The sequence below is a fragment of the Bartonella sp. AD13SXNS genome, assembly GCF_042196465.1.
GTDB lineage: Bacteria > Pseudomonadota > Alphaproteobacteria > Rhizobiales > Rhizobiaceae > Bartonella.
Genome location: NZ_JBHIQI010000005.1, coordinates 1 through 115,343 on the forward strand (window position 1 = coordinate 1; position 115,343 = coordinate 115,343).

The following is a 115,343-nucleotide window of genomic DNA, read 5'->3' on the forward strand; positions in this document are numbered from 1 at the left end:
ATGGCAAGAGGCAATGGAGCAAGCCAAGGGCAAAGCTGAGGTTATTATAGCAAAACAACGCCATGGTCCGACAGGAAGCGTTTCCCTTGCCTTTCAATCCGATTTTACATGCTTTAGTGATTTGGAAAAATAGGAGCAGAAAAACGCGTTAAAGGGAGCTTTAAATACCCTTTAGATAAGGTCTTTGAAGATCCTTTGAGAACCCCTTAAAAACTCTTTAAAAAAAATAAATTGGTACAAAACCTAGTGGAAAAATATACAAAACCCGCTGGCAAGCTACACACACAACAAAAAAGTAATGGTAGCGGAGGAGGGATTTGAACCCCCGACACAAGGATTATGATTCCTCTGCTCTAACCTACTGAGCTACTCCGCCAAAACAGATACATTACTGTAAACTATTTCATCTTTTGCGGATATAAGGGGTAGAATAGTAAGATGTCAAGCATCGTTTTGAAGCTTTTTTCTTGTTATTTTATTTTATCCTCGATATGTAAGTGTAGTTTTATATGATAAAGTAAGGTAAGGCGTAAAAATGGTGCCACGTGTAGCGGTTTTAGGATGCGGTCATTGGGGTGGAAATCATATAAAGACACTTCACTCTCTTGGGGCTTTAGCAGCAGTTTCTGATATTGATAGTGATCGTGCTGCCAGTTTTGCAACACTGTATGGTGTGGAGATTATTAAACCAGATGATCTTTTTGCTCATAGAGATATTGATGCAGTGGTGTTGGCGCTGCCTCCACAATTTCATACGCAAAATGTGCTGCGTGCTGTTAAAAGCGGTAAAGATGTTTTGGTGGAAAAACCAATAGCTCTAAATATTGCTGATGCTAAACGCCAAGTTCAGGAAGCAGATGCTTATGGGCGGATTTTTATGGTGGGACATATTTTACGATTTCATCCGGCTTTTGAAAAAATGTGTGAATTGGTGAAAAAGGGAGAATTGGGGGATGTGCGATATATCTATTCTCATAGATTAGGCTTTGGAAAATTTCACACACACAGTGATGCTTTATGGGATCTTGCCCCTCATGATCTCTCAATGATTTTGGCGTTGACAGAATGTGAACCCTCTCAAATTCAGGGAGAGGGGGCTGCTGTCGTGGATAAGACTTCTGACTTTTCTCATGTTCATATGACTTTTCCAAATGGTGTGCGTAGTCATCTTTTCACTTCACGTCTTAGTCCTTACCGTGAAAGGCGTTTAACCGTTGTTGGAACAAAGGCTATACTCGTTTTTGATGATATGGAACCGTGGAGCCGTAAATTGGCAATACACCATTTTGCCGTTTGGAAAGAAAATCAAGAGTGGGCTTTTAGCATGGATGGGCTGAATTACATCGATGTTTGTGAAGATTTGCCGCTTACTTGCGAATTACGGCACTTTCTTCATTGTATTGAAACGCGTCAGTCGCCTCGTACAAATGGTGATGATGCTATTGCGGTTTTACGGATTTTAACAGCTGCTGGTGTCAATTATTATGGATAAAGTCAATTATTATAGATAAAAGAGAGCGGTAGTGTTTTTGCATTCTTGTGATGATCAATGGAGTTAATATGCAATTCATCGACCTTGGGGCGCAGCGTGCGCGTATTGAAGATAAAATTAATTCTGCAATTGCGCATGTGGTCGCTAGTGGTAAGTATATTTTGGGGCCAAAAGTAACAGAATTTGAAGAGAAATTGGCAGAATATCTTGGTGTTAAACATGTGATAGCATGTGCGAATGGAACGGATGCTTTGAAGATGCCTCTCATGGCTAAAAATATTGGTCCAGGTGATGCTGTATTTTGTCCTAGTTTTACGTTTTCTGCAACGGCAGAAGTGGTTGCTTTAGTGGGGGCAGAGCCTGTTTTTGTAGATGTTTTACCTGATACATTCAATATTGATGTTGAAAAACTTTCTCACGCAATTGAAATGGTAAAAAAAGAAGGACGTCTAAAGCCAAAAGCTCTTATTGCTGTTGATTTATTTGGGCTGCCTGCTGACTATGTGCAAATTGCTCAAGTAGCAGCAAAGGAAAATCTTTTTGTGATTGAAGATGCTGCACAATCTATGGGGGGGAGAAGCGATAATACTATGTGTGGTGCTTTTGGTGATGTAGCGGCCACAAGTTTTTATCCTGCAAAACCATTAGGATGTTATGGTGATGGAGGCGCTATGATGACCAATGATGATCATTTGGCAGAACTTTTACGTTCTATTTTGTTTCATGGTAAAGGTGAAACGCAATATGATAATGTTCGTATTGGTATGAATTCGCGCTTAGATAGCATTCAAGCTGCAATTTTATTAGAAAAGTTTGTTATCTTTGAAGATGAAATGCAAAAGCGTGTAGAAATTGCTCAACGTTATTCCGATGGCTTAAGAGATATTGTTACAGTTCCAGAAATAGGAGAAAATATTCGTTCTGCTTATGCACAATATACGATTAAGGTAAAAGAACGTGATAAACTAAAAGATTTTTTACAAAAAAATTCTATTCCTACAATGGTTTATTATAAAACTCCTTTACATAAACAGCCTGCTTATAAACATTTTCCTTATGTCAAAGATTCTCTTTCTGTTTCAGAGTCTTTAGGAGATTGTGTTTTAAGTTTACCCATGCATCCTTATTTAACGCAGACTGATCAGGATATGATTATTCAGAAAATAAAAGACTTTTATTACTCTTGAGAGAGTGTTTTTATCTTTAAAAATATGTAAAAGCTTTATGGATGGGGATATTTTAGAAAATATTTTTATTAGAGTGTGTGGCAAATGTTTTTAAGTATAATTGTCTGGACTCATGAAATGTTGTCCTTTATGGCGGTGATATGATCAGCAAGGAAAACCAGCGAGACAAGAAGATGGATTTTTACAAAACGGCATGGGTTTAAAAAACTTTGTTCTTTCGTTTAGTGAGAAAGCCACGTTTAATAAAAAATATTCCGGTTATGAGAGTAACAATGAATCTTTGTTGATTTCACTCTTCATTTAAGGTGTTTTTAAAGACAACTTATTTAAGGGGGACTTGGGAGAGAAGCGTTATTTTTTTGCGAATACGTGATGCTAGGTCATTTTTGCTTTTGGAGTTTTGAATGAGTGTATTGATGGGTGATGTGTCCCCCTCTTGTAGCGCTATGTGAGCTGCTAATGTTGCTGCGAGTTCTTTTGTTTCTTCACGTAGTTCTTCCAGCAGTTTCTGGTTCGTAGTCGTGTCAAGCGCATGAATTTGGATTTTTTGTAAACGTTGCTGATAGTGTGAGATTTTTTCACGTATCATTTTGCTTGTCCTTGAAGGGGCTTGTTGTGGCAATATTTTGTTTGATTGCTTTTGCTGCTTTGGTGGGAGTGTCTTGTGTGGGGAGGTATAGCCGATAAAATTGTTCTGTTACTTGGCTCAGTTGTATTTTCTGTTGGGCGTATTTTTTTTGCAAAGATTCGTACTTTTGTTGGTTGTTTGCTAATTCTACAGCATGTTGTGCACGAAGAAAATCATGGTTTGCTTCTATTTCCGTGAGGGATAATGGAATTTGCGCACAAATATCCTTATACGCAAAATGAACGGCTTTACGCCAAATAAGAGGAGACAAAAGCACTAGTAACCAAGAAGTAGAGGCAACTCCAAGAATAAAAAAAAGAAACGATTGAATAAGCATAATACCCCTTTTCAAATAAGAAATCGTTTAAAATGGATTCCATGTTGGTCTAGGTGTTAATTTTAAATATCCTATATTGATCCCAAGGCGTGCACCGATTCCTGTCCGTATTGGGATTAACAAGGTATCATGGTATTTGAGGACATGAAAACCAACACCTGCAATTAAATAGGCCGAACCTGAAATACCGCCATAGCGTCCCCATAAATTATTTATGTTATTAAGATTATAAACTAGAATCATTAAACGTGAACCTTGGCCGCCAAAATCCCATCCTACTGAGGGACCTTGCCAAAAAACTTTATGCTGACCATGGATTTTGGTAAAAACCCTTCCTTCGCCATAGGTTAATCCAGCAAAAAAGGCACCAGAAGCTTCTTCTCCTAAAATATAGGCATTGGGATAACCGTATTTTGAAAAAATATTTTGAATTGCAACGGCCAGACCACTGGCTGTTTTTCCAAAAAAAATATGACCGGAATCAATAATTTCTTGGAGTGAGTAATGAGGTTCTTTTGGCTCTATTGGTTTTAGTTGAGCATGTGCAGTGTTTAGGGTGACGAATAAAAGGAGGATTAAAGATATAATATTTTTGTACCAGTATTTTAGAAGAGAGAGAGCCATAGAGTTTTCTCCTTTTATTAGTGACAAACAAAGAGATAATATTAGAATTTTTATTCTATTCAAATAAAAAATAAGATGTAATGTTATTTAAATTCTTGAATTTATTTCTGAATTTTTTTTAGCATGATTGTTAATGTGGCCTATTATGCATCAGATGTTAAGAGTTTTTCTTTAAAATAAAGTTTGTTTTTTGAATTTAGGAGTTTTCAATCATTATGACGTTAGATATTTCTTTAAAGCCTATGGATCTTGCTGCTTTGCTTTGTAGTCGTATTTGCCATGATTTGATTTCGCCTGTGGGGGCTATTCAAAATGCAATGGAGCTTTATGATGAAGGAGGAGCTGAAAAAGATGCTTTACAATTGGTGCGTTTATCCGTTGCGAGTGCTTCTGCACGTCTACAATTTGCGCGATTGGCTTTTGGTTTTGCTGGTGCAAGTAGAGGACAAATAGATACACGGGCTGCAGAGCAGGTCGCTCAACAATATATGCGGCAAGAAAAAGCAACTTTAAAATGGCAGGCTCCTTCTTTTTTGTTACAAAAAGATGAAATTAAACTTTTGCTTAATTTATTATTGATTGCAAACGCAACAGTTTCTCGTGGTGGTGAAATTGTTGTGATGATTCTACAAGAGGAAAATAAACGTTCTTTTCGATTTGAGATTTTCGGTAAAACTCTTCGTATTCCTCCTCATTTTCTTGCGTTATATCATGGAGAAGTTCAACAAGAAGAGCTTATTGATGCACATGTCATCCAATTTTATTACACAATGTTGCTTGCTCAGATGACAGAGATGAAAATAAGTATTGATGAAAAAGATTGTTGTATTGTTTTAGAAAGTGTAAAAAAGCTTTGAATAAGAGAGAAGCGCTTAAGCCGTGTTGGGGAAAAAGTGGCTTCGATTGAACTTACGAACGATGAGATTATATCTATAAATAGGTGTAGTTACTTCTTAAGCTTTAAGCGCTTTCTATATGAGATTTTTTGTATGCGGTTTTTTTTATTTTTGACAGAGACAAAATCTCGGTCCGCTATACCCCGAGATTTTACTTTTACAATGTGCATTTTTAATGCTTAAGCGGTTTTCCGTACATTTTCTTCAATTGGATCACGTAATACATAACCACGTCCCCAAACTGTATCAATGTAATTTACATTAGAAGAGACCGCTTCCAATTTTTTCCGTAATTTACAGATAAAAACATCGATAATTTTTAGTTCTGGTTCATCCATTCCACCATAGAGATGATTGAGAAACATTTCCTTAGTAAGTGTTGTACCTTTGCGTAAAGAGAGAAGCTCTAGCATTTGGTACTCTTTACCAGTTAAATGAACGGGACGTCCTGCAACTTCAACCGTTTTTGCATCAAGGTTAACGGTGAGATCTCCGGTGACAATAACTGATTGTGCATGCCCTTTAGAACGACGAACAACTGCATGGATACGTGCAATGAGCTCATCCTTATGGAAAGGCTTCGTCATATAGTCATCTGCCCCAAAGCCAAAACCACGGACTTTGTCTTCAATAGCATTCATACCGGAAAGAATAAGGACAGGAGTTTTTATTTTTGCCAACCTTAGAGTCCGCAAGACATCGTACCCTGACATGTCAGGGAGATTCAGATCAAGCAAAATGATATCATAATCATAGAGCTTTCCTAAATCGATACCTTCTTCACCCAGATCAGTGATATAAACATTAAAATTGGCTGATTTTAGCATCAACTCAATACTTTGAGTAACTGCTCTATCATCTTCAATCAACAATACGCGCATTTTAGATCCCTCACTTCGCTCCTTCACGAATCACAAGGAGCATTTCTATGTTTATAACAGTTGATAAAATCACTGTTATAAAAACAATTCATGAAATCAAACGCTTATAATAAAGCATTTATGAATATTTCAGTAGTACGCGTAACAATCACTACCAAATTCCCCACTATCCATGATAGTGGTTAACAAAATATTTTTATTTTTGAAAGAGGCTATAAAATTATTTTAGAAAAATTGCATATTTTTTAACATAATAAAAAATGAAGGGCTTTTTTTATAAACTTTAACCTAAAAAAATCTTGTAAAAAAACATTATAAATTACTTTTTTACAATTTCAGTGTTTGTTTACTGAGCTTTAAACCTCTTCATTTTATAGTAGGGGAAGAAAAGTAAAGAAATAGTTATTGATCTTTAAAGTAGGTTGTGTTGGCAGATGCTTTAAGGAAAGGAGAAATTATTGTAGTTTCAAGTTAATAGACTGTTTTATCGAATAGATATATAACGAAAAAGGTATGTATTGGGTGTGAATGCGAGTTTTGAGTTATCGCAATCAAGGAGTAGTGAGTATGAAGCCACGGGTAAATATGGTGCGATTGAGAATGTTTCAAGTACGTGGAAAGCGTCGTGAAATTGCACAGCTTGAGATGATGATCGCAGAATTTGAACGAATGGTGTTAGAACTGGAGGTACAGATTACTAATGAAGAACGTAAATCTGGAAACAATGATGTTCACCATTTTGCTTATTCTGCTTTTGCGCGCGCAGCGCGACAAAGACGTGATAATCTGATCAATTCAATTCGTGATTTACAACTTCAAAAAACAAATGCTGAAATTGCTCTTTATGAGGCGAATACAGAGCTGCAACGTGCACAGCTTTTGGAGGCACGAGAAAAGAAAACTGCTACCGATGATGAGGATATTTTGATGCAATCTAATTCAATGGTTGGATGATAAAAGAAATTATTGAAAGATCAATTCTTTTAGATTTATTTTTTGAGAATAGTATAAAACAGCCAAACTTTTATCGAGTTTGGCTGTTTTATAAAGTATTTTTAAGCTGTTATCGAATCATGATCAATGGCAACTTAATGCCTGTAGTGTTGAGTCCTCGTTGTTCGTAATCCCGCTAAACCGTGTTCATCGATCAAACTTTGCCATGAAAGAAATTCTTCTACTGTCAAAGTATAACGTTGACACGCTTCGTCAAGACTTAACAATCCACCTCTGACAGCCGCAACAACTTCAGCTTTGCGACGAATCACCCAGCGCCGTGTTGTTTGTGGCGGTAAGTCGGCAATTGTAAGTGGGCTTCCATCTGGTCCAATAACATACTTCATTTGTGTTTTTATCAAATTGGTCATCCGTATCCTCTACCTTTCGTCAAGGATTTGATTCGTTTATAGAGCATGAAATTTAAAAAAGAGCTAAACGCGCAGAAAGAAAAAATTAATAAAGTGATTGAGCATATAAAAAGAAGCTAGAGCGAAGCGTATAGAAAAATTTTTTGCAACATTTTACTAGATTTTTAAAAAGAGCAAAAAGGTTTTCTAAAAGAATTTTCTTCCAACGATTTCAACGGTGCCTTATTTCTATCACTCTTTTTTTGTTTGCAGCAGCTTTTTAGAATGTGATGCTATGGTTGTGGAAAAGATAAAAAAACAATATAAAAAACAATTAATAGTATAAAAGTGGCAGAGAACGCGCATCAGAATATTAATAACAGATGGGTATCCATTAAAGAGAGCATTAAATAGAGAATGAATACATGTTTTTAAACAGCCTTGATTTACCAGGACACCCTAAGGATTCTCGCATTGTTGTTGCAATGTCGGGAGGGGTTGATTCATCGGTTGTTGCAGGTCTTTTGAAAAAGGAAGGGTATAATGTCATTGGTATTACGTTGCAGCTTTATGATCATGGGGCTGCAACGCATCGGGTGGGGGCGTGTTGTGCGGGACAAGATATTGAAGATGCACGCCGTGTTGCAGAAACATTAGGAATACCGCATTATGTTCTTGATTATGAAAAGCGCTTTCGCGAAGCTGTTATTGATCCTTTTGCAGAAAGTTATGCGCATGGAGAAACACCAGTGCCATGTATTGCGTGCAATCAGACGGTCAAGTTTGCTGATTTATTAGCAACGGCACGCGAATTGGGAGCCGATGCTTTGGCTACGGGACATTATATTCGTTCGCGTTCTCATGGAGCGCACCGAGCACTCTTTCGTCCTCTCGATAATGATCGTGATCAGAGTTATTTTCTCTTTGCAACAACACAAGAACAGATTGATTATTTGCGTTTTCCACTTGGTGACCTTCCAAAAGCACGCGTTCGTGAAATGGCAGCAGAAATGGGCTTTGTGATTGCTAATAAGCATGATAGTCAGGATATTTGTTTTGTTCCACAAGGAAAATATTCAGATGTTATCGCAAAACTGCGTCCAGAAGCAGCTAATCCTGGTATTATTGTCCATATCGATGGAAAAATTTTAGGTAAACATTCGGGGATTGTTAATTATACGGTTGGTCAACGTCGTGGTATTGGGGTGTCAACTGGTGAAGCGCTGTATGTGATTTATCTCGATGTGGAAAATGCACGTGTTATTGTTGGTCCGCGTGAAATGCTAGAAACACATAAGCTTTTTTTACGTGATGTGAATTGGCTTGGTGATGAGTCGTTAGATAATTTTCCTTCTCAAGGTATTGAGGTGGCTGTAAAGGTGCGCTCAACGCGTCCTCCTCATCTTGCGCGCTTGCATTATAAAGAAGGTGTTTTTTCCGTTGATCTGTTGGAATGTGAAAATGGTGTGGCACCAGGGCAAGCTTGCGTTCTTTATGATGGAAATGGTCATGAGGCGCGTATTCTTGGGGGAGGATTTGTAACACATTCAGAACGTGCGGCCGATACTGAAATGATGTTGAAGCGCATTTTGTGCAATCTCGAAACAAATGATTCTATTTCCTCTGAACTTAAAGCAACGGTTTCATAAAAAAATCGTAAATTGATTTATAATGATAATTTGCAACCTTCACCGTGAATGAGAAACTTCCGTGAGATTTTCTCATTGTAAATTTGTTTTATGATTGAATCCATCAAAATCATATTTCTTGCACATCATAAGTGGGGTTAGGGTGTATGTAGAAAGCATTAATAAGAAAAATGTAAAATGTTTCTTATCAATGTTCTCGAATGTTAGAGAGACAGAAACATTAGGGGCAGGGTAGATAACACATATCATCGGATATTTTTTATACCTTAGAGTGTTACCATTTTAAGTGTTTAAAGTTGGTGCAATGGGTGAGTGCAATACTTGAGGCTGTCAAAGCAGTTAGTCATGGAAATACGTAAGATTTTTATTGTTGTCGTATATGGGGTGATAAGCCATCGCCTTGTGTTCTAAAAAATAAATGTCATTCTTTTGCTTTTGTTTGCTTGCTTGAGAAAATGTGTGAGGCAGAAGGGAGAGTGCATAAAGATGAAAGTTTTCATCGTTTAGAATAGATATAATGTCATTCATATCAGCGTGTTGCGTATAGGGAACTATCGGCAGAAATTCTGACGGATTTGCGATAAAATGTGTCGCATGAGGTTTTGTCGACAATAATGCTGTTAATTGCAAAAGCTGTTGCATTACGAAAAATTGGTTCCATATTATCGTGATTGGAGATCGCCCATAAAATCAGAATCAACGCTTTTTCTGGAAGATTTTGTAAAAAATTCTATCAGGAGGGGAGCTTTTTGCGTTTACCAATACCCAGAACACCACGATGAACATGGAAGCCGGTGATATTATCCATAACTTTTTGTGGAACGCAATAAATGGGACATAGAGGCTGTATTTTTTCCAAAAGCGGGAGAAGTTCAAGAAGACGTTTTGCTACGATAAGCAGTGAGAGGGAAAAAAATTCTTTCGAATGTAGGAATGCGGACAATGTTATTGTGTTTTCAGCAATAAATTAATGTTATCGTCCAACAAGATCTTTTTTACGGATATTATGATAGGCTGTTAAGGTGTTGGGGCGTCTGTTTTTTCGATTGTTGTGATATTCAAACGCATGCGAGATTTTTAATGCTTTTTTCTTACGATTTCTAGCTGTTAGAATTTGTTTTATTTTTAAAAAGGGAGATAAAAAAATATTACTTTAAACTTATGGTAGAATTTATGTTGACAACATATATTAATGAGTGTATTGTGAAAATACCGATGCAGGATAATATATTTTTTTCTCGTATCGGCTGCAGTGTCTTGGGTCCCCGCTATTTCCCAAGTGCTGTATGCCCTTAATTTTTTAAGGGAAAAGAATCTGGGTCCCCAATGCCCAGATTCTTTTTGGGGGTATTCATTGCTCTTCTTTTTATATCTAAATTTTTTAGTAAATCATATTTTAAAATCCTGTTGACCTGTAAAGTTACCGTAGAGTGCTAAGATATTTTTTCTAAGGTGCAAAGATGGCTTATAGATGGGTTATAATGAACATCATAAAACTGAAAAATAATGCATGATCATGATACATTTGAGCAAAAACAAGTTTTTCGTTTATGAGAAGTGAGATGGCTTTAAGTTATTCAGAAAACGATTAATAATGAAGGTTATGTGTTTGATTGCTCTTTGGAAAGCTCTTTTTTCTATTATTTTCTCTCTTCTTTATTTATTGGTGCTGTTCGTGTAACTGAGCAATTTTTACGATAATAATGGTGAGCTGAGGCGTTTATTGTATGATGAAGCTTCTGTAATATTGAGGAAATATTGGCGATATGCCAAAAGTATAATGATATGGTTGAAAATATTAATCCTTATTTCGTGAAGAAAAGGATGGGGTTCATGGATGTAAAAATCAATATACAAAGCTTAACTTTATACTCCATTTTTATTGCGTGCATTGTTTTTGCTTTGAAATATTGGGCATATCACATCACGGATTCGGTTGCACTTTATTCTGATGCATTGGAATCAATTGTTAATATCCTTGCGTCATTGGCAGCATGGTGGGCTGTTAAAGTGAGTATGAAGCCGGCGGATCATGACCATCCCTTTGGGCATCATAAAGCAGAGTATTTTTCTGCGATTCTTGAAGGGGTACTCATTATTATTGCGGCAATTGTCATTTTAAGAGAGGCATGGATAGCTCTTTCCACCGTTAATTTATTGCAGAAACCTGGACTATGGCTTGTTATTCATCTTGTTGCAACTGTCATAAATTGTATGTGGGGAATGGTTCTTATTTGGCAGGGAAAACGCCATCGTTCACCGGCTCTTAAAGCTGATGGAGTGCATTTCATAACGGATGTTTTTACTTCGCTTGCAATTTTAATTGGTCTGATTGCTGGCTTTGTAGGAGGATGGAGCGTTTTAGATCCGATTTTAGCAATAATCGTTGCCGTTAATATTCTCTTACAAGGCTGGAAGGTGATTAGGAATGCTGTTCAAGGATTAATGGATGTTGGCGTTGAATTGAATGAAACCATGCGGATTCGAGAGCTGATTTCTGCAAATGCATGTGGTGCACTTGAGGTTCATGATTTACGTACGCGTGTTGCTGGTAGAGCTACTTTTATAGAGTTTCATTTGGTTGTGCCCGCTGTCATGCAGGTAGGGGAAGCACATAAAATTTGTGATAAAATCGAAGGGGTTCTTCAAAAAGAATTTGATAATGTGCGTATTTCTATTCATGTTGAGCCTGAAGATGAGGCAAAATTGCCTCCTGGTACAACAATGATACCTTTTATATAAAAAGATTTTTCAAACTGTCTGTTATGTTAAACTGTTTTTTTATGATGGGGTGATTCATAGCTCTCGAAAATACAATGAAGCTCTTTTATTGATTTTATTTTTTCATCAAGCAAGTATAGAAGGGTAAACAGAATATCTAAGGCAAAATTTATCCTGTTGCTGTAAAACACTGTCATTTAAGGAGTGGGAGGCATATAAAATTTGATCCATTAACTGTTTTTAGAGTGTTCAGAGTAGGGCTTGCCGGTGTTCTTTTGTTAAGTGAAGCACATGAAATGGTTAGCAGTTAAAATTTGCTGAAGAGGGCAGATCGTTTACAAGCCGTAGGAAGTAGGTATCTTGTTTCTTCGGGCGAGGAGAAATTAAGCTTTCATAATAAGTTTAATGAGGTTTAATTATAAATTTTATACGAGAATCATGAATAGAATTTTTAAGTTTTGTGATCATCAATTAATCATCATGACTACTGCTAATAAATGTGTTGTTTTATCGATACAATGTGTTCTGTTTTGAGTGTTCTTTATTGCATGAAGGATGGTGACTCATTAAAGAATGAAAAAACAAAAAATAATGCTCATATCTCTACTCTTTAAAGGATATTATTGTCGTTGCTGTAGAAAATCGCAAAGCTGAACTAAGGAATGATGCTAAAGATAGAAACTGGTTTTTAATTGATGCTTTCATATTTTCATTCCAATCTGGTATCAAAATTTTACAAGGACTCGTACAGTACTGGTGCATCCTAATCATAAATATGCTGCTATATCAGGGCTATTTTAATTTATAGATAACAACCAAACATATCTGGCTTTACTTTTACTTATTTTTACAAACGTTCGTTTGTGTCTTTTGCGTTATATTCGTAAAGATCAGATTAGCGGTAATCTAAAGATAACTCTTGGTTGAGAATATGAAGGGAAAGGGTGATACTATAGTAGAGTTTTTTCTGTCTTTATCGTTCAGCCAGTATAAAGTGATTACAAATCCGTGATTTCTCCAAAAATGATTTGGTCATACCTATAAACAAAGTTATAATCAAAACGACTTTTTTCTCTTAAAACTGTAAACAAATATATTGTATCTGTATAGCTTGAACGAAGTTAGATGTTTACCTGAATAACTATAGTATATATTTTAAGAATGGAGAAGATATTTCATATCGCTATGATGGTATTAAAGCGCTCTTAAAACGATGATTCCTGGTGTTTTTGCAACATAATCCATAAAGGGAGAATCAACAACTTTTTCATTTTCTTTTCGTGAAGAAGCATTTCTTAACATTGGCCCTTTATCTGTCATGATAAAGAAGCCTACATGTGTTACATCTAATCCAGCAAGTTTCGTATAAATACCAATGAAATCACCAGACTGTAAACGACCTATAACCTCTTCATTAATAAAGTTACTTGGAATATACGTTATTGTGCGTTTCACAACTGGCAACCCAGGTAGATAGCTTCCACCATCAGCTTTTTTGTTGAGATATTTTTCTGTTTTTACCGCATGGGGACTTATTTCAGCGGTAATATCAGTAGCGAGTTTATATTCTCTATAAGCCCAGTCCGTAAAAAAATGTTTCCGATTTAAAAAATGAACATTACCGTTAATATAACGCGTTTTTATGACGTTATTTATGAATTCTGTTTGGGATGTTGATTTGCGCAATGCTTCAACATAATCCAGATAAGTGAAGCAATCTAAGCCTCTAAAATCAATGATCAGTTTTTCTGGTGTATTTTCTGAGCCATGTAACATATTTGCTTGGTAAGGTGTCCCTAAAAAAGCTTCAGAAAGAAAATCAATTAGTGCACCTTTTTCCTGATAATTTGTTTCTAAACGTTTTTTGAGAAGAGCATTTAATTTATTTAGAGTATAGGAATCTAGGTTTACGCTAGTGGTTTGTTGTGTTTCTATGTTATTATCTAAAACGCTCTTTTGTGGACCAGAATCCTGACTATCACATCCTGTAACCAACATTAAAATGAGGATTAATTGGATTATTTTTCGCATTTTATACACCATTTTTGAATTAAAAATTCATGACGAACTATTTCTAAAAGTGCTATTTTTTAATGCTTATCATGATCATCGTTAGATTTAATGGTAGCATACAATCGTTAAGAGTATCAATGAATATAAAGATAAAATCATGTTTTTTAAGGTTACACAAACTGCAAGTGATATGAATCTTTTCTAATATTATAGAATTAAGGGATTTTTCTCTATAATATACTTATTCTTTAAACAAGTATTGTCAAATAAATATTTTTAAAAATATGATGAGCTTTTTACATTGTTAAGCTATTCGGGTGATGCTGCTTTAACCTTATAGCATATTCTGAGGGTGAAAAAATTTTTTAAGAGCTTATTTTTTAAAGGTTTCAATTATTATAGGATATCTAACGTATCCAATGGAATTGAGATTCCTGAAAACGGTGGTATGAGAGGGGAAAATGATGTCTGATAAAATTCATCATAATATCTCTAAAACTATTGGAAATACTCTGTGTTTTATGAAATTTTGTTCATGAGTTTGTTGCACAAATATTTTGTTCGTATAATGCAAAAAATATTTTTTATGCTTTGACAATGATATACAAATTAAAGATATACCAATTAAAACGTAATTTTATAGTTTTATATTGACTCTTACTTAAATTTTTACTTTGTTATTATTTTATATGTGAAAAGTATAGGGTATAGAATACTTTTAAAAGGAAAAGGGAGTTAAAAGATAGCGGGGGAGTCATTGTATGTGTAAAATAGTGTGTATGTTATGCAAGATCAAATGCTCAATCCGAAATTTGTTCAGCGTGGGCTCATTTTAGTGTTCATTACTTTATTGTTGGATATTCTTGGCATCGCAATTATTTGTCCTGTTTTGCCTGAATATTTTTCTCAGTTAACTGGAAAAGATGTCAGTGCGTCTTTTGTAGAAAGAGGAAAATTGCTTGCTGCTTACTCAGTGATGCAGTTTTTGTTTGCTCCTATTATTGGTAATCTCTCTGATCGTTATGGTCGTCGTCCTATTTTGCTTGTCTCTATTATCTGCTTTGCTCTTGATAATCTCATATGTGCTATAGCATGGAGCTATTCTATGTTATTTATCGGGCGTCTTTTATCGGGGATAAGTGGCGCTAGTTTTGCAACTTGTACAGCTTATCTTGCGGATATATCCGATGATAAAACTCGTACACGCAATTTTGGTCTGTTAGGCGTTGCATCCGCATTGGGGTTTATTTTAGGATCGTTTATTGGTGGTTTTTTAGGTCAGTTTGGTCCGCGTATTCCGTTTTATTTTGCTGCTGGTTTTTCACTCATTAATTTTATTTTTTCTTGGGTTATGCTTCCAGAAACCCTTTCTTTATGGAATAGGCGCTTTTTTGATATTAAGCGGGCAAATCCCTTAGGTGCTTTTTGGCATCTGAAACAATACCCGATGGTTCTTTGGGTGTTATTGGTCTTTTTTCTTTATTGGTTTGCGGAATCTGTATGGTTAAGCATTTGGGCTTTCATTGCAAAAGAACGCTATGATTGGAGTTCTTTTTCTATTGGACTCTCCTATAGTGTTTTTGGGATAGGCCAATTTATTGTAGTCGCTCTCATTTTGCCTTATTTTTCTAAACGATGGAGTGATTGGCATATTGTTATAGTGGGGCTTTTGTTTGCCTCTGTTGCTATGCTGGGTTATACATTCGCGACGCAGGGGTGGATGGTTTATATGGTTTGTGCGTGCACAATGCTTGAATATCTTGTTCATGCACCTATACGTGCTATTGCTTCAGCGCAGGTACCAACAAATGTACAAGGAGAACTGCAAGGAGCAATGACATCTGTTATTTCGTTAAGTTTAATATTTGGTTCTGTTTTTTATGTGTTTCTCTTTGAATGTTTTACAGATAAAAATGCATTGTTTTATTTTTCTGGCGCTCCTTTTATAGGAGGTTTTTTGCTTCTTGTCATTGCAACGGTTATTTTTGCCTTGCGGGTACGTTAATGTGTTGAGAGGGGCTGGTAAGAATATTGTGCTAGAGAATGCACAAGATAAACTTTATAGGAAGAAAGTTTTTGGGATGTTTGTTTTGCAAAGTGTTGTTAAAATATTGCTTTCTTATTCATTGCGAATATTTTTTGTTTTGTGATATTGTTGGTATAATAGAGGCTATGCTTTCTCTGTTGCTTGCAAATCAATATCCAGTGCACATGCAGTAGCGTGTTGAAAAAAAGTGTAAAACGTATCAGTGTTCGATGTATCCGTACTGTACGTAAAACAGAATGCTATTGTGTTGCACATTCACGGGTTTGTTTTAAAGAGACATCAGGTACCCAAGCCCATTTCGCGGTGGCGCCCGTGAAGGGAATAACGATAATACCATTGAGCAGTGCCATCTTTAAGTTTATAAAGAAGCAAGCTGGAACCATCACATTATTTTCCAGCTCGTGGGTGTTGGTGAGCAACTCTTGGCACTTGAGACGGTTCATAAGAGCATTTTTAGTCCTTTCTTATACAGTTTTATCCACACACTCATCCCGCTTTTGACGTGCAAGCGAATGACTTTGATTGATTCAACATAGAGAGATTTGAAATAAGAGAATCTTACAATATTTAGTTTCTTATTCAAGTTGAATAAAAATATATTATTATAAATCAAAGTATTATCTGAAAAATTCTGGGTTTTATATGCTAAATTGGATATAAAATCTAAATTGGATATAAAATATTGTGTATATTTATTTACATTATTTCTGAAATCGAAAGACAATCTAATTTGGGAAGAATATAAAATTGTAAAACTGCAAAACAGTTTCCAGTTTTGTCATCACTTTTTTATTCGGCTTTATAGCTTTTAAAACTATCTACGATAATATCTTTTAAAGAGTAGAGATTTGTTGCATATCCTCACACTTTTGTTTTTTTTATTTTTTACAATAGAGAATATGCTTCTCATCAAAATAGGAGGCTCAAAACTGTATTGGGTTGTAAATCCAGCACTTATTTTGAAGAGATAGCTTTCAATGTGTTCACACCAATTTCGTGATAGTGCTGATGAATGATATAAGATCAAAGGCACTGTAAATGGTATAAGATTCACTATCCACGATTATCTTCACTTCTATAAAAGATGCTCACATTCACTTTTCTCGTTTCTCTTATTACGATAGCTCTTGGTCCTTGATATGGTAGCTCCTTTATCTCTTTAAAAATGCTTTTTTAAAACACACTCATCTTGCTGGGGTGGATACGCTAATGGTTTTGATTGATATGAGCTTAAGAGGAGGGGAATGAGAAAAATTGATGCTATCTAGCACTCTCATTTAAGGTGTGAAATGATGAATAATACTCATGGTTCAATAAGCTGTAGGTATAAAAATAATATAACTGCACGTAGGAAGACGATGTAATTTGGAGAGAAGCCAGAAGGTGAGACATTTTATTTTAAGATATTTTTTTGTAATTCATAATGAGATCAGAGAAATGCTGAAAGAGGTAGTGACTATCTTGTGGTCCAGGAGAAGCTTCGGGGTGGTATTGAACAGAAAAAACAGGTTTTCCAATGATTCGAATACCACAGTTTGAACCATCAAAGAGAGAAATGTGTGTTTCTTGAACATGTTGTGGTAAAGAGGTAGCATCTACGGCGAAACCGTGATTCATCGATACAATCTCAACTTTTCCGCTGTTAAGGTCTTTAACTGGATGGTTGGCACCATGATGTCCTTGGTGCATTTTTACGGTTTTGGCGCCAAGTGTCAGAGCAAGAAGTTGATGACCAAGACATATTCCAAAAATCGGTAAATTATGATCAATTAATGTTTTGATTGTTGGAATGGCATATTGAGCCGTAGCTGCAGGATCGCCTGGTCCATTAGAAAGAAAAATGCCATCAGGCTTCATTGCTAGAATTTCTTTTGCAGTTGTGTGGGCTGGCACAACAGTAATGCGTGCTTTTTGTGTTGCCATAAGGCGAAGAATGTTGCGTTTCACACCGTAGTCAATGGCAATGATATGAATATTGTGCACATTGTTTGTGTCGTATCCTTTATTCCAACTCCATGGTTTTTCATTCCATTGCATTGATGATTGAGATGTCACTTCTTTCGCAAGGTCAAGATTGACGAGACCATGCCATTTTTGTGCACGTTTCTTTAATGAAGGAATATCAAAATTTCCATCAGAATCATGTGCAATAACAGCATTTTGCGCACCCTTCTCACGAATAAGAATTGTAAGGGCACGTGTATCAATACCACAAAGTGCGATAATTTTACGCGTTTTAAGCCATTGGTCAAGGTTTTCATGAGCACGATAATTTGAGGGATGTGTAATGTCTGCCTTGAAAATAGCGCCAACAGCACCATGACAATTGAGAGGAGAGAGATCTTCAATATCTTCGCTATTTGCCCCCACATTTCCTATATGAGGAAAAGTAAAATTAACGATTTGTTGTGTGTATGACGGGTCTGTGAGGATTTCTTCATAGCCTGTTATGGCAGTGTTAAAACACACTTCAGCTTCAGCAATACCTGTAGCACCTGCTCCTTTGCCTTCAATAACGGTTCCATCTGCTAAGACTAAGAGGGCTGTCGGTTTTTTGATACTCCAAGGGTGGCTGGGTAAAGTCGCTTGTATCATAGTGTGTATCCACAAGTTATTTTCTGAAAGATATAATGATCAACTTTACACAAAAATCATATCAAAAACATACTTCTAACAGATGCTGTAGATATTATTCTGGTAATGTTTCGCTTGAAACAGAGAGTATAAGTACATTCCATGAAGAGGTAAAGTCTTGTTTTTATCTTTTCTAAGATCGAGTCCTTAATTATTTTTTTATCCTCCATTGCAAGATGGATAAAGATTAGTTAAGAAGCATCTTCCTCTTGAACAAAATTGGATAAATTTAATGTTGCGTAACCAGATTGATGCGGCTCTTAGGGCTGCTTTGAAAGCGCAAGATAGTGCGCGTCTTGCTACACTTCGTTTAATGAATGCTGCAGTTAGGGATCGTGATATTCTTTATTATGATGAAGGGAAGCTAGAAGTGGATGATCAGCAGATACAGTCTGTTTTCACTAAAATGCTTCAACAGCGTGAAGAATTGATACGAGTCTATAAAGAGTCTGGTTGCTTGGAATTGGCAGAGAGAGGACAAGCAGAAATAGAAGTTATTCGTGAGTTTCTTCCCTATCAACTTAAGGAGATGGAAATAGAACAGGTTCTTTGTGAAGCTTTGGCACAAACAAAGGCTGAAAAATTACGCGATATCGGTAAGGTGATGGCATGGCTTAAGGAACGGTATGCGGGGCAAATAAATTTTTCTAAAGTGTGCAATAGTCTTCGTAAAAAATTGCAATAGATCTTGTTAATTCAAGGGGATGGGAAAATATTTTTTATTGTGCGTCGCCTTTGTAAGTCAGTAGGATGTTGATAAATTTCATTTATTTTGTACACACATACTATTATTAAAAAAATATTTTTTTGAAATAAACGAATCTTTTTTGGAGCTCATAGAGCAATAGAGTATCTTTTCTGCATTATATTTTTCTATTCTTCAAAGTCATTACATCATAAAAAACAAAAATATTATAGAGTTTTTATTTTTTTAAAAAAGATTTATTGTCTTCAACGTTAGAGATCAAAAGAGAATGATTAGAAAAAGCATTTCACTGATGCAGATTGCAAACTTTTTGTGGGCGTGTATTGTTATATTTTTTGATACTTCAAAGTGCTTATTTTATAAAAAGTTGCTATTATTTTTTCAAGAATGGTGATTATTTGGCAAGAAATTTAAATGCATATGATTTTATCAATATGGGGCGTATCTGCTTTATTTAAGAGCTGATTTTAATGATTGTCATAAGGAAAGCAGAATTTTAAAACGCTTTTTAAAGGGGAACATTTTTAAGCTGAGATGAAAAGATATTTTGAGATGATTTTGGAAGTTCTTTTCTCTGATTAAATCTCTTCTAAGCTATACAAAATCTATAAATTATGCAGAATAAAATGAGCATCCTTTATTTATGGGGGTAGAGTGGTGAATCTGTTAAAAACAGTTCGGTTAGCAACAATGGCTTACCAGTTAGTCGCAAACGAGAACGACGTGCCCATAACGCACCTTGTTGACCAATATGAATGTAATCGCGGGTTAAGTTTCCACTGTTAAATAAATAGTTTCCTAGGGGCACAGTTCCCAAATGCATCAAGGCTTGATTGTGTAGGAGGGTTTCTTGTGGGATTACAGTGCGTCCGATAAGCCAAGGTTTATTATCTCCTATCAATATGACTTCGCGTAGCCAATAACGCGTACTTTCGGGGAGATGCTCTGCTTCTTCTTTTAATTTATCTCGCGTAATGAAACATTCGCGTTGTGGTTGAACTTGGAGGCAGGTGCAATATTTTTTTAGTCGAAGCGTCATCGAGCCCAATTCCATGAGCCAATCGCGAATGCTTTCTGGTATGGGAGGATTTTGATCAGAGAACCACTTTAAAGGTGGTAAGAGGGAATCCTCAAGATCAGACATCGTTTTACTCCACAGCTAAAGTCTTATTCCATATGTTATGTTGGGTTAAATAGATAGCTCTATTGTAATACAAGGCGTATAAAAGCAGCAAGATTTTAACAGGAAGATATCAAAGGGAATGTCGAAAGCAAAGGTCTTTAAAAGAAGATATGCGGGAAGTATATATGATAGGATTATTTTTATTAAAAAAGCAAAATAAGGTATTATGTTTTATCCAAGGTGTTTTCACAATGCGTTACGGAAATTTCTTTATCGCATGAGAGCAATGGAAAAAATGTTTCGTACTTTAAAATTCGTTTGTAACGCATATAAAGAAAAACTAAAAATTGCATCTATGCAAGATGATATAAAGAGGAAATTTTAAGAGGAACAAAACTTTATTTTATACTTTAGAAAGTGAAGAGATATTCAAATCTTTTGAATTGAGATGTAAAAGAGATCGTATTCTTTATAATCGAGAAGTTTATAGTAAGGAATATATTTTTGAAAACTTTAAAATATATTGTTGAAATTGTGAAAAATTATTTCATCTTATAGAGTGTATAGTAATTTTATAATAAATTTGCATTAATATTATTTATATAATTTTTATTATTGAGATAGATTTAAAAAAATATAAATATAATTATAATTTAAGTTTTATATTTATTTTATACACTATTTTCTTTTAAAGATTAGGAAAAATTTCTTTATCATTTGTGCTTACTTTCTCTCTTTATTTTTTAAGATGCAAAAAAGCCCTTCTAGTTTTTCGGTAAAAAAGGTATTGTTGATAGAGTGTATAGGTATTAAATATTATACGGTAGAATTTTTAATCATCATTAGCAATTTTTGTAACCTTATGAATTGTTATTACAGTGAGATAAACTGGATTTGCGCATGTGGTACAAAAATGGGTTCGTATTTCGTTAAAATAACGCAACATATCTCTCCTAATATGTGTAAGTTTATATAGGCATGAAATGGTGCGTTATAAAGTTCTTTACTGCATTTCGTTTTATAATACGGTGATGGTGTATGCCCAAAATCGCAGCTTAAGCATCACACTACCATATCAAAATTAGTAACAACAAGTTACAGGGAAATATTTCAAACTCTGCTAGTTGTTTCCTAGTTTTGTATTGAATCCCAAAAGGTGTAAAAAATAAATACTCTATGATCGAATTTTTTGTCCTATCCATATAAGAATACAGGCTCCTATAAAACCTGAAATAAGATAGCCAAGCCAACCAGCAAAACTTATACCTAGAAGACTAAAAAGAAAGCTTGCTAGCGCAGCGCCAATAACCCCTAAGATAATATTTAACAATATTCCTGTTTGGCTTTTCATAATATACTGTGCAGCCCAACCTGCAATTCCGCCGATAATAATAGCTGCAATCCAACCGATGTTTGCATTTTCCATGATACCCTCCTTTGCCTGAATTTAAATTATAACTAGAGTAAACTTTGTAAAAATCAAGGTTTATTCCTTTTTTACCCAGTGAAAAGGATATTTCTTTTAGCTATTTTACTTATTACTTTCCTTTATATTAAAATAATATTCACATTTATAGCACAATAATACTTAATAAGTATAAATATATAATACATTTTAATTTATAAACAAATTAATTAATTGAGAAATATGAATAAAAGAAGAAAATATTAGTGAAAATCTTTTAAGAATTCATAAAGTGTATTTATAAGCTTTTAAAGCTCTCTCTTAAATTTAAAAAAACAATTGTGATTAAAGCAATAAGTAAAATGGATATTTAAAAGTTTTGAGCTTGCCAATTGATATAAATGATGTTTGAAATTAAAATTGTTTTGTTGACACGTTATAGCATGGCTGTATAGGTTGAACCTCTACCAATCTTGGTATAAACGTTGCAGTTTTGTGGGGTTTTACATTCCTTATAGAGTATTTCTTTTTTGCTGCTACTGTGAAGCGATTCCCTTTTTACAAGGCGGATTTAGATTGCAACTGTCATGCTCTTGACCATCTCTTTATATTGCGAACAGTCTTGGCTTTGAGATGGTTAGGTATTTTGATGTCTTTCTTCAAGAGTTCTATTCTATATGCTACTTTGTTTGTAATGTGCAAGAAAATGACTTTGAGCAATTCATCATGAGTAGACTTTAAATGGAAGAATTTTACGATGAAGAAAATTCATTTAAAACGTCAAATAGATAAAATATTTTTACTAAATTGATATTTTGATCAAGGTATTTGAATGTTCAAAATTGAATGATAGATGGGGTGCATTTCTTATTCAAGTTATTTTAAAATTTTAAGATTTTTCTGTCTGTTCTTCAGAAGGATTGCGTAAGCGAGAACTTTGAAGAAGTCCCTGTTCCTCTAAAATGGGGTAGATCATTGAGGTTAAAAGAGAGTTAATTTGTTTGAGATCACGGACAGTGTCGAGATGAAGACTGGATGATTCTACATTTTTGAGATCCCCTTCACGCAAACGTTTAAAATGTTTTAAACTCATCTCTTTTTCTAAGTTTCGTAGTTGATCTTTTTTTTGTACCAATAGATGTGCAGTGTACGTGTCACGTGAGACGAGAACGTTAAATGCTATATGCGCGTTGGCCAGTACAATGGCATGGAAACGAAGCAGATCATTCCAGCCCTCGCTGCTGAACTGTAGAGCTTTTTGTTGTTTCTTTTTAACCAGCATCAACATATTATGAATAACGATATCTCCTGCTTGGTCTAATTTTATACAAGCACCCAGAAGTTCTTGCATTTGAAGAGCTTCTTTATCGGATAATTTTTGTCCTGCTAATCGCGCAAGATAAAGTTTGATGGCGATATGTTTTTTGTCCAATATAGTGTTTAGTTGGTTGAGTTCACGAATAATATTGGGATCAGGCTTTTCATAAAGTCCCATGATTTTTTCTAGCATGATGTCTACTAGATCGCAAATATGAATGACTTCACGCATGACATTCGAGAGGGCGAGAGTTGGGCGTTCAAGAACACTATCATCAAGAGCTGTTTGATCAGATAAATTGAGCGTTTTATCGGTTTGCGTTTTTTTTGCACTGATATGAACAATTTGAGTGGTCAATTTTAAAACCCACTTTGAAAGCGGTATTCCAGCAAGGAGAATGAAAACATTAAAAATGATATGGGCATTAATCACTTGAGTAGGGGTGTTCTTGCCAAGCCATGTGATGGGTGGTTGAAAGGAGAGAAATAAGACAAGTACAAGGATTGAACCAGCTCCACGCATGAGTAAATTTCCCAAGGGAACGAGGCGGGTATTAGGAGAAGCGTTGCGCGTTAAAAGTGGTGCTATAAGAGAAGAGCCAAAGTTGACACCAAGAACCATAACAATGCAAAGTTGCGTATGGATAAGATCGTAGTTGGCGAAATTGACCAGCAAAATGATTCCTGCAATGGATGAATGTAAGAGGTAGGTTAAGGCTGCAGCCAACAAAAAAGTGGAAACAGGATCGGTTGAAAGATAACGAATGATGCTAGGCAAAATTTTGCTATTGCGTAGAGGTTCTGTCGCTGTACTTATCATTTGTAAAGACAAAATCAAAAGACCAATGCCGATGACAATACGTCCTATTTGACGCCATTCACGTTTTTCTGTTGTCATGAAGATACAAGTGCCAATTAAAAGACAAAGGGGCACCACAAGTGTGAGATCATAGGTTAGGATTTTAACAACGACTGCTGATCCTAATTCTCCTCCGCGTACAGCCATCAGTCCCGCTATTCCAGAGACAAAACCAGATTCAACGAAAGAACCAACGAGGAGTGTTATGGCTGTAGAGCTTTGTAAAATCATGGCTGTAAAAAGCCCAAAACTTACAGCAAACAATGGTTTTGAAATGATGTGGCACATTTTATATTTGAGCCTGTCACCATAGGCGCGTTCAATTCCTGTGCGCACCATGCGTGTGGCCCAGAGAAGTAAAGAAATAGCGCCGGCAAGATGAAGGAGTACCAATGAACCGTTCATGATACTTTATTCTTTCTTTGTTGGTATGAATATGGTTGCCTCAAAATTAATAAATTGAAATTTATCGTTTTTATTTCACTTTTAATGCTTGGTTAAAATCATAACCGCTTGGATTTTGAAAAACCTTTAGACCAAAAAAGGGAAGAATGGAATAAAGGTGATCAAAAATATCACCTTGAATTTGTTCATAGTCTATCCAAACGGTGGTGTTCGTAAAGCAATAGATTTCCAAGGGTAATCCATTTTCTGTAGGAGGTAATTGTCGTGCCATGAGGGTCATATTAGGGTTGATGTTTAGATGCTGTTGCAGATATGCAAAAACATAAGCACGAAAAGTTCCAATGTTGGTTAAACGGCGTGTATTGGCTAAGACATCATGATTTTTATCTAATTGAGCATTCCATTGTTCGATTTCTGCTGTTTTTTGCGTGAAATAATTTTCTAATAAATTAAATCGGGAAAGATATTTTTGTTCTTCTTCTGTGAGAAAATGGATACTTGATTGATCAATAAAAAGGGAGCGTTTAATGCGCCTTCCACCCGATTCTTGCATTCCACGCCAATTTTTAAAAGGGTCAGTCACAAGTTTACGGATAGGAACTGAGGTAATGGTGTTGTCGAAATTTTGAACTTTAACAGTATGAAGAGCAATTTCAATAACATCACCATCGGCACCGAGATTGGGAATTTCAATCCAATCACCAACACGAACCATGTCGGTGGATGAAATTTGAATACCGGCAACGAGAGAAAGAAGCGTATCTTGAAAAATTAACATGAGAACTGCGGCCATTGCACCAAGACCGGAGAGAAGAATAAGAGGGGAGCGGTCAATCAATGTGGCGACCATTAAAATTACCGCAACAGTAAAAAGTGCAATTTTAGCAATTTGAATATAACCTTTTATCGGTTTTAGTCGTGCTGTTGGACGTTGTTCGTAAAGGATGTTAATGACATTGAGACAAGCAGAAATTGTCAGGACAACAAAAAAGATAATGAAGGCATTGGCAACATTACCGATGACAGTGCTGAATGCATTGGGTAATGTTTCTATAAAATTAACGCCGATTGAAAGAATAAAAGCTGAAATGATATTTGCTATGTATTGAGTAGCATTTTTAATATCGGTCGTTGTATTTTGGGGGAGGAGAGAAGAGAGTTTTTTTGCTCCGTGAATGAGTGTTTTTTGTCCTAGAAAGTTGATTAAAAGGACAGCTATAGTAAGAATAGTAAGCCAAGAAATAGCCTCTAACCACGGGTATTGAACAATAAATTCGATCACTTTTTTACTCTCCATTTCTAAGATTATATACAGTTGAGAATTTAAAATTTTACAACTGCTTTAAGAGGAAGTATTGGAATTATGCTCTAAAGTCGTTAAATATGCAAAAAAGAATTTTCAAACTCTGTGAGAGATAATGCGTTTTCCGCCCGATTTCCTTAATGAATTGCGTACCAGACTCCCAATTTCAACCGTAATTGGCCAACGAGTGGATTTTGACCTTCGAAAAAGTAAGCCTTCACGGGGAGATTTTTGGTGTTGTTGTCCATTTCATGGTGAGAAAACGCCTAGTTTTCATTGTGATGATCATAAAGGACGCTATTATTGTTTTGGTTGTGGTGTAAGCGGAGATATTTTTACTTTCCTTTGTGATCTTGATGGATTGCATTTTTCAGAAAGTGTAGAGCGTTTGGCTGATTTTGCGGGAATAAAAATCCCTATTGAAGATCCACAAAGTTATAAACGTCAAATGGAAAAAGCTGATCTTTATGATGTGATGAAAATTGCTACAGATTTTTTCCAATATAATTTACGCGATAAAGGAGGTGCACAAGCACGTCGTTATCTGGATGCACGTGGAGTTACATCAGAGCTTGTAGAACGTTTCCGAATTGGTTTTGCGCCGGTAAAGCGTACGGCTTTGAAAGAAGCTTTGAGTGCACGTGGCATTTCAATCAAGCAAATGGAAGAATGTGGACTTCTCACAGTGCATGAGGAGAGTACAGATTCTTATGACAGATTTAGAAATCGCATTATATTTCCTATTGAAGATTTGCGTGGACGCGTGGTGGCTTTCGGAGGACGTGCATTAGAGAAAGAGGCACGAGCAAAATATCTCAATAGTCCTGAAACAGTGTTGTTTCATAAAGGAAATATACTTTATAATGCGGCGGCGGCGCGCAAAAATAGCCGCTTTGTTGGCGATGAAAAAATTCATTCACTTCTTGTTGTTGAGGGGTATATGGATGTCATTGCATTGACTAAAGCTGGTTTTGAAGGAGTTGTAGCACCCTTAGGTACAGCATTAACGGAAGCACAAATTGAGCTTTTATGGCAGATGGGGAAGGAGCCTATTTTATGTTTTGATGGAGATGATGCGGGTTTAAAAGCTGCTTTTCGTGTTGCAGATCGTGTATTGCCTCTTTTAAGGGTAGGGGTTTGTGTACGCTTTGTTTTGTTGCCGCAAGGAAAAGATCCTGACGAAATTGTTTGTGCTGGTGGCGCACAGCTTTTTTCTTCTTTTTTGCAAAAAGCAATTCCTTTGAGTGAGCTTTTATGGTGGCGTGCTACCTATGGAAAGCATTTTGAAACTCCAGAGACACGAGCAGCTCTGGAAAAACACCTAAAACAACAAATTTTTACGATTAAGGATGAAGATGTTCGTCGTTATTATTTGCAAGATGTAAAAAAACGCCTTTTTGATTTTTTTCGTCCCTCTTTTTCGAAAAAAAAGGGAGGAGGAAGATATGGTCTGTCTTCGCCAAATAGGATTTTTAAAGAGCAATCCTTTTCTCTGTTAGCAAATTCTGAAATAGTACGAAATTCTTCGCAAGCTATTCCTTTGCGTGAAGCAGTGATTTTACTCACTTTAGCTTACTATCCTGAGTTGTGGTATGAAAATTTTGAGATTCTTTCTGAGTTAGAATTAAAAAATACTCAATTGATGTGTTTTCATCAAGCTATGTTGGAAATTCTTGGCAATCAGCAGCTTCATGATAAAGAGACAATGGTTGCGTTCTTGGAAAAAAGAGGGCAAAAGGCTCTGTTAGAGCGTATGAAACATCTTGTGCAAAATATTGGTATGCGTATTATCTTTAGTGGAGCCCCTATAGAAGATGCACGTGCTATATTAAAACAAGCTGTCTACTTGCATCTTCAAGAACACCACCTACATAAAAGGTTACAGGATATTGAAGAGCAACTTGTAGAAAATCCTAAGAGTGAGGTTTTTGATCTGCTTCGTGAGATAAAAAATGAGCTGGAGCAGATGCAGGCAACAGAAGCGTTAATTGAAGGGTTTGGAAGTTGGTTGGATGAAAAAATAGACGGGAATGCACAAGATACGATAAAATGATTCGCTTTTTTAATGCGAATCAGTCACTTAAATTTTAGATAAGGAAGTTTTATGTGGAGTAATATTTTCATAAAGGTGATGATTAAATTTTAGAAAAAGCGGGCAAATTTTAGGAAAAGCGGGAAATTGGTTCTTACGATAGGGTACAGAGATTATCTCAGAAGGGCTGAGAGGTGTCGGGGAAACTTCTGGAGTTTTCCCGCGTTTTTGTCTGAATGACAAGGTGTATACAAAATGTATTCTTTCTAATAGTAATCTCTTAAGAAATATATATGAGAAACTATTGGGTGATTGAAGTGAGAACAAAAAAGCTGGTCACATAGAAACTATGGCGTGATCGAGTGGAGTTATGGTATGGCAACAAAGGTTAAACAGAAAGATAATGCAGAAGTAAAAAGCCAAGCGAGTTTAGATGGCCCTCTTCTTGATTTTTCTGATGATGCCATCAAGAAAATGATTAAACTTGCCAAAAAAAATGGTTACGTAACGATGGATGAACTCAATGCAGTTCTTCCGTCTGAAGAGGTTACATCCGAACAAATTGAAGATATCTTGGCGATGTTCTCTGAGATGGGGGTTAATGTTGTGGATGATGAGGATGAAGTTGATGCTGAAAATTATGAAGAGGAAGTTACTGTAGAAGGCGGTGATTTAGTAGAGTCCTCTAGTTACGCAATTGCAACGACAACGAATAAGCGCGAAGTAACAGATCGCACCGATGATCCGGTGCGTATGTATTTGCGTGAAATGGGGGCTGTTGAGCTTCTTTCACGGGAAGGCGAAATTGCCATTGCTAAGCGTATTGAAGCAGGGCGTGAGACAATGATTGCCGGACTTTGTGAGAGCCCTTTGACTTTTCAGGCTCTTATTATTTGGCGTGACGAGTTAAAAGAACAGCGTATTCTTCTTCGCGAAATTATTGATCTTGAAACGACTTATGCTGGTCCAGAAGCAAAGCAGGCTCCTGTTATTGAGAGAAGTGAAGTGGATAAGACAAAAGAAGAAAAAATGTCTTCTGGTATACATAATATGGGGGAGAGCATAGGAGAGAGAAACATTGAGGAAGATGAGGAAGAAGACGATGATGATGTTAACTTATCGCTTGCGGCAATGGAAAATGAACTTTGTCCTCAAGTTATGGAAACATTGGATTTTATTGCTCAAACCTATGTAAAATTACGAAAATTGCAAGATCAGCATGTTGAAAGCAGTTTGGCAGAGCGTAAAGAGGGAGCTCTTACATCTTCTCAGAAGAAAAAATATATTCAATTAAAGGGTGCGTTGATTCAAGCAGTAAAATCTCTTTCTTTGAACCAAAATCGTATCGAAGCTTTGGTTGAACAGCTTTATGACATCAATAAGAGATTGATTCAGAATGAAGGTAAGCTGAAACGGATTGCCAATAGCTATGGCATTGGCCATGAGGATTTTTTAAAAGAATACCAAGGACGTGAATTGGATGCAGATTGGATGAATTATATTGCCACTTTACCTACACCTGGTTGGAAAGAATTTTCGATGCGTGAAGCAAAAGAAATTCAAAAATTGCGGAGTGAAATACAAAATCTTGCACAAGAAACGGCTATTTCAATTGGTGAATTCCGTCGGATTGTTATGCAGGTGCAAAAAGGTGAACGCGAATCAACAATTGCCAAAAAAGAGATGGTAGAATCTAATTTACGTCTTGTCATTTCAATTGCAAAAAAATACACTAATCGTGGTTTGCAGTTTCTTGATCTTATTCAAGAGGGCAATATCGGTTTGATGAAGGCTGTGGATAAGTTTGAATATCGGCGCGGCTACAAGTTTTCGACTTATGCGACATGGTGGATTCGTCAGGCTATTACGCGTTCAATTGCTGATCAGGCACGGACTATTCGTATCCCTGTTCATATGATTGAAACAATTAACAAAATCGTTCGTACCTCGCGTCAGATTCTCCATGAAATTGGACGAGAACCAACACCAGAAGAGTTATCTAGCAAGCTTTCTATGCCGTTAGAAAAAGTGCGAAAGGTTCTTAAAATTGCAAAAGAACCTATTTCACTTGAAACACCGGTTGGTGATGAGGATGATTCCCATTTGGGTGATTTTATTGAGGATAGAAATGCTTTATTGCCGATTGATGCAGCTATTCAGGCTAATCTTCGAGATACGACAACACGTGTTCTTGCTTCATTAACACCACGAGAAGAACGTGTTTTGCGGATGCGGTTTGGAATAGGGATGAATACCGATCATACATTGGAAGAAGTGGGACAACAATTCTCAGTTACAAGAGAGCGTATTCGTCAGATTGAAGCAAAGGCACTTCGTAAATTGAAACATCCTAGTCGTTCGCGAAAGTTGCGCAGTTTTCTCGATTCTTAAATAAAGAAATTCATACATTTTAAGAATTCCTCCTTTCTTCTTAATGAGGGGGGGGGAGGGGTATTCTCTTGTATTTGGATGATTTTTTGAAAAAAAAAGAAAAATATGAGGTGGCTTTGAATAACCTAGAAAGTTGATGATATTTAATGTTTTTCTGGGGGGGGATTTTGTATTTTTCTTTCTGAAAATAACAGATATGGGGCAAAGAGTGGTGTGGTCGTCTTTCAAAAAAATGAATGGTAAAATATTCTCTTGCGTGTAACGATTTGTTTCTTAAAAGAGGGGATGTATTAGGAATAAACTTATAGTGCTGCTATTGCAGCATACTGACTTTTTGATGCGAAAGGTGTATTCTTTGCAGAAATTATTCTATCATTTCAAGGCGCACATTCTATTGCATTCTTTGTTAGCTTACAAAGGGATATTTCAATAGAGTATGTTCATTTATTGAGATATTTTCTGAATATCCTCTTGTTATTCAGAGAGATTTTAAGAAAATGATTTAAGTATGCATTGAGTTAAATCTTTTTAACAGACAGAAATATATGAAATTATAGACATTAAACTTTTAATTCTTTCGTTTTTTATAGATCGTTTTAAATAAAAAGGTGTGCTTGAGTTTATGAGTGGAAAACTTCCCTTTTGGAAAGTGAAAAAATTAGAAGAAATTTCCATTTCTGAGTGGGAGAGCCTTTGTGATGGCTGTGGTCGTTGTTGCCTCCACAAAGTTGAGGACGATGATACGGGTGACCTTTATGCAACCAGTATTGCTTGTCGTCTTTTAGATGGAGAAACTTGTAGGTGTCGAAACTATGCTCATCGTCACTCAATCGTACCAGATTGTATATCATTAGACATTACAACAGTTAAAACGGCGCGTTGGCTTCCAGAAAGTTGTGCTTATAGATTAGTTTATGAACGAAAAGATCTTCCGTGGTGGCATCCATTGGTATCGGGGGATTCTCAGACGGTGCATTACGCACATGCTTCTGCACGTGGACAAATAGAGGTTTATGAAGACGAATTATTATCTGAAGAAGCTTACCTCGCTCATATTACTGGTCTTCTGTGTGAAGGCCAGTGATATGATTGTTTTACACAATGCTTGCTCATTTAATCGATAGCAAAGACTACGGTGACACTCACGTTATAATTTAATTCACCGCTTGCAAAATTTGTATTTGCGTAGCTTGCATCTGCTGCTCTGCTCATGAGGCGCGGTGTTGGATGATAGTAATCATCTTTTTCATTGATTTCAATAATTTTTCCTAATTTTACATCGGCAGCTTGCGCTATCGTTTGCGCTTTTTCAATGGCTTCAGTAATGGCTTTTTTGCGTGCTTCTTGATAAAATGGCTTCGTATCTGCGTTGGTAAACGTAATACCGTTAACTGAATTAACCCCCAGTGTCATTGCTTGATCAAAGATTTTACCAGCATTGGTAAGATCACGAATGCGGACAGTTAAAGAATTTGAAACATGATAGAGTTTTTCATTATTCTTTTTTTCGTGGTGGTTATCAGGATTCGACTGATAAATGGATAAGCCTGATGTTTGCAAATCATTCGCTTGAATGCCATTGTTTTTAAAAGCCTTTATAATATCATTGATAGATTGATTATTGGAAGCTAAAGCTTTTTGGGCTGTTTTGTCATGGGTAACAACGGCGAGATTAATAATTGCCATATCCGGTACTGCCTGACTTTCTCCGATTGCCGTCACTGTAATCGTTGCATTTTTTATTTTATTTTCTTCAGCATAAGCACGTACAGTCAATGAAGAGGCTAAGAGCGTGAATGCTAATAGAGCTATTTTAACCAGAGACCCCTTCAGTGGTTGAATTTTCTTTTCTATCATATCTATTCCTTTACATTTGTCAGTTGACTACTCTCTATCATTTTTAAGAGTTCTTATAAAGAAACTAGGGTACTGAAAAAAAAACCAATAGAAAAGAGAAAAAGATTGATTATAATCTGGGTCAGCTCTTGTATCATAGGGCATTTTAGTTTAGAGAGAAACAACCTATATGGGGCCTGTAGCTCAATTGGTTAGAGCCAGCGGCTCATAACCGCTTGGTTGGGGGTTCGAGTCCCTCCGGGCCCACCAATAGGAAAGCGATAGTTTATATAAAAATTTTAAGATTCTACCTCTTTCGTTTTTTTAATTTTTCTATCAGTTATTTTAATGTAAAGTGATGGCATACTTTTTAAAGAAGTGTCTTCATTTGCAACATTGTAGCATTTGGGTTAACTGATACGTGTCGCTGTTTACTTTCTTAATTTATATGCTGTTTTTTATTTTTTCTGTATGGTCTTCTTCATAAAATAAGAGGCGAGAACCTTCATTAGACGCGTTTATTTATGCTTGTTTTGTAAATGAACTGATCCCAATAAAACTAATTTTAAAGATTGTGCCTATTTAGAACATATGGCTCAAAAAACATTGAGTGCAAATTCGCTTTTTTCTGAGTGATGTTAACGTCTTTTAAACGTTCGAACAGCATTATCATGAGGAAAGATTATATATAAAAGAATATGATGATCTATCGGCGTACATGTGTATCATGGGGTCAATGATGATAATATTTGTTGATATCTCCTTTTTTCCAAGAAAGGCGTTTTTGCTGATTTTTGAGAGATATTGTTCATCGTGACGGTTGAGTGTGCTCTGGAAAAGAATTTAATCAATTGCTCTTTGAACAGTTCATTGAATGATTATTGGTGTTTCTTTGCATCATGCAAATTTTATTGTAATAAGCATTTTATTATTCTGTAAGGAATGTTTTCTATGATGTTGGAAAATTCATTAAAATACCATTTTGGCCTTCGTGTATTTTCTGTTTAATGCTCAAAGTATAGCATGTAATTCGAATTGTTATTGAAGAACCAAAGGTCTTTTTTGATTTTATTCTCATCGGGTATTGATCCTATTTTGATAAATCTAGCTCTTTTTTTGTATTGCTAAAATTTTCCTTGTATTGATTGTGAAGAGAGTTTGATCTTTGTTATGAGTTTCTTCTCTTATGAAAATGATTGGCAGGGGACTTTTTGTTGGAAAAATACACTTCTTCTTCAAGATCATACTTTGTAAAATATAACTTTCCATTTATGGATGGGAATTAATTTTTTATTGCAAGTTTGCATACAATTTACGTAAACAGATCATGGGGAATGATTCGTTTTATTTTTTTAATTATTACCATTTTTATCCATGATAGATATTTATATCAGTGTTTACAAAGGTGTGTTCAGAGGAGAGGTTCTCTATAAACGTGTTTCAGAGTTTTAAGTAGTGCAAGCTCTTTATAAGAACTTATTCCTATAACATTATGATATTCTTGCTTTGCAATATTGTTTTAAAAACATAGATGGTGCTATGTAGAACAAAATTATGATATATTCTTTCCGAAATGAGCTTTTCATGTTCTCTTATATGAGAGTTCAGGAGTATTTTAAGAGATATTTTCACATTAATTTATTATTGGTTCGAATCATAAGATTTGCGTAACATTATTCATATTGTTGATAAAAGTGATCATACCAATTTTCATAAGAAGGTCTGGATCGTGCGATGCTTTCTGTTTCACCATGGTACGTGACTAATAGAACTTCGTCTGATTTTATAAAATAAGTTTGTATACAATTGCTTCCATACTGCCTATTGCAAATATTTTTTTCTGAGGTATGAGATATATTTTAAACGCTTTAGCGTTATATAGTTTGACTACACGGAGTATGACTATGAAGAATGATAAAAAATTTGAGGCGGCTCTATCTGATATTATTGTGAAATGGGAGTCTTTATCGACGTCTCAAAAGCAAGCGATATTAGATAGAGTGGAAAATTTTACAGAGGCCGCTCATTCAACAGAACATTTAAGGCTTCAATCTTCTTTTTATCTCCAGACGAAATCAAAGTTATGAGTTTTAAGTCTTCATCCGATATGTTGAAACCAGTTATTACATATATAGCACTAGCATTTCCCAGTGTGTTCAAAATAGCCATGAGTTTATCTACTGAAGGCCTCTTTCCTCCATTTATCATTTGTTGGACGTAATTTTGTCCACAACCTGCGGCTCTGCTTATTTCAATCATTGTTCGTCCGTCACTTTTTATCAATTCAACTAAGCGTTGGAACCAATCTTTTTCAGTCTGTGTCATTTTTAGACCTTTACATATTTACGCTATAGCGTTAATATTGCATTGCGAATCCAGAATATATGATACAAGGAGCGTGAGAATATCCATGCAGAGCTCTTCGCTTATGAGGCATATAGAGTTGTTTTTAACTAATAACAAAATGTCTCCATACACTTTCAGATTCGAATCAATAAAAAATGGTTGCTTAGTTATACGGTTGTGACGATGTGACAAAATCAGTGCGTATACCGAAAACGGTAATACACTCTCACATACTCATGAGATTTTATCATAATAGTATACGCAGCGATATGATAAATCAAGATATACTCCGATATCAGCATTTGTAAAAAAATTCTGCATTGAGGCGGTATGTGACTATAATGAAGCTTTAGAGCCTTAAGAGATAGGGTAATGGCTGTAGAAAAAAATATAAATTCATAAGCAAAGAATGCTGATTTTTCCTTTATTGTAATAAATTAGATCACTATCGGTTAGTATATCGCGTGTGTGCGTTAGGAAATTTGGGAAATATCAAAAAAGGTGATCTGAGGTATTTTATTGAACATGAAGATAATCTGATTCACAAAGGTGGTGGTTTGGTAGGATGGATATACTCGATCAATGTGTTTTATGAGGATGAATGTATTTTTTATGATGTTGCGGTTATAATGAAGTCTGTCTTTACAAGGATATTCTTATTTATAACAATGCGTTAATATATGGTTGTGTAGGGGGGTGCAAGAATTCGCGTGTTTATGAAAGGGGAGGTTTTATAGTCATTTACATGTGAATGGAGATGTATATGTTTAAACTAATGCGCTCTTTTTTGATCAAGTTTTGAATGTTCAATGTTTTGAAGTTTATGGTGATGCTCGTGATTATAGAAAGGTTAGAGTTTATGAGAACGCTTTAGTTTGTCGTGATGTAAAGATTTATAAGAGGGCCAAATTTTACAGAGATGCTGTGCTTTTTAACCCTGCAGATTTTTGTAAGAAGAAGTCCCTACATGTAACAGAACTTCACATGGTGTACAAGAGGAAGATAGGAGTGGTTGAGGAAGGCATGTGTTGATTTTATTGCATCGTTCGTTTTGTTTGAAATTCCTTATTTTATATATTTTGTGTCAATAAATATGCCGCAAATAATTGGTGTGAGCGTGTGGATTTAGCCACTTTCAGAGTGCTTTTTATATCATTTATCAATGTTTTAATAGAGAAAATAAGAATGCCGAGAGTGATTGTTCGCACTTGGAACATGCCGGTTTATTGCATTCTTTTTTTGATTGAGGATGCAACAAAGAAATTGGTTAAGATGATTACTTGAGCGGAAATTAAAGGAGATCTAAATGAGTGTAAACGAAATTTTATGGGGAGCAATGGTTGTTGTTTTGTTGTTCAGCGGAGTTATATTTCGGTTTTCTTTATATTATCGTAGTCAAGTTAAAGCTTTAAAAGAGGAGTCCAGAAGGATAAAGCATGAGTTTTTAAGAGATTCTATGAAGATGACTGAAGAACGAAATAGAGCTATTAGAGAGCAAAATATGGTGATTAAAAGACGCGATCAAACGATTGAAAAACTGAAAAAACAAATTAAACAATATGAAGAAAATGAAAAGAAATATCAAAAAGAACTTCAATCTAAAGATGATAAAGAGTAACTATATTCATTTTTTGTATCGAATTTATGCATTAAAGGCTTTGAAAATGTCTTAGAAAGACTGGAGTGATGAGAGAGATAAACTTTAATGAAGTCAATGACAGTGCTGGTGGGGAAATTGTATTGAAACAAAATATTCAAGTTTACTCTGACTTATGAAAAGATTTAATTTTATAAGATAGAGTATCATTGATCATAAAATAAAATTTTATGATAATGCGCTGATTTATAGATATGCTAGGTTATTAAAAAAATCTGTATATAAGATTCAACAATTGTTGTGGTGATATTATATTATTACTGAAAGCGATTTTGTATGTTCTTTTTAGGTGTTGGGATATAAAAATATTATGATAGCTTCAACCAATAGGCATAAAAATTGCATGATAATAGAAAGAAAGAGATATTTGCTTTTTATGAAGATGAAGTGGATAAGCCAGTTATGCTATCGGACACAGAATAGGAAGATGAACGTAAAAGATATTGATCTCTGCGAGAGCAATCATATTCCTAATTTATGATTTATCTTATCTTCATGTGCATTTGCTTTTTATGAAAAATACAAAATTTGAGGGGGGGCTCTTGATAGATGTTATAAAGATCTGATTATGTTTGAAAACAAACATACAACCTGCAAAAATTTACTGTTATTTGCGCGTGTTAAAAATAAGACAAAAGCTCTCTTTCATTGAGATAAAATCAGTTACTTTTCATTCATCACCAAAATAACTCAAAACCCCATTATATAAAATAAACGCTTATCTTAATGGTAAAGAATGTCAGGACTGTAATTCTCTGATAAGAGCCTTATGCGTAATTTCTTTGATTTGTTCAATATTCATAAGAATATCTTGTTTTGTTGGATAACCTTTACTTGAAAAAGCAATTTTTTGTGCATCTCCCGAGATTAAACGCCAGTACCATTGATTGTGAACTCCTTGAAACACTTCAAAATACATGCTTCCCACCTCATAAAATAGCTGATAATTTTCAGGATAAATACTCAACTAATCCGTTTATGAACATTAATCTATGTCTCTATAGGAAGTCGTCAATATATGCCCCTTAAATTTTCTGACCTAAAAAAATCTTCTATGAGAGCTATTATTCTTTTAACAAGAAAAAATTTCTTGTCAATAAGATATGAATGAGAATTTTATACTATAAAATTATTTTTTTTAATTTAATGACACTATACATTCATTTATAATGCGAATATTTTTACTATCATTACAGAAACAAAGTTTATAGAGAATACAAAATTCCACCAGCATGGACACAATAAAAAACCGTTCTCCACACTGGTAGAGTTTAATCGTTTCTTTTTTCTCTTTTAAAATAGACGTTTATTGGTTTGCTATAACCTCTTTTTGGGATACGCTGCGAATGAGTAAATCAATAAATAAGCTAAGAGTATAAGAATTGGCCATTTTGGCTTTCATATCAATCAAAGAGATTGCCGTTTTAGGGGGTAGTCCATTTGATATACCTTGCTTTGATAAATATTGCTGCAATTTTTCATAAGAGCTATCGATTTTCTCTCGATTTAGTTTTTCATTATGATCATTATTGGCAATTGTTTCTTCAAGCCCTTCAATTTTTTTAATAAAATAATTCCAGTCAAAATCACCCTTTGTGTATTCGGCATCAAACATTTTTCCTTGTCCAGTTAAAAGCCAATTAATATTGACACCATACAACGTGCGATATGTTTGTAAAACACTAAGATTGGGTTCTCTCTCTCCACGCTCGTAAAAAGCAATGGAATTTTTTGTCATGCTAAAACTTTTCGCTAAGGTTTCACGTGATGGATCACCTAAAGCAAGACGTACATAACGTAAACGTTTTCCAAATATAGTTTTTGATTCAGTTTCAGGACGTGCCACGAATTATCTCCCTCAGTAAATCATCATGGTATAAATTTTGATTAATAAAAGCACACTATGTATTAATATTCTATGATGTAATGTCAATATTATAGTTTTAATTTCTCTTTATTTTTTTATTTTTAATTTATTGTATTGAGGACTAATATTCATTTCAAAACAAAATTTTGTGTTTACTGCATTCTGTCTCTTGTTTTTTTGAGAAAATTCTCATGTAACTTTACCATATATATTCTATACACCTCTGCATTAATAAATGCAATTTTAAAGAGATGCAAGCTTTGGATTTATACTGTGTATGCTGTAGTTGAATTAGAAAATAAACTTTGAGGAATGATCATGGCCCTATTACGCTATTTTGGGTGTGCTTTTTTTTTCACGATTATTGGTATTTTTTTAGGAGGGGCTATTGGTTGGTTCGAAACGGGAAGCATTACTGGTTTTCTTAAATATTTTTTTATTTGCTGTGTTTTAGGGATTTTGGAAATTTCTTTATCTTTTGATAATTCTATTATCAATGCGCGTATTCTTGGTAGAATGGATCCGTTATGGCGTCGCCGTTTTCTTATATGGGGCATTTTGATAGCTGTATTTGGGATGCGGATTGTTTTTCCGTTATTGGTAGTTGTTGTTGCTGTTGGGATTAATCCCATTGCGGCAGTCAAATTAGCGATATGGGAACCACATCGATATGCTGAAGTCTTAACCGATGCGCATATGGGGATTGCCGCTTTTGGAGCAACTTTCCTTATGATGGTTGGCTTAAAATATTTTTTTGATTCTGAAAAAGAAGTGCATTGGCTTAATGTTATAGAGAGACCGGCTCAAAAATTGGGGGCGATTACAGGGATTGATGTTGCAATTGTTTTGATTTTGATATTATTTGTTTCAGGATATGTTGACGCAGAAGATAAAGTAACTTTTTTATTGGCGGCTCTTTATGGACTTTTGACCTTTGTGGGTGTTGAAGCTATCGGTCATCTCTTGGATACTCCTAAAAAGACTTTAACGACAGTGACACAAGGGGGAGTGGGAGCGTTTCTTTATTTAGAAGTTCTTGATGCTAGTTTTTCTTTCGATGGTGTGGTTGGTGCTTTTGCTTTTTCACACAATCTTTTTATTATCGCCATTGGTCTTGGTATCGGTGCATTTTACGTTCGTTCTATGACGATTATGTTGGTTGAATCAAGAACATTGTTGCATTATTGTTATTTGGAGCATGGTGCTTTTTATGCAATTTTAGTTCTTGCCGTAATTATGTATCTGCAAACGATTATATCGGTTCCTGAAGTATTAACAGGACTTGTGGGAGTCTGTATTATTGGAATGGCATTGTATTCTTCGATTCGTTTTAAGCGTTGTCAATTGGATAAACAGGGCGTGTCTAAGTAATGAAAAATTCGTGTTTTCTCACGCTTTTGTTTATCGCATGTCTTTGAATAGAGAGAGGCTTTTTATGCAAAAAATGCCATGTTATTGCTTATTGATGTTTTTGTTTTGAAGTTGACACTATTGCGCGATTTCCCTCCATGAGGGAAATAATGTATAATCTTTTGGATAACTTTTGACGTATAGAGGCTTTTTGACTTCAATATAAGGTGCAAGTTTACGCTATACTTTTTACCAGCTTTCAGTATTATAACAGCTTTTTCATTTAATGGTTCATAAGAAGCATTTTGGCTGTTTTTTTGCAAGACTTTTATTCATACATCAATCCTATTTGTGATGTTTTAAGAGAATGGTGTTGAAATAGGGTTGAAATGAGAGAATTTTACGATATTTTGGTTCCTTTCTTAAATAGGTAAAAAAATTTATTCATTATAAATCAGAATGTTATAATGGGAGATGAGAAAAGAATATTTTAGGAGAGCATTAACAGTTCTATTCCTGCTTCGTTCATAGTTTTAAGCATAGTGTTTAGTGATCCGTTTACATCAATACCAGCACAAGCATTTAATGAAACACTGACTTTAAAACCGTATTGTATGGCGTGAAGAGCAGAGAAACCGACACAAAAATCAGTTGCTAAGCCACACATAATGAGCTTGGTAAAACCATGCTCTTTGAGATAAACATGTAAACCTGTTGGTGTTTTTTGATCATTTTCAAGAAAGGCAGAATAACTATCCATTTTTGGATTATAGCCTTTTCTAAGGATAAGTTGTGCCTTTTCCACTCTAAGAGATGTATGAAACTCTGCTCCTTGTGTTCCTTGTATACAATGATCAGGCCAAAGTATTTGAGGACCATAGTCAAGAGTGACTGTATCATAGGTTTTTTTTTCAGGATAGCAGGAAGCAAAGCTGCAATGGTTTTTGGGATGCCAGTCTTGGGTTAAGATAACGTGATCAAAATGATTTATGAGATTATTGATGGCGGGTAAAATAGTATCACCTTGTGGTACTGCAAGTGCTCCACCAAGTAAGAAGTCATTTTGAACATCAATGACGATTAAGGCTTTTTTTTCCATAAATATATTCCTCATAGGAGACGCGCTTTTATCGTATTTTTAAAAAGCTATATTTCGCCTTGAAGTTTTGAAATGAGTTGCTGAATATTGATACTATTTTTACAGTTATCAAGCCAAAAGAGGGGAATGGATAAGTTTTTACAATTTGTTTTATAGTTTTTTACGAATTGTAACCACGTACCAATGGGAAGTGCACTGTAGTCATTTGTTGCTACGTATTGATGCAACGCCTTCATGATCATTGGGCTTGGGACGTCAGATCCCATAAGGCGGCAGTCATTTTGTAAACGTAATTTAAGCCACATCAAGGCAAGGGGTGAAGTCCATTGTTTCCCGTAACAAAAAATCGATGAAAAAAGGGAAGGATTTTTTACGGCGTAATATAAAGCCCATAAGGCAAAAAAAGAAGGCGCGTAGAGAATTGCTTTTCTTTCTGGTATCCTATCACATTGATAAGTTGGTTTAATACGATAAAAATACAAGGTTATATCTGGTATGGAAAAGATGGGCAATGTTTGATAACATGTTTCAGGGACAGCTAAAAAGATTTGCTTTTTGCTTTTTGAGGCGATGTTTTTTTGCATTCAGAACCATACTGGGGCTTGTGAGATTAGAAAAAATGTACCAATATAAAGCGAAAAGCTTTTGATACGGTGTAAGCACTATTTACTGTACAGTTTCAAAAAGCGAAAGCAATTTTTTCAAACCCTAATCTTTAATATCGCGCAATATAAAGAGAAATTTATGGCACGTCAATTTATCTATCATATGGCTGGGCTCAACAAGTCTTACGGCAATAAAAAAATTTTAGAAAATATTCATTTGTCTTTCTATCCAGATGCGAAGATCGGTATTTTAGGGCCAAATGGTGCTGGTAAATCAACGATTTTACGTATTATGGCTGGGCTAGATAAGGAATATACAGGAGAAGCATGGCTTTGTGAAGGAGCGCGCTGTGGCTATCTACCACAAGAGCCTTTGCTTGATGCAAGCAAAGATGTGCGCGGCAATGTGATGGAAGGTGTTGCAGATAAACAGGCAATTCTTGAGCGTTATAACGAATTGATGATGAATTATAGCGAAGAAACGGCTGATGAAAGTGCACAGCTTCAGGATATTATTGATAGTCAGAATCTTTGGGATTTAGAAAGTCAAGTGGAAATGGCTATGGCTGCTCTTGGATGTCCGCCAGCCAATGGGGATGTCACAAAACTTTCTGGTGGTGAGAAGCGGCGTGTTGCGCTTTGTAAATTACTTTTGTCAAAACCTGATTTGTTACTTTTGGATGAACCGACAAACCATTTAGATGCTGAAACGACGGCTTGGCTTGAAAGGCATCTGCGTGAATATCCTGGAGCCGTGCTTTTGATAACCCATGATCGTTATTTTCTCGATAATGTCACAGGTTGGATTTTAGAGTTAGATCGTGGTAGAGGTATTCCTTATGAGGGGAACTATTCTGCTTATTTGGGGGCTAAAGCCAAGCGTTTGGCTCAAGAAGGTCGTGAAGAGGCTGCGCGTCAACGTGCGTTATCCCGTGAACAAGAATGGATTGCTTCTAGTCCAAAAGGACGACAAGCAAAGTCAAAAGCTCGGATTAAAGCTTATGATGAGTTGGTTCAGGCGGCACGTGAGCGCCGTCCTGGAGAGGCGCAAATCATTATTCCTATTGGAGAAAGGTTAGGACAGGTTGTTATTGAAGTTGATAATCTCTCTAAAGCTTATGATGCACGTGTATTGATTGATTCTCTTTCTTTTAAACTTCCTGCGGGTGGCATTGTCGGTGTTATTGGAGCCAATGGGATGGGAAAGTCTACCTTGTTTAAAATGTTGACGGGACAGGAACAGCCTAATTCAGGTCAAATACGTATTGGTGAAACAGTCCACATGAGTTATGTGGATCAGAGTCGCGATTCCTTGGACGGTAATAAAACTGTTTGGGAGGAAATTTCTGGTGGAAATGACATTATTAAATTAGGTAAATATGAGATGAATAGCCGCGCTTATTGTGGGGCTTTTAATTTCAAGGGGGCAGATCAGCAGCAGAAGGTGGCAAATTTATCAGGAGGGCAGCGCAATCGCGTGCATTTGGCGAAACTTCTAAAAGAGGGGGGGAATGTGCTTCTTCTGGATGAGCCGACAAATGATCTTGATACTGAAACTTTGGGGGCATTGGAAGATGCATTGGAAAATTTCGCTGGTTGTGCCGTTATCATATCGCATGATCGTATGTTTCTTGATCGATTGGCAACGCATATTTTAGCCTTTGAAGGTGATGGACATGTGGAATGGTTTGAAGGTAATTTTGCTGAATATGAGGCTGATAAAGTTCGTCGCCTTGGTGCAGAATCTCTTAATCTTAAGCATGTTAATTATAAACCTCTTACACGCTAGAATCTCTTATTTTATTGAAACTTTGTTGAGAAAATAGTGTCTTTTTATACTGGTTCGTTCATACACAAAGTATGTGACGTCGTGGGAGTTTTTATTCATTAAAAAGAGTAGAGATTCTTTTATGAAACCATGACCTAAATAAGGTTATTCTACTCATGATATATAACCGGTTATTGCTTGTAAAATTGCAATGAAAAGGAGGGGATGAAGAGTATAGCACTATTTCTACAAATGCTCTGGTCATTGAGCATTATCGTCTTTACTTAATAAAGATGCAAGCTGGCACTATCATGTTATTTATTTTTTCTCGATGGTATGCAGTTCTTGTTTTGAGGTGGGCATAAAAGGTATTTTTATCTATATGTCCCCTCCGTTTATGAGCTGTAAGAGAATGATTTGGATTGATTTATCATGAATAGATTTGAAATGAGAAAAATTTACGGTATTCCATTTTTTTATTCAAGTTAAAAATAAATGAATTATTATTATAAATCAATTTACTATCATTATAGGGAGAGACAGATGGATAAGATCTGTTCGTTTTTTACATTAGCCTATTTTTTTCATAGTATGATAAAATAGAGAGAACAAAATAGATGAGAATATGCGTTGTATGCTTGACTTTTTTTCCTATAAACAAATGTTTATAGAAATGTTTAGGGGGATAATTATGAAAAAAAGTGCAAGTTTAGATGCAATGACTGAGCTGCTGAAAGCGGTCGCAGAAGTAAGCCATTTACGTGTTCTTAGGCTCTTACATCATGAAGATTTAACAATCCCTGATTTTATTTTTATTCTTGATCAGTCGCAAGCATGTATATCACGATATTTACGTTTATTGTACGAAGCACGATTGATTGAGCGTTATCAGAAGGGGCATAGCCTTTATTTTAAGCTTTGTCATGATTTTTTGGGTAAAGACATTATGATGGGTATTCTTTCGGCTTTGCCAAAGAATGATGTGCTGTTAACGCATGATTTAGAACGTTTGAAGGATGTTAAAAAGCAGCGTCAAAAAACGAGGAAGAAGCATTTCTTACAAAATGCGTTGCAATGGGATGTATTACGGTCATCCTATATGGCAGATCATGGTGTAGAAAACGCTTTACTTGAAATTATTGGCGATAAACCATTTCAGACGATGCTGAATATTGGAAGAGGTGGAGATTCTATCTTAAAATTGTTTTCTAATCTTTATACGCATGCGGTTGAAGTTGTGCTTGATAGCGATGTTTTTCACTTGTCTGTTGGAGATACAACTTTTGATTTAGTTATTCTTCATTGGGTTTTACATTTTCTTGAAAATCCTGAAATGTTTCTTCATGAGATATCAAGTGTTTTGCGTCCTCATGGGCGTTTATTGATTGTGGATTTTGGTTATCATAAAGCTGATTCTTCACATTTTGATCAAGCACATATGCGTCTTGGATTTTCGGCTTTACAAATAGAAAAGTGGCTAAAAAATGCCGGACTTATGCTAGAGCAAACAGTTTGTCTTACTCCTATACAAAATGAAAATAGTAAGGAGGGCATGGTTACACTTTGGCTTGCTCGTGATCCGCGTTTATTAGTTGATGATATCAAAGATAAACAAGTCGAGTTTGCATAAATCGTGTTTGTTAACGTACTTTATTCTCTGATTTTTCTCAAAAGATAGCGCAGAGATAAAACTTTCTTTAATCATTGAAGAGGGATTATTTTTTGCATTTATAGTATGTTTTTACGTAAGAGTATTGGTGTTTTATAAGGGGGTGTAGGTTGTATAATGAAAGCACTTGCTATAGAGTTAAGCTTATGAGGATCATTATTTAAGGTGTCCTGATATCATCTTCGTTTTATTAGCCAATATATTGATTTTAAACGATAATATATTCTTTTAAAACTTCAATAAAAAGTTCAAATACAAGAATATTTTTTCATTTCAAATCTTTTGTTTTTAGAATCTAAAAGCGTTTATTTGTATGTTACAAGAGCAGGTTTTTGTGTAAATAACACCGTTTGGCAAAGGAAGTACATCTCTCATGCACTTTTTTAAATGTAAGAGTCACTGTATTATAATGGAGTGATAATTCGTATCTTCATAAAGTCAAAGATGATGATGACCAATAGGGCTTAAGTTGTATCTTTAATGGCACAAAGAGAGCGTGTGAAACAGGGTAAAATGTTTCTTTAAAGCAGGTTCTTAGACGAGAAGTATCTTAGAGTTTTTTTGTGAGGGATGCAAAAAGATGCTAAAAAGAACGAAAATAGCATAAGACAATGCACAATTTTCATTATTTGAAATACAGCATTATGAGTATTTTTGAAAGTCGTAAAACAAAATGAAAGGAAGAATAAAGATAGCAACAGGTTCTGTCTTTAGGTTTTTATATTTTTTCCCAAATGAATGATGGTTTTCCTTGTTTAACAATTCCTTAAACAGGCATAAATATTTTTTACTCTCATTGGGTATATAAAAGCTGGAACGGTTCGCAGGGGGCGTTCGTCTTAATTTTTATTTCAAATGTGGCTGATGCGCTAAGCGTTGATATTGATGATAAGTAACAGAAAAAATTCAGCAAACACGGCTATGAAAACACTTATAGACCAGCAATGGATTGGAGTGATATTCCGGATTTTATAAAATATTTTGCAAATGATAATTATCATATACATTTGGCTTGATGAATTCGGACGGTACTTGTGCAGATTCTTTATGTTATCTTCATAAAGTCAAATTGAGATAGCTTCTGCAGAGGATATGTAAAGAAAAGAGTGATATCATGGCATAGCTTCGCGTATCTTTATCATTAGAAGCAATGAGGAGTATTAAATAAGTCCATTTTTCTTGCTAAAAGTGGTTTTCTTCTTTCTTTTTATGTTTTTGCGTTTATTTTAGATGCAGCTCATGGAGAATATAGTATAAAATTCATAGAGTACTACCATTTTTAGTTTAAGTAAAAGTTGTAAGCTGGCTTTACCATTTTGTTTTCCAGTTTCTCATGTTGCTGCAGATCTTATTTTCAAATGGCTCATCGGAGGTATTTACACCTTTTAGTGGTATTCACATGCCTCTTTTGGCTTGTGATATGCAAATGAATGCTTTTTATTGATTCAATATAAGAAGATTTGAAATAAGAGGACCTTACGCTATTCAGATCTCTCAAGTAAGTTGTAAAATGATGCGTTATGATTGTAAATCAATGGATTATTTACGTTAAAAAAACAGAGTGTAACAATTTTTGAGCATAAAAACTGCTGTGTTTATTCTTTTACGGATTAGTTTAAGTGATAGAAATTAAAAGAAAATGTTTGCACGGATCTTTATTTGTTATGTTAAAATGCGTTGGAGTCTGTTGGCTAGTGAAAAATAATTTATCGCTATTTGGAATGATCATAGGGTATGATTCGAAAAAATACCTTTAGCATTCTTATTTTTTCGTAAAAGCAGCTGTTTAAATTTTCATTGATGTTGTTGCGTAAGGAGTTTGACAATATTTTTAAGGATCGTTTGTAGAATTTTTTATGAAGATAGATAAGATTTGGTTTAGCTAATTTATTGTCTTTATTTAAACAATCCATATCTTCTTTTAAGCAGATATTTTTTGCTGTTATTGTATCAGTTTTAAAAGTCTACGTTTTTCTTTTTGTGGTGATCGCAGTTGGACAAGTGATTCTGCTTGTATGGACTTTGCTTTTTATAGGGTGAATATATACAAATTGCTTGTTTTTTAATGATGATCATCAGAGTTATGAAAAAAATTATTATAAAAATTACAGTAGTCGTAGATTCTGATTGATGTTTTTTTGGAATAAAATTGCTTCAAATTGGGTCAATTTAAATTTTTTTTGCCTAAATATTGTCGTTTTTAAATAATTTATAATTCTTTTATGCTTTTTTGCGTAGAAGATGATAAGAATTTCTTGTTGTTTAAAGCATTTTATTCCATAGCAAGGATATTACATCAGCTATCTTAGTGGTTGATGTGAGAGGACAATCGGGGAACCTCCTCCCCCCCCCCGCGTGGATCCCCTAGATTGTCTGGCCTGGCTGAGGATTTCCTCAGTCAGGTTTTTTGTAGTTGTTGTTAGAGTTTGATAAGATGTTATCAGGGGGTAAAAGGCATAAGATATGCTATTGTTTCATCTATAGTGTCTCTCAGTACATAGGCGGATAGCGGTTGTTTATTGGTTAGTGTTATTGCGTTTATTTTCAATGATTAGGATTTTTTAATTGAGTTATCATTGAATGCTATGGAGGGAGCCTGTATTTGTATTCTGTAATCTTTAAGTAAGAGATGATGGGATTTTTATCCGGTCGTATTGCTTTTATTTTGTTTATATTTCTTATTTTTGGCGTTAGCATTTTTGCTTCTCGCAGTGTTGCTGTTTATCAGTTTTTTTCCGGTTACACTTCTTCTTCTCAGCAAGTTGAGGTAACAGAGGAGGTGTTGCTAGAGAGATGGGCAATGGCTTTTCCGGATATTATCGTGCGCCTTTCTAAAATGAGTCCTCGGCAGCAAGAGCTGTTTATTGAGGGCAGCAAGAGCTGTTTATTGAGCAAGTGCGTCGCGAGGCGGTTTCATTTGCTTGTGAAAATGGTCAGAGACGTGAAGAGGCTCACAAATTTGGTGAAACTGTTGCTATGGCTCTCTCAAAAGCGATTTCTCGTCCTTCTATTGCTAATGCTTATTTTTAGCTATTTTTAAAATTGTGCTTTTGGATTTGATTTTAAGGGGGAGAGAGCTTTTCGTGAGGTTTTGAAAAGTGTGTAGGAAGATAATAAATTTGTAAGATAATCAGCAAAATTTATCTTCCTACAAAGGTAAAAAATCAGAGTATAAGATAATGTTGCAATTATTACAGGAGCGATAGCAAGTCCATCAAGGGCATTGGTTAGGCTGACTGCATTATTCATTGTTACAATGACAAAAGCAATAAAAAACAGCTTAAATCAATACAGTATTTTGCATAAAGGGTGAGGATAAGCTGAGGGCACTCATTTGTAGAAAAGCAAAGGCAGAGATTGCTATAATAAAACACGTTAAGCGCATTTTAGATACTAGTTATTTTTTTTATTTGATATGAGCAGATAGAAAATTCTCAAAGAGTTTGCGCAATATTTTGAATTGGTAAATAGCGTATGATGGTTTTTGTATATCTATGAACTCCTTATGCACAACGAGGGAGGTAGGGGTTGATTTTAGTCAATGGTTTATTGGGGCCATAAAGAATGCTGCGCGTGTTTATTGGTTAGCAAGAAGCATAAATAACGGGTTTTACTTTTGTGAAACTTTTGCGATATCGAGGATCTTTGGTAAAGATGTTCTCGTCTCTATTGCTTTGTGGAATTGATCTCAATAAAAAATTTGATCATCGTATGTAAAAAAATATCATATCTTTTTAAAGTGCTATTTTGTAATATAAAAATTGAGTGATACAATAGATATAGCAGAACTTGATAGAATATATCATTTTAGTTAATATGATATAAGTTTAATTATAGGCTTTTAATTTTTTTATTTGATGATATAGAGAAGTCTATAATTTTTGTATAAAGAGTTTTTCTTTTTATACAGAACTTTATCTTGAAATTGTCTTAATATTTCCCTTTTCAAGCCGTTCTTTTGCTTTCTTTTTTTGTACAATGCATTCGAAAATTATTTGCGGTTAGAATTTGAGAATTTTTGAGTGAGAGAAAGAAAATGCAATTTTTGAAAATTTTGTTAAATACAGCGTGTGCTGTATTTTTTGTATTTGATATAAGTTGGGCTCATAGTGTTTTAAATGTTGCAGAAGCAAAAGAAGGCTTAGGGAGTGTTGCTTCTCAGATTTCTAATCGTCCTTATGAGTTTCTTATTCAGAAATTTGCAAATAAGTATAATATTCCGGTTAATTTAGCACATGCTGTTGTGAAAATTGAAAGTAATTATAAGGCAGGTATAAAGGGGGCGGCTGGCGAAATAGGTTTGATGCAAATTAAACCCTCTACGGCACGAGGGTTGGGCTTTAGTGGTTCTGTACAGGATTTGTATGATCCTGCGACCAATCTTGAATATGGTATGCGTTATTTGGCACGGGCCTATAAACTCAGTGGTGGAAGTACGTGTGGTACAATCCTGAAATATAATGCAGGACATGCGGCAAAAAAAATGAATTCCATTTCAGCAAAATATTGCGCAAAAGTAAAAACTTATCTGGCTTCATTAAAATAAAAACATCTTTTGAGCGAAGTTTGTCATAAAATATTTTAAGATGCTATTTTCACTGAGTAAAAAATGTTTTATAAATTAGTATGTCAGTCGGCTGGGCAGCCGCGCTTGTCCAATGCTGAAAGGTGGCAGGTGAGGAAAGTCCGGGCTCCATGGAAAGACGGTGCCGGGTAACACCCGGCGGGGGTGACCCTAGGGAAAGTGCCACAGAAAGTAAACCGCCTATTTTTATAGGTAAGGGTGAAAGGGTGGAGTAAGAGCCCACCGCGCATTCAGTAATGAATGTGGCAAGGTAAACCCCACCGGGAGCAAGACCAAATAGAAATGACGTGCAATTAATTTGCAGCCGATTTCCGGGCGAGTCATTCGGGTAGGTTGCACGAGGCGGATGGTAACATCCGTCCCAGATGAATGGTTGCCATGTAAAGTGTAAGCTTTACTCTACAGAACCCGGCTTATAGGCCGACTGATATTTCATGATAATACGCGATATTTTATAAGATCGATTACATATAGACTTTCATGGAGTCGGTATGTTTGGAATGGACACTTGAGCAAAGAGTGTTTTAAAAAATTATAACATTTCTTTAAGTATAATGCGTTAGGATCTGTTTTGGGATAACTTTAGTTTTTTCGTTCATTGTGATTAGTATGAAAGTTGAAGACTAGGTTATTCTAAGGTCAGTTGCTATGAGAGAGCTGTTGATTTGAGACAGTATAACTTCAAGACGGATTATTTTGATAAAGCAGGATCAAAGAGCTGAACTCCATATTCCAGTGTTGTTGCAGCCAGTTTTGGCTGGGCTTACGCCATTGGTTGGAGCAAAAATAATTGATGGCACCTTTGGTGCTGGTGGTTACACGCGCGCTTTGTTAAAGGCAGGGGCACAGGTGATTGCTCTTGATCGTGATCCTCATGCTATCAGAGCGGGACAATCGCTTGTTGATGAATTTTTTCCACGCCTTCGTTTGGTCCATATGGCATTTTCACAGCTAGATCACGTTGTTGAAGAGAAGATGGATGCGGTTATTTTGGATATTGGTGTCTCTTCAATGCAGCTTGATGAAGCAGAAAGAGGCTTTTCTTTTCAAAAAGATGGTCCATTGGATATGCGAATGGCTCAGACTGGTTTTACAGCCAGTGATGTTGTCAATCATTTAAAGGCAAGGGATTTAGCGCGTATTTTTAAGGTATTAGGAGAAGAGCGTTATGCGGGACGAATTGCACGGATGATTGAGAAGCGTCGTGTTGTTCAGCCTTTTTTGCGTACGGGTGATTTGGCGTATGCTATTGAAGCGTTGGTAGGGCGTAAGCCGGGAGATCGTATTCATCCTGCAACACGTGTATTTCAGGCTCTTCGTATCTATGTTAATGATGAAATTGGTGAATTGGCGCGTGGTTTATTTGCTGCTGAACGCGTTTTAAAAGCTGGAGGCCGTTTGGGGGTTGTCAGTTTTCATTCTCTTGAAGATCGTATGGTCAAAAGATTTTTTTCGGCTCGTTCTGGAGAGCGTATGAGATCACGCTATTTGCCTGAAATAAAGGCTGCTCCAGCAACATTTTTTCCTTTGTTTAAAGGTGGGATAACGGCAACTAAAGAGGAGTTACAAAAAAACCCTCGTTCACGTTCTGCGCGGTTGCGTATTGGTGTACGGACTGAAGCAGAGGCTCTTGCAGAAGATATGAAATTATTTGGTTTAGCAGAGATTGCCAGTTTTGAAGGCGGCAAGAAATGACAGTTTTTCGTACATTTGATATGATTTTAGTGATGATTATGATTTGTATGGCAGGTCTTACTTATAAAGTAAAATATGATGTTCAAAAACGAATGAACGAAGTTCGTCATCTTGAGCATGAAATTGCTGCAGCAAAAAATACGGTGAGTTTGCTTCATGCTGAGTGGGCTGTGATGATCAAGCCTTCGCGCATGCAAAAACTTGCGAAACGTTATCAAAAAGAACTTGGATTAGAAGTTATACAGCCGCATCAAATCGTAGAATTTAAAGACATTCCGGTACGGGTACATGATCCAATTGAAGAATTGATTAAACAAAATATTTTGGAAGATAATCAAGATATTTTGGCAAATCGTCGGGATTCTCAGATGAATGGTGTTGTCCAAAAAGGCGTGCAGTGATGAAGTCGACTTTTTTATTCTTACAGAAGAAAAAGCACTTTAAGAATTCGTTGAATAATCATAATGTTTCTGTTCATCGTCCATATTCTAGTCGTCCACGTTTGCTTTTTTCGTTGTTCTGCTTTTTAGTTTTATATGGCATCATGGGGGCTTGCCTTATTTCTTATGGGTTGGAAGGTGGACAGATTGAAGAAGCAAAAGGGCCAGGAGTTCTTCAACTGACGGCGCGGCCTGATATTGTTGATCGTAATGGTCGTTTATTGGCAACAGATATTAAAACTTATTCACTTTTTGCTGAGCCACAACGTATTATTGATGTGGATGAAACCATTGAATTGCTCTCAACAGTTTTGTCTGATCTTAATTGGCAGGAAACTTATAAGCGTTTAAAAAGAAAATCTGGTTTTTCTTGGATACAGCGTGGGTTAACGCCAATGCAGAAGGCGCAAATTATGGCTCTTGGTATTCCAGGAATTGGTTTTCGCACTGAAATTCGTCGTTTTTATCCTGAAGGACCTGTAACTTCCCATATTCTCGGTATGGTGAATGTTGATAATCAAGGCATTGCAGGTATGGAAAAATATATTGATGATGCGGGTTTGAGTGCTCTGCGTGCCGCTGGTCTTGCCGTGGAAGAATCATTAAAACAAGTTCAGCTTTCGATTGACGTGCGACTTCAGGCAATTGTTCATGATGAACTTATTCAGGCTATGAAACGTTATAAGGCAAAGGCTGCAGGAGCTGTTATTTTAAATATACATACGGGGGAAGTTTTGGCGTTGGCATCTCTACCAGATTTTGATCCTGGAAATCCTATTGAAGCTTTAAAAAGTGATCGTTTAAATCGGATGACGGCTGGAACATTTGAAATGGGATCGATTATTAAAAGTTTTACGACCGCCATGGCACTTGATTCCAATATTTTTCATTTAAACAGTATTATCGATGCTTCAAAGCCCATAAAAGCAAGTAGTGGCTATACTATTCATGATTTTCACGGAAAAAATCGTCCCTTAACGTTATGGGAAGTTTTTGTTTATTCTTCCAATATTGGTTCTGCTAAAGAGGCATTGGCGATAGGGATTGATAAACATCGTGATTTTTTGCAAAAACTTGGGCTACTGGATCGACTCGCAACAGAGTTGCCTGAAGTTGCTCATCCTATTGTGCCGCATCATTGGAAAGATATCCAATCTATGACGATTGCTTTTGGGCATGGTATGGCAACAACTCCCTTGCAAACAGCTGTTGGGGCTGCTGCTTTAATGAATGGTGGTTGGTTAATTTCACCGACATTTTTAAAACGGACAAAAGAACAAACTTTGCACCATGCAAAACAGGTTTTGCAGGCCAAAACAAGTCAAAATATGCGTTACCTTTATCAATTAAATAGTGAGATTGGGTCTGGACGTAATGCAAAAGTAGAAGGTTATCGTGTAGGTGGTAAGACAGGAACAGCTGAGAAAGTTGAAAATGGAAAATATTCTAAAACAAAAAATTTCAATAGTTTTCTTGCTGCTTTTCCTATTGATGATCCTGCTTATGTTGTTTTAACAATTATTGATGAACCAAAGCCAGAAGAAGGAAAACAGTCAGCAACAGCGGCGATGAATGCTGGACCAATGCTTGCTAATATTGTTCGTCGTACGGCTAGTTTTCTTGGTGTAAAACCAGATTTAAAAAAAGAATATGAGCCTCTTTTAAGTCAAAAGAACCATTCAAGTTTCGTTAAACAACGATAAGATAAAATGAATATAAAGGTGTATCGTTATGTTGTTTGGAACAATTTTTCCAGAAGATCTTAAAGATCAGAAGCTTTCTTCAATGAAAATAACAGGAATTAGTGCAGATTCTCGACAAGTTTTGCCGGGCTATGTTTTTGTCGCTGTTCAAGGGAAAAAAAGTGATGGAAGACACTATATAGATGATGCGATAAAGCGTGGCGCACGAGCAATCGTTACAGACTGTCATGCTGTTCTTGAGGATTTATCTGTTCCCATTTTACGTGTTTTTAATGTTCGTCATAGTTTAGCGTTGGCAGCTGCACGTTTTTACGGTTCTCAGCCTGAAACGGTCGTTGCTGTGACTGGTACAAGTGGTAAAACATCTGTTGTCTCTTTTCTTCGGCAAATTTGGACTTATGCTGGATTTTGTGCTGCGAGTATAGGAACGGTTGGTGTTGTTTCTCCTAAACGGAATGTTTATGGTTCTCTTACGACACCTGATCCGGTCGTCTTGCACCGTCTTCTTTGTGAAATTTCTCATGAAGGTGTGACTCATGCAGCTCTTGAAGCTTCTTCGCATGGGCTTGATCAAGGACGGCTTGATGGAGTCCGTTTAACGGCTGGTGCCTTTACCAATTTAGGGCGAGATCACATGGATTATCACACGGGGGTAGAGGATTATTTGCGGGCTAAAATGAGGTTGTTTGATACACTTTTGCCTGTATCTGCTCCTGCTTTGATTTTTGCTGATGATGTCTATTCACAAAAGGTTATTGATGTTGTTACACAAGCGCGCCGCCGTGTCTTGACAATCGGTCGTAAGGGGCAATTTATCACGATTAATCGTGTCGAACATCAACGCTCCAAACAGTGTATTGAGTGTCGTGTGGAAAACAATATTTATACATTTGATTTGCCTTTAGCTGGAGATTTTCAGGTAGCCAATGCGCTTATGGCAGCAGGGTTAGCCATTGCAACGGGCGTTTCACCTCGTAAGGTTTTTCCTGCGCTTGAAACTTTGCAGGGAGCACCTGGGCGGTTAGAGTTTGTGGGAAAGACAGAAAATAATGCGCTTGTTTATATTGATTATGCTCATAAACCAGAAGCTTTGGAGCAGGTTTTACTTTCTGTTCGTCCCTTTACACAAGGGCGTTTGGTTGTTGTTTTTGGTTGTGGAGGGGATCGTGATCAAGGAAAAAGACCATTGATGGGAAAAATTGCAGCGGATAGAGCGGATATTGTTATTGTAACGGATGATAATCCTCGAACAGAAATACCAGAAAAAATACGTAAAGATATTTTACAGGCGGTGCCAACAGCAATAGAGATAGCAGATCGTGGTGAAGCTATTTCTTACGCGGTGAAGCTTTTGAAAGCTGGTGATACACTCATCATTGCTGGAAAAGGTCATGAGAATGGCCAAATTATAGGGCAGACAACTTATCCTTTTTCAGATCGTCTGAAAGCGATAGAAGCTCTAGAGGACCGAAAGAAATGACAGCTTTATGGGATAAGAAAGCACTTGTTGCTGCAATTAATGGTGTTGTAATGGGAAGCATGCCAGAAACTTTTTCTGGGGTTTCCATTGATAGTCGTACTCTTGCGGAAGGTGATGTTTTTTTCTGCATTAAAGGGCATCATCTTGATGGTCATGATTTTGCTGCGCAAGCTTATGAACGAGGTGCAGGCGTTCTTATCGTTGCGGAACACCGTTTGAGGGATATGAAAAAGATATCGGCTCCACTCATTGTCGTTCCTGATGTTTTGCAAGCCTTAGAACAACTTGCACAAGCTGCACGCAAACGTTCAAGAGCTAAGATTATTGCGATAACAGGATCGGTGGGAAAAACAACAACAAAAGAAGCTTTGAAACAAGCACTTGCAACGGCTGGGAATGTTCATGCGAATCTCGCTTCTTTAAACAATTGCTGGGGGGTTCCACTCACTTTAGCGCGGATGCCTGTGGAGAGTGATTATGGTATCTTTGAAATTGGCATGAATCACAGAGATGAAATTCGCCCTCTGGTCAAACTGGTTTGTCCGCATGTTGCTCTCATTACGCATATTTGTGCAGGACATATGGGTTTTTTCAAGGATCTTGAAGAAATAGCAAAGGCAAAAGCTGAAATTTTTGAAGGATTGGATGAGAAAGGCATTGCCATTTTAAATGCGGATAGTGATTTTTTTTCTTATCTCGTTCAAAAAGCAAAGAAATGCGGTGTAAAAAAGATCTTAAGCTTTGGTGAGACTAAAGATGCTGATTATCAAGCGCATGATATACGTCTTCTAACTGATAGTACTTCTGTGATTGTGCGTATTGGGGGGCGGGATAGGAAGGTTCAAATTGGTGCTCCTGGGCGCCATATTGTGCAAAATAGTTTAGGGGTTATTGCTGCTTGTGATGCTGTGGGGGTTGAGTTAGAGCCTGTTTTTCTTTCTTTTAGCCATTTTTCTCCTCAAAAGGGGCGGGGTGTTCGGTATCGATTGTCTTTATCAAATGGGGGTGAATTTTATCTCATTGATGAAAGCTATAATGCTAATCCTGCTTCTATGTGTGCTGCTCTTGAGCTTCTTGCTACAGGACCAGTAGGGAAGGAGGGACGGCGAATTGCTATTTTAGGGGATATGCTAGAGTTAGGGGGGGATAGTGAAAAGCTCCATCTTGATTTAATAAAGCCAATATATCTTTCTGGTGCTAATCCCGTTTTTTTATTTGGTGAAGCGATGAAATCTTTAGTTAGTGATTTATCTGCTTATGTTAAGGTTCATTATGCCGAAAATATTGAGAAAATTTTACCGCTTCTTTTGACAGAAATTTCTCCTGGCGACCTGCTTATGATTAAATCATCTAATAGCCTTTGTTCATCAAATATTGTGGCTGCATTGCTTGATCGCTATAAAGCAGTTTCTTCATAGTTTTAAGAGGTTTTTTTGTTCCATGATGCTGTTTTTTTCTTCGTTTAATGATTGGCTTCCGGGTGTAAATGTTTTTCGTTATATTACTTTTCGCACGATAGCAGCTATGCTTACTTCGGGGCTTATCGTCTTTTTGTTTGGACCTAGCATCATCGCTTCTCTTAAGTTGCGGCAAGGAAAAGGGCAACCGATTCGTGCTGATGGACCTCAAACACATTTTAAAAAGGCTGGAACACCTACAATGGGTGGATTGATGATTTTAATCGGCATTGTGGTATCGGTATTTTTATGGGGTAATTTATCGAATATTTACTTTTGGGTGTCGCTATTGGTTATGCTTTCTTTTGGGGCTATTGGATTTTATGATGATTATCTTAAGGTCACAAAACAAACAGACAAAGGATTTTCTGGGAAAGCACGGTTAAGCTTGGAGTTTTGTGTTGCGGCAATTGCTGCTTTTGCCATTCTGAAAATTGGCTCATCTGGATTAGCTTTGCCTTTTTTGAAAGATTATCTTATCAATTTGGGCTGGTTTTTTATTCCTTTTTCTGCTTTCGTCATTGTCGCGACAGGGAATGCGGTTAATTTGACGGATGGACTCGATGGGCTTGCTATTGTTCCTGTGATGGTTGCAGCCTTATCTTTTGCTCTGATTGCTTATCTTTCTGGTAATATGAATTTTGCTGATTATCTCCAAATCCATTATGTATCGGGAACAGGTGAATTGGCTGTTTTATTGGGAGCTGTTGTTGGGGCCGGGCTTGGTTTTTTATGGTTTAATGCACCACCTGCAGCTATTTTTATGGGAGATACTGGATCGTTGGCTCTTGGAGGACTCTTAGGGACTGTTGCGGTTGCTACGAAGCACGAAATTGTTTTGGTTCTTATTGGTGGACTTTTTGTTGTGGAAGCTTTTTCGGTCGTTATTCAGGTTGGTTATTTCAAATTAACAAGAAAACGCGTGTTTCTTATGGCACCGATACATCATCATTTTGAGAAAAAAGGCTGGACTGAAAGCCAAGTGGTGATACGCTTTTGGATTATTTCGATTGTTCTCGCTCTCATAGGTCTTTCAACACTTAAATTGCGGTGAGAATGTGATTTCTGTTACGTGTTATAAAGGTCAAAAAGTTGCTCTGTTTGGATTGGGTCAGTCTGGACTAGCAACGGCACAAGCATTAATGTGTGGTGGTGCAGAAGTGGTGGCGTGGGATGATAGTCCTTCAAGCGTGCAGATGGCTTTTCGGCAAAATATTCCAATAAGAGATCTCCACGATGAGGACTGGTCAGAATTTGTTGCATTGATTCTCGCGCCTGGAGTTCCTTTAAATTATCCTCAACCGCATTGGGTTGTTGAAAAGGCACGAAAAAAAAATATAGAAATTATTGGTGATATTGAATTGTTTGTTCGTGCACGCCATGATTTTTTACAGCATTATGGTTTTTGTGACCAAGATGTTCCGTTTATTGCGATTACGGGGACGAATGGGAAGTCAACCACAACATCTTTACTTGCGCATTTATTGGAAAAAATGGGCTATGATGTGCAGATGGGGGGAAATATTGGAAAGGCAATATTGACGCTTAAGCCATTTGTTAAAAAACGTATTTATGTGATTGAATGTTCATCATTTCAAATTGATCTTACTCCCTCTCTTCAGCCAACCATTGGACTTTTATTGAATTTGACATCTGATCATATTGATCGACATGGAAGTTTTGCCTGTTATGTGCAAACCAAAAGGCATTTGATTGCTCAGGCTTCTCAGGCTTTTATTTCAGTTGATGATGAAGATTGTCGGGTTTTATATCAACAGTTGCTTCATGAGGGGAAGAAAATTGAGGCAATTTCCAAGAATCATTTTGTTGAAAATGGTTTTTATGCAGATGGAAGCAAGCTTTTTTCTGTTCGTCAAGGACAGCGTCATATGCTTGCAGATCTTGCTCCTATGGCGGTGTTACGTGGGAGTCATAATGCACAAAATGCTCTTATGGCATTGGCAACATTGCAGGCTTTAAAAATAACCGATCCTTTTGTGAACAAGCATTTAGCAAGTTATAAAGGGTTGGATCATCGTATGCAGCAGGTGCGTAAAATGGGGGCGGTTTTGTTTATCAATGACAGCAAGGCGACTAATGCAGATGCAACAGCTCCTGCGCTTTCCACCTTTAATGATATTTTTTGGATTGTTGGGGGACAGGCGAAAAAGGGAGGAATAGAGTCTCTTAGAGAATTTTTTCCTAAAATTCGTAAAGCCTATTTGATTGGGAGCGCGGCGGAAGAATTTGCTCGCACTATTGGATCTGCTTTTCCCTTTTCTATGAGCTTAACTTTGAAAAATGCGGTGCGTGAAGCAGCTGTTGACGCAATGGGTTGTAATGCAAAAGAGGTGACAGTTCTTTTGTCACCTGCTTGTGCAAGTTATGACCAATTTAAAAATTATGAAATGCGAGGCGAGGCATTTGTCTCTTTTGTGATGCAGTTACAATAAAAAAGCATCAGTTATAAAAAAATATTTTTGCGTTAAGACTCCAGAATCTTTTTTTGTGTAATTTATTTTTTAAAGTGTTTGTTAAACAGGCGGGGAACCATATCACTTTGAAACAATTTATAAAACGGATAAGGCGGATATCATGGTTACGCGCGCAGATAGAGACCCAATTGCTAATTGGTGGTGGACGATTGATCGCTCTATCTTTGCAGCTTGTTTAATTTTAATGGGGATTGGCATTATGCTGTCTTTTGCTGCCAGCCCCACGATTGCAAAAAAAATCGGAATTACTGATAGTTTTTATTTTGTTCGGTGGCATATCATTTTCAGCATTTCAGCATTTTTTACGATGGTGACCATTTCTTTTTTTTCAATTCCTAATATTCGTCGTTTATGTGCTCTTTTGCTTATTGTAACGCTTGCTCTTATGGTTGCAACCTTATTTTGGGGTCCAGAATTAAAGGGAGCACGGCGGTGGATTGTGCTCTTTGGTTTTTCTGTACAGGCTTCAGAGTTTATGAAGCCAGCTTTTGTGGTTATGTCTGCTTGGTTTTTTTCAGAACAGATACGCAGGAGGGGAATTCTAGGTTATACGTTAGCGATTGTACTTTATGGCATTTGTTGTGTGCTTCTGGTTTTGCAGCCTGATATTGGACAAACACTTTTAATAAGTGCAACATGGGGTGGTTTGTTTTTTATTGCTGGTGTGCCTCTAGCCGTTATTTTTCTCTTTCTCATTTTAGGCGCTGGAGGAATTGTTTTAGCTTATCTTTTTCTGTATCATGTGCGTGAGCGTATCAATGGTTTTTTGACAGGTGAAGGAGATACCTTTCAAGTAGATGTCGGACGTGAGGCTATTTTGAATGGTGGTTGGTTTGGGCAAGGTCCCGGAGAAGGAACAGTAAAACGTATTATTCCTGATAGCCATACAGATTTTGTATTTTCCGTTGCTGCTGAAGAATATGGTATTATTCTTTGTTTACTAATTATGATGCTTTTTGGTTTTATCGTTATGCGTTCATTGTATATAGCAATGAATACACGTGATTGCTTTATACGTCTTGGTATTACTGGCATAGCAATGATGATTGGCTTTCAATCAGCTATTAATATGGCCGTTAATCTTCACTTAATTCCTCCCAAAGGCATGACATTGCCTTTTATTTCTTATGGTGGTTCATCGATGGTGGCAATTGCCTTTTCAATGGGCATTTTGCTCAGTTTAACACGTCGTTGGCCAGAAGCGCGCCTTTCAGCTTTTTCTTCCTCTTCTGTCTTGGATACGCCTTATGAATGATAAAAAAGTTATTGTTTTGGTGGCGGGTGGTACAGGTGGACATCTTTTTCCTGCTGAATCCCTTGGCGTTGAATTAAAGGAGCGTGGATATGATGTTCATTTAATAACAGATGAAAGAGCACGCCCTTTTGTTCGGTGCTTTGATAAAGAGCATACACATATTGTTTCATCGGCAACATTTATACGCCGCCATCCTTTTGCTCTGATAAAGACGTTTTGGACTCTGTTAAGGGGCATGGGACAATCGTTGGCGTTGTTTTATAAATTACGTCCTGTTCTTGTTGGAGGATTTGGGGGATATCCGAGCTTTCCTCCTCTTTTTATTGCGGCCTTAACGAGGCGTGTGACATTTATTCATGAACAAAATGCTGTTATGGGGCGTGCCAATCGGATGTTGGCAATTTTTGTGCGTGCAATCGCTGGTGGTTTATTGTCGCCAAATGGCTCTTATGCCCATAAAACGCTTTTAACGGGGAATCCTGTCCGTGAGGCTGTGCTGAAGGCGGCCGAAATTCCTTATCATTCTTCAGAGGGGGAAAAGCCATTTAATTTTTTGATTTTTGGTGGTAGCCAAGGGGCTTCTGCTTTTTCACATATTGTTCCAGAAGCCATTGCGTTACTCGATGATAAGAACCGTAAACGCTTGCGAATTGTGCAGCAAGTTCGCGGTGAAGCAGAAGGGTTGATCAAAATCTATCGTGATATGGGCGTACAAGCAGAGGTTGCTCCTTTCTTTGATGATATGGCTGAACGTATGGCACATGCTCATTTTATTTTGTCGCGCGCTGGGGCTTCATCCGTTTGTGAGATAGCGGTGATTGGTAGACCTGCTTTGCTTGTTCCCTATCCCCATGCTTTAGATCATGATCAGGCTGCCAATGCAGCTCTGCTTGCTTGTGTAGGTGGTGCGCAAATTGTATTAGAAAAAGATTTAAGTGCACAAAAGCTTTCTTCTCTTTTAACGCAAGTTTTGCATACGCCCCATTTATTGGAAAAACAAGCGCTTGCTGCAAAAAAAGTTGGGCAACCTCACGCAACACGTTGCCTTGCTGATATGGCTGAATCTTTAATTGCAGGGCGATTGTTGTCAGATATAAAAGAGGAGCTTTTTGATGAAAATGCCACTTGATATAGGCGTTATCCATTTTATCGGAATCGGGGGGATCGGCATGAGTGGAATTGCAGAGGTTTTTTATAATCTTGGCTATAAAGTTCAAGGGTCAGATCAAGTTGAGAGTGCAAATGTTGAACGTTTGCGGAAAAAAGGAATTAACGTTCATATAGGTCATTGTGCTGAAAACTTAGGGAATGCAGAGGTTGTTGTTTTTTCTACTGCCGTTAAAAAAACAAATCCTGAGTATATTGCTGCAAAGGAAAGACATTTACCGCTTGTCAGACGTGCAGAAATGCTGGCGGAGCTGATGCGGTTTCGGCGTGCAATTGCGGTGGGTGGTACACATGGTAAAACAACAACCACATCAATGGTTGCAGCCCTTCTTGATGCTGGTCATTTTGATCCGGTGGTGATTAATGGCGGTATTATTAATGCTTATGGGACGAATTCTCGGACAGGAGATGGCGATTGGATGATTGTTGAAGCTGATGAAAGTGATGGTACATTTTTAAAGCTGCCTGCTGATATTGCTGTTATTACTAATATTGATGCTGAGCATTTGGATCATTATGGAAGTTTTGATGCTGTGCGTGAGGCTTTTCGGCAATTCGTAGAAAATGTTCCTTTTTATGGTTTTGCTGTTTTGTGCCTTGATCATCCAGAGGTTCAGTCATTGGCGGGCCGTATTGATGATCGTTGGGTGATCACTTATGGTGCAAATCCACAAGCGGATGTTCGTTTTCTTAATCTTTCGATGGATGGTCAAAAAACGCATTTTGATGTTCTTGTTCGTTCACGCAAAACAGGAAGAAAGATCGAGTTGAAAAATATGCTTTTGCCCATGGCAGGGCAGCATAATGTTGCCAATGCAACGGCGGCGATTGCTATTGCGCATGAACTTGGCATTTCAAATGAAGCTATAAAAAGGGGCTTAGCAGAATTTGGCGGAGTAAAACGGCGTTTTACGCGAACAGGAAGTTGGCGTGGCATTGAAATATTTGATGATTATGGACATCATCCTGTTGAAATAAAGGCTGTTTTGCGTGCTGCACGTGAGAGTGCAAAAGGGCGTGTTATTGCGATTGCACAACCCCATCGGTATTCGCGTTTGTATCATTTATTTGATGATTTTGCTGCTTGTTTTAATGATGCAGATACAGTGTTGATTACGCCCGTTTATGCGGCTGGTGAAGAGCCTATTGTAGGATTTGGTTCTCAAGAATTGGTAGAGCATATTAAAATGGCGGGTCATCGTGATGTGCGCTTAATACATGGTCTGGAAGATGTTGTGTCTCTTGTCTCAACATTTGCTCAGGCAGAGGATTATGTGGTTTTTCTTGGTGCTGGCAATATCACACAATGGGCGTGTGCATTGCCTCATCAGTTGTCGGTACTTGATGGTCATGATAAATTTTCAGCACATTGATGGTGAGGCGCTATTGGCGCAATTGCAACCGCTGTTGGGTGGCGTGAGAGGAAAACTTACACCTAATGTTGAGATGCGTAAGATAACGTGGTTTCGCACGGGCGGGTTGGCAGAACTTTTTTATCAGCCTGTTGATGAAGAAGATTTGGCTCTCTTTCTTCAAAATTTGCCTGAATTTGTTCCTGTAACAATTGTAGGAATAGGTTCTAATCTTCTGGTGCGTGATGGGGGGGTTCCTGGTGTTGTGATTCGTCTTTCGCCAAAAGGTTTTGGGCAAGTGCAACAAGTTTCTCCAAAACGTTTTTTAGTTGGTGCAGGTACGGCAGATAAACATTTAGCTACCGCTGCTTTAAAGGCAGAAATTGCAGGTTTTCATTTTTATCACGGTATTCCTGGTGGTCTTGGAGGGGCACTCAAAATGAATGCGGGTGCAAATGGTGTTGAAACCGCAGCACGTGTTGTTGAGGTTTATGCGCTGGATCGTAAAGGAAAACGTCATATTTTGAGTTTGAAAGATATGCATTATTCCTATCGCCATTGTGATATTCCTGAAGGGTTTATTTTTACTGCTGCTTTATTAGAAGGACAAACCGGTAATAAAGATGATATTCGTGCTGCTATGGATGAAGTTGCCCTCCATAGGGAAGCAGTGCAACCTATTCGTGAAAAGACCGGTGGATCAACTTTTAGAAATCCTGAGAATATATCTGCGTGGCGCGTGATTGATGAGGCAGGGTGTCGTGGTTTACGGATTGGTGGTGCTCAGATGAGCGAAATGCACTGTAATTTTATGATCAATACAGGGCAAGCAACAGGATATGATCTTGAAACATTGGGAGAAACAGTGCGTGCACGTGTTTTTGCACATTCAGCCCATCTTTTACAATGGGAAATAGAGCGTATAGGTCAATTTGAGCGCGGTCGAAGTGTTTCTTCTTTTGATCCATTTCAGTGATTTATTGTTCACTAAAAAAGTGCAAATAAAAAATTGAGTCATTTCAAAGAGATAATAAAAAAATTCTATTAAGAATCAATAAATTAACAAAGAATCTCTTGCATCAAGCTGTTGAGTCTGATTCATTATGCAAAATGCTAGGTTATTGATTCGCAAGGATAAACTTTGTTTTTTCCTGTATGTGGTGCTGATGTATTCTATATAGACTACATATAGTATGCGAAAGAGGGTGATTTATTATGAAAGATAAACATATAGCTGTATTAATGGGAGGTTTTTCTTCTGAACGGTCTGTAAGTTTATCTTCAGGGACGGCTTGTGCTGATGTTCTTGAAATGCAGGGGTATCGCGTGAGCCGCGTGGATGTTGACGCTCATATTGCTTCTGTTCTTGAACAGTTGCAGCCTGATATTGCCTTCAATGCATTGCATGGTCCATTTGGTGAAGATGGCCGGATTCAAGGGATTCTTGAGTATTTAAAAATTCCTTATACCCATTCTGGTGTGATGGCATCTGCTTTGGCAATGGATAAGGGACGTGCAAAAATTATCGTTGCAAGTGTTGGTGTTTGTGTTGCACCTTCTCGTATTATGAGCCGTTTTGCTATTGGGCAAGCGCATCCCATGGAGCCTCCTTATGTAATTAAACCTGTGTGTGAAGGATCAAGTTTTGGTGTTGTCATTGTACAGGAAAATGAAGCTGCACCGCCGCATAATATTGGGGGAGCTGAGTGGGGATATGCGGATGAGGTGATGATTGAAAAATATATTCCTGGTCGTGAATTGACTTGTGCTGTTTTGGGGAGCGAAGTGCTGGATGTGTGTGAAATTCTTCCTAGTCAGCACTTTCCATTCTACGATTATGACTCAAAATATAAAACGGGTGGTTCTCTTCACATTTGTCCTGCACAACTTTCACTAAATATTTACCAAAGTGTGCAAAGAATGTCTTTAGCAGCCCATCAGGCGATAGGGTGTCGAGGTGTTAGCCGTTCTGATTTTCGTTTTGATGAGAAAACAGGAGAATTAGTTTGGCTTGAAATTAATACGCAACCCGGTATGACATCGACGTCTCTTCTTCCTGATATTGCAAAAGCGAGCGGTCGTACTTATGGCGATATTGTTCAATGGATAGTGGAGGACGCATCATGCATGCGTTGAGTATTAATAAAACGAATATTCCGATGGAGGTGCTTTCAGTGCCGGCTTTGCCACGTCTTTATCGTCGTTTTCTTCGGTTTATGTTTGAGTTTGTTTTTGTCAATATTCATATTCCACGCCATTTTGGCTCTTTTGCTGTTGTATGGTTTTTCTTGGTGACGGCCTTTTATGGATTGTCATCCAGTGGTCAGATGGGTGTGATCGTAAAAACGATAATATCAGATATTGGTTTTGTGGTTGTAGATGTCGATATAAGAGGGAATAACCGCTTAGCAAAGCAAGATATTTTGAAAATTTTAAAACTTGATGTTGCATCCTCTATATTCACTTTTGATGTTGAAAGAGCACGCTCTCTTTTGGAAAAACAGCCTTGGGTTCAATCCGCTAATGTTCAGAAGATTTATCCTAATAGAATGCGGATTTCCATCGTGGAGCGTGAACCCTATGCCATTTGGCAACACGATGGCTTGGTCGATATCGTTGATTATACAGGTCGTGTTATTGTGCCCTTTAAAGGGAAAAATGTTTGGAATTTGCCGCTTGTGGTTGGGCAGGGGGCGCAAAATGCTGCTAAAGTGTTTATTCAAGCGCTGTTAGTTTATCCGGAAATATATAATCGTGTTCGTGCTTTCGTGCGGGTAGGGGATCGGCGTTGGGATCTTGTTTTGGATAACGGAATGCGCGTTATGTTGCCTGAAAGTGGTGCGCTTGAAAGGCTTTCTTCTCTTGTTTCGTCCGGTACAATGCAAGATCTTTTATCTCGAGATATTCTCAGTGTTGATTTACGCCTTGCTGATCGGATTACTGTTTCTTTATCAGATGAAACGTTGGAGCGTTATAATGCTACTGTAGCAGAAGAAGAACGTATTTTAAAAGCGCGAAAGGCAGGAAGCCTATGACATTGCTCAGATCACATCATCTGGGGGGACGTAAAACACGTTATTTAACGGTTCTTGATATCGGTTCAAGTAAGATTGTTTGTTTTATTGCTTGTCTGCGTCCTTTGAAGCATGCACACTATTTGCATGGCCGTACACACTCTATAGAAATTCTGGGCTTTGGAGTGCAGCGTTCACGCGGTATTAAATCTGGTGTTGTGATGGATATGTTTGCAGCAGAGCAATCAATACGCTTGGCTGTTGATGCGGCAGAAAAAATGGCTGGTTTGGTGGTGGATTCAGTGATTGTGAATTTTTCCTCAAGTCGGTTACAAAGCGCTTTGATTAATGGAATGGTCCATTTGAATGGTCGTGAAGTCACCAAGCGTGATATGCGTATGGCCTTTTCAGATGTTTCGCGCAAAGCCTTTGATGCTGAACGTCATGTTATGCATTCGGTTCCAGTTTCTTATGTATTGGATGGGGAAAAAGGAATTTCTGATCCTATTGGCATGGCAGGGGAAACATTTGGTGTCGATGTGCATGTGGTAACAGCGGAAACAGCATCTTTGCGTAATTTAGAAACTTGTATTAATCGTGCACATTTGAGTGTTGAAGCAATGGTTGCCACTCCTTTTGCAAGTGGTCTTGCTGTCTTGATGAATGATGAGGCGCATTTAGGTGCTGCATGTATTGATTTTGGTGGTGGAACAACAACATTTTCAGTGTTTTTTGAGGGAAAATTTATCTATGCAGATGCTCTTGCTGTTGGGGGACATCATGTCACTCTTGATGTTGCGCGTGGATTTTCTATGTCACTTACAGAGGCGGAACGTTTGAAAGTTGTTTATGGTTCAGCCCTTCTAACAAGTGCAGATGAGCGGCAAATGATTAATGTAGCAGAAATTGGGAGTGAACGGCGTGAAACTCAATATCCTCGTGCTGTTCTTGGGCGTATCATTTGTGCGCGTATTGAAGAAATTTTAGAGATGGTCCGTGATTGTTTAAATCGTTCAGGCTTTGGTTACATCATTGGTAAGCGTGTTATTTTGACTGGCGGAGCAAGTCAGTTAACAGGATTGCCAGAAATGGCACGTACTATATTAGGAAGAAATGTTCGTATCGGGCGGCCTTTAGGTATTTCGAGGCTTCCTTCTCTTGCAAAAGGGGCGGCGTTTACATCTGCTGTTGGGTTGTTAATTTATCCGCAATTGGTGGGTTTTGAAGAAAAAACAATGCAGACGGCAGGAAATCATTTATCGATGGGCACGCGTGGGTATTTTCAGCGTGTTGGTCAGTGGTTGCGTGAGAGTTTTTAGTTAAGTCTAGTTGGATAAAAATTTCATCGCTTTGGCTTGCGGTGTCTTATGAGAAGGAAAAGAAAATGACGATTAATCTGCATCGGCCAGATATCGCGGAATTGAAGCCACGCATTACCGTTTTTGGTGTTGGAGGTGGTGGCGGGAATGCCGTGAACAATATGATTAATGCTGGCCTTCAAGGAGTTGACTTTGTTGTCGCAAATACGGATGCACAAGCTTTGGCTATGTCAAAGGCTGAACGTGTTATCCAGCTTGGCGCAGCTGTGACAGAAGGTTTGGGTGCTGGTGCTCTACCGGAAGTGGGACAAGCAGCGGCAGAGGAATGTATTGATGAAATTATTGATCATCTTGCGGACTCTCATATGGTTTTCATTACTGCTGGTATGGGGGGAGGAACTGGAACAGGGGCTGCTCCTGTTGTGGCTCGCGCAGCGCGTGAAAAGGGTATTTTGACCGTTGGTGTGGTGACAAAGCCATTTCAGTTTGAAGGGGCGCGTCGTATGAAAACGGCAGAGGCTGGTATTGAAGAATTACAAAAGTCTGTCGATACATTGATTGTTATTCCCAATCAAAATCTTTTCCGTATTGCAAATGATAAGACAACATTTGCTGATGCTTTTGCTATGGCTGACCAAGTGCTTTATTCTGGTGTTGCTTCCATTACGGATTTGATGATTAAAGAGGGCTTAATTAACCTTGATTTTGCTGATGTTCGTTCTGTTATGCATGAAATGGGGCGAGCTATGATGGGAACGGGTGAGGCATCTGGTGACGGGCGTGCTTTGGCTGCTGCTGAAGCTGCTATCGCAAACCCATTGTTGGATGATACCTCTATGCGTGGGGCGCGTGGTTTGTTGATTTCTATTACAGGTGGTCGTGATATGACTCTCTTTGAGGTTGATGAAGCTGCTAATCGTATTCGTGAAGAAGTGGATGCGGATGCGAATGTGATCTTTGGGGCCATTGATGATGAGTCACTGGAAGGTGTTATTCGTGTTTCTGTGGTTGCCACCGGTATTGATCGTGAGGTTAGTGATGTGGTTCAATCCTCTCAGCCTCAGCTTCAAAGGCCAGTTTCTTCAATGCGCAAAAGTGATCCTGGAACGCCACACAGTTCTTTTCATGTTCAGTCATCACCCTTGCGTTCTGAGTCGATGGTAGAAGTGATCGAATCACTTGAAATAGAAAAGGGGAAATCAACAGGAGAACAGTTCCGTCCTAAAAGTCAAATTTTTGCGCATCCTGTAGAAGCAATTGCGACACGAAGTGCCACGAAAGCTGTTTCTTATGGTTCAAATGCTGTGCAGGAGCAGATATCAAATGTGCCACGTATGCAAGTAAGCCGTGGTTCTCAACAGCCTATGACGGCCCCCGTAAGCATGGAGGCAACAGCGCATGTGCTTGATGAGATGACAGGCGTTGTGAAGCAAAAAGAAAAGCAAGTACAACAGATGCAAGTGCGCTCACCAATGCGTATGCCTGAATTAAAGGATTTCCCTCCTGTTGCTCATAGACAAAGTCAAAGAACATCTGTAACCGACCAAGGTCCTCGTAATCTTTGGCAGCGTTTGAAACAGAGCTTGACATACCGTGAGGAGGCAGAGCCAGAAGCGAGGCTGGAGCCTGCTGTGAGATCGTCTCAGCAGCAAGAGTCTCATGTTTATAATAAAAATTCTCAGGCGCTTTCTCAAGATGCTTCTGTTTATGTTCCACGCCGTTCTGGTGAGTTGCATCCTCAGGTACCACAAGATCAGCGTACTTTTATAAGTGAAGAAGATCAGTTGGAAATACCAGCATTTTTACGTCGTCAGGCAAATTAATTGATAAAAAATAAGGTAAAGTAAAGAACTCTATACCCATCTTTGATGTTGAGTCAAAAATTATACAGTAAAATATACTGCTGTTTTTGGGTAAAGGACTTTGTTTTTTTAAGCCCGCTTATCATTAAGCGGGTTTTTTATTATTTACTATAAGTATTTTTTATAGTTTTATAAACTTTATCAAAAGAGAGAAAAGAAATTCAATAGAATGATATGATGAATTTGGTTCCAAAATATCAGTCTACTCTTAAAAAAGCAGTAACATTTAAGGGGATTGGCGTTCACAGTGGCTGTTTGTCAGTGGTAAAGGTTTGTCCAGCGGATGTTGGGTGTGGTATTATTTTTAGGCGTTGTGGATTAGACGGAACAGAGAAAATATTTCAAGCCCATGCATCGCAAACAGGAGAAACTGAATTATCAACAGTACTTGGAGATGGAGATGTAAGGGTTGAAACAATTGAACATTTGATGGCAGCAATTGCTGCTTATAATTTGGATAATCTTATTATTGAAGTGTCACATAATGAGATTCCTATTTTGGATGGTTCAGCGTGGCTATATTGCCAAGCTTTTGAAGATGTTGGTATTGTACAGCAAAATGCATTGCGTTCTTATTTCATTATAAAAAAGCCGGTGCGGGTTGAAGGAGCTCATGGTGTTGCAGAGCTTTTGCCATTCGATGGACGTCGTTTTGATATAACGATCTCTTTTCCTTCTTCTGCTATTGGTAAGCAACATTTCAGTTTTGATCTTACCACACAAGGATTTCGAGATGATTTGTCACGGGCACGCACTTTTGGTTTTATCAAAGACGTGGAAAAATTACGGCTTTCTGGAAAGGCAAAAGGCGCTTCTTTGGAAAATTCTCTTGTTATCGGCCTTGATGACAAAATTTTAAATTCCGATGGCCCTTATTGGGAGAATGAATGTGTTCGGCACAAGATGCTTGATGCGATTGGTGATACTGCTTTGCTTGGGGCGCCTTTTATTGGATTATTTCGTTCTTATTGTAGTGGGCATAGAATTAATGCGCAATTGGTGAAGGCTGTTTTGGCAGACGAATCATATTATGAAAAAAGCTTTTTAGAGAAAGAGTAAAAAAATTGACAAGATTTTTTTATCATTTATTTGATTTTTAAGGGGATGATTGACCTAAACTGCTAAATTGGTTATGTGGATTTTAAAGTGATATGGTATAAAACCTTTGATAAATTGTTTTTGCTACAAGGTGATATTCTTTGGAGGCCGGAAAATTATGAAAAAATTTCATGTGTGCATTGGAAATATGACATATAGAAAATCTAACATTGTACGCAAGATATTGGGGGTGGTACTTTTAGGAAGCACCTGTATGTTAGCGGGATGTCTCTTTAAAGAGAAAAATACTCTTGATCCGTCTGCTTATGTTTTGAAAATGGATCCACCAGATGTTCTCTATAATCAGGCGCTTGCTAGTCTTGAGAGTGGGCGGCTTGGAGATGCATCGAAAAAGTTTTTGAAGATTGAAAAACAGTATGCTTATACAGACTGGGGGCGCAAATCTCTTGTGATGGGCGCTTTTACAAATTATCGACTCGGAAAGTATGATGATTCAATTAGTATGGCTCAACGCTATATTACGCTTTATCCAGGGTCGACTGACTCGGCTTATGCATACTATATTATTGGTCTTTCTTCTTTCCGTCGGATTCCCGATGTTACGCGTGATCAACGTGATACGAAACGCGCTATTGCTGCTATGCAGCTTCTTATAGAGCGCTATCCAAATTCTGAATATGTCAAGGATGCTAAGGATAAAATACGTTTTGGGCGCGAACAGTTAGCTGGTAAAGAAATGCAGATTGGCCGCTATTATGAAGAGGGGCGGCGCTACCTTGCTGCAAGTAGACGGTTTCGTACTGTAGTTGAAGAGTATTCCGATACAAATCAAATTGAAGAAGCACTTTTCCGCTTAACGGAAGTTAATTTAGCTCTTGGTTTAACGGCGGAAGCGCAAACGGCAGCAGCTATTTTAGGACGTAATTATCCCAAAAGTGAGTGGTATAAATTTTCTTATAGTTTATTGCAAAAGAATAAAATATCACCACATGAGCATAAATCTTCTTGGATCTCACATGCTTTAGGTGGTGATAAGAATAGGGCACGTTGATTTTATATGCTGGTACAGCTTTCGATTCATAATATTGTTTTGATCGAAACGCTCGATATTCATTTTACGGCGGGGTTGACGGTTTTAACTGGAGAAACAGGTGCGGGGAAATCTATTCTCCTTGATGCTTTATCACTTGCTCTGGGGGGGAGGGGTGATGCTTCGCTTGTACGTCATGGTGCTGACCGCGGGCAGGTTACGGCTGTTTTTGATGTGTCTGTTTCACATCCTGCACGTCAGCTTATTCGTGAGAATGGTCTTGATGATGAGGGCGATATTATTTTACGACGTGTGCAATCAAGTGATGGACGTAGCCGTGTCTTTATCAATGATCAGGTGTCTAGTGTTGCATTGATGCGGAGTGTTGGCCGTTTGCTGGTTGAAATCCATGGACAACATGATGATCGTGCGCTGGTTGATGTTGCTACACATCGCCAATTATTAGATGCCTTTGGTGGGCTTGAGGATGAAGTGGAAAATTTGCGCCAATGTTATCACACATGGCGTGAATGTGAGGAGCGTTTGCAACAGCAGCGTCTTAAAGTAGAGAGCGCTGTACGTGAGGTTGATTATCTTCGTGCGTGTGTAGAAGAGCTTGAAAAGCTTGATTTTCAAGTTGGTGAAGAAGATGCTCTTTCTCTTCGCCGTGCCGATATGCTTAAATTAGAAAAAATAGCAACGGATATAAAAGAAGCGGATGATCTTTTAACGGGTCAAAAATCACCAATCCCAGTGCTTTCCAATTTGGTGAGGCGTTTGGAGCGTAAAATTCCTGAAGCACAAGAGCTTATTGCACCAGTGGTAAAATCTATTGATGAGGCATTGCATGCACTTGCAATAGCACAAGAAGGTATTGAGGTGGCAATACGAGCATTGGACTTTGAACCTGATGAATTGGAACGGATAGAAGAACGTCTTTTTTCTCTTCGGGGTTTTGCTCGTAAATATCAAGTTTCTGCTGATGAATTGGTTCAGTTACGCGATAAAATGGATGCTGAACTGGCTGACTTTGAAGAGGCTCAGACTATATTGTCACGTTTTGAAAATGAGGCAAAACAAACACAAAAAAACTATGATATGTTAGCACAAGCGTTGTCAATAAAACGTCAAGAGGTTGCAAAACACTTGTCTGAAAGCGTGATGGCTGAGTTGCCTGCATTGAAATTAGAGAGGGCCGAGTTTATTGTTGAAATGCAAAGTGATGTGGAAAGGCGGAGTGCAGAGGGATGTGATCGTATTGAATATTGGGTGCGAACAAATCCTGGAACACGAGCTGGACCGATGCTTAGTGTGGCTTCTGGCGGTGAATTGTCTCGTTTTTTGTTGGCATTAAAAGTTGTTTTGTCTGATCGAGGATCAGCACCGACGCTGATCTTTGATGAAATTGATACAGGCGTTGGGGGGGCTGTTGCAGCTGCTATTGGACAACGATTGCAACGCTTATCAGAACGTGTTCAGGTTTTTGCTATTACGCATGCACCACAGGTTGCATCGAAAGCGCATGGTCATTTTCTTATTTCGAAAATTGAGAGTCATGATAAAGGACGCTTTGTTACTGCTATTCATAAAATGGAAGAGCATGAACGTGCAGAAGAAATTGCTCGTATGTTGGCAGGAGAACAGATTACTGAAGAAGCGCGTGCAGCGGCTCAAAAGCTTCTCGCATAAAGGTAATTAGCCAGTGATAAAAATACTGGAAAGCTTATTTTTATTTGCGATTCACTTTATGAGGAAGCGTGGAAGTCTTTATGGCAGTAACTCGTAATTTGGAATAGATTTTATGAACAAAGATGCAGTTAAAAATCTCACAGCTGTTGAAGCAGTAAGTGAATTAGAGTGGTTGGCAAAAGAAATTGCACGTCATGATGTGCTTTATAATCGTGATGATCAGCCTGAAATTTCTGATGCAGAATACGATGCTTTGCGCCGCCGTAATGCAGAAATTGAAGCTCTTTTTCCAGAGCTTATTCGTGTTGATTCTCCTTCACATAAAATTGGGGCACCAATTTCTGAAAAGTTTGAAAAATCTGTTCATGCACAGCCTATGCTTTCACTTGATAATGCGTTTAGCTTTGAAGATGTTACTGAATTTATTGAGCGTATTCGTCGTTTTTTACGTCTTCCAGAAACACAAGTATTGGAAATAACAGCGGAGCCAAAAATTGATGGTTTATCTTTGTCTTTGCGCTACGAAAAGGGGCGGCTTGTGCGTGCGGCAACGCGTGGGGATGGAACTGTCGGTGAAAATGTGACGGCAAATGCTCGAACAATTGCTGATATTCCACAAGTTTTGCAAGGTGATTTTCCTGAGGTAATCGAGGTTCGCGGCGAAGTTTATATGGGACGGGAAGATTTCCAAGCTCTTAATATAAGCCAACAAGAGAAGGGAAAGTTAACCTTCGCCAATCCTCGAAATGCGGCGGCTGGTTCTCTCCGTCAGCTTGATTCACGGATAACCGCCAGCAGAAAGCTTCAATTTTTTGCTTATGCTTGTGGTGAAGTGAGTGAAGTATTTGCAGAAAGTCAAATAGAGATGATGAAAAAGCTAAAAGAATATGGCTTTGTTATCAATCCATTAATAAAAGTCTTTAAGAGAGTAGAAGAAATTATTTTCTATTATCGTGATATAGAAGAACGCCGTCATTCTTTAAGCTATGACATTGATGGCATTGTTTATAAGGTTAATGATTTGATGCTCCAAAAGCGCTTGGGGTTTGTTTCTCGTTCGCCGCGTTGGGCGATAGCCCATAAATTTCCAGCAGAAAAAGCGATAGCGCTTTTGGAAGATATTGATATTCAGGTCGGTCGTACGGGAGCTTTGACGCCCGTTGCACGCCTTACACCTATTACTGTTGGTGGGGTGGTGGTGACCAATGCCAGTTTGCATAATGAGGATTATATTAAGGGAATTGGCCATAAAGGAGAGCCCATTCGTGAAGGGCGTGATATCCGTGTAGGCGATACCGTGATTGTACAACGCGCTGGTGATGTAATCCCTCAAATTGTTGATATTATTGCTGAAAAACGTCCAAAAGATGCTTCTGCTTTTGTTTTTCCTCATCTGTGTCCCGCTTGTGGGAGTCATGCTGTTCGCGAAGAAGGAGAAGCGGTGCGTCGGTGCACCGGTGGGCTTATTTGTCCTGCACAAGCGATTGAACGTATTCGTCATTTTGTTTCACGCAATGCCTTTGATATTGAAGGCTTGGGTAAAAAGCAGGTAGAATTTTTTTTCCATGCTCAAGATGAGGCGCTTTGTATTCATACACCAGTTGATATCTTTACTTTAGAACGGCGCCAAGAAAAATCTTTGATACGTTTGGAAAATATGGAAGGTTTTGGTACTGTTTCAGTGCGGAAATTGTATGATGCCATTAATGCGCGCCGCGAAATTCCTTTGAGCCGTTTTTTGTTTGCATTGGGGATTCGTCATGTTGGCGAAGTGAATGCACGCCGCCTTGCACGAGCGTATCAAAATTATATAGCTTTTGAAATGGCGGCTATGGAAGCACTTATGCCATGTGAGCAGGAAAACAAAGAAGGCAATGAAGCTTGGATGGAACTTACCAATATTGAAGGAATTGGACCACAGGTAGGGGGCGCAATTGTTGATTTTTATAGAGAAGCGCATAACCGTGAAGTTTTGTCTGTTTTGCTTGAAGAAGTAACACCTCTTGATGAGGCACCTATCATGATAGCTGCTTCACCAATAGCGGAGAAGATTATTGTTTTTACGGGAACTTTAGCACATATGTCACGTGATGAAGCAAAAGCATTGGCAGAGCGATTAGGGGCCAAAACATCTGGTTCACTTTCTAAAAAAACAGATCTTCTTGTTGCAGGACCTGGAGCGGGCTCCAAATTGGCTAAAGCTGAAGAATTAGGTGTTGAGGTTATCGATGAAGAGGCTTGGCTACAGCTGATTGAGAAACATAATGTTTAGAGGATGTTTTCTAGAAGATGCATATGCTGTTTGTGTGGTTATCTCTCTTACATTTGGGGGAGCTGGAATCAAAAAGGAGATAAAGGGGCTATTTTTTGCAAACATAGAACGCCAATATATTTTGATATTTATTAAGTTATTAAAAAGGATTAACGCTGAGCTTAAATATTAAACTTAAACTATTATGATGAAGAATATGCAAGGTTATTATTAGTAAAAGATATAAATTATTACTGTGAAGAAAGGTAAAATTTTTGAACAAATATGTAGAATTTAATCCAAAATGCCGTAATAAACCGATTATAATGACGTAATAGAAATGTAACGCGGAAGGTTACAAAATATAATAAAACATTCCGCTATAAATGAATAAGGGATATAACTGCGAGTTGTTTATTATGTTGAATTTATAAAAGATTACTGGTATCTATGCTTATCAGGCATTATTAGATAGTACACTTGTCCAATTTCATTACAAAGTTTCGGATATTCGCTAATGCGTCTAGCAGCATAATTTTTTTCTGACTTCCTTCATCTCTCTCAAATTTCTCAGCATCGGAAATTTCGTTTATTAGAGCTAGTATTTGGACTGAGAATATTTCAGAATTAAATACCATTCGTGCATATCCAAACATTGGATCTGTCGAGTTCATGACCAAATTTTTTGACCAAATGAAATCGCTTTCTTTCCAATTATATTGAGAACGTAGCTTATGTATGTAGGTAGATAGGGATAATGCTGGAAATTTCTTATTATACTCTCCCTGTAATAAGTCTACAAGGCATGCACACCAAACAACTTTCGCATGGATAAGATTTATATTTTCAGGAATTAGCACTATCATACCAGGGCTTAGAACATGATATACACCATAACTTTTATTATCCAGATATTTTTTCGCAATTTCTAGGCGTTCTTCGTATATATTATCAGGATATTGTGTCTTTACGTACTCTTCGTATAATTTATCGTACTGATTTGGAGTAATGACTTGATTTTCAGAAAATACAGCAATAGGAACTCGCTTAAATTTAGTAATTTCATTCAATACAGAAGGTCCAATATAGTATCCAAATAATAATATTACGGAACAAAATAAAATTACACGCATTAGGATAATCACTTTATTGCTAAAATACTGGAGAAGAATATAGATTATTAAGATCTGTGCTTAAAGTTTGTTACTATGATAAGCCGTAAGATACATGTCTTATTGTGTCTTTTTCAAAGTATTTGTGAAATTTTGTAGAGAGCTTGAATCTCCTTTATTTATGTGACTGTTTTTGTGTTATGTAGTTTTTCATATCCTCTGTTATTGTTGTTAATTTTTTAGCTGAACGATACGTTCAGGTAAAAACATATACCTCCATATATGTCGTTTTCATACTGTGCAGTTAGAAACTATCTATATTGTGGATAACGTTGTTTTCAACAATAAGTAATAGTCTAGAAAATAATATTGTACTGTTAACTGTGCAAATAAATAAAAAACTTTAACGCTGATGTTAGCATCATGCTCCTTCTTTTAAATTCTAAATACTTAATTTTTATTTCATAGCAGATTCTATTTTATTGTATCAATATGTATTATAAGGAATTGCAGCTATTGAAAATGATTCAAGAATTTAAAAAAATGTAAATTATCATTATGAAGCAAACAAAAAGATAAAATTTATTCGAATAAATATGCAGAATTTTTGAATCTAAACAGCGTAATAAGTTGGTTACAATAGGTGTTTTAGAAATACGATGCGGAGGATTACAAAATATAATGAAAGTTTTCATATAAAGAAAATAGAGATATAATGGTGTCTAGATGGTGATCGCCAAGATAAGCATTACCACATGCGGGCATATTTCACTCTTCTCACCCGTCATATTACGCCTCTTGCCATGCCAGCAAAAAATTTGAAGGATCTTTTAGAAATATTTTTTGTATTTCCTGACGCAGATGCATATTTTTCCCTTTAAAAGAGAATGTCCCGTGTTTTGTAGAAAGAGTAAAGGTTATACGTTGATTGATTTAAAGGGGCATTGTTGCTTCTTTTGCCCATTTTTTATCTTCTTCATTTAAGTAAGGTGCATTCATCTGATAAACGCGCGCATGGTAATCATTGAGCCATTGTCGTTCTTCTTGTGTCAAAAGCTCTGGAAGGATTAACCGTCGATCAATGGGGCAATGTGTAAGAGTCTCAAACGAAAGCATTTCTATATCTCCGCCATCAATTTTTTGTGCTGGTTTCACAATCATCAAATTTTCAAGACGGATACCAAAAGCACCTTCGCGGTAATATCCTGGTTCATTTGAAAGAATCATACCGGGAATAAGTTCTTGGCATCCTTTACGGGAAATATTTTGTGGTCCTTCATGAACAGAAAGATAAGACCCAACACCATGCCCCGTGCCATGGGCATAATCAAAGCCAGCTTTCCACAATGCAATGCGTGCAAGAGCATCAATGTCTTGTCCGCGTGTGCTTTTTGGAAATCTTGCAGTTGAAAGCGCAATCATGCCTTTTAGGACAAGAGTAAAACAGCGTTTTTCTTCTTCTCCAATATTGCCAATTGCTACTGTGCGTGTGACATCTGTCGTGCCATCACGATATTGTCCACCTGAATCAACAAGGTAAAGTTCACCAGCATTGAGTTGTTTATTTGTTTGCGTTGTTACACGATAATGAATAATGGCACCATTTGCTCCTGCGGCTGAGATTGTATCAAAAGAAAGATCTTTAAGTTTTTCTCCCATTTCGTTTGCTGTATTTATGCGAAATTCTTCTAATTTTTGAGCAGCAGAAATTTCACTTATTGACCCTGGTATTTGTTTATCTAACCAAGAAAAAAAACGGGTTAGGGCAACACCATCGCGTAGGTGTGCTTTGCGTGCGCCATTGAGTTCTGTGTCATTTTTAATGGCACGTGGTAGAGCAGCAGGGTCGGTAAGTGTGATGAAAGAGTTATTTTCTTCTTCAATGACAGTTCGTAATTTTTCGCATGTTAACTGTGGATCTAAGGCAAAAGCTATCCCTTTTTGCGCGTATTCTTTAATCTTTGGAATAAGCTGTTCTGGTTCATATAATTTTGTATAACGTTCCAGATATTGTTTCTGTTCTCCACCAAGTTTTTTGCTATTAATGAATAAGGCTGGTGTTTCTTGGATGGGAATGAGAGCAAAACAAAGGGAAAAAGGCGTATTGGAAACATCATTACCCCGTATATTAAATGTCCATGCAATGGAGGAGGGGTCTGTAAAAATAAAGGCATCTGCATTTGCTTTTTGTATATATCTGCAAATCAATGCCAACTTTTCATCTGAGCTGCATCCTGCATATTTGAGAGGATGAACTGATAGGGCAGATTGCGGTAATTTGGGTTGATCATGCCAGATAAGATCGATAGGATTGGAGTGGATTGCTACAAGTTTTCCGCCTGCTTTATTTTCTAATGCGTTTTTCAATATATCGGTAGCAGTAATGGTGTGAAGCCATGGGTCAAAGCCAATAGAAAGTGTTTTTCCATTTGTTTCAAGCCATTGTGAAGGAGGGCAAGTTATGAGATCCTCATAATCAAAAATATCAGGATCAGTTTGTTGGCGAACTTGGAGCTTATATCGCCCGTCTGTAAATATGATGGCTTTGTTTTTTAAAATCAGTGCAATCCCAGCTGAACCAGTAAAGCCGGTTAGCCAGCTAAGACGTTGAGCATGAGGGGGGACATATTCTCCTTGATGTTCATCGCACCGTGGAACAAGAAAACCATCTAGTCCAAGGCGATCAAGTTCTTTACGAAGGGAGGCAATGCGTTTTGCAGCATGCGTGGGATTTGTTGTCGCCTCAAAAGATTGATACATAACGACGTCCTTTTCATTTATTTTAGATGTATCGTTACCCATCCTTGACGGTGGTATGTTTCGATATGCTTGAGTCCTTGTTTTATATAAGTATCTAAAACGTAGGCGTGTTGCTCTTCAAGAATTCCAGAGAGTATAAGTGATCCCCCTTTTTTAAGGGCTTTTACCATTTCTTGCGCAAGTTCAATGAGAGGATTGGCAAGAATATTGGCAACAATGAGATCAAAAGGCGCACGTGTTGCAATGTGTTCATGGGTAAAACTTGTTGCTGTAACAGCTGTAATATACTCTTTTACGCCATTAAGCTCGATATTATGTTGTGCAACTTGAATAGCAATAGGATCAATATCGGAGGCGAGAATACTAATGGGCTTGAGCATTGCTATGCCAATGGCTAAGACTCCGCTACCAGTTCCAAGATCAAGGGCATTTTGTGGATTTTCGTGTTTCATTACTTTGGCAATCATTTCCAAACAACCAGCTGTTGTCCCATGATGTCCTGTTCCAAAGGCTTGATTTGCTTCAATTTCAATAGGGAGAACATTAGCTGGAATGGCGTTTCTGTTGTGACTTCCATGAAGGAAAAAAGGACCAGCATGTACAGGTTTTAGTCCTTCTAGACTTTTTTGTACCCAATCAATATTGGGTAAAACTTCCATATTAATTTTATCAGAATCTATAGAAAGAACGCTTGCAAAACGTTTCAATGCGTCTTCTTGATTGTCTTGATCAACATATAGAGAAAGCTCATATATAGCATTTTTTTCGTCTATCTCTATAAGAGCAAGAGGATATCCTTCTTCATCAAAAGCTCTTTCTATAAGGGTATAAAATTGCTCTGCTTCACTTTTAAAAGCAGTATAATAGAAGCGAATTTGTTGCGACATGCTGTTCTTTCTTTTGATTGGCTTTTTTAGTTTGATATGAGTTTTTTTAGCCGTTCAATGGCGATTGCATCTTTTAATTCGCTATCGTTTTCTTTCGTGTCATAACGGATAACACCCGCTAATTTTCCACCTTTTTTGAGTAAAAAAATTGCTGCCGTATGGTTATAAGTATAGTTTCCATCTTCTCCAGGAACTTTTTCAGCAACAATTTTAAAAGAATTGGCCATTTTATGAACTTTATCAGGATCTCCACTGATACCAACGATTTTATTGTTAAAATTGCTGAGATAATTATGGAGTACTTCTGGTGTATCACGTTCGGGGTCAACAGTCACAAACCATACTCCTAACTTATCAGCTTCAGGTCCAAGCGCTGTAAGCCATTGATCAAGATTCATCAGTGTGGTGGGACAGATTTCAGGACACATAGTGAAGCCAAAAAAAATTATTGAAGGCTGGCTTCGAATATCCGCTTCAGTAATCGTTTTTCCATTTGAATCAGTGAGCGTAAAGTTATCACCTAAAGGCTTATTTATAAATGCATCATAAATAAAAATTCCCGTAAGAAATATAGCTGTTAGCCCTAAAATGCGGAGTACATTTTTCATAGTTTGTCTCTTTTAAAAGTGTCAAAAAATTCTAGCATTGGCTGGTTTGTTTTGCAATGTTTGTTTCACGGTTGATTTTATTGGTTTGGTTGGTATGTCTTTCCATATCTATTGATGAAACAATTGAGGGAAGGCAATAATGAATATTGAAAACGATCTTCGATTTCATGAAAGTAAGCCTCGTATCCATACGACAGCACAGCTGCATGGTTGTAAATTAGGGCGCTATGTGGAAATTAATGAGCGGGTAGTTTTGCGTGATGTAATAGTTGGAGATTTTTCTTATTTAGAACGTAACAGTGAGGCTATTTACAGCGATATTGGTCGTTTTTGTTCTATTGCATCTCATGTCCGTGTGAATGCGTTGGAGCATCCCATGGAGCGCGTTTCAACGCATAAAATAACCTATCGTCCAAACGAATATTTTCGTTATATGGTACTCGATCGTTCTTTTCGTGAAAGGCGTTGTGCAAAACGTGTTATTATTGGGCATGATGTGTGGATTGGACATGGTGCGGTTATTATGCCTGGGGTGACAATTGGTCATGGCGCTATCATTGGCGCGAACGCTGTTATAACGAAAGATGTTATGCCTTATACGATTGTCGTTGGGGTTCCTGCTAAGCGATTGCGGATGCGTTTTCCCAATCATGTGATAGAATGCCTTTTAGATATGGCTTGGTGGGATTGGCCGCTTGATAAAATCCACACAGCATTGCCTGATATGCAGAATTTGCCCATCGAAGCCTTTGTTCGCAAATGGCAATGACATTTAAAATAAAGTTGTCTCTTAAAAAAACGATTGTGGTTTGCTTTTTATTTAAGCTTTGTTTACAAAATTATCCAGTACACGCTTTTCTCCGGCTTTTTCGAACATTATTGTCAATTTATGATCGTCTATTGCTGTAATATGACCATAACCAAATTTTATGTGAAAAATCCGATCATTGACAGAAAAATCTGATGGTGCATGAGAGATTGATTGAGCGATAACTTTTCCTTCAATATTCTTGTTTTTTTGTGCATGCTTTTGTCTTGGTATTGCATAATCATTATAAAAGGAATCGTAATGTTGAAAGGAAGATTTTCCATAACCACCATAGGATGTTTCCATTGCTATGGCTTCTATATGTTCTGTTGGTAATTCCTCTAGAAAACGGGAGGGAAGAACAGATTGCCAAAATCCATGAATTCTTCGATTAGATACAAACCAGATATGCAAATGTTGTTTTGCTCTTGTCAGTCCCACATAGGCAAGACGCCGTTCTTCTTCTAATCCTGAACGTCCACCTTCATCTAATGAGCGCTGATGAGGAAAGAGTCCTTCTTCCCAACCTGGAAGAAAAACTGTTTCAAATTCAAGTCCTTTGGCTGAATGAAGGGTCATGATGTTGACTGCATCCATATTTTCATTATTTTCTGTTTCCATAACGAGTGCAACATGTTCCAAAAAACTTTGAAGATTTTCAAATTGTTCCATGGAACGAATCATTTCTTTAAGATTTTCTAGTCGTGTAGGAGCCTCTGGTGAGCGATCTTCTAACCACATGGTTGTATAACCAGAATCATCAAGGATGATTTCGGCAAGTTCTCTATGAGGAGTGTCTTGAAGCATATTTTGCCAGCGGCGGAAGTTTTCAATGAGGCTTCGTAATGCACTGCGTGCTTTAGGTTTTAGCTCGTCTGTTTCAATGATGTCAGCGGCAGCAGAAAAGAGAGGAACAGCACGTGCACGTGCACTCTCATAAAGAATGCGCAGGGTTGCATCTCCTATGCCGCGTTTCGGTGTATTAATAACACGCTCAAAAGCTAAATCATCCGCTGGTTGGACAACAACGCGTAAATAAGCCATGGCATCACGTATTTCCATTCGTTCATAAAAGCGTGGGCCACCAATGACGCGGTAGTTAAGGCCAAGTGTTACAAAGCGATCTTCAAATTCACGCATTTGAAATGATGCCCGTACTAATATAGCCATATGATTTAATGCATGACCAGTTTGTTGTGCGCGTTCGATTTCTTCACCGATTGCTCGTGCTTCTTCTGCTGAATCCCATGCTGAATGAATTTTTACTTTTTCTTCCTCACTCTTTATTTGAGCAGAAAAAAGGACCTTTCCCAGTCTTTCTTCATTATGCGCAATGAGATGGGAGGCAGCTTTAAGAATATGAGATGTTGAGCGATAATTGCGTTCTAGACGAATAATTTTAGCAGAAGGAAAATCTTTTTCAAAACGTAATATGTTTTCGACTTTTGCACCACGCCATCCATAAATGGATTGATCATCATCGCCAACACAACAAAGATTAACATGTTGACCTTGAGGATGTTGTGCCAAAAGGCGAAGCCAAAGATATTGTGCTGTATTTGTATCTTGATATTCATCGACAAGAATATAACGAAATTGAGAATGATATTCGCGAAGAATATCTGGATTATGTTGGAAGATAGAGATAGAATGAAGTAGAAGGTCACCAAAATCACAAGCATTAAGATCTTTTAATCGATTTTGATAACTGTGATAAAGTTCACGTCCCATGCCATTACCAAAGGAATGAGCATCACTTTTTGAGATATGTGTTGGTGAGAGTCCTTGATTTTTCCAAGAGTCAATCATCATGGCAAGGTTTCGTGCGGGCCAACGCTTATCGTCTAATCCTTCAGCTTGAATAAGTTGTTTTAAAAGTCGAAGAACATCATCGCTATCGAGAATTGTAAAGTTTCTTTTTAAATAAACAAGCTCTGCGTGACGGCGTAAAATTTTAGCTCCAGTGGAATGAAAGGTTCCAAGCCAAGGCATCCCTTCAACAACTTCTCCAATAAGTTCACCAATACGTGTTTTCATTTCACGGGCTGCTTTGTTGGTGAAAGTGACAGCAAGTATTTGTTGAGGAGAGGCAAGTCCAGAGCGTAAAATATGAGAAATACGGGTTGTTAAAACGCGCGTTTTTCCTGTACCAGCACCTGCAAGAACTAAAAGAGGTCCCTCAGTATTCATAACAGCTTGTTGCTGTTCTGGATTGAGTTGTTCTAAATAGTCTGTGTTATATGATTTTTGTTCTTTTAGAGTATGGGAGAAAAAACCAGAGCTCTTCTTATCATGGTCTGGAGGGGAATCTTCTTCAAAGAAAGGTATGGTGTGATCGGAAAAATTACTCATTATACCTTTTTTGTAATCTTTTTTTCGTTGAATTTCTAGATTAAAAACACTTCTCTTAAAAAGTCACAACAGTTTCAGTTGAACAGACAGAAAGAGAACGTAAAAAAATAAACACAAATATTAAAGACGTTGGGCGAGAACGCTTTGAAGGGCATAAACGCGTAACGAGGCCGAAAGATTTACTTGTTGTGGTCTTTTGCTATCGATATCAGTGATAATAAAGGCTAAAGATTGTCCTTTTTGGCGGGCTATATCTTTTAGAATATCTAAAAATGGAGGTTCTAAAGAGACGCTTGTTGCATGGCCATCAATGCGAACAGATATTTTTTGTGGAATAACTTTTGACCAATCGATAGAATTATTTTCGTGCATTTTTCTACCTTTATTCGTCATTTCGTAAACGATTTTGATCAAGAAATTTTTGCGTTTTTAAAGATTTTTGTTGCTCAAAAAGTTTTTCAGTTTTTGTTCGTCCAAAACGATAACGATTTTGCTCAGCGCGAAGAGCTTTTTCTGTACGCTTTTTTTGTTTTCGAAATTGGCGAAGGTTAATTAATTCAGGCATGAGAAAGTTTATTTTTTCCGAAAAGAATCTAAAGAGACAACATCAGCACTTTGTTTTGTATCGTTATTTGAAGGTTCTTTATTGGTACTGAGATTTTGTTCTTTTGTGAGCGTATTTTCTTTTTTTTGTTTGTTTGATAGAGTAATGGGTGCAGGTAAGGTGTTTTCTGAATTTTCACTTTCTCCAGAGGTAAGACTTGAGGGCAGATCAAATGCTGCTTCAAATGCTGCTACAGGATCATAAAAGACCTGAATGGAAGTAAAAGGAATCACCAGTTTTTCTGTTATTTCCCTGAAAGAGAGGGTTACTTCGAAGGCTGTTTCTGAAACACTGAGATCTCTAAACTGATGTTGCAAGACGATTGTCATTTGCTCAGGATAGCGGTTTTTTAGCCGAGAAGAAATTTTAACGCCTGGGGAATTCGTCAAAAAAGTTATAAAAAAATGATGATTTCCCGGAAGACCAGCTTTAGAAACTTCCGATAAAACTTTACGGATAACTCCACGAAGCGCATCCTGAACGAGAATATCGTAACGGATTTGATCTTTAACCATCGAAGTTTATTCCTTTTATTTCACGTAGCAGAATGGGTCGTATTGATGTTGTGTAATAGAAATGTATTTTAAAACTAGCAATATTTTATCTACGATGCACCTCAATGAATTGAAAAAACACGAAACTCTAAGATAAATAATGTCTGATAATGCCTGAAAGATCAATCAATAACATTTAAAAAAGTGAAGGCTTCTGTTGCCAGGTGCCTTCGAACCCCGCTTAAACCTGCGACGGTTTAAGAGTCAAGTTGAAACATTCACACCACTTTAAGCGGCGAGACGTGCTTCCGCATAGTTGTCATTTGCAACTACTCATTTAGCCCGATAACGGTGGTACAATGCCGAGTAAAAGAGCGATCTTTACACCCTTGTCGATCCTATTTCGCCCCCAGCAAAATATAATTTGGGTTTCTTATACTTTGGTGGAGGCGCCGGGTACCGCCCCCGGGTCCAATAGGTTTATTTCACCGTCCATTTATTACCATAGCTGGTAAGCCAGCCTCTTAAATATAGATGAAGAATGGTCTCAGGAAAAGGGGGGTTGTTAATATTTTTAATCCTCTAGTTATTTATGAAGCTATATGATGCGGTTTTAAAGTATAGGCCGCTCGTTTTTGGAGAGGAGATGATGAAAAATGACAAATAATCTAGCAGATATTAAACTATATGATCCAAATCCTGATGAGGCAGCAGTAGAACGACTTAGCCATCGTTTAGCTTTGGTGATGAAAAAACAGGATGCAGCGCTTGTTGCTACAACAGATCCAAAAGAGTTAGAACGTGTTGAAAAATGGGTTCAAGATGTTTTAGAAGCTGATGAACAGAGTGCTAAAATGGCTGTTTCAAAAGTGGCTGAGATGATGTCTGGAGCGCGTAGAAAAAGTCGTATGACTTTTTATTATCTAGTTGCTAAGCACCTTAATGCACTTCATAAAATTTAAACAATTTTAAACTAAATTTTGCTCAATAATAAAAAAGCCCAAAATTGTTTGGGCTTTTTTGTTTATAGAGTGCGTTAATGTTTTTCATCGTCTTGGAGATATCCTCCTTTACGCATACTCGGAACAAAGAGAAGAGCAATGAATGCCATGATCATCACGACAGTTATATAAAAATAAAAGAGTGATTCATGACCGTACTTTTTTAACCCAAGCGCAACGTATTCAGCAGAACCACCAAATAAGGCGTTACCAATGGCATGAGAGATGCTAACGCCTAATGCGCGTATTGAAGAGGGAAACATTGCTGATTTGACGACACCAGAGATGGATGTATACATGCTCATAATGAAGAGCAAGCCAATAATGACGGAAAAGGCAACCCATATACTATGCGTATTACCGATTATCCAGAGTCCAGGAAATGTAAAGATGACAGAGAGTATACTCCAAATGATAAGTAAAGTTTTTGTTCCAATTTTATCGGCTATGATACCAGCTATGGGTTGGAATAGGATGAAAATAAATAGTACAGCTGTCATAATCGTTGTTGCTGTATGTTTATCAAAGCCGGTGGTTGTGATCAGATATTTTTGCATATAAGTCGTAAAGGTATAAAATGTGAGTGATCCTCCTGATGCAAAGCATGCAATTACGACAACGGCTTTTGTATGCTTGGTGAGAAGTTCCTTAAGACTGCCAGAGTGTTTGTGAGAGCGGCTTTCTTTCGTGGTTGTTTCGTGGAGAGAACGACGCAGATAAATCGCAATCACTGCCCCGAAACCACCAATTACAAAAGGAATGCGCCATCCCCATGCTTTTAACTGATCTTCAGAGAGATAAGATGCTAGAATAAATATAATGAAGCTGGCAAGAAGTTGACCTGTAATAAGAGTGGCAGATTGGAAAGAAGCGAAAAGCCCACGATGTTTTTTGAGGGCAACTTCACTCATATAAGTGGCTGCTGTACCATATTCACCACCCGCTGAAAGTCCTTGCATCATCCGAGCTAAAAGTAAAAGGATTGCTGATGTTATTCCCAAGGTTTCATAGGTGGGAAGTATGGCAATGAAAAAAGAGCCACCACACATCATAAAAATGGATATAAGCATCGAGCGTTTACGTCCATAACGATCGGCGACAAATCCTAAAAACCAAGCTCCAATAGGGCGCATAAGAAAGCCAATAAAAAACACACCTGCGGTTTTTAACAGTGGCGTAATCGTATCACCATCGGAGGGAAAGAATTGTGATGCAAAATAAATTGATGCAAATGAGTAAACGTAAAAATCATACCATTCTACGAGATTTCCTGATGCGCTTGCTATAATAGCAAAAACACGTTTTCTTGCATCCTGTGATGCTGAAGTTGTTTCATTTTTCATGAATTGTTCCCCTTTTGGATTTATAGTTCATATTTTCTAAACATAATTGTTTATGATTTCCAGAAAAATTCAATTGTATTATAACAATTTCTTAGGGAAACTCTTTAAGATGATTTATTAGAGTTCTATTGTCATTCGTTTTAAGATTTTTACTTGTGTTGTAGAATAAAAAGTTATCACATTGCATTTAAAGGGAGAGAACATTGAAAAGTAGATCAAGATACCTTTAAACTTGATGAGAAGAATGCAATTATTGGCATCATACCGGAAGATCATAGAAGAGATGGTCTTTATGAGCGGAAAGCCCCAAAACTGAAAATATTTAATAAAGCTTAAATAATGAAAAAGGAGATTTTTGTGTCCTTACTTATCTTGTTGTATCATAACACATCATCATTTAGGAGGGTGAGGTAAGGCTCAGATAAGGTTTTCCGTATGAGTTGTTTTTCAGATATCATGATAAGTATTTAGGGGAGGGCTTGCCTATAGAATCTTATCAAGTAAATTACATAAAGAGGGCAGTAACTATAGACAACTTAAGAGAAACTGAGTTGTTTGTAAGACGAATACGGGGTGGGCTTTTCGTTCTTTATTAGGGTGGAGAGGAGATCAAAAAAAGCCCAATTTTTTGGGCTTTTTTATCCAGAAAATAAGTTTAATGAAGTCTATCGTCCTTATCGAGATATCCTCCTTTATCTATATCGGGCATAAGGAGAATAGAGATGAGTGCAATGACCATCATACCAACTATGTAATAAAAGAAAACAGATTCGTGTCCCATATTTTTTAATCCAAGCGCTACATATTCAGCAGAACCACCAAACAGTGCATTGCCAATGGCAAAAGCAAATCCAACACCAATTGCTCGGATTGAAGCAGGGAATAATTCTGCTTTTATAATACCAGCAATGGACGTATAAAAACTCATAATACAGAGTATTCCAATAATGATTAAGAGTGCTGTCCATGGATTATGGGCATTCCCGATCATTTTAAGTACAGGAATGGTGCAGATAATGGATAATACACCCCAACTGATGAGTGAAGCTCTTGCTCCAATTTTATCGGCTAGGGAACCAAAAAGCGGTTGGAGTAACACAAAAACAAAGAGGGCGGCAGTCATTATTGTTGTTGCGGTTTGTTTATCAAAGCCAGTAGTTGTTATCAGATATTTTTGCATATAAGTGGTGTATGTATAAAATGTGAGTGATCCGCCAGCTGTAAAACCAACAACCAAAAAGAACGCTTTTTTATGATTACGAAAAAGCTCTTTAAGGCTACCAGTATGTTTTGCAGAGCGGCTTTTGAGGGTTGTTGTTTCATGGAGAAAACTACGCAGATAAATTGCAACGATTGCTCCAAAACCACCAATGACAAAGGGAATCCGCCATCCCCACGCTTTTAATTGATCCTCGTTAAGGTAAATGGCTAAAATAAATATTATAAAACTTGCCAGAAGTTGACCTGAGATCGTTGTTGCATATTGAAAAGAAGCAAAGAGACCACGACGGTTTTTGGGCGCAACTTCGCTCATATATGTTGCTGCTGTACCATATTCACCGCCAACGGAAAGTCCTTGAAACATACGAACTAAAAGGAGAAGGAATGCTGCTGTTATTCCCAAGGTTTCATAGGTGGGAAGTATGGCAATGAGAAAAGAGCCTCCACACATCATAAAAACAGAAATAAGCATTGAGCGTTTACGTCCATAGCGGTCAGCAATGAAGCCAAAAAGCCATGCTCCAATTGGACGCATAAGAAAGCCAATAAAAAAGATTCCTGCAGTTTTTAACAGTTGTGTAACGATATCCTCATCTTCAGGAAAAAATTGTGAAGCGAAATAAACCGATGCAAAGGAGTAAGCATAAAAATCATACCATTCTACCAGATTACCTGATGCACTCGATATGATAGCAAAAATACGTTTTCTTGTATCATGTGGATCTAAAATTGTTTGGTTATTCATGAAATATTCCCCTTTTAGATTTATAATTTTTTTCTCTTTAAAGTTGTTTACGATGTGCATTATAAAAATGCTATTGTATCACGATAATTTTTTAGAGAAATATCATTGTAAAGATTTTTTCTAGAGCTATTAATGTTGTTTGGGGCTTACGGTGTTGTTATATTGCGTAAATCATGAGCTTTTTACTATCCTTAAGGAAATATTATTTTTTGTTTGATTGTGAATTATTTGCATGTGAGAGTGTTTATGAAGATATAATACTCTTTAGTTTATATGCTTGATGTTGTTTCGTAAAATGATGTTATTGACTATTGCATGCGAGGTTGGTGTATCAGTTAAAATACTTTTTATGAATGATCTTAAGTGTTAAGGGGGAGTACAATATTAAGAGTTCGTCAATAGTATAATGATAGGGGCTTGCATTTTTATTAAGTGTAAAGAGAGTAATGCCCATGTTTATACTTTACGGGGTTTTTACATTATGTCATTCACGGGTGCCTTCGTGAAATGGAGTTGGGTGCATTGAGAAATGTTTCTTAAAAAAGTGAGCGGATTCATAGCATAATAGTATTTTCTGTTTTTCATGGGTGGCTTTTTTGCCACGCCCCCAATGTTGCGACAGCCCTTGACTTAAGATGATTCATGAGAGCCATTTTTAGTTCTTTCTTGTGCAGTTTTTATCCACACACTCATCCTGCTTGTGATGTGCAAGCGAATGGTTTTGATTGATTCAAGATAAACAGGTTTGAAATGAGAGAATCCTACGATATTCGGGAATTCTCATTCAATATGCAAAACAATGAACACTCTATAAATCAATTTGCTGCTTTGTATGAGGGGACTTAAGAACGTATTAAACAAAAACTTAAGGTAAGGTATTCTCTTTATTATTGATAAAATTTCTTGCAAGATAATCGTTTTGCTTCCATTTTGATTAGGAATGGGGGTATTAAAATAAATCAAAAGTTCTTTATCTTCAGCAAAAGAAGTATTTATTAATAATAATATGCAGCTGTTTATTTTTATAAGCAGTATATGCAAGAGAGAAAATTTCTTCTTTAGGTTTTTGAAGAGATAAAAAATCGTGCGCTTTAAACTTCTATAGGAAAGAATTACAAAAAGCCCAGAATACTGGGCTTTTTTGTTAACATCAAAAGTTAATGAATATCGTCTCCTTGTAAATATCCTTTTTTGCGCGCATCGGGCATCAAGAGAACTGCAATGAATGCAATAATCATCATGCCAGTTATATAAAAATAGAAGACAGATTCGTATCCAAGGTCTTTTAATTCAAGCGCTACGTATTCAGCAGAGCCGCCAAACAGTGCATTGGCAATAGCATAAGAGAATCCAACACCTGTTGCTCGCACTGAAGCGGGAAACATTTCTGACTTTACAATACCAGAGATGGACGTATAAAAACTCATAATGCATAGCATTCCAATAATGACTGATAGAGCAATCCATGTTTCATTAGTGTTACCAATTACATGAAGTCCAGGAATCGTAAAGATAATAGATAAAACACTCCAAATAAGCAGTGAAGTTCTTGTTCCAATTTTATCAGCCATAAAACCAAATGCAGGTTGAAGTAACATGAAAACAAAGAGCGCAGCAGTCATGATTGTTGTTGCAGTATGTTTATCAAAGCCGGTGGTTGTGATCAGATACTTTTGCATATAAGTTGTATAGGTATAAAATGTGAGCGATCCCCCAGCTGTAAAGCCAACAACTAGAAAAAAAGCTTTTCTGTGATTGCGTAGAAGCTCTAAAAGACTACCAGCTTGCTTTTTAGAACGATTTTCTTCTGTGGTTGTTTCATGAAGTGTACGGCGGAGGTAAATTGCAACAACTGCTCCTAGGCCACCAATGGCAAATGGAATACGCCATCCCCACGCTTTTAGTTGATCCTCTGTAAGATAAAGTGCTAGAATGAATATAACCAGACTGGCTAGAAGTTGTCCACCAATCAGTGTGGTATATTGAAAAGAGCTAAAAAATCCACGGCGGTTTTTGAGTGCCACTTCACTCATATAAGTGGCTGTCGTACCATATTCACCCCCGACAGAAAGTCCTTGAAGCATTCGGAGTAAAAGTAAAAGAATTGCTGCTGCCATTCCAATAGTTTCATAAGTAGGAAGTATGGCGATTAAGAAAGAACCACCACACATCATACCAACAGAAATAAGCATTGAGCGTTTACGTCCATAGCGGTCAGCAATGAAGCCAAAGAGCCATCCGCCGATTGGGCGCATAAGAAAACCAATAGCAAAGACACCAGCGGCTTTTAAAAGTTGTGCAACGACATCGCCATCTGAGGGAAAAAATTGTGATGCAAAGTAAATGGATGTAAAAGAATAAACATAAAAATCATACCATTCTACTAGATTACCTGATGCACTGGACACAATAGCCCAGATACGTTTTTGCGTATCATGTGGTGCTAAAGATTCTTGTTTTTCCATAGTCAATCCCTTCATTTCACGTTCACCATTTTTGTTCATTATCACTCTATGTTCTTTTCTTAAGAAGCTGTCTATAGTATTTTATCTTTTGTATAAAAATTTTAGTCAGATCACGATAATTTCTTGTGTAAGATGTTTTCGGATAAAGATTTGAATTATGTTTGTACGAATTTTACAGTTTTTATTTTCTATAATGAGGAGAATCGGACATAATACCCTCATGAAATCATATCTGGCTCTTTTATCCCACGTTTTAAATCAGGGTATTGATCGTACAGATCGGACGGGCGTTGGAACGCGATCTATTTTTGGATATCAGATGCGCTTTGATTTACAAGCAGGATTTCCATTGTTGACGACAAAAAAACTACATTTACGTTCAATTATTTACGAGCTTTTGTGGTTTCTTAAAGGTGATACAAATATTGCATGGTTGAAAGAGCATGGTGTATCAATTTGGGACGAGTGGGCTGATGAAAAAGGAGATCTTGGTCCTGTTTATGGTTATCAGTGGCGTTCTTGGCCTGCTCCTGATGGGCGCCATATTGATCAAATTAGTAATCTTTTAACAATGATTAAGGAAATGCCAGATTCTCGTCGCTTGATTGTATCTGCTTGGAATCCTGCATTAATAGAGGAAATGGCTTTACCTCCGTGCCATTGTCTTTTTCAATTTTATATTGCGGAGGGGAAATTGTCCTGTCAGCTTTATCAGCGTTCGGCGGATATTTTCTTAGGTGTTCCATTTAATATTGCGTCCTACGCATTGTTAACGATGATGATTGCGCAAGTAAGCGGTCTTAAAGTAGGTGATTTTATTCATACTCTGGGGGATGCTCATCTTTATTCTAATCATTTTGAACAGGCAAAATATCAATTGTCTCGTAGACCAAATACTTTGCCATCTATGCGCATAAATCCAGTGGTAACAGATCTTTTTTCTTTTCAATTTGAGGATTTTGAATTGCTTAATTATGAAGCACAACCCCATATTAAAGCGCCGGTAGCAATATGATGATTTCCATTTGTTTCATTGCTGCGGTTGCAGAAAATGGTGTTATCGGTCGTGAAGGTGCCATGCCTTGGCATTTATCAACGGATTTGCAACGCTTTAAAGCTTTGACATTGGGTAAGCCCATTATTATGGGGCGAAAAACTTGGGATTCTCTTGGGCGCCCTTTACCTGGGCGTACAAATATCGTCGTTACGCGTGATTATACCTTCAACGCTGAAGGGGCTGTTGTTGCTCACTCTTTATCGCAAGCTTGCTCTCTTGCAACAAGCGTTGCTTCTCAAAATGATGTAAAGGAAATTTTTATTATTGGGGGAGGAGAAATTTTTCAACAAGGATTGCCTATGGCTGATAAAATATTCCTTACAGAAGTTTTAGCTTCTATAGAAGGTGATAGTTTTTTTCCTGTTTTTGATAAAGAAAAGTGGACTATTGTGCAAACACAAGATATTCCAAAAGGGGATAAAGATAGTCATCCGACACGTTTTGTTGTTTATGAGCGGAAATAATTTTTGTAATATGAAGTGGAAGGGGTTATCAGTTGTATTATAATGAGGTAATAGGCACCCTATAAGATCAAGCAAATGGTTGGTGTTCGAGTAGTGGTAATCAGTTAAAGAGGTGATAATGCCCTGGACAAATCAAAATGGTGGTGGCCCGTGGAGTGGCGATAAAAACAGTGGTGACAAAAAAACACCAGCTAAGAATATCTTTGGTTCTGGTGGCAATCATGGTAGCGAAAATGGTCCTAATCTTAATGATATTTTGCGCAAAGGGCAGGATCAGTTTAAACAATTTGGGAGAAGTAGTCTTTCTGTTTTATTCCTTCTGCTTATTGCGTTTTTTTGGTTATACCAGTCAATTTATATTGTTCAGCAAAATGAACAAGCGGTAGAGCTGCGCTTTGGCATCCCTAAAGAAGGCATTATTGGTGATGGCTTGCATTTTCATTTTTGGCCAATTGAGACTTATATGAAAGTACCTTTAACGGAAAAAACAATCGCGATTGGTGGAAAGCCTGGTCAGGCGCAACAAAGTGATGGCTTAATGCTTTCGAGTGATCAGAATATCGTTAATGTTAATTTTTCTGTTTACTATCGGATTGCGTACCCTAGTCAGTTTTTATTTAATGTGAATGATCAAGAGGGAACGGTTCGCCAAGTTGCCGAGAGTGCAATGCGTGAGGTTATTGGTTCGCGGCCGGTTGATGATGTTTTACGTGATAAAAAAGAAGAAGTTGCTAATGACGTTAGAAAGATTATCCAGTTGACTGTAGATAAATATCAGCTTGGTGTTGAAATAAGTCGTGTATCTATCAGTGAAGCTGCTCCTCCGACAAAGGTTGCTGCTGCGTTTAATTCTGTTCAGCAGGCGGAGCAGGAACGTGGAAGAATGATTGAAGAGGGGAATCGTGTGCGTTTTACGAAAATTGGTTTAGCAAATGGTGAAGCTTCACGCACACGGGAAATCGCAAAAGGTGAAAAGGCGCAAATGGTTGAAGAAGCAACAGGGCGTGCTGAACGTTTTCAAGCGATAGCGCGTGAGGCTGCGGTTTCACCAGAAGCTGCGCGCTACCGTCTCTATATGGAGACGATGGGGCGGATTCTGTCTTCACCCAATAAGCTGGTTCTTGATCAAGCAAATTCTCCAGCGGTGCCTTATTTACCTTTGAACGAATTGTTGCGTAGCAAATCATCGGAAAAAGTAAAGGCAACATCAATGCGTCCTGCAGTACTCTTAGATTCTCGCATTTCTGGAGGAGATTAATTATGCAGCAATCTCGTTTTTTGTTTGTTTTGAGTGCTATAGTGTTTGTTTTGATGATTTTGTGGATGTCCGTTTTTATCGTCTATCCTCGTCAACAAGTAGCAATTAAGCGTTTTGGACAAATTGTTCAGGTAGAATCTAATCCTGGAATCTATTTCAAGGCGCCTTTTATCGATAAGATGATCATTGTTGATAATCGGTTATTGCGTTACGATGTTCCTACACAATCTGTACAGGTTCGTGGTGGGGCGTATTATGAAGTGGATGCATTCTTTATTTACCGTATTACAGATCCTAAGTTGTTTTTACAGCGCATTGCTTCTGGACGGCCGCAAATTGCAGCCCGTGAAAATCTTGCGCCGCGTTTTATTGATGCTTTGCGCGCTGTTTATGGTAAGCGAGAATTTAAAGCAGCTTTATCGGATGAACGAGGAGCGATGATGGCTGAGGTACAGAAGCAGTTTTCTGTAGATGCAGGCTCGTTGGGTATTACCATTGTTGATGTGCGTATTCGTAAAACCGATTTGACCGATGCTGTTTCAGAAGATGTCTATCGGCAAATGGCAGCTGAACGTGAAGCTGCTGCGGAAAATATTCGAGCTCGTGGTCAACAAGAACGAGATCGTATTGTAGCAGAAGCTAATCGTGAATATGAAGAAATTGTAGCAGCGGCAAAGCGTGATGCTGAAATTACCCGTGGTGAAGGTCAAGCTGAAAGTATTCGTCTTTTATTGAATGCGCGGGAGGCTAATCCGTCTTTTTACGATTTTTGGTTGGCGATGGAACAATACAAGAATTTAGAGAAAACACCGATGGTGATTTCACCAAATGAGGATTTCTTTTTCTATTTTCGTAATCCGCCGCAGGCAAATAAAGCATTCTTACCGACAATGAATACTGGACTTAGTAAAACTGATTCAAAATCGGGAGAGAATAGATAAAATAATGGATTGCAGATACGAGATTTTGCATGAAAAGAATAATCAGTGAGCATTTTCTTTTATGATAAAAGTGGTAGAGAGTATCGAGCCGTGCGGGTTTTACATAGATAAATTTAGTAGGGCTCTTTACGGCTTTGGTTAAAGGCATATCATGGATAGAAGTGTCGTGAGTAAAAGTACGTTTTTGAAGTTTTTTATCACAAGAATTGTTTTTTTTGTGACTTTGTTCATATCAGGATCAGTGAGTTTGTCTTGGGGCGCAGAGACAAGCAAGGCATTGCTTTCTATTCCTGATTTAGCTTCTGAGCTTTTGGAAACAGTTGTGAATATTTCCACAGCACAGACTGTTGAAGGAACAGAACAGGATGAAAATACTGCGGTACCCATTATCCCAAAAGATTCATTGTTGGAGGAATATTTTAGTGATTTTTTTACACCTAAAGATGGTCAAAAAGATAGTCAATTCCAAAAAGTGCGTTCTTTAGGGTCTGGTTTTGTAATTGATGCGCAAAAAGGGATTATTGTTACAAATTATCATGTTATCGTTGATGCTGATGATATTGAAGTTAATTTTACGGATGGAACAAAATTAAAGGCAAAGCTTCTTGGAAAGGATAGCAAAACTGATTTGGCGTTGCTTCAAGTCGATGCAGGAAGTAAAAAATTAAAAGCTGTGCGTTTTGGTGATTCAGAAAAGGCACGTATTGGTGATTGGGTTATGGCTATTGGAAACCCTTATGGTTTTGGTGGAAGTGTAACGGTTGGCATTATTTCTGCACGTAACCGTGACCTTAATGCTGGTCCCTATGATAATTTTATTCAAACAGATGCAGCAATTAATCGGGGCAATTCTGGTGGTCCGTTATTTGATAGAAATGGTGAAGTCATTGGCATTAATACAGCAATTGTTTCACCTTCGGGAGGATCTATCGGTATTGGGTTTGCTATTCCATCGGATATGGCCCTTTCTGTTATTAATCAATTGCGTGATTTTGGCGAAATAAGGCGTGGTTGGTTGGCTATTCGTATTCAGCCGGTGACAGAGGATATTGCAAAAAGTTTAAAATTAGATGATGCTGTAGGGGCATTGGTGGCTGGTAAAATAGAACAGACAAAAGAAAATAATGTAGATAATAGCCAGTTGCAAACCGGAGATGTTATTCTTTCCTTTGGAGATTCCAAAATTAAGCATGCACGTGATTTGCCGCGTTTAGTTGCAGAGAGTTCAGAAGGAGAAGTGGTGGATGTTACTATTTTACGGAATGGGCAAAAAAAAATAGTAAAAGTTAAGCTTGGACGTTTGGTTGAAACAGATCCAAATGAAGATACAAAAGAAGAAGTTAATGATAAAAAAAATCAAGATCTGTTGGAAAATGTGACAATGCAGTTTATGGGAATGACGTTATCTGAACTGACAGAGGATTTGCGTCATCGTTATTCAATTTCAGATAAACTTCGAGGACTAGTGGTGACATCTGTTGCACAAAATAGCGCAGCGGATAAAAAGCGTATTCGCGTTGGTGAAGTGATTGTTGATATCAATCAGAGTTCTATCACAACAATTGATGAGGCTAAAAAACGTATTCATAAATTACGTGAAGCTGGACGCAAAAATGCTCTCTTTATTGTTGCGCGTCCAGATGGAGAGTTACGGTTCGTAACGATCTTAATGGATTGATGTTTGAAAAATTATTTTTTGTTTTTTAGCAGCTTTAGTATATGGGGTATTTTGTAAGTTTGGCATGTAGCCTCTAATATTTATCACACTCATTTCATGGCGGAGAGCATGGATTGTGTAACATAAAATCCATTGAGAACAATCATATTTGATGCTGAATAAAAGTATAAGTTGGCACTATCATATAGCATTAACCCGTTCTCAATGTTGCAACAGTTCTTGCAGTGAGACGGTTCATTATAGGCATTTTTAATCTTTTCTTATATAGTTTTTATCCACACGGTAATCCCACTTGTGATGTGTGCAAGAGGGAAGATTGATTCAACATAGAATAGATTTGAAATGAGAGAATTCTTTTGTTCGAGGTTGTTTTTCAAGTTCAAGACAATGAATTATCATTATAAATCAATACTGTGTCTCATTGTGTCAAAGATCATTAATGAATGTTTTTCTTTCGTGTTTTTTGATCAACGCGTTTTACTATAGCAAAACAATAAAGGCTTGGATTCGCTTTACCATTTGGTAATGGTTTCCAGAGAGAAAATCTAGCACGACCATTGAATAGGCTTGGTACTTTACCAATAAAAATTTCACCTGTTGTACGATCAATAATCTTTGTCGATTTTTATCTCTGTTTGTGATGTGTACGCCAATGGTATTGATATGATGCTTTATGAGAAGAGAAAAATGAGGAAATCATATGATATTGGAGATTCTCATCCAAATTGAAAAATGCTATTGTAAATATAAAGAGTGTTTTATTCCATGGGATTTGCAGTGCTTTATGATTATGCTTGGTGTGCTATAGCGAATGTTTTTTCACTTCAGTTTAAAAAAGTCATCTTGGGGAAAAATTATATTATATTCAATCAGTTATAGATATTGATACCTTTCTTTGAGGGATAAAAAAATAGTTGTAAAAAAAAAGAGAGGGTGAAGAAGAAAATTTTTGAGGCTCTTATTATAAATCAGCCTAGAATGCTTTTTTTATAGGACAAAATAAAGCTGTTTGATTGTATAGATTAAGCTTCCGTATTATGTTCACCAATGATGACAAAGAGTATGTTTTTGATGTAATGGAAAGAATTATTATAGCTGTGGATTGTTATTGAATGATGATAACAAAAATGCTTTGAAATTTTTTTGATGTTGTTATTAAGTTCATTTGTTTTTTTAATAAGTTTCATGAGATTTTCTTTGTATTAAAAAGAATTTGTGTTCGTATTTTTGTTTAAAGTGTTTACTTTATGATCATGGAGAGAAAATACAGCGGCTTTAGGGGACTGTCATGCATGTTGCAATAAGTTACTGATAGGTAGGGGGTGCTATTCATGACACAGAGAACGATTACATTAATAGCGGGGCCAACGGCGAGTGGGAAGTCAGAACTTGCCTTGCACATGGCTCAAGAAAAAAATGCTCTCATTATTAATACTGATTCAATGCAGGTTTATGATGTTTTAAATATTTTAACAGCACGACCGAGAGAGGCTGATACTGCGATTGTTCCCCATTATCTTTATGGTCATGTGAGTCCTACGTTGAATTATTCAGTAGGGCAATGGTTGTGTGATGTTGAAAAGCTATTGGCTACTTTTTCTTTAAGATCAGTTATTTTTGTTGGTGGGACAGGACTTTATTTTCGTGCTCTTTTAGAGGGGATTTCGGAAATTCCTCATGTTCCAGATGTTGTGCGGCAGAAATGGCGTCTGCTGCTTGATCAAGAGGGACCTGAAAGTCTTTATGACCAGTTGTTACAGATTGATGCTGGTGTTGCTGAAAAAATTTCTTCGCAAGATAGACAGCGTATTGTTCGTGCTTTGGAAGTTTATGATGCAACCGGTAAGAAGCTCAGTTGGTGGCAGAAGCAAAAAACAACGCCTCTCATTGCGTCGAATTTCGCTGAAAAAATTCTTCTCATGCCATCACGCCCTCTGCTTTATGAACGCATTCATAAACGTTTGGACTCTATGATTGAAAGAGGAGCGTTAGAAGAGGTGGTCGCCATGAAGAATCTTATGCTTTCTCCTTCGTTACCAGCAATGAAGGCTATTGGTATACCTGAATTTATGGCTTATTTGGATGGATATAGAAGCTTTGAGAATGCTCTTGAAGATGTGAAAAAACAAACGAGGCGGTATGCAAAAAGACAAATGACATGGTTTCGTAATCAATTTGATGAAGATTGGATGCTTATTTCTTGATGAAAAACTGGAGCTTTGCAGAAAAATTGCGAAAGATAAAAGATAATTCGTGAAGGAGAAATTTTTTAGAAAATATAATTTTTTATTGACGAATGGTATCAATGGAATTAAAAATCTTTCTATAAGGAATGTTTTTATATACTTTATGCGTTGCAATAGTGGGGTGATCATACAATATGTGTTGTGTAATAGGCTCCTTTGGGGTCTTTTTTTATGGGCTCCGTTAGGGGCTTTTTTATTGTCCTATCAAGTAGGTGAGTGGGAAAAATGAGAAATGATCCAAGAAAGCAAGAGAGTGCAGATGGAAAAATAATGTCTGGCGCTGAAATAGTGGTTCAGGCTCTTATAGATCAAGGGGTTAAACATATTTTTGGTTATCCTGGTGGGGCTGTTTTACCTATTTTTGATGTTCTTTATCATCAAGATATACTCCAGCATATTTTAGTGCGCCATGAACAGGCGGCAGGGCATGCGGCTGAAGGCTATGCACGCAGCACTGGAAATGTAGGTGTTATGCTTGTGACTTCTGGTCCAGGGGCAACGAATGCTGTTACACCTTTGCAAGATGCACTCATGGATTCTATCCCTCTTGTTTGTTTTTCTGGTCAGGTACCGACAACAATAATTGGAACAAATGGCTTTCAAGAAGCTGATACGGTTGGTATTACAAAGCCCTGTACGAAGCATAATTGGCTGGTCAAAAACGTCAATGATCTTGCGGAAATTATTCATGAAGCTTTTTTTCTTGCTCAATCGGGGCGTCCAGGACCGGTTTTGATTGATATTCCTAAGGATGTTCAATTTGCTTCAGGATTTTATAGAGCACCTAAAGTTCAGGAAACTTTGCATTCTTCTCCATCGTTGAAAGGGAATATTAAGGCTATCGAATCTGCTGTTTCTCTTTTAGTTGAGGCAAAACGTCCTGTTATTTATTCTGGTGGTGGTGTTATTTCATCGGGGATGAAAGCTATACAGCTCTTGCGTGATTTGGTTCAATTGGGAGATTTTCCGATTACATCAACACTCATGGGACTTGGTGCTTATCCTGCTTCTGGCAAAAATTGGCTTGGAATGCTGGGAATGCATGGAACCTATGAGGCTAATATGGCCATGCATGATTGTGATGTTATGTTAGCCGTTGGAGCACGATTTGATGATCGTATCACGGGGCGCCTTGATGCATTTGCACCTCATGCGCGTATTATTCATATTGATATTGATCCTTCTTCTATCAATAAAATTGTGAAAGCAGAAGTTCCAATTATTGGTGATGTGGCTTGTGTTTTAGGAGATATGACGCAACTCTTAAAGATACAGCAACCAGCGTTTAACAGTGAAGTCCGTGAGGCGTGGTGGACGCAAATTAACCGTTGGAAAGCTCGTAATTCATTGGCATATGCGGAGAAAAAAGATGTCATCATGCCGCAATATGCTCTTGAACGACTTTATGCTCTGACCAAAGATGTCTGTCCTTATATTACAACAGATGTTGGACAACACCAGATGTGGGCAGCGCAGTATTATCACTTTGATGAACCAAAACACTGGATGACTTCTGGTGGACTTGGAACGATGGGGTATGGTCTGCCAGCTGCGATTGGTGTTCAAATAGCGCATCCTGATGCACTTGTTGTATGTATTTCTGGAGATGCTTCCATTCAGATGAATATTCAAGAACTTGCAACAGCTATTCAGCATAACACATCTGTAAAAATTTTTATTTTAAATAATCAGTATATGGGAATGGTTCGCCAGTGGCAGCAATTGCTGCATGGTAATCGTCTTTCTCATTCTTATACGGAGTCTATGCCTGACTTTGTGAAATTGGCACAAGCTTATGGAGCCGTGGGAATTTATTGTTCAAAACCCGATGAACTTGATGATAAAATTCAACAGATGATTGACTGTGATAAACCTGTTCTTTTTGATTGTCGTGTTTATCATTTAGAAAATTGTTTTCCCATGATTCCATCGGGATGCGCTCATAATGAGATGTTATTACCTGATGAGGCAAGCGAGGAAGCTGTGGCAAATGCTATTTCTTCTGAGGGAAAGATTCTTGTATAAAATGAATATATTAATAAAATAGTGAAGGATGGTGATGATGAAGTCTTTGGAGTCTTCATCTCTATCTCTTCTTTGTGGAGAGTCCCTATTATCCTTAGAGCTTATTTTATGATTTTCATTCTTTGTTTAAAGACATGGGGTGTATTATTATTTGTTCATCTAAAAAATGTTATAAGCCGTGTGCTCAATTATGTGTGAATTTATTTGTACGCGATGTTTGTTTTTTTAATTCATATGTTCACATTAATAGCTATTTCGGCGCATTTTTTAGATAATACATTGAATTATCTGTTATAAATTAATTATGTTGTCTCATATATGAAAGATTCCATCGTGCAAGAAAAAAGCTTCCGTGTTTGAAGGGGGCAACCATGCAAGCCGTCATACTTGTGAAAACAATAGAAAAGTTTGTCACTATGTTTTTATTTCGCCTTATGAAATTATTCCAAATCGCTCTTTCAAGAGCTTGATAGGAGAGTTCCCTTAGCGCTTGAAAGGAAGGGAAGAAATAATAAAGATCAAATGCAACCATAGAACATCAATTGGCCACCACAGCTTATAATCAGGTAGTAACCTCACCTGATTATGTGGGAGAAATCTATACATATGAGATGTATCGTCAATATATATAAACCAGAATAATACTCACCATTATATCATTATCAGGACATTAGCATTGAAAATCAAATACTCTTTCTTTTATTTGTTCTACATATCTATGATTCCATAAATCTGCAGACACAAACACTCTTTGAATCCACCGCATTGGATTTTTATAACGATCAAATGATCCCAAAAATTTATCTCTAGAGTGTAGAGCCATTCTGTTATCAATGTATAATAATCTTCCTGGTTGTACATCAATTCCAAAGGATACAGCCTTAATAGTTTCATAAAAATGATCTAAAGCTTCCTTGGCTTTTTTTGACTGTGCCTCTAACATGCCTGGATAAAAAACAGCGCTGATATCTGGGAATTTACCGTTCCCTTGAATGAGGGGCACTTTACTTGTAGAGGTTACCCCATTTTTTCTCCATCTATAAGGAACATTAATTATGTATAAATTATCCTTTAAGCTCCTCAAATCCTCCTCACTTAAAAGTTTTAAAGCTAGACGTGCATCAAATATTCTCGTTAACGGACCATCAACATCATTGCGAACACCAGATAAAAGGACCCCTTCAGGAGATAAATTTAAACCCGTTATAAATTTTAGTGCAGCATTTTCTATATGAAAATCTAACTCAATTTCAGATCCTAATCCTGTATAATCTTTTTTATTATCTTCTAAAGGAACTAGGTTATTTGCTATATGTTCGCCTTCAAACTTAATTGAATAAGGCTTTCCGATCAATAAAGAAAACATCATAATTAAATTTTTGCTAATATAGCCACTTTTACAAGACACATCTAAATTATAAGGATTAGGTGACGTATTAATTTGTCTATCAATAGGATAGGTTTTCAAAGATTAAATATGGTCTAGGGGTAATCGGCATCTTTTGATTCATAAGAATTATCAATATTCTATGAGATAGCAGCGAAAATGCTATTTTTTAGCTCAACCGAATATTCAATACCACTGTATGGATCATAAATAACATGGCCTAAAGCCTCCCAAAGTTTATCTCTTTCGACATTGCTCAACTCAAAAGTACTTTCATTTATCATTATAATTTCCTCCCCAATTATATTCCCCTACTTTTTTATTAAGAAAAGTGAAAAAACAATAATTAAAATCAGCCATGTTAGTAAATAAGTGTCTGTAAAATCTTGGATTAATCCAAATAATGGTGGAGCAGTAATAATTGCGATTTGATTTACAAACATTGCTAAACCCAGAGAAAAGCTAACGCTTTCTTTCGGCGAAGAGTCTACAATATAAGCAACCCAAGGGCCATACTATCCCATTCCCCCAAAAACTAACCAAGCAGATAAAATAGTTAAATAAATTATGGATCCACTCATGCCTAAAATTAATATTAAAAATCCAAAAACGACTGCAATCACGCAAAACAAGACAGGAAAAAATCGTTCTTTTCTACAATGATCACTCCACGCTGCTAAAATAATTTTTCCTAAGGCACCAGAAGCTTGTAAGACAAAAAATAAATAAGCACTTCTACTAAAGACAGGTGATCGATTCTATAAAAATAAATCGTTATAAAAATGGTTAAAACATATTGAACGATCACAAGTGAAACGCCTGAAAAAATAATATTCTTCATATGCGGTGCAGTTAACATCGCAAGACGAGACTTTACATTTGCATAGAACGAAACTTTTGCCTTGCTTTCTGGAACGATAGCTACAACTTTTGTTGGTGAGTGATAAAAAATAATAAATATACATCCCCCTAAAAAAGAAACGATGGCACCGACCAAAAACGCACCTTGTATGCCATAGACAAGCGCACTCGCAGGAAGAACCATCCCAGCTAATGTCCCACCTAATGGTAGCCCCGCTCGCCTTATTCCCATTGCAAATCCGTGCTGCGATTGTGGAAATCATGCAGAAACAGATTTAGCGCCACCAGGTTGAGCAGAACTATAAAATCCCCCCTACAATGAGCAAACAAACCAAAAGGGAAATATAGTTTTCTGCAATTGCTCCCAATAAAAGAGCGATAGAAACGCTGAGTGCGCCAACTCCAATAATATAGCGCTCGTTAAACTTGTCTAGTAATTCACCAGCTACAAGTAATCCAATAATAGGTAGGAACTGCGCTGCTGAAGACAGCAAACCTATCTGAGAGTCACTAGGCGAGAAATCCTTCTTAAAAAATTCAGCTAAAGGACCAATCCCTTGAACAAAGAAGCAGGCTGATGCTTGAACGATAGTGGCAACAAGTAATACAATCCATCTATAATAATTGTTTTCTATAAATTTATTATTGCTCACTATGCCCCCCTCCAATTAAAGTGTATTCCAATGAGGTAGCCTTTTTAATAATGATTGCAGCAATAAATGAGGTATTTTATGCTGATTACATAAAAATCTGTCAATACGATTGGTATTAATATGAAAGCTAAGGAATATGCTTAATTTAAGGAAATAAGCTATTATGTGTCGTACAAATTTGATACGCTAGCGATATAAGATAAATTTTACAAACATTGGCTCAGCCGGCATTAAGTGCTCTTCATAAAAGAAGCTATATTTTGGCAAGCTTTTTCAAAATAACTCTCAAAGCTTTCTTCAGTTACATAGCCCAGATGCGGTGTGCAAAGAACTCTATCTGATTGCAATAATTTGCTCTCATATATTGGCTCGCTGTCATAAACATCCAGTGCAAAGTAAGTTGAATTTTCCAAACTGAGTATTTTTTCTATCGCCCCTTTTTCAACCAAAGCTGAACGCGCTGTGTTGACAAAAATAGCATGAGGTTTCATGCTCAATAGATCATTTAATTTTATGATTTCTCTGGTTTTATCGCTTAAACGTAAATGGACGGATATAACGTCAGGACGTGTAAAAAATTCATCTTTTGAATGCGTAAAATGATAACCTAAATTTTTTGCTTCTTGCGTTGAACGCTCGCTCCCATAAACCAAAATGGACATGCCAAAAGCTTGAGCATATTGAGCAACCATTTTACCAATACGGCCAAACCCGAATATTCCAAGAGTAGCCCCTTTCATTTGGTTGCCAAATGTTGTTTGCCATCGTCCTTTTTTCATATCAGATACAGATTTACAGAGTTTTCTACGCGCAGACATAATTAAGAGCCACGCAAATTCAGCAGCAGAAGTTGGATCTCCACCACCGTCTAATATTTCAATTCCTAAGTCTCTACAAGTTTCTATATCAATATGTGAACCTATAGGGCCTGTTTGGCAGATTAATTTTAAATTTGGCAGTTTCAGGAGAAGATTTCTATCAACTATAGTCCGCTCTCTGATTAAGATCAGAATATCTATCTCTTTGAGCCTATCTTCTAAATCATATTCTTTAGCTAAATTATTTATAACCAGCACTTCATGCGATTTCATTAATTTTGTAATAGACTGTAATGTTAGGGTAGCTTTTTGATAGTCATCTGGAATTAATATTTTCAATTTAAACCTCCTGTTTCATTCATCAATATTTGAGTTCATTATTTCATTTCTAAAACAACCAAAAAGCAATATCACCACTGATATTTTGACATAACGCCAAGCCTATTAACAATTATCCCCCTTGATTTCATTGTTATTTCTAGCAATAAGAATAGCATTAATCAGTTAGTTTTTATAAACTTTAAAATATTGCGACAAAAAGAAAAAGTTTGACTCAGTAGATGGAGAATTGCGCTTTTCTCATATTCTAGAGGACGAACCTGAAGTGCTACGCTGGACTAACCATGTCCCAGTTTTCTTATAATAGACTACCAAGAAGGACATACTTACGAACCAGATTTTATTGTTGAAACAGAAAAAGCTACATATTTGTGCGAGATAAAGCGTGCTGCATATAAGTGTGATATCTCTCTTTATTCGTTGAGATATCACTTAATTTGTAGCATGAAGAGTAAATTTATTAAAATCATGATAAGAGGACGATAGGAACTTTATAGGTGTATCATCATAGGATTAAGTCGTTTTGTTGAGAGCTATTTCTATTTCTGCCAAGAGGTTTTCGATATATTTAATTATTATTTCGTAATAGTGGATGTACTTTATTTTTATGTGCAAGAAAGCTGATTGATTGTGTAAAATAGTATTCATAAAATGACATTATTCTTATCCTGTTAAGGACATTTTTTTTAGCGAGAGTTTTGCAAATGCAATATTCTTTTTCTTATTCTAAATTTTGGTTATAAAAAGGTATACTAGGTGTTATTTTAAATTTAAGATATGCATATTCCATTGTTGGTGTTACTTTTGTAAAAAATGATATTTTATTCGATAAATATAAAGTGTTACCAAGAAGATCGATGTATAGATAAAATTTAGATTGTTACACTATCTTGAAAAAGTAATGGGTCAATAATTGATAATTGTGCTACAAAGGTTGTTAGATGGGCGTGTATCAGCAATTCTTAATAAAAAAGTTTTTTTTGATAGTCGTTTTTTTTCAAAATACTGCTTTTTTTATGCAAATCTTATATTGGTAAGCTATGCAGTTTTCACGGGAACAGGATAATGCATTGAAGGCTGTTGCCGCGTGGTTGAGGGAAGGGCGTTCTCCTCTTTTTCGCCTTTTTGGCTATGCGGGAACGGGTAAGACGACGCTTGCGCGCTATTTTGCAGAAACAGTTGATGGTTCTGTCCAGTTTGCTGCTTTTACAGGGAAGGCGGCGCAGGTTTTACGTTCTAAAGGTGCAAGCAATGCTTGTACGATTCATTCATTGATTTATTGTCCGCGTGGAGAAGAGGAAGTTTCCGATGAAATTACGGGAAAAAAGTCTATTGCTCCAACATTTACATTAAATCGAAGAAGTGCTGCTGCACAAGCTAAACTCATTATCGTTGATGAATGCTCGATGGTCGATGAACAATTGGCACGTGATTTAATGAGCTTTCGGACGCCAATTCTTGTTCTTGGTGATCCAGGTCAATTGCCTCCTATATCAGGTGGAGGTTTTTTTTCGAATGGGGAACCAGATTTTCTTCTCTCAGAAATTCATCGGCAAGCGCGAGATAATCCGATTATACGTCTTGCTATGGATGTACGTGAGGGACGCGATATTGCTTATGGTGATTATGGAGAAGCGCGCGTTGTTACACGTAAAGAGGTCAATCAACAATTGGTTTTGGATGCTGATCAGGTTTTGGTAGGGATTAATCGTACACGCCACCTTTATAATCAACGTTTACGTATGTTAAAGGGATTTACAGCAGATTATCCGCAAGCGGGGGATAAGCTTGTGTGTTTGCGAAATGATCCTCCCAAAGGTTTGTTAAATGGCTCTTTATGGAAGGTGATGACTTCACAGAAGGAAACAGTTAAACCAAGTATTAATCTTCTTGTGAAACCAGAAGAAAGTGAACGTGGGGTAGCAAAGATTAAACTTTTAAAAGCAGCGTTTGAAAACCCTGATCAGGAAATTTCATGGCAATTAAAAAAGCGATATGATGATTTTGATTATGGGTATGCATTGACGGTTCATAAAGCGCAGGGTTCTCAATGGGATAACGTCGTTTTGTTTGATGAAAGCTTTGCATTTCGTGATATGTATGCACGCTGGCTTTATACGGGAATTACCCGCGCAGCAGAGCATTTAACGATTGTTCGATAGAGAAAATATGTGTATCATTCAAATTTCAGATGGAAAATGCCTTTTTCTATCTTGTTACACACTGTAAAAAATGGAAATGGGCATGGCGGTGAAACTTTCGGTTAATCTTAATGCTGTTGCTGTTTTGCGCAATCGACGTAATCTTCCGTGGCCAAGTATCGAGAATATTGGGCATATAGCGCTTGCTGCTGGAGCAGCAGGTTTGACGGTTCATCCGCGCCCCGATGAAAGGCATATTCGTTTTGCAGATTTGCCAGATATATACTGTTTAATAAAGAACAATTTTCCTACGGCTGAGTTTAATATCGAAGGTTATCCAAGTGATCAATTTTTGGATATCGCTGAAAACTATGCGGACCAGATTACCCTTGTTCCTGATGATCCAGATCAGTCAACATCTGATCATGGGTGGAATTTTGCTCGTAATGCAGAATTTTTAGCACCTATCATTCAGCATTTAAAAAAAAGAAAGATTCGTGTCTCACTTTTTGCTAATCCTACTGTTGATGGTCTTGATATTGCTAAGGCAGTGGGCGCTGATCGTGTGGAATTTTACACTGGACCTTATGGTGCTGCATTTCAGGATAAAACAAAACAAGAGCAAGAGCTCAGTAAACTTGTTTTAGCAGCCAGAAGAGCGAAAGAGTTGCAATTAGGGATGAATGCAGGGCATGATCTAACAATTATGAATCTTCCTGCTCTGGTTAAAAATATTCCTTGGCTTGATGAGGTTTCTATTGGCCATGGGCTTATTGCTGATGCATTAGAGTATGGAATGCATGATACTGTTCAGCGTTTTATTCGGTTATTATCGTGATCTTTTTCTCTCTATAAAATTGGAAACGAAATCCTTATAAAGCTTTGCTAGTTTATCTAAAAAAGCAATTTTATATATGTTTAGTTGATTTTCTCCCCACTTCTCAAAGAATAGAGATTCTTACCAGCCTGGTCTGTCAACAGTCTCCAGCTTCTCTCACGGGCGGGCTCATCCTGCTAACCACTCACGCGGTCCACTTTATAGGAGCGACAGATAAGTCCTACCCTGAAATACTGATCACGATATCTAAAAAACACTTAATATGTAAAGTTTTCATGCCTTATATCATTGCTCTAAACAACGGTGTTTTACGGCGTAATAGAATAAATAACACTATTAGCATGCATTATAAATATTCTATTGCTGTTCTGTTTATTGGGAGCATTCTATTTTTGTGTTTTTTAGGGCATGAAATGCTTTTTTATTCGTAGCCTCCATTATGGGGAAGTTTTATCAAATCTTCTTACTATAATTTTTTCGAAGGAATATAGGGTTTTATAAGTATTTTTCTTATAAGGGATTGGCGTAGAATTCTTAATGGATCAGTGCACAAAATTTTCTTGAGCTTAATAAGGTGTTTTAAAGATGTCTTTCAATATGTTTGAGTTCAGTTCTCCACGCTACTTGTAAATAGTATAATGTAAAATCTCCATGCATGATATAAAATCTCTTATGTATCACCATTTTACGTCATCAAGACATAAGTTAGCACTATTATTTTTTTCTAGTTTAATATTGCAGCAGTTTTTACCATGAGAGGGGGCATAAGACATCTTTACATGCAATCTTGCTTGTAATGTGCAAGGGGAAATGAGGATTTTTATCATGAAGAGATTAAAAATCAGAAAATGCTTTTTATGAATAGGCTCACTGCAATAAGAGCGATTATAACATTGGGAGTGAGAAAATAGAATGATAATATCAATTTGTCGCTTTATGAGGTAAAGAGAGGTAAAGCTTAGACTCTTACAAGGGTGGCTCTTGAAAAGAGTTCGAGCACATTAGGCGTTTTTTAATAAGCGTATGAATGAATAACGCAATGGCATTCTGTTTCGTGTGTAAGGCGCGGCTATTAAAGAAGGTAGAAAGTAAAAGTGTTTATTTGATTATTCTAAAAATAGTGCTGTACATGCTTGTGAAGGCTATACTAAAACAATACTTGTTATTTTATAATTTTTCTTGCTATCCATATTGATTTGGTTCATGTTAAAAATTGTATGTTGTATTTTGATTTTTAGGATATAACATTTTGTTGCGCGGTGGAAGAATAGAATATTAGTAGATATATTTTATTTAGAAATCTTGTTTTGTGTAATATATTGTTTTTATAGAGCAGCAGTTGAAGTTTATTTGGAAATCCGTATATGTTTTGGGAATGTTTGGGGACCACAGTTTTTTCTACGCAATATGTAAATTTTAAAAGATTATTCAATTGCTCTGTTCTTATAAGCGGCGTTTTTTGTCTTTATAGTGTGTGATGCACGGAAGATAATGTTTCTTATTTAATACAAATAATCTGAAATCCAGTTTGAATAGAGAAAGAAGGAAGTGTTTTTATGCGTGTTTATTATGATCGTGATGCGGATGTTAATCTCATTAAAGGGAAAAAAGTAGCCATTGTTGGTTATGGGTCTCAAGGGCGTGCGCACGCTTTAAATTTGAAAGATTCCGGTGTCCAAAATGTGCAAATAGCTTTGCGTTCAGGGTCGCAAACAGTTAAAAAGGCCACAGCTGATGGTTTTGAAGTGGTGAGTGTTGCTGAAGCTGCAAAATGGGCAGATCTCATCATGATGGCAACACCAGATGAATTACAAGCTGATATTTATAAAGAGCATATTCATGACCATTTACGTGATGGGGCGGCGATTGCTTTTGCGCATGGTTTGAGTATTCATTTTGGTTTGATTGAACCTAAAAAGACTGTTGATATTGTGATGATTGCTCCTAAAGGTCCAGGTCATACAGTTCGTAATGAATACCAACGTGGTTGTGGTGTTCCTTGCTTAATAGCGGTGGCGCAAGATGCTTCAGGGCATGCTCATAATGTAGCATTATCTTATGCATGTGGTCTTGGTGGTGGACGTGCTGGGGTCATTGAAACAACTTTTAAAGAAGAATGTGAAACTGATCTTTTCGGTGAACAAGCGGTTCTTTGTGGTGGTCTTGTTGAACTGATTCGAGCAGGTTATGAAACACTAACTGAAGCTGGTTATGCATCAGAAATGGCTTATTTTGAGTGTTTACATGAGGTTAAATTGATTGTTGATCTTATGTATGAAGGGGGCATTGCAAATATGAATTATTCAATCTCTAATACAGCTGAATGGGGCGAATATGTCTCTGGTCCTCGTGTGATTACGGATAAAACCAGAGCAGAAATGAAACGTATATTGAAAGATATTCAAACGGGTAAATTTACATCGAATTGGATTCAAGAATATAAGGCTGGTGCTGCTCATTTTAAAAGTATGCGGCGTTTGAATGATAATCATCCTATTGAAGAAGTGGGTAAAAAACTTCGTTCTATGATGCCTTGGATAAAATCGAATGCTTTGGTTGACAAAGAGCGTAATTGAAGCTTCTACAGAGATATTTTGTAAACAGCTTTTATAATTTTATAGATAAATATCAAAAAAGGGTAACTAAAGTTACCCTTTTTTATATGTTTTCTTGCACAGAGGATTTATTTTTTAGGGCTATGTTTTTTTAAGTTTTCGCATAATTCTTTCTTCCAAAAAGAAAGTATACAATCCCTAAAAATATAAACCATGCTGGAGTATATTTTAAAGCTATGGCAGTATCAGCTTCTAATGATAATAAATAAATAATGAATGCAAAGAAAATGAGAATTCCCCAACACATAAAAATACCTCCTGGCATTTTATAAGGAGAAACAGTATGCTGGAGAGGACGATTGCGACGATAGACGATATAGCTGATCAAAATGATAGACCATACAAATATAAACAAAATTGCAGCAATTGTCGTAACAATTGTAAAAGCAGCTATGAGGGTTTGAGATAACGATACAACTGCATAACCTAATAAGATGCATATACATGAAAAGAATAATGCGTTGGCTGGAACGTGGTTACGAGAAAGTTTTCCTAAAAATTTAGGCGCACCTTTTTGTGTTGCTAGCCCATATACCATACGGCTGGTAGAAAAAATTCCACTATTTGCTGAAGATGCAGCAGCTGTGAGGACAACAAAATTCATCAAACCAGCAGCAGTGGAAATGCCAATAAGTTCGTACATTGTTACAAACGGACTTTTTTCTGGGCTGATTTGATTCCAAGGTGTCACAGACATAATTACAAGAAGAGAGAAAATATAAAAGAATACAATGCGGACTGGTATTGAATTGACAGCTTGTGGTAAGACTTTTTGAGGCTCTTTGACTTCAGCAGCAGCTGTTCCAGCGAGTTCAATGCCAACAAAAGCAAAAATAACAATTTGAAATCCAGCAAAAAAGCCTGTAATTCCTCGCGGAAAAATATTCCCACCGTTCCATATATGGCTAAGAGAAGCGACCGTACCATTTGGAGAAACAAAACCTGTAAAGATCATATAAAATCCCACAACAATTAAGACTAAAATTGCTACGATTTTGATAAAACCAAACCAAAACTCAAGTTCGCCAAATAGTTTTACGGCGACAAGATTAAGGATTAAAAAAAACATAAGACTTATTATAACGGGAATCCACGGATTGAGCTCAGGCCACCAAAAGTGTGTATAAGTGACAATAGCAATAATTTCAGCAGTTCCAGTGACAATCCAACACAACCAATATGTCCAGCCGATAAAGAATCCAGTACATGGCCCTAGAAGATCGGTCGAGAAGTCAATAAAAGATCGGTATTGTGTATTAGAAAGTAATAATTCTCCCATAGCACGCATGACAAAGTATAGAGCACAGCCAATAATCGCATAAACGAATAGGATTGAGGGACCTGCTACACTGATTGTTTTTCCTGATCCCATGAAGAGACCTGTTCCAATCGCTCCACCAAGGGCTATAAGTTGTATGTGGCGGTTATGTAGTCCACGTTGCAATTTCTTCTTAGACTTTTTTTCTAAATTTTGTTTATTCATTTTTGGGAGGTTCCCTTTAGTTATTTTAAGATAAAATTACCCTAAAAAAGGTAATCTCTTCTATCGAAACATGATATAGCTAGGGAGTAAAGGAATATTTTTTGCAATTCCATGTGAATAAAGAAAAAATATTACAAATTAATGATATAATTATTTTGTAAAACTATTAACATAATATAAATTTAGTATAAAATTTTAATTTTTGATTATTTATACATATTAAACGATATTATATATTACAATATATTATGAAATATTTACATTTATATTAAATAATATATTAATAATTTATGTATTTTATATTTAAATTAATTATTTATAAAATTTTTATTTTATATAAAAATATAGTTATTTTAAAATACTTTAACTTATTTTAATAAAATTAAATATATCTGTATAATAAAATTTAAAAATAATAATTAAAAGTTATTCTACATAAAAAATATTTTCATATAATCTTTTTTATTGTAGATAATTGTTGGGATATATTCTATTTAGAGCTGTATTTTTAATTTTGAGAAAAAGTTGAATGCAAACTTTGTTTTTCTGATGTTTTAGATAAAATCTAAATGCTTGAGGAATAAACAATGTAAGTGAAGTTTATAGAGAATTCTTTGCAAATCGCTTACGTCTTATCCTATTATGCCGTAAAACACCGTTGTTTAGAGTGGTGATATAAGGCATGATAAGCTTTAGATATTAAGTGTTTTTAGATATTGTGACCCGTATTCAGGGTAGGGTTTGCCCGTGGATCCTATGAAGTAAACTGCATGAGTGGTTATCAGGTGGAACGCTGCCCGAGAGAAGCTAGACTGTTGACAGACCAGTGGCTGGTAGGAATCTCCTTCCTTTGAGGTGTGGGGAGGAGGTCAAGCGGAAAAAGGGTAAATTTAGTTACCCTTTTTTGAGATGTTTTTTATGTACAGATTTTATTTATTATTTTGAGATGCGTATTTTCTTACGAACATGAAATACATTATACCTAAGAAAATAAACCAGACTATACTATATTTAAAGGCTATTAGAGTATCAGGTTCTAATGTCAATAAATAGAGCATGAAAGCAAAGAAAACTAAAATGATCCCACACATGATAACACCTCCTGGCATCTTATAGATGGATTCAGCGTGTAGATGAGGGCGATTGCGACGATACACAATATAGCTAATCAAAATGACAGACCATACAAATAAAAATGCAATAGCCGAAATGCTCGTTACAATTGTAAAAGCACTTATAAGGCTTGGAGAGAGTGAGGCAATTGTATATCCTATTAAAATACATAAGCAGGAAAAGAATAGAGCGTTGGCTGGAACATGGTATCTAGAAAGTTTACCTAAAATTGGAGGGGCACCTTTTTGTGTTGCAAGTCCATATATCATACGGCTGGTAGAAAAAATACCACTATTTGCTGAAGAGGCAGCTGAGGTGAGAACAACAAAATTTACCAAGCCAGCAGCTATTGGAATGCCTGCAAGCCAAAACATCGAGACAAAGGGGCTTTTATCTGGAACAATTTGATCCCAAGGTGTGACAGACATAATTACAGCGAGAGAAAAAATGTAAAAGAGTACAATACGGACTGGTATTGCATTAATTGCTTTGGGGAGAACTTTTCTAGGTTCTTTGACTTCAGCAGCGGTTGTTCCAGCAATTTCTATGCCAACAAAAGAAAAAATGGCAATTTGAAATCCAGCAAAAAATCCTGTCATTCCTCGCGGGAAGATATTTCCATCGTTCCATACGTGATTGAGAGAAGCAACTGTGCCATTTGGAGTGGTAAAGCCTGTAACAATCATATAAAATCCCACAATAATTAATGCTAAAATTGCTACGACTTTAATAAGACCAAACCAAAATTCAAGCTCACCAAATAGTTTTACGGCAAAGAGGTTAAAGATTAAAAAGACACTAATACAAGCAAAAACAGTAAACCATGGATTGAGTGTTGGCCACCAAAAGTTCATATAAGTGATGATGGCAATAATATCAGCAGCTCCCGTTACAACCCAGCTTAACCAATAGCTCCAGCCAACAAAGAAAGCGATTCCCGGTCCTAGCATATCGGTTGAAAAATCAATAAGAGATCGGTATTGAGAATTAGAAAGCAACAATTCTCCCATAGCGCGCATGACAAAGTATAGAGCAAAACCGATAATAGCATAAACGAGTATGATGGAAGGACCTGCTACACTAATTGTTTTTCCTGATCCCATGAAGAGACCTGTTCCAATAGCACCTCCAATGGCTATAAGTTGTACATGTCGGTTGTGTAGCCCACGCTGCAATCCATCGTGAGAATTATCTTTTAAATTTTGTTTGTAGTCCATTTTTTGGGGGTTCCCTTTAATTATTTTGAGATTAAATTACACTGAAAAAACATTATTTTGTATCGAAGCATGATATAAATGAGGTGTAAAGGAAAAAAACGTTTTTTATGATTTTGTGTGGATAAAGAAAAGAATATAGTTTTGAAAAAAGAGAATGTTTTCATCTTAAATAAAGTAACGGATATTTGAATATGGAGTTTTTTGTTATTTTGATAACAAATTATAGATGATTTTTAAAATTATTTCAGAAAGTTATCAGAAGTTTTTATGGTTTTCTAAAATTTATTATTTTTAATCAGTATGTTATTTGTTTTTATTGGGATAAGGGGAGTTTTAATTTTTGCTCAAATAGCGCTAGACAGTTGTCATTTGAGTTTAGGAAAAAGTCTTTAATAATAGAAAATTTAAATGATTTCTAAAATCATTTTTCTATTTTTATGATGCTATTATAAGTGAGAAGGAATTACTTTTGTTTTACAAAAGAAAAGAAGAATATCATAGTTCTTTCTTTTAAAGTGGTGAATAAGATGTTCCTTTAGATATTGATAACACTTGATAAAATGTTGCGAGAAATTCGCATTCTTTATACAAAACGTCTTTATGCTATGATACTGGAATGCAGCGTAATTCAATTCTTCAGAGAAAATGAGAAAGAACTGGTGGTTTTATAAGTTCTGTTAGAGATTGGAATATTAATAGCGATAAAGAGAATCATAAAAAGATTGATCTGTTAGCTTTGCAATTTGTTATCAAAATAACATTATCCAAAAAAAATGGAAAAAGAAAATAGAGATAAAACTATTCCTGTCGCAATATTAATGCATCCTTTTATTTTTTTCTTTTTTAAGGTGGCGCTTGCGAATGATATAAAAATGGTCATTAAAGTAAACCATGTAAAGATGTTGAAGGAATGTATCGTTACAAGTTCAAAGCCTTTTTTAATGCTACCGCCAGAAGCTAAGAATTTTGGAAAGGCTGCTATGTAAAATATTGATACTTTGGGATTTAGTATTTGTGTCAAAAAACCATCCATATAGCTGGTAAAAAGCTTTGTTGTACCGACAATGCTTTTTTCATTCGTTGATATTTTTTCTTTTGAATTTAAGCTGTGTATTCCAGATTTAATCGATTTAAAGCCCATATATAATAAATAGCAGCTTCCCATGAGTTTTACTAAAAGAAAGAGCGTTTTGTTGTTGAGAATGAGTGCTGATACACCTAATATGGAAAATGCTCCATGTGCATATGTTGCTGTACATAACCCTAAAACGTTCATAAATGCGTTCTTTTTCCCCAATCTCGTTGCATTATCGATGATAAGGGCCATGTTCGGTCCCGGTGAGATGACTAAAAAAAATGAAACAATGAAAAAGGTTAGTATTTGATGACTCATTCTACTTTTAGCTCTGAGATTAATTGAGCTTCAAGATATAATTCTATTCTGTCAAATTTAGAGAGTTTTCCTACGCCCTGTGGAGTGCCTGTGTATATGATATCACCACGCCTTAGCTGAATGTAGTGACTTAAAAATGATATTATTTTCTCAAAGCTAAAGATCATATTTTTCGTATTGCCAATTTGCTTCGTTTCGCCATTTAACTTCATTGTAAAGGTTATTGGGTTGTTTATTTTTTCTTTGTTTATGAAGTCAGAGACGTATGCCGCTCCTTTAAATCCTTTAGATAAAAGCCAAGGAAGCTTTTTTTCTTTCAGTTTTGTTTGCAAGTCTCTTGCGGTAATATCAAGACCTATTGCTACGGCATCAT

Annotated in this window: 87 protein-coding genes, 2 tRNA genes, 2 other RNA genes and 2 pseudogenes (1 of these 93 running past the window's edge); 52 read left to right on the forward strand and 41 right to left on the reverse strand. The window is 37.0% G+C overall.

Going from position 1 to position 115,343, the window contains the following annotated elements; genetic code table 11:
• Nucleotides 1–133: DnaB-like helicase C-terminal domain-containing protein (locus ACFIMQ_RS04705; RefSeq protein ID WP_375703542.1), on the forward strand; the 133-nt coding region annotated here is incomplete at its 5' end.
• 166 nt (nucleotides 134–299) lie between these two features.
• Here the strand turns inward: ACFIMQ_RS04705 and ACFIMQ_RS04710 are convergent.
• A tRNA-Met gene (locus ACFIMQ_RS04710) sits at nucleotides 300–376 on the reverse strand.
• Nucleotides 377–535: 159 nt separating this feature from the next.
• Here ACFIMQ_RS04710 and ACFIMQ_RS04715 point away from each other — a divergent pair.
• Both ACFIMQ_RS04715 and ACFIMQ_RS04720 read left to right on the forward strand, forming a co-directional pair.
• The gene (locus ACFIMQ_RS04715) at nucleotides 536–1,492 is read left to right on the forward strand and encodes a Gfo/Idh/MocA family protein (protein WP_375703502.1); all 957 of its coding nucleotides are present in this window, start codon (nucleotides 536–538) and stop codon (nucleotides 1,490–1,492) included.
• A gap of 68 nt (nucleotides 1,493–1,560) precedes the next feature.
• A complete protein-coding gene (locus ACFIMQ_RS04720) occupies nucleotides 1,561–2,679 on the forward strand; it encodes a DegT/DnrJ/EryC1/StrS family aminotransferase (RefSeq protein ID WP_375703503.1) in 1,119 nt (372 codons plus the stop codon).
• Between the two features lie 322 nt (nucleotides 2,680–3,001).
• Here ACFIMQ_RS04720 and ACFIMQ_RS04725 read toward each other — a convergent pair.
• Both ACFIMQ_RS04725 and ACFIMQ_RS04730 read right to left on the reverse strand, forming a co-directional pair.
• Nucleotides 3,002–3,644, reverse strand: a pseudogene (locus ACFIMQ_RS04725) (hypothetical protein).
• 27 nt (nucleotides 3,645–3,671) lie between these two features.
• Complete coding sequence (locus tag ACFIMQ_RS04730) at nucleotides 3,672–4,268, reverse strand: DUF1134 domain-containing protein (protein WP_375703504.1); 597 nt, start codon at nucleotides 4,266–4,268, stop codon at nucleotides 3,672–3,674.
• A gap of 215 nt (nucleotides 4,269–4,483) precedes the next feature.
• Here ACFIMQ_RS04730 and chpT point away from each other — a divergent pair, with 215 nt between their 5' ends.
• Complete coding sequence (gene chpT, locus ACFIMQ_RS04735; RefSeq protein WP_375616567.1) at nucleotides 4,484–5,125, forward strand: histidine phosphotransferase ChpT; 642 nt, start codon at nucleotides 4,484–4,486, stop codon at nucleotides 5,123–5,125.
• 218 nt (nucleotides 5,126–5,343) lie between these two features.
• Here chpT and ctrA read toward each other — a convergent pair whose 3' ends face one another.
• Nucleotides 5,344–6,045 carry a response regulator transcription factor CtrA gene (gene ctrA / locus ACFIMQ_RS04740; RefSeq protein ID WP_375616566.1) on the reverse strand — a complete coding sequence of 234 codons (702 nt, stop codon included), beginning with the start codon at nucleotides 6,043–6,045 and terminating at the stop codon, nucleotides 5,344–5,346.
• Between the two features lie 567 nt (nucleotides 6,046–6,612).
• On the opposite strand from ctrA, the gene ACFIMQ_RS04745 reads away from it, so the two are divergent.
• Nucleotides 6,613–6,999, forward strand: a complete 387-nt coding sequence (locus ACFIMQ_RS04745) for a flagellar export protein FliJ (RefSeq protein ID WP_375616565.1) — start codon at nucleotides 6,613–6,615, stop codon at nucleotides 6,997–6,999.
• 134 nt (nucleotides 7,000–7,133) lie between these two features.
• Here the strand turns inward: ACFIMQ_RS04745 and ACFIMQ_RS04750 are convergent, their stop codons facing one another.
• Nucleotides 7,134–7,409: a DUF1153 domain-containing protein gene (locus tag ACFIMQ_RS04750; protein ID WP_375616564.1), complete on the reverse strand. Its 276-nt coding sequence runs from the start codon at nucleotides 7,407–7,409 to the stop codon at nucleotides 7,134–7,136.
• 404 nt (nucleotides 7,410–7,813) lie between these two features.
• Between ACFIMQ_RS04750 and mnmA the strand changes: the two genes are divergently transcribed.
• Complete coding sequence (gene mnmA, locus ACFIMQ_RS04755) at nucleotides 7,814–9,037, forward strand: tRNA 2-thiouridine(34) synthase MnmA (RefSeq protein ID WP_375703505.1); 1,224 nt, start codon at nucleotides 7,814–7,816, stop codon at nucleotides 9,035–9,037.
• Nucleotides 9,038–9,376: 339 nt separating this feature from the next.
• Here mnmA and ACFIMQ_RS04760 read toward each other — a convergent pair whose 3' ends face one another.
• The gene (locus ACFIMQ_RS04760; protein WP_375703506.1) at nucleotides 9,377–9,679 is read right to left on the reverse strand and encodes a hypothetical protein; all 303 of its coding nucleotides are present in this window, start codon (nucleotides 9,677–9,679) and stop codon (nucleotides 9,377–9,379) included.
• A gap of 1,191 nt (nucleotides 9,680–10,870) precedes the next feature.
• Here ACFIMQ_RS04760 and ACFIMQ_RS04765 point away from each other — a divergent pair.
• Entirely contained in the window at nucleotides 10,871–11,779 is a 909-nt protein-coding gene (locus ACFIMQ_RS04765; protein WP_375703507.1) for a cation diffusion facilitator family transporter, read from the forward strand.
• Nucleotides 11,780–12,952: 1,173 nt separating this feature from the next.
• On the opposite strand, the gene ACFIMQ_RS04770 is transcribed toward ACFIMQ_RS04765, so the two are convergent.
• The gene (locus ACFIMQ_RS04770; protein ID WP_375703508.1) at nucleotides 12,953–13,789 is read right to left on the reverse strand and encodes a DUF1460 domain-containing protein; all 837 of its coding nucleotides are present in this window, start codon (nucleotides 13,787–13,789) and stop codon (nucleotides 12,953–12,955) included.
• Between the two features lie 766 nt (nucleotides 13,790–14,555).
• On the opposite strand from ACFIMQ_RS04770, the gene ACFIMQ_RS04775 reads away from it, so the two are divergent.
• Nucleotides 14,556–15,776: an MFS transporter gene (locus tag ACFIMQ_RS04775; RefSeq protein WP_375616559.1), complete on the forward strand. Its 1,221-nt coding sequence runs from the start codon at nucleotides 14,556–14,558 to the stop codon at nucleotides 15,774–15,776.
• Nucleotides 15,777–16,057: 281 nt separating this feature from the next.
• Here the strand turns inward: ACFIMQ_RS04775 and ACFIMQ_RS04780 are convergent, their stop codons facing one another.
• Both ACFIMQ_RS04780 and carA read right to left on the reverse strand, forming a co-directional pair.
• Nucleotides 16,058–16,261, reverse strand: coding sequence for a hypothetical protein (locus tag ACFIMQ_RS04780; protein WP_375703509.1), 204 nt, complete (start codon nucleotides 16,259–16,261; stop codon nucleotides 16,058–16,060).
• A 955-nt stretch (nucleotides 16,262–17,216) separates the two neighbouring features.
• Entirely contained in the window at nucleotides 17,217–18,413 is a 1,197-nt protein-coding gene (gene carA / locus ACFIMQ_RS04785; protein ID WP_375703510.1) for a glutamine-hydrolyzing carbamoyl-phosphate synthase small subunit, read from the reverse strand.
• 271 nt (nucleotides 18,414–18,684) lie between these two features.
• On the opposite strand from carA, the gene ACFIMQ_RS04790 reads away from it, so the two are divergent.
• Nucleotides 18,685–19,137, forward strand: coding sequence for a GatB/YqeY domain-containing protein (locus ACFIMQ_RS04790; RefSeq protein WP_375616557.1), 453 nt, complete (start codon nucleotides 18,685–18,687; stop codon nucleotides 19,135–19,137).
• A 658-nt stretch (nucleotides 19,138–19,795) separates the two neighbouring features.
• On the opposite strand, the gene ubiC is transcribed toward ACFIMQ_RS04790, so the two are convergent.
• The 4 genes from ubiC to ACFIMQ_RS04810 all read right to left on the reverse strand — a co-directional run bounded on the left by ubiC (nucleotide 19,796) and on the right by ACFIMQ_RS04810 (nucleotide 25,549).
• Nucleotides 19,796–20,302 carry a chorismate lyase gene (gene ubiC / locus ACFIMQ_RS04795; RefSeq protein WP_375616556.1) on the reverse strand — a complete coding sequence of 169 codons (507 nt, stop codon included), beginning with the start codon at nucleotides 20,300–20,302 and terminating at the stop codon, nucleotides 19,796–19,798.
• A gap of 1,153 nt (nucleotides 20,303–21,455) precedes the next feature.
• Nucleotides 21,456–21,707: a GlsB/YeaQ/YmgE family stress response membrane protein gene (locus ACFIMQ_RS04800; RefSeq protein ID WP_375616555.1), complete on the reverse strand. Its 252-nt coding sequence runs from the start codon at nucleotides 21,705–21,707 to the stop codon at nucleotides 21,456–21,458.
• An 868-nt stretch (nucleotides 21,708–22,575) separates the two neighbouring features.
• On the reverse strand, nucleotides 22,576–24,267 hold the full coding sequence (locus tag ACFIMQ_RS04805; RefSeq protein WP_375616554.1) for a Na/Pi cotransporter family protein: 1,692 nt from the start codon (nucleotides 24,265–24,267) through the stop codon (nucleotides 22,576–22,578).
• Between the two features lie 70 nt (nucleotides 24,268–24,337).
• Complete coding sequence (locus ACFIMQ_RS04810) at nucleotides 24,338–25,549, reverse strand: mechanosensitive ion channel family protein (RefSeq protein ID WP_375616553.1); 1,212 nt, start codon at nucleotides 25,547–25,549, stop codon at nucleotides 24,338–24,340.
• 136 nt (nucleotides 25,550–25,685) lie between these two features.
• On the opposite strand from ACFIMQ_RS04810, the gene dnaG reads away from it, so the two are divergent.
• The 3 genes from dnaG to ACFIMQ_RS04825 all read left to right on the forward strand — a co-directional run bounded on the left by dnaG (nucleotide 25,686) and on the right by ACFIMQ_RS04825 (nucleotide 31,077).
• A complete protein-coding gene (gene dnaG / locus ACFIMQ_RS04815) occupies nucleotides 25,686–27,623 on the forward strand; it encodes a DNA primase (RefSeq protein WP_375703511.1) in 1,938 nt (645 codons plus the stop codon).
• Between the two features lie 354 nt (nucleotides 27,624–27,977).
• Nucleotides 27,978–29,993: an RNA polymerase sigma factor RpoD gene (gene rpoD / locus ACFIMQ_RS04820; RefSeq protein ID WP_375616551.1), complete on the forward strand. Its 2,016-nt coding sequence runs from the start codon at nucleotides 27,978–27,980 to the stop codon at nucleotides 29,991–29,993.
• A gap of 622 nt (nucleotides 29,994–30,615) precedes the next feature.
• The gene (locus tag ACFIMQ_RS04825) at nucleotides 30,616–31,077 is read left to right on the forward strand and encodes a YcgN family cysteine cluster protein (protein ID WP_375616550.1); all 462 of its coding nucleotides are present in this window, start codon (nucleotides 30,616–30,618) and stop codon (nucleotides 31,075–31,077) included.
• Between the two features lie 29 nt (nucleotides 31,078–31,106).
• On the opposite strand, the gene ACFIMQ_RS04830 is transcribed toward ACFIMQ_RS04825, so the two are convergent.
• Complete coding sequence (locus ACFIMQ_RS04830) at nucleotides 31,107–31,850, reverse strand: SIMPL domain-containing protein (protein WP_375703512.1); 744 nt, start codon at nucleotides 31,848–31,850, stop codon at nucleotides 31,107–31,109.
• 172 nt (nucleotides 31,851–32,022) lie between these two features.
• Here ACFIMQ_RS04830 and ACFIMQ_RS04835 point away from each other — a divergent pair.
• Together ACFIMQ_RS04835 and ACFIMQ_RS04840 are read left to right on the forward strand one after the other, a co-directional pair.
• Nucleotides 32,023–32,099 (forward strand) — tRNA-Ile (locus ACFIMQ_RS04835).
• 1,634 nt (nucleotides 32,100–33,733) lie between these two features.
• Nucleotides 33,734–33,916: a hypothetical protein gene (locus ACFIMQ_RS04840; protein WP_375616548.1), complete on the forward strand. Its 183-nt coding sequence runs from the start codon at nucleotides 33,734–33,736 to the stop codon at nucleotides 33,914–33,916.
• Here the strand turns inward: ACFIMQ_RS04840 and ACFIMQ_RS04845 are convergent.
• Complete coding sequence (locus ACFIMQ_RS04845) at nucleotides 33,840–34,154, reverse strand: helix-turn-helix domain-containing protein (RefSeq protein ID WP_375616547.1); 315 nt, start codon at nucleotides 34,152–34,154, stop codon at nucleotides 33,840–33,842. The two genes, ACFIMQ_RS04840 and ACFIMQ_RS04845, sit on opposite strands and share 77 nt — an antisense overlap.
• A 1,327-nt stretch (nucleotides 34,155–35,481) precedes the next feature.
• On the opposite strand from ACFIMQ_RS04845, the gene ACFIMQ_RS04850 reads away from it, so the two are divergent.
• Nucleotides 35,482–35,793: a hypothetical protein gene (locus tag ACFIMQ_RS04850; protein WP_375616546.1), complete on the forward strand. Its 312-nt coding sequence runs from the start codon at nucleotides 35,482–35,484 to the stop codon at nucleotides 35,791–35,793.
• A gap of 778 nt (nucleotides 35,794–36,571) precedes the next feature.
• Here ACFIMQ_RS04850 and ACFIMQ_RS04855 read toward each other — a convergent pair.
• Nucleotides 36,572–36,751, reverse strand: coding sequence for a YegP family protein (locus ACFIMQ_RS04855; RefSeq protein ID WP_375608224.1), 180 nt, complete (start codon nucleotides 36,749–36,751; stop codon nucleotides 36,572–36,574).
• Nucleotides 36,752–37,138: 387 nt separating this feature from the next.
• Nucleotides 37,139–37,678: a helix-turn-helix domain-containing protein gene (locus tag ACFIMQ_RS04860; protein WP_375616545.1), complete on the reverse strand. Its 540-nt coding sequence runs from the start codon at nucleotides 37,676–37,678 to the stop codon at nucleotides 37,139–37,141.
• A gap of 339 nt (nucleotides 37,679–38,017) precedes the next feature.
• Here ACFIMQ_RS04860 and ACFIMQ_RS04865 point away from each other — a divergent pair, with 339 nt between their 5' ends.
• Nucleotides 38,018–39,070, forward strand: a complete 1,053-nt coding sequence (locus ACFIMQ_RS04865) for a DUF475 domain-containing protein (RefSeq protein ID WP_375616544.1) — start codon at nucleotides 38,018–38,020, stop codon at nucleotides 39,068–39,070.
• Between the two features lie 469 nt (nucleotides 39,071–39,539).
• Here ACFIMQ_RS04865 and pncA read toward each other — a convergent pair whose 3' ends face one another.
• Nucleotides 39,540–40,148: a bifunctional nicotinamidase/pyrazinamidase gene (pncA, locus tag ACFIMQ_RS04870; RefSeq protein ID WP_375606953.1), complete on the reverse strand. Its 609-nt coding sequence runs from the start codon at nucleotides 40,146–40,148 to the stop codon at nucleotides 39,540–39,542.
• Nucleotides 40,149–40,195: 47 nt separating this feature from the next.
• The gene (locus ACFIMQ_RS04875) at nucleotides 40,196–40,732 is read right to left on the reverse strand and encodes a hypothetical protein (protein WP_375616543.1); all 537 of its coding nucleotides are present in this window, start codon (nucleotides 40,730–40,732) and stop codon (nucleotides 40,196–40,198) included.
• A 160-nt stretch (nucleotides 40,733–40,892) separates the two neighbouring features.
• Here ACFIMQ_RS04875 and ettA point away from each other — a divergent pair, with 160 nt between their 5' ends.
• The 24 genes from ettA (at nucleotide 40,893) to ligA (ending at nucleotide 74,064) form a co-directional block, all read left to right on the forward strand.
• Nucleotides 40,893–42,542, forward strand: coding sequence for an energy-dependent translational throttle protein EttA (gene ettA, locus ACFIMQ_RS04880; RefSeq protein WP_375616542.1), 1,650 nt, complete (start codon nucleotides 40,893–40,895; stop codon nucleotides 42,540–42,542).
• A 670-nt stretch (nucleotides 42,543–43,212) separates the two neighbouring features.
• Nucleotides 43,213–44,151 carry an ArsR/SmtB family transcription factor gene (locus ACFIMQ_RS04885; RefSeq protein WP_375616541.1) on the forward strand — a complete coding sequence of 313 codons (939 nt, stop codon included), beginning with the start codon at nucleotides 43,213–43,215 and terminating at the stop codon, nucleotides 44,149–44,151.
• A 2,934-nt stretch (nucleotides 44,152–47,085) separates the two neighbouring features.
• Nucleotides 47,086–47,220 (forward strand): hypothetical protein, encoded by a 135-nt coding sequence (locus ACFIMQ_RS09765; RefSeq protein ID WP_404977404.1) that lies wholly within the window; start codon nucleotides 47,086–47,088, stop codon nucleotides 47,218–47,220.
• Between the two features lie 1,006 nt (nucleotides 47,221–48,226).
• Entirely contained in the window at nucleotides 48,227–48,736 is a 510-nt protein-coding gene (locus tag ACFIMQ_RS04895; RefSeq protein WP_375616539.1) for a lytic transglycosylase domain-containing protein, read from the forward strand.
• An 83-nt stretch (nucleotides 48,737–48,819) separates the two neighbouring features.
• Nucleotides 48,820–49,207: RNase P RNA component class A (rnpB, locus tag ACFIMQ_RS04900), an RNA gene on the forward strand.
• Nucleotides 49,208–49,471: 264 nt separating this feature from the next.
• Nucleotides 49,472–50,470: a 16S rRNA (cytosine(1402)-N(4))-methyltransferase RsmH gene (rsmH, locus tag ACFIMQ_RS04905; protein WP_375703513.1), complete on the forward strand. Its 999-nt coding sequence runs from the start codon at nucleotides 49,472–49,474 to the stop codon at nucleotides 50,468–50,470.
• Nucleotides 50,467–50,871 carry a hypothetical protein gene (locus ACFIMQ_RS04910; RefSeq protein ID WP_375703514.1) on the forward strand — a complete coding sequence of 135 codons (405 nt, stop codon included), beginning with the start codon at nucleotides 50,467–50,469 and terminating at the stop codon, nucleotides 50,869–50,871. Before rsmH ends, ACFIMQ_RS04910 begins: the two co-directional genes overlap by 4 nt.
• A complete protein-coding gene (locus ACFIMQ_RS04915) occupies nucleotides 50,871–52,613 on the forward strand; it encodes a peptidoglycan D,D-transpeptidase FtsI family protein (protein WP_375703515.1) in 1,743 nt (580 codons plus the stop codon). Before ACFIMQ_RS04910 ends, ACFIMQ_RS04915 begins: the two co-directional genes overlap by 1 nt.
• 28 nt (nucleotides 52,614–52,641) lie before the next feature.
• Nucleotides 52,642–54,093 (forward strand): UDP-N-acetylmuramoyl-L-alanyl-D-glutamate--2,6-diaminopimelate ligase, encoded by a 1,452-nt coding sequence (locus tag ACFIMQ_RS04920; protein WP_375703516.1) that lies wholly within the window; start codon nucleotides 52,642–52,644, stop codon nucleotides 54,091–54,093.
• Nucleotides 54,090–55,511, forward strand: coding sequence for a UDP-N-acetylmuramoyl-tripeptide--D-alanyl-D-alanine ligase (gene murF / locus ACFIMQ_RS04925; protein WP_375703517.1), 1,422 nt, complete (start codon nucleotides 54,090–54,092; stop codon nucleotides 55,509–55,511). The genes ACFIMQ_RS04920 and murF overlap by 4 nt, the downstream gene beginning before the upstream one ends.
• 22 nt (nucleotides 55,512–55,533) lie before the next feature.
• A complete protein-coding gene (mraY, locus tag ACFIMQ_RS04930) occupies nucleotides 55,534–56,604 on the forward strand; it encodes a phospho-N-acetylmuramoyl-pentapeptide-transferase (protein ID WP_375703518.1) in 1,071 nt (356 codons plus the stop codon).
• Nucleotides 56,605–56,608: 4 nt separating this feature from the next.
• Entirely contained in the window at nucleotides 56,609–58,003 is a 1,395-nt protein-coding gene (gene murD, locus ACFIMQ_RS04935; protein WP_375703519.1) for a UDP-N-acetylmuramoyl-L-alanine--D-glutamate ligase, read from the forward strand.
• A gap of 142 nt (nucleotides 58,004–58,145) precedes the next feature.
• The gene (locus ACFIMQ_RS04940; RefSeq protein ID WP_375616531.1) at nucleotides 58,146–59,300 is read left to right on the forward strand and encodes an FtsW/RodA/SpoVE family cell cycle protein; all 1,155 of its coding nucleotides are present in this window, start codon (nucleotides 58,146–58,148) and stop codon (nucleotides 59,298–59,300) included.
• Nucleotides 59,293–60,429: an undecaprenyldiphospho-muramoylpentapeptide beta-N-acetylglucosaminyltransferase gene (gene murG / locus ACFIMQ_RS04945; RefSeq protein ID WP_375703520.1), complete on the forward strand. Its 1,137-nt coding sequence runs from the start codon at nucleotides 59,293–59,295 to the stop codon at nucleotides 60,427–60,429. The genes ACFIMQ_RS04940 and murG overlap by 8 nt, the downstream gene beginning before the upstream one ends.
• Complete coding sequence (gene murC, locus ACFIMQ_RS04950; RefSeq protein WP_375616529.1) at nucleotides 60,413–61,840, forward strand: UDP-N-acetylmuramate--L-alanine ligase; 1,428 nt, start codon at nucleotides 60,413–60,415, stop codon at nucleotides 61,838–61,840. Before murG ends, murC begins: the two co-directional genes overlap by 17 nt.
• Nucleotides 61,818–62,795 carry a UDP-N-acetylmuramate dehydrogenase gene (gene murB / locus ACFIMQ_RS04955; RefSeq protein ID WP_375616528.1) on the forward strand — a complete coding sequence of 326 codons (978 nt, stop codon included), beginning with the start codon at nucleotides 61,818–61,820 and terminating at the stop codon, nucleotides 62,793–62,795. Before murC ends, murB begins: the two co-directional genes overlap by 23 nt.
• A gap of 239 nt (nucleotides 62,796–63,034) precedes the next feature.
• The gene (locus tag ACFIMQ_RS04960) at nucleotides 63,035–63,955 is read left to right on the forward strand and encodes a D-alanine--D-alanine ligase (protein WP_375616527.1); all 921 of its coding nucleotides are present in this window, start codon (nucleotides 63,035–63,037) and stop codon (nucleotides 63,953–63,955) included.
• Nucleotides 63,943–64,854 carry a cell division protein FtsQ/DivIB gene (locus tag ACFIMQ_RS04965; protein ID WP_375616572.1) on the forward strand — a complete coding sequence of 304 codons (912 nt, stop codon included), beginning with the start codon at nucleotides 63,943–63,945 and terminating at the stop codon, nucleotides 64,852–64,854. Before ACFIMQ_RS04960 ends, ACFIMQ_RS04965 begins: the two co-directional genes overlap by 13 nt.
• Nucleotides 64,851–66,152 (forward strand): cell division protein FtsA, encoded by a 1,302-nt coding sequence (gene ftsA / locus ACFIMQ_RS04970; protein WP_375616526.1) that lies wholly within the window; start codon nucleotides 64,851–64,853, stop codon nucleotides 66,150–66,152. The genes ACFIMQ_RS04965 and ftsA overlap by 4 nt, the downstream gene beginning before the upstream one ends.
• Before the next feature lie 65 nt (nucleotides 66,153–66,217).
• Nucleotides 66,218–67,975 (forward strand): cell division protein FtsZ, encoded by a 1,758-nt coding sequence (ftsZ, locus tag ACFIMQ_RS04975; protein ID WP_375703521.1) that lies wholly within the window; start codon nucleotides 66,218–66,220, stop codon nucleotides 67,973–67,975.
• Between the two features lie 213 nt (nucleotides 67,976–68,188).
• Complete coding sequence (lpxC, locus tag ACFIMQ_RS04980; protein ID WP_375616524.1) at nucleotides 68,189–69,073, forward strand: UDP-3-O-acyl-N-acetylglucosamine deacetylase; 885 nt, start codon at nucleotides 68,189–68,191, stop codon at nucleotides 69,071–69,073.
• 157 nt (nucleotides 69,074–69,230) lie between these two features.
• Nucleotides 69,231–70,124 (forward strand): outer membrane protein assembly factor BamD, encoded by an 894-nt coding sequence (locus ACFIMQ_RS04985; protein ID WP_375616523.1) that lies wholly within the window; start codon nucleotides 69,231–69,233, stop codon nucleotides 70,122–70,124.
• 6 nt (nucleotides 70,125–70,130) lie between these two features.
• Nucleotides 70,131–71,792, forward strand: a complete 1,662-nt coding sequence (gene recN, locus ACFIMQ_RS04990) for a DNA repair protein RecN (RefSeq protein WP_375616522.1) — start codon at nucleotides 70,131–70,133, stop codon at nucleotides 71,790–71,792.
• A gap of 112 nt (nucleotides 71,793–71,904) precedes the next feature.
• Nucleotides 71,905–74,064 (forward strand): NAD-dependent DNA ligase LigA, encoded by a 2,160-nt coding sequence (gene ligA / locus ACFIMQ_RS04995; protein WP_375703522.1) that lies wholly within the window; start codon nucleotides 71,905–71,907, stop codon nucleotides 74,062–74,064.
• A gap of 446 nt (nucleotides 74,065–74,510) precedes the next feature.
• Here the strand turns inward: ligA and ACFIMQ_RS05000 are convergent, their stop codons facing one another.
• The 4 genes from ACFIMQ_RS05000 to ACFIMQ_RS05015 all read right to left on the reverse strand — a co-directional run bounded on the left by ACFIMQ_RS05000 (nucleotide 74,511) and on the right by ACFIMQ_RS05015 (nucleotide 79,410).
• The gene (locus ACFIMQ_RS05000; protein WP_375703523.1) at nucleotides 74,511–75,176 is read right to left on the reverse strand and encodes a hypothetical protein; all 666 of its coding nucleotides are present in this window, start codon (nucleotides 75,174–75,176) and stop codon (nucleotides 74,511–74,513) included.
• Nucleotides 75,177–76,088: 912 nt separating this feature from the next.
• Nucleotides 76,089–77,915, reverse strand: coding sequence for an aminopeptidase P family protein (locus ACFIMQ_RS05005; RefSeq protein ID WP_375616519.1), 1,827 nt, complete (start codon nucleotides 77,913–77,915; stop codon nucleotides 76,089–76,091).
• Between the two features lie 17 nt (nucleotides 77,916–77,932).
• A complete protein-coding gene (locus ACFIMQ_RS05010; protein ID WP_375610502.1) occupies nucleotides 77,933–78,802 on the reverse strand; it encodes a 50S ribosomal protein L11 methyltransferase in 870 nt (289 codons plus the stop codon).
• 26 nt (nucleotides 78,803–78,828) lie between these two features.
• Entirely contained in the window at nucleotides 78,829–79,410 is a 582-nt protein-coding gene (locus ACFIMQ_RS05015) for an SCO family protein (RefSeq protein WP_375610503.1), read from the reverse strand.
• A gap of 139 nt (nucleotides 79,411–79,549) precedes the next feature.
• On the opposite strand from ACFIMQ_RS05015, the gene ACFIMQ_RS05020 reads away from it, so the two are divergent.
• Nucleotides 79,550–80,179: a DapH/DapD/GlmU-related protein gene (locus ACFIMQ_RS05020; protein ID WP_375703524.1), complete on the forward strand. Its 630-nt coding sequence runs from the start codon at nucleotides 79,550–79,552 to the stop codon at nucleotides 80,177–80,179.
• A 51-nt stretch (nucleotides 80,180–80,230) separates the two neighbouring features.
• Here the strand turns inward: ACFIMQ_RS05020 and ACFIMQ_RS05025 are convergent, their stop codons facing one another.
• The 5 genes from ACFIMQ_RS05025 to ssrA form a co-directional block, all read right to left on the reverse strand.
• A complete protein-coding gene (locus ACFIMQ_RS05025; protein ID WP_375616516.1) occupies nucleotides 80,231–82,570 on the reverse strand; it encodes an ATP-dependent helicase in 2,340 nt (779 codons plus the stop codon).
• 120 nt (nucleotides 82,571–82,690) lie between these two features.
• Complete coding sequence (locus tag ACFIMQ_RS05030; protein ID WP_375616515.1) at nucleotides 82,691–82,942, reverse strand: ribbon-helix-helix domain-containing protein; 252 nt, start codon at nucleotides 82,940–82,942, stop codon at nucleotides 82,691–82,693.
• 10 nt (nucleotides 82,943–82,952) lie between these two features.
• Complete coding sequence (locus tag ACFIMQ_RS05035; RefSeq protein WP_375616514.1) at nucleotides 82,953–83,135, reverse strand: DUF4169 family protein; 183 nt, start codon at nucleotides 83,133–83,135, stop codon at nucleotides 82,953–82,955.
• A gap of 8 nt (nucleotides 83,136–83,143) precedes the next feature.
• Nucleotides 83,144–83,689, reverse strand: a complete 546-nt coding sequence (locus ACFIMQ_RS05040; protein ID WP_375616513.1) for an SspB family protein — start codon at nucleotides 83,687–83,689, stop codon at nucleotides 83,144–83,146.
• A gap of 182 nt (nucleotides 83,690–83,871) precedes the next feature.
• Nucleotides 83,872–84,228: a transfer-messenger RNA gene (gene ssrA, locus ACFIMQ_RS05045) on the reverse strand.
• Between the two features lie 96 nt (nucleotides 84,229–84,324).
• Here ssrA and ACFIMQ_RS05050 point away from each other — a divergent pair.
• Complete coding sequence (locus tag ACFIMQ_RS05050) at nucleotides 84,325–84,630, forward strand: DUF2853 family protein (RefSeq protein WP_375703525.1); 306 nt, start codon at nucleotides 84,325–84,327, stop codon at nucleotides 84,628–84,630.
• 74 nt (nucleotides 84,631–84,704) lie between these two features.
• On the opposite strand, the gene ACFIMQ_RS05055 is transcribed toward ACFIMQ_RS05050, so the two are convergent.
• From ACFIMQ_RS05055 to ACFIMQ_RS05065, 3 genes are all read right to left on the reverse strand, one after another.
• Nucleotides 84,705–86,012 (reverse strand): MFS transporter, encoded by a 1,308-nt coding sequence (locus tag ACFIMQ_RS05055; RefSeq protein ID WP_375703526.1) that lies wholly within the window; start codon nucleotides 86,010–86,012, stop codon nucleotides 84,705–84,707.
• Nucleotides 86,013–86,667: 655 nt separating this feature from the next.
• A complete protein-coding gene (locus ACFIMQ_RS05060; RefSeq protein WP_375616510.1) occupies nucleotides 86,668–87,978 on the reverse strand; it encodes an MFS family transporter in 1,311 nt (436 codons plus the stop codon).
• 1,157 nt (nucleotides 87,979–89,135) lie between these two features.
• Nucleotides 89,136–90,443 carry an MFS family transporter gene (locus ACFIMQ_RS05065; protein WP_375616571.1) on the reverse strand — a complete coding sequence of 436 codons (1,308 nt, stop codon included), beginning with the start codon at nucleotides 90,441–90,443 and terminating at the stop codon, nucleotides 89,136–89,138.
• A gap of 220 nt (nucleotides 90,444–90,663) precedes the next feature.
• On the opposite strand from ACFIMQ_RS05065, the gene ACFIMQ_RS05070 reads away from it, so the two are divergent.
• The 5 genes from ACFIMQ_RS05070 to ACFIMQ_RS05090 all read left to right on the forward strand — a co-directional run bounded on the left by ACFIMQ_RS05070 (nucleotide 90,664) and on the right by ACFIMQ_RS05090 (nucleotide 95,841).
• Nucleotides 90,664–91,458 (forward strand): thymidylate synthase, encoded by a 795-nt coding sequence (locus tag ACFIMQ_RS05070; protein ID WP_375616509.1) that lies wholly within the window; start codon nucleotides 90,664–90,666, stop codon nucleotides 91,456–91,458.
• Nucleotides 91,455–91,964, forward strand: a complete 510-nt coding sequence (locus tag ACFIMQ_RS05075; protein WP_375703527.1) for a dihydrofolate reductase — start codon at nucleotides 91,455–91,457, stop codon at nucleotides 91,962–91,964. The genes ACFIMQ_RS05070 and ACFIMQ_RS05075 overlap by 4 nt, the downstream gene beginning before the upstream one ends.
• Nucleotides 91,965–92,082: 118 nt before the next feature.
• Nucleotides 92,083–93,222: an FtsH protease activity modulator HflK gene (hflK, locus tag ACFIMQ_RS05080; protein WP_375616507.1), complete on the forward strand. Its 1,140-nt coding sequence runs from the start codon at nucleotides 92,083–92,085 to the stop codon at nucleotides 93,220–93,222.
• A gap of 2 nt (nucleotides 93,223–93,224) precedes the next feature.
• Nucleotides 93,225–94,163 (forward strand): protease modulator HflC, encoded by a 939-nt coding sequence (gene hflC, locus ACFIMQ_RS05085; RefSeq protein WP_375616506.1) that lies wholly within the window; start codon nucleotides 93,225–93,227, stop codon nucleotides 94,161–94,163.
• A gap of 151 nt (nucleotides 94,164–94,314) precedes the next feature.
• Nucleotides 94,315–95,841 carry a Do family serine endopeptidase gene (locus tag ACFIMQ_RS05090; RefSeq protein ID WP_375616505.1) on the forward strand — a complete coding sequence of 509 codons (1,527 nt, stop codon included), beginning with the start codon at nucleotides 94,315–94,317 and terminating at the stop codon, nucleotides 95,839–95,841.
• 436 nt (nucleotides 95,842–96,277) lie between these two features.
• Here the strand turns inward: ACFIMQ_RS05090 and ACFIMQ_RS05095 are convergent.
• Nucleotides 96,278–96,466 (reverse strand): annotated as a pseudogene (locus ACFIMQ_RS05095) (2,3,4,5-tetrahydropyridine-2,6-dicarboxylate N-succinyltransferase); the annotation flags it as partial.
• Nucleotides 96,467–97,172: 706 nt separating this feature from the next.
• Here ACFIMQ_RS05095 and miaA point away from each other — a divergent pair.
• Entirely contained in the window at nucleotides 97,173–98,045 is an 873-nt protein-coding gene (gene miaA / locus ACFIMQ_RS05100) for a tRNA (adenosine(37)-N6)-dimethylallyltransferase MiaA (RefSeq protein WP_375616504.1), read from the forward strand.
• 267 nt (nucleotides 98,046–98,312) lie between these two features.
• The gene (locus tag ACFIMQ_RS05105; protein ID WP_375616503.1) at nucleotides 98,313–100,112 is read left to right on the forward strand and encodes an acetolactate synthase 3 large subunit; all 1,800 of its coding nucleotides are present in this window, start codon (nucleotides 98,313–98,315) and stop codon (nucleotides 100,110–100,112) included.
• Between the two features lie 670 nt (nucleotides 100,113–100,782).
• Here the strand turns inward: ACFIMQ_RS05105 and ACFIMQ_RS05110 are convergent.
• From ACFIMQ_RS05110 to ACFIMQ_RS05130, 5 genes are all read right to left on the reverse strand, one after another.
• Nucleotides 100,783–101,580, reverse strand: coding sequence for a TauD/TfdA family dioxygenase (locus tag ACFIMQ_RS05110; protein WP_375703528.1), 798 nt, complete (start codon nucleotides 101,578–101,580; stop codon nucleotides 100,783–100,785).
• A gap of 59 nt (nucleotides 101,581–101,639) precedes the next feature.
• Entirely contained in the window at nucleotides 101,640–101,783 is a 144-nt protein-coding gene (locus tag ACFIMQ_RS05115) for a hypothetical protein (protein WP_375703529.1), read from the reverse strand.
• Between the two features lie 407 nt (nucleotides 101,784–102,190).
• Entirely contained in the window at nucleotides 102,191–102,592 is a 402-nt protein-coding gene (locus ACFIMQ_RS05120) for a hypothetical protein (RefSeq protein ID WP_375703530.1), read from the reverse strand.
• Nucleotides 102,593–102,659: 67 nt separating this feature from the next.
• Complete coding sequence (locus ACFIMQ_RS05125) at nucleotides 102,660–103,013, reverse strand: MFS transporter (RefSeq protein ID WP_375703531.1); 354 nt, start codon at nucleotides 103,011–103,013, stop codon at nucleotides 102,660–102,662.
• Between the two features lie 230 nt (nucleotides 103,014–103,243).
• Nucleotides 103,244–104,170, reverse strand: coding sequence for a D-2-hydroxyacid dehydrogenase family protein (locus ACFIMQ_RS05130; protein ID WP_375616501.1), 927 nt, complete (start codon nucleotides 104,168–104,170; stop codon nucleotides 103,244–103,246).
• A gap of 1,040 nt (nucleotides 104,171–105,210) precedes the next feature.
• Between ACFIMQ_RS05130 and ACFIMQ_RS05135 the strand changes: the two genes are divergently transcribed.
• From ACFIMQ_RS05135 to ilvC, 3 genes are all read left to right on the forward strand, one after another.
• Nucleotides 105,211–106,332 (forward strand): ATP-dependent RecD-like DNA helicase, encoded by a 1,122-nt coding sequence (locus ACFIMQ_RS05135; RefSeq protein WP_375616708.1) that lies wholly within the window; start codon nucleotides 105,211–105,213, stop codon nucleotides 106,330–106,332.
• Nucleotides 106,333–106,414: 82 nt separating this feature from the next.
• Nucleotides 106,415–107,149, forward strand: coding sequence for a pyridoxine 5'-phosphate synthase (locus tag ACFIMQ_RS05140; protein WP_375616709.1), 735 nt, complete (start codon nucleotides 106,415–106,417; stop codon nucleotides 107,147–107,149).
• Nucleotides 107,150–108,705: 1,556 nt separating this feature from the next.
• On the forward strand, nucleotides 108,706–109,725 hold the full coding sequence (gene ilvC, locus ACFIMQ_RS05145) for a ketol-acid reductoisomerase (protein ID WP_375616710.1): 1,020 nt from the start codon (nucleotides 108,706–108,708) through the stop codon (nucleotides 109,723–109,725).
• A 130-nt stretch (nucleotides 109,726–109,855) separates the two neighbouring features.
• Here the strand turns inward: ilvC and ACFIMQ_RS05150 are convergent, their stop codons facing one another.
• From ACFIMQ_RS05150 to ACFIMQ_RS05165, 4 genes are all read right to left on the reverse strand, one after another.
• Nucleotides 109,856–111,247: an amino acid permease gene (locus tag ACFIMQ_RS05150; protein WP_375703532.1), complete on the reverse strand. Its 1,392-nt coding sequence runs from the start codon at nucleotides 111,245–111,247 to the stop codon at nucleotides 109,856–109,858.
• Between the two features lie 929 nt (nucleotides 111,248–112,176).
• The gene (locus ACFIMQ_RS05155; protein WP_375616712.1) at nucleotides 112,177–113,577 is read right to left on the reverse strand and encodes an amino acid permease; all 1,401 of its coding nucleotides are present in this window, start codon (nucleotides 113,575–113,577) and stop codon (nucleotides 112,177–112,179) included.
• A 760-nt stretch (nucleotides 113,578–114,337) separates the two neighbouring features.
• Nucleotides 114,338–114,970: a LysE family translocator gene (locus ACFIMQ_RS05160; RefSeq protein ID WP_375703533.1), complete on the reverse strand. Its 633-nt coding sequence runs from the start codon at nucleotides 114,968–114,970 to the stop codon at nucleotides 114,338–114,340.
• On the reverse strand, nucleotides 114,967–115,343 hold the 3' portion of the coding sequence (locus ACFIMQ_RS05165; RefSeq protein WP_375616714.1) for a fumarylacetoacetate hydrolase family protein. The gene runs 232 nt beyond the window's last position; the window shows 377 of its 609 coding nt (coding positions 233–609); the start codon falls outside the window, past its right edge; it ends in the stop codon at nucleotides 114,967–114,969. The genes ACFIMQ_RS05160 and ACFIMQ_RS05165 overlap by 4 nt, the downstream gene beginning before the upstream one ends.

Excerpts from the sequence above, each read along its gene's own strand:
- ACFIMQ_RS04715 (WP_375703502.1), top strand. The coding sequence starts at position 536 with ATGGTGCCACGTGTAGCGGTTTTAGGATGCGGTCATTGGGGTGGAAAT.
- ACFIMQ_RS04720 (WP_375703503.1), top strand. The coding sequence starts at position 1,561 with ATGCAATTCATCGACCTTGGGGCGCAGCGTGCGCGTATTGAAGATAAA.
- ACFIMQ_RS04730 (WP_375703504.1), bottom strand. The coding sequence starts at position 4,268 with ATGGCTCTCTCTCTTCTAAAATACTGGTACAAAAATATTATATCTTTA.
- chpT (WP_375616567.1), top strand. The coding sequence starts at position 4,484 with ATGACGTTAGATATTTCTTTAAAGCCTATGGATCTTGCTGCTTTGCTT.
- ctrA (WP_375616566.1), bottom strand. The coding sequence starts at position 6,045 with ATGCGCGTATTGTTGATTGAAGATGATAGAGCAGTTACTCAAAGTATT.
- ACFIMQ_RS04745 (WP_375616565.1), top strand. The coding sequence starts at position 6,613 with ATGAAGCCACGGGTAAATATGGTGCGATTGAGAATGTTTCAAGTACGT.
- ACFIMQ_RS04750 (WP_375616564.1), bottom strand. The coding sequence starts at position 7,409 with ATGACCAATTTGATAAAAACACAAATGAAGTATGTTATTGGACCAGAT.
- mnmA (WP_375703505.1), top strand. The coding sequence starts at position 7,814 with ATGTTTTTAAACAGCCTTGATTTACCAGGACACCCTAAGGATTCTCGC.
- ACFIMQ_RS04760 (WP_375703506.1), bottom strand. The coding sequence starts at position 9,679 with ATGCAACAGCTTTTGCAATTAACAGCATTATTGTCGACAAAACCTCAT.
- ACFIMQ_RS04765 (WP_375703507.1), top strand. The coding sequence starts at position 10,871 with ATGGATGTAAAAATCAATATACAAAGCTTAACTTTATACTCCATTTTT.
- ACFIMQ_RS04770 (WP_375703508.1), bottom strand. The coding sequence starts at position 13,789 with ATGCGAAAAATAATCCAATTAATCCTCATTTTAATGTTGGTTACAGGA.
- ACFIMQ_RS04775 (WP_375616559.1), top strand. The coding sequence starts at position 14,556 with ATGCAAGATCAAATGCTCAATCCGAAATTTGTTCAGCGTGGGCTCATT.
- ACFIMQ_RS04780 (WP_375703509.1), bottom strand. The coding sequence starts at position 16,261 with ATGAACCGTCTCAAGTGCCAAGAGTTGCTCACCAACACCCACGAGCTG.
- carA (WP_375703510.1), bottom strand. The coding sequence starts at position 18,413 with ATGATACAAGCGACTTTACCCAGCCACCCTTGGAGTATCAAAAAACCG.
- ACFIMQ_RS04790 (WP_375616557.1), top strand. The coding sequence starts at position 18,685 with ATGTTGCGTAACCAGATTGATGCGGCTCTTAGGGCTGCTTTGAAAGCG.
- ubiC (WP_375616556.1), bottom strand. The coding sequence starts at position 20,302 with ATGTCTGATCTTGAGGATTCCCTCTTACCACCTTTAAAGTGGTTCTCT.
- ACFIMQ_RS04800 (WP_375616555.1), bottom strand. The coding sequence starts at position 21,707 with ATGGAAAATGCAAACATCGGTTGGATTGCAGCTATTATTATCGGCGGA.
- ACFIMQ_RS04805 (WP_375616554.1), bottom strand. The coding sequence starts at position 24,267 with ATGAACGGTTCATTGGTACTCCTTCATCTTGCCGGCGCTATTTCTTTA.
- dnaG (WP_375703511.1), top strand. The coding sequence starts at position 25,686 with ATGCGTTTTCCGCCCGATTTCCTTAATGAATTGCGTACCAGACTCCCA.
- rpoD (WP_375616551.1), top strand. The coding sequence starts at position 27,978 with ATGGCAACAAAGGTTAAACAGAAAGATAATGCAGAAGTAAAAAGCCAA.
- ACFIMQ_RS04825 (WP_375616550.1), top strand. The coding sequence starts at position 30,616 with ATGAGTGGAAAACTTCCCTTTTGGAAAGTGAAAAAATTAGAAGAAATT.
- ACFIMQ_RS04830 (WP_375703512.1), bottom strand. The coding sequence starts at position 31,850 with ATGATAGAAAAGAAAATTCAACCACTGAAGGGGTCTCTGGTTAAAATA.
- ACFIMQ_RS04840 (WP_375616548.1), top strand. The coding sequence starts at position 33,734 with ATGAAGAATGATAAAAAATTTGAGGCGGCTCTATCTGATATTATTGTG.
- ACFIMQ_RS04845 (WP_375616547.1), bottom strand. The coding sequence starts at position 34,154 with ATGACACAGACTGAAAAAGATTGGTTCCAACGCTTAGTTGAATTGATA.
- ACFIMQ_RS04850 (WP_375616546.1), top strand. The coding sequence starts at position 35,482 with ATGAGTGTAAACGAAATTTTATGGGGAGCAATGGTTGTTGTTTTGTTG.
- ACFIMQ_RS04855 (WP_375608224.1), bottom strand. The coding sequence starts at position 36,751 with ATGTATTTTGAAGTGTTTCAAGGAGTTCACAATCAATGGTACTGGCGT.
- ACFIMQ_RS04865 (WP_375616544.1), top strand. The coding sequence starts at position 38,018 with ATGGCCCTATTACGCTATTTTGGGTGTGCTTTTTTTTTCACGATTATT.
- pncA (WP_375606953.1), bottom strand. The coding sequence starts at position 40,148 with ATGGAAAAAAAAGCCTTAATCGTCATTGATGTTCAAAATGACTTCTTA.
- ACFIMQ_RS04875 (WP_375616543.1), bottom strand. The coding sequence starts at position 40,732 with ATGCAAAAAAACATCGCCTCAAAAAGCAAAAAGCAAATCTTTTTAGCT.
- ettA (WP_375616542.1), top strand. The coding sequence starts at position 40,893 with ATGGCACGTCAATTTATCTATCATATGGCTGGGCTCAACAAGTCTTAC.
- ACFIMQ_RS04885 (WP_375616541.1), top strand. The coding sequence starts at position 43,213 with ATGAAAAAAAGTGCAAGTTTAGATGCAATGACTGAGCTGCTGAAAGCG.
- ACFIMQ_RS04895 (WP_375616539.1), top strand. The coding sequence starts at position 48,227 with ATGCAATTTTTGAAAATTTTGTTAAATACAGCGTGTGCTGTATTTTTT.
- ACFIMQ_RS04910 (WP_375703514.1), top strand. The coding sequence starts at position 50,467 with ATGACAGTTTTTCGTACATTTGATATGATTTTAGTGATGATTATGATT.
- ACFIMQ_RS04915 (WP_375703515.1), top strand. The coding sequence starts at position 50,871 with ATGAAGTCGACTTTTTTATTCTTACAGAAGAAAAAGCACTTTAAGAAT.
- ACFIMQ_RS04920 (WP_375703516.1), top strand. The coding sequence starts at position 52,642 with ATGTTGTTTGGAACAATTTTTCCAGAAGATCTTAAAGATCAGAAGCTT.
- murF (WP_375703517.1), top strand. The coding sequence starts at position 54,090 with ATGACAGCTTTATGGGATAAGAAAGCACTTGTTGCTGCAATTAATGGT.
- mraY (WP_375703518.1), top strand. The coding sequence starts at position 55,534 with ATGATGCTGTTTTTTTCTTCGTTTAATGATTGGCTTCCGGGTGTAAAT.
- ACFIMQ_RS04940 (WP_375616531.1), top strand. The coding sequence starts at position 58,146 with ATGGTTACGCGCGCAGATAGAGACCCAATTGCTAATTGGTGGTGGACG.
- murG (WP_375703520.1), top strand. The coding sequence starts at position 59,293 with ATGAATGATAAAAAAGTTATTGTTTTGGTGGCGGGTGGTACAGGTGGA.
- murC (WP_375616529.1), top strand. The coding sequence starts at position 60,413 with ATGAAAATGCCACTTGATATAGGCGTTATCCATTTTATCGGAATCGGG.
- murB (WP_375616528.1), top strand. The coding sequence starts at position 61,818 with ATGATAAATTTTCAGCACATTGATGGTGAGGCGCTATTGGCGCAATTG.
- ACFIMQ_RS04960 (WP_375616527.1), top strand. The coding sequence starts at position 63,035 with ATGAAAGATAAACATATAGCTGTATTAATGGGAGGTTTTTCTTCTGAA.
- ACFIMQ_RS04965 (WP_375616572.1), top strand. The coding sequence starts at position 63,943 with ATGCATGCGTTGAGTATTAATAAAACGAATATTCCGATGGAGGTGCTT.
- ftsA (WP_375616526.1), top strand. The coding sequence starts at position 64,851 with ATGACATTGCTCAGATCACATCATCTGGGGGGACGTAAAACACGTTAT.
- ftsZ (WP_375703521.1), top strand. The coding sequence starts at position 66,218 with ATGACGATTAATCTGCATCGGCCAGATATCGCGGAATTGAAGCCACGC.
- lpxC (WP_375616524.1), top strand. The coding sequence starts at position 68,189 with ATGATGAATTTGGTTCCAAAATATCAGTCTACTCTTAAAAAAGCAGTA.
- ACFIMQ_RS04985 (WP_375616523.1), top strand. The coding sequence starts at position 69,231 with ATGAAAAAATTTCATGTGTGCATTGGAAATATGACATATAGAAAATCT.
- recN (WP_375616522.1), top strand. The coding sequence starts at position 70,131 with ATGCTGGTACAGCTTTCGATTCATAATATTGTTTTGATCGAAACGCTC.
- ligA (WP_375703522.1), top strand. The coding sequence starts at position 71,905 with ATGAACAAAGATGCAGTTAAAAATCTCACAGCTGTTGAAGCAGTAAGT.
- ACFIMQ_RS05000 (WP_375703523.1), bottom strand. The coding sequence starts at position 75,176 with ATGCGTGTAATTTTATTTTGTTCCGTAATATTATTATTTGGATACTAT.
- ACFIMQ_RS05005 (WP_375616519.1), bottom strand. The coding sequence starts at position 77,915 with ATGTATCAATCTTTTGAGGCGACAACAAATCCCACGCATGCTGCAAAA.
- ACFIMQ_RS05010 (WP_375610502.1), bottom strand. The coding sequence starts at position 78,802 with ATGTCGCAACAAATTCGCTTCTATTATACTGCTTTTAAAAGTGAAGCA.
- ACFIMQ_RS05015 (WP_375610503.1), bottom strand. The coding sequence starts at position 79,410 with ATGAAAAATGTACTCCGCATTTTAGGGCTAACAGCTATATTTCTTACG.
- ACFIMQ_RS05020 (WP_375703524.1), top strand. The coding sequence starts at position 79,550 with ATGAATATTGAAAACGATCTTCGATTTCATGAAAGTAAGCCTCGTATC.
- ACFIMQ_RS05025 (WP_375616516.1), bottom strand. The coding sequence starts at position 82,570 with ATGAGTAATTTTTCCGATCACACCATACCTTTCTTTGAAGAAGATTCC.
- ACFIMQ_RS05030 (WP_375616515.1), bottom strand. The coding sequence starts at position 82,942 with ATGCACGAAAATAATTCTATCGATTGGTCAAAAGTTATTCCACAAAAA.
- ACFIMQ_RS05035 (WP_375616514.1), bottom strand. The coding sequence starts at position 83,135 with ATGCCTGAATTAATTAACCTTCGCCAATTTCGAAAACAAAAAAAGCGT.
- ACFIMQ_RS05040 (WP_375616513.1), bottom strand. The coding sequence starts at position 83,689 with ATGGTTAAAGATCAAATCCGTTACGATATTCTCGTTCAGGATGCGCTT.
- ACFIMQ_RS05050 (WP_375703525.1), top strand. The coding sequence starts at position 84,325 with ATGACAAATAATCTAGCAGATATTAAACTATATGATCCAAATCCTGAT.
- ACFIMQ_RS05055 (WP_375703526.1), bottom strand. The coding sequence starts at position 86,012 with ATGAAAAATGAAACAACTTCAGCATCACAGGATGCAAGAAAACGTGTT.
- ACFIMQ_RS05060 (WP_375616510.1), bottom strand. The coding sequence starts at position 87,978 with ATGAATAACCAAACAATTTTAGATCCACATGATACAAGAAAACGTATT.
- ACFIMQ_RS05065 (WP_375616571.1), bottom strand. The coding sequence starts at position 90,443 with ATGGAAAAACAAGAATCTTTAGCACCACATGATACGCAAAAACGTATC.
- ACFIMQ_RS05070 (WP_375616509.1), top strand. The coding sequence starts at position 90,664 with ATGAAATCATATCTGGCTCTTTTATCCCACGTTTTAAATCAGGGTATT.
- ACFIMQ_RS05075 (WP_375703527.1), top strand. The coding sequence starts at position 91,455 with ATGATGATTTCCATTTGTTTCATTGCTGCGGTTGCAGAAAATGGTGTT.
- hflK (WP_375616507.1), top strand. The coding sequence starts at position 92,083 with ATGCCCTGGACAAATCAAAATGGTGGTGGCCCGTGGAGTGGCGATAAA.
- hflC (WP_375616506.1), top strand. The coding sequence starts at position 93,225 with ATGCAGCAATCTCGTTTTTTGTTTGTTTTGAGTGCTATAGTGTTTGTT.
- ACFIMQ_RS05090 (WP_375616505.1), top strand. The coding sequence starts at position 94,315 with ATGGATAGAAGTGTCGTGAGTAAAAGTACGTTTTTGAAGTTTTTTATC.
- miaA (WP_375616504.1), top strand. The coding sequence starts at position 97,173 with ATGACACAGAGAACGATTACATTAATAGCGGGGCCAACGGCGAGTGGG.
- ACFIMQ_RS05105 (WP_375616503.1), top strand. The coding sequence starts at position 98,313 with ATGAGAAATGATCCAAGAAAGCAAGAGAGTGCAGATGGAAAAATAATG.
- ACFIMQ_RS05115 (WP_375703529.1), bottom strand. The coding sequence starts at position 101,783 with ATGATAAATGAAAGTACTTTTGAGTTGAGCAATGTCGAAAGAGATAAA.
- ACFIMQ_RS05120 (WP_375703530.1), bottom strand. The coding sequence starts at position 102,592 with ATGGGAATAAGGCGAGCGGGGCTACCATTAGGTGGGACATTAGCTGGG.
- ACFIMQ_RS05135 (WP_375616708.1), top strand. The coding sequence starts at position 105,211 with ATGCAGTTTTCACGGGAACAGGATAATGCATTGAAGGCTGTTGCCGCG.
- ACFIMQ_RS05140 (WP_375616709.1), top strand. The coding sequence starts at position 106,415 with ATGGCGGTGAAACTTTCGGTTAATCTTAATGCTGTTGCTGTTTTGCGC.
- ilvC (WP_375616710.1), top strand. The coding sequence starts at position 108,706 with ATGCGTGTTTATTATGATCGTGATGCGGATGTTAATCTCATTAAAGGG.
- ACFIMQ_RS05150 (WP_375703532.1), bottom strand. The coding sequence starts at position 111,247 with ATGAATAAACAAAATTTAGAAAAAAAGTCTAAGAAGAAATTGCAACGT.
- ACFIMQ_RS05155 (WP_375616712.1), bottom strand. The coding sequence starts at position 113,577 with ATGGACTACAAACAAAATTTAAAAGATAATTCTCACGATGGATTGCAG.
- ACFIMQ_RS05160 (WP_375703533.1), bottom strand. The coding sequence starts at position 114,970 with ATGAGTCATCAAATACTAACCTTTTTCATTGTTTCATTTTTTTTAGTC.